Genomic DNA, 88412 nt, shown 5'->3' with positions numbered 1-88412 from the left:
TGAGCCAGGATCAAACTCTCCAAAGAATTTGATATAGCTCTTAAATTGACGAAGCTTGCGCTTCATTCAAAAATTGTAAAACTTATTTTTGCCTCATCGTTCAGTTTTCAAAGTTCGTCTGCCGCTCTTAGCGACTCATTTATAATAGCATCTGACTTTATATTCGTCAACTATAAAAATAAAGTTTTTTAAAAAAGAATAAATAAAGACGATTCCTATCATTTTTGATGAGAGGAATCGCCAGTCTCTTCTTATTGAAATGATACAATTTTCACTTCAGCCAAACGTGATAAATCATATTCAGTCTCATCCGTATCTTCTATAACAATAGGTCGCTCAATACGATTCGTATAGGCGTGAATCTTTCCCCGCACTCCGCTACTCAATAAAACGGTTCGACCGATTTCATAAAATCCGAGCAACGTAGCGAGAAGCGACAAGGCCTCCTCGTCATAGGCTTTATTCTGCCACATATAGAAGTATGCTTCTTCTGGCGAAAGTGGTTTTCGAAACGTTCGAGGTGCGGTTAACTGACAGAATCGATCAGCGACAATAAATAGAGGAGACGCGGGATTCAACTCCCGCTCGGTTAGACGTTTTGGAAAACCGGATCCATCTAGACGTTCGTGATGCTCTGTGATCAATTGATAGACACGCCCTCGTAGCGTTTGGGTACTTGGAAGCATCGCTGCCGAGACGAGTGGGTGTTGGTATAGTAGCTCCCGTTCCATTTTTGTGAAATAACGCATATGAGACCATTTTCGAATTTTAGCGTAACTTGCATCAGCGAAATAAGAAGCAATTCCGTAATCAAATTGAAGTTGGTGCTCATCCCCTCGATATTTCGATAAGGCGCGTGCGACGAGTGCTCGATAAATCGCATGGTAGATGACATGGTTTTTTCGCAAAGGTTGATGCGTAAAAAAATGAACGACTGCTGAAAGCGGGAGTTCCTGACGAAATAGTTGATGAATGAATTCTAAACCTTCGTAAGGATTCGGGGCGATTCGCTCTTCCCACTGATTATAATGTTTCTCATATTGTAGAACCTGTTCGCAAAGAAGCTTTTCTTCTATAGAAGTGAAGATGAATTGTTCAACAGGTGCAACATCAATTGCTTCAATCTTTAAGAAACGGAGCAAACGTAGATGTTCATTTGTTAAATGAATTCCTGCCTCTAAGGAAGAAACGGGTGACAATAACGTCATACCAACATGTACAGCGGATAAGTTCAAACGCACGCGAATCCCTCCTATATATGAAAAAGGTCGAACGGAAACACCGTTCGACCTCTCGTCTTACTCATTCACATCAGACGATTCGTCGGCTTCAGGTGCTTCTACCTCAAACCCATTCTCCAAATCGACTGCTGATTCCTCTTCTAACTCATCTTTTTTCAATTTTGCGATAGTCGCTAGACGATCGCCATCTTCAATGTTCATCACTTTCACACCACGTGTGCTTCGACCCATCTGAGAGATGGTTTGCGAATCGATTCGAATCGCAACGCCGTGCTCAGTCATCAACATGATGTCATCATCTTCATCAACGACACGCATACCCACGACTGTTCCACGATCTGTCTTAATTCCAATGATTCCGGAACCGCCACGACCTTGTGTACGGAACTGCTCCATAGCCGTACGTTTCCCGAATCCTTTTTCAGTGATAATCAAGACGTCTTGCGTTGTGCGAACGATTTCCATTGAGACGACTAAATCATCGTCTTTCTTCAAACGAATTGCACGAACACCACGTGCCGTACGTCCCATCGATCGAACTTCTCCTTCGAGAGGGAAACGAATCGACATTCCTTGGCGAGTGACAATCAACATTTCATCATCGCTCTTCGCAAGGCGGACGGTGACGAGCTCATCTGTTTCATTCAAGCTGATGGCCCGAAGACCGTTTTTGTTGATTCGAGCGTATGCCGAGAGTGGTGAACGCTTAATCAAACCTTCTTTTGTAATGAAGACAAGAGACAATTGCTCATCTGCCACTTCTTCTTCCGATTCATTCTGCGCATCTTCTGCCACCGTTTGGTTTGCCAGGTAACTGTTGAAATCGACAGGAATCATCGTTTCAACTTTTTCACCTTTATCAATTTGAAGCAAGTTAATGATCGGCATTCCTTTTGCGGTACGACTCATCTCAGGAATTTCATATCCTTTAAGACGGAAGACACGACCGAAGTTCGTAAAGAAGAGAATCGTATCGTGTGTCGATGCTGATAGCAAACGAAGTACGAAGTCTTCATCGTTCGTTCCCATACCTTGTTTCCCACGTCCACCCCGACGCTGTGCGCGGTATGAATCGGATGGGATTGACTTGATGTAACCTTCGCTCGTTAACGTGATCATCATGTCACGAACCGGGATTAAATCTTCGTCCTCAAGTTCAACGATGTCTGTACGAATCACCGTACGACGTGCATCACCATACCGCTCTTTGATTTCAAGCAACTCGTTACGAATGATGTCGAGAAGCAACTCCTCATCACCAAGAATCGCACGAAGTTCCTCGATCAACGCTTTCACTTCACGGTATTCGCCTTCGATTTTCTCGCGCTCCAAACCAGTCAATCGTTGGAGACGCATATCTAAAATCGCTTGCGTTTGCTCAGTAGAAAGTCCAAAGCGAGCAATCAACTTCTCACGCGCCTCGTCACCAGTACGTGTGCTACGAATGATGGCGATAACTTCATCCAAGTGATCAAGGGCAACACGAAGACCCTCTAAGATGTGGGCACGCGCTTCCGCTTTATCCAAATCGAATTGTGTACGACGACGTACGACTTCTTTTTGGTGTTCGATGTAGTAATAGATGGCTTGTTTGATGTTCAACGTTTTCGGGCGACCGCCTACGAGGGCAAGCATGTTCACTCCGAACGTCGTCTGCATCGGCGTTTGCTTATACAAGTTGTTCAAGATGACACTCGCATTCGCATCCCGACGAACTTCGATGACGACCCGCATCCCGTTACGGTCGGATTCATCACGCAAGTCTGTGATTCCTTCGATTTTTTTATCACGTACCAAATCGGCAATTTTCTCAACGAGACGTGCCTTGTTGACTTGATATGGGATTTCATGAACGAGGATCCGTTCACGACCGTTTTTCAACGTTTCGATTTCGGCTTTCGCACGCATCGTAATCGATCCACGTCCCGTTTCATAGGCACGACGAATCCCGCTGCGTCCCAAAATCTCTCCCGCTGTCGGGAAGTCAGGGCCTGGGATGTGTTGCATCAATTCAGCAATCGTGATGTCTGGGTTATGAGTAAGAGCCAACACCCCATCGATGACTTCATTCAAGTTATGCGGAGGAACGTTCGTTGCCATCCCGACCGCAATCCCGCTCGTTCCGTTGACAAGGAAGTTCGGGAAACGCGCCGGAAGAACGACCGGCTCTTTCTCTTCACCATCGAAGTTTGGTTGGTAATCGATTGTGTTTTTGCCAATGTCTCGTACGAGTTCCATCGCAATCTTAGACATACGTGCCTCGGTATAACGCATCGCAGCGGCCGAGTCGCCATCGACTGAACCGAAGTTCCCGTGACCGTCGACTAGTTCGTAACGATAACTGAAATCTTGAGCCATACGAACCATCGTTTCGTAGACGGCAGAGTCACCGTGTGGGTGATACTTACCGATCACGTCCCCGACGACACGCGCCGATTTCTTATGTGGCTTGTCCGCACGAATTCCGAGCTCGTTCATCGCATACAAAATACGACGGTGAACCGGCTTCAAACCATCTCGCACGTCCGGAAGGGCACGTGATACGATGACGCTCATCGCATAGTCCATGAACGACGTTCGCATCTCTTGGCTAATATTTATATCCTTGATATTTTCTTGTTCTGCCATTCGTTATTGCCTACCCTTCTTATTAAATATCGAGGTTCTTCACGTAATGGGCGTGAGATTGAATAAAGTCACGGCGTGGTTCGACGTTGTCACCCATGAGCGTTTCAAAAATCTCATCTGCTTCAATCGCATCTTGAAGATCGACGCGAAGCATCGAACGCGTTTCCGGGTTCATCGTCGTATTCCATAACTGTTCAGGATCCATCTCCCCAAGACCTTTGTAACGTTGAACGCTATAACGTGCATTTTCAGGAAGTTGTGCAAGTGTAGCTTGTAGCTCTCGCTCGTTTTGAACATAGATCGTTTCTTTACCGTGTTTCACACCATAGAGCGGTGGTTGCGCGATATAGACGTATCCACTTTCCACGAGTGGTCGCATGTAACGATAGAAGAACGTCAATAACAGCGTACGAATGTGCGCTCCATCGACATCGGCATCGGTCATGATGATCAGTTTATGGTAACGCGCTTTTGATAAATCAAACTCATCCGCAATTCCTGTTCCGAGAGCCGTGATAATGGTCCGGACTTCTTGGTTGGCTAAAATCTTATCAAGACGTGCTTTCTCGACGTTGATGATTTTCCCTCGAATCGGCAAGATTGCTTGGAAGTGACGGTCACGACCAGATTTCGCCGAACCACCCGCTGAGTCACCCTCAACGATGTATAGTTCAGATTTCGAAGCGTCTTTCGACGAACAGTCAGCCAATTTCCCTGGTAATGAACTGACTTCGAGAATACCTTTACGACGTGTCATCTCGCGTGCGCGTTTTGCAGCAAGACGTGCGCGTGCTGCCATCAATCCTTTGTCGACAATAAGACGACCGACTGATGGATTCTCGAGCAAGAATTGTTCGAACGTGTCACTGAATAACGTATCTGTCGCCGTACGAGCATCGGCATTTCCAAGTTTCGTCTTCGTCTGTCCTTCAAACTGAGGTGCCGGGTGTTTGACGGAAACGATCGCCGTCAATCCTTCACGGACATCATCCCCAGAAAGACTTCCGTCGGCCTCTTTCATCAATCCGAATCGCTTCGCATAATCATTGATTGAACGTGTGAGTGCTGTCTTAAATCCAGTCTCGTGCGTCCCACCTTCATGTGTCGGGATGTTGTTCGTGAATGAGTAGATATTACTTGCGAAACCTTCGTTGTACTGAAGGGCAATCTCTACCTCAATTCCATCTTTCGTTCCGTGCACATACACAGGCTCTTCATGAATCGATGCCTTCGAACGGTTCAAGTGCTCGACGTAAGACTTAATTCCGCCCTCGTAGTGATAATTACGTTCAATCGTCTCATCGCTACGATCATCTTTTGCGACAATCCGTAGCCCTTTGTTTAAGAAAGCGAGCTCGCGAAGACGTGTTGCTAGCAAATCAAAGTCATACTCGAGCGTTTCTTGGAAGATATCGCCGTCCGGGAAGAAGCGGACAGTCGTTCCTGTCGTATCTGTCGTTCCGACGATTTCAAGTTCGCCTTGTGGCACGCCACGTTTGAACGATTGATAATACACGTTGCCGTCGCGACGGACGAACACTTCAAGTTTTGTCGATAGTGCGTTGACAACCGACGCCCCTACACCGTGCAAACCACCTGAAACTTTGTATCCGCCACCGCCGAATTTACCGCCGGCGTGCAATACCGTGAAAATAACTTCAACGGCAGGTCGACCTGTTTTCTTTTGAACGTCTACTGGAATCCCACGTCCGTTATCTTCGACAACGATGGAGTTTCCTGGCTCAACCGTCACTGTGATCGTGTCACAATAACCTGCAAGCGCCTCATCGATTGAGTTATCGACAATCTCCCATACTAAGTGGTGGAGACCGCGAGAGCTTGTGGAACCGATATACATCCCTGGACGTTTACGTACAGCCTCTAAGCCTTCAAGAACTTGAATCTGATCGGCGCCATACGCTTGCAATTCTTTTTCGTTTTCATTACTCATCGGTTATTTTCACCTACTATACATGATTTGGTGTTCCTTCTTACCACGATTACACGGATTCTGTTTCGACTTCGCCTTGTTTCACGTGAAACACTTTGGCTTGTTGAATGGTTTCATGTGCGATTCCATCAATGTTTGTTGTCGTCAAAATCGTTTGTACTTTTCGTCCCATCGTATCGAGTAGATGGGTTTGGCGATGATCGTCAAGTTCAGATAACACATCGTCTAATAACAAAAGAGGATATTCGCCCACTTCTTCATGAATCAATTCAATTTCAGCTAGCTTCAATGACAAGGCCGCCGTTCGTTGCTGACCTTGTGAACCGAACGTTTGAACGTTTCGATCGTTTACGTACAATTCAAAATCGTCACGATGCGGACCAAATAAGGTCACACCTCTTCTTCGTTCGTTCTCTCTTATTTTATCAAACTTTTGACGATACGTTTCAAACATCTGTTCTTTTGAGAAACGTTCTTTTTGGAACGTGTCAGAAACGTATTGAATCGTCAGTGTCTCTAACTCACGTGTGATCCCAGAATGAATCGGATTGGCCCATTTTTCGAGTTGATCGATGAAATGATAGCGTCTCATCACAATCTTCACGGCGAGTTCAATCAATTGGTCCGTCAATACTTCGAGTAACGTCTCGTCCCCACCCTTTGTGGATAACTGCTTCAACAAGGCGTTTCGCTGTTTTAACGTCTTCAAATATTGATTGAGCTCATGTAAGTACACGGGACTGACCTGACCGATTTCCATATCTAAAAATCGCCGTCTCCCTTGTGGACTGCCTTTGACGATGGCTAAGTCTTCAGGGGCGAACAAGACGACGTTAAATGCGCCGACATAGTCACTGAGACGACGTTGTTCTAAATGATTGAGCTTTGCTTTTTTTCCTTTAGGAGAAAATGAGAGACTCTGCACCGATTCGCCGGTGCGTTTATGAATCCGTCCTTCGATACTTGCGGCATCAGCTTCCCAACCGATCAATTCTCGGTCTTGTGTCGTCCGATGCGATTTTGCGAGCGCAAGTACGTAAATCGATTCGAGAAGATTCGTTTTTCCTTGGGCATTCTCACCAATTAGAACATTCGTCTGTTCTGAGAAATCTAGCTCGAGGGTTTCGTAGTTGCGATAATTTTGCAATCGGATCGACTTTAAATGCACGTCAGTTTCCCTCGATTTGATATTCCCCGAAGCCTTCGACCTCGATTGTATCTCCATCTCTCAATTTACGACCACGGCGTTGGTCCTGCTCACCGTTCACTTTGATCATGACATCTTCTAAAAAGAACTTTGCTTGTCCCCCACTTGAGATGATGTCTGCTAATTTTAAAAATTGTCCGAGCGTTACATACTCGGTTGTAATCGACACTTTTTCCATGTCGTCACTTCCTTTCTCACATGCTGATCTGAAAAAATCGCCATACATATTAGTTTATCGAAAATCGTCGAATAAGGCAAAAAGAGGGATGACAAGGTCAGACACCTCATCATCCCTATCCGCTGCTTACGATGTGCGGACTGGTAAAATCAGTTGAAGAACGCTATCTTGCTCAACCGGTCGTAGAATGAACGGTCGCATCGAACCCGTGAACTGGATTTCGATTTCAGATGCATCGAGCGCACGAAGCGCATCCATTACAAACTTAGAGTTGAAGGAGATTTTCAATTCCTCCCCTTCAAGCGATAAGATGCTGACACGCTCAGACACTTTACCGACTTCAGGCGAATGTGAAGATACTTCGACTGCTGTCGTATCTTCCGCGACAAATTTAATGACGTTGTTCCGATCAGCACGTGCTAAGAGTGATGCACGATCAATGGCTTGTAAGAATTCTTTCGCATTCATGCGCACCGCTGTACGATATTCTTCCGGAATGAGGCGTGACGTGTCTGGGTACGCTCCGTCTAACAAACGAGAGAAGAATGAGATATTTTTCATACGGAACAAGATTTGCTGGTCTGTTAGCACGATTTCGATTGGTAACTCTTCACGATCGAGCAATTTAGCGAGTTCGTTGAGCGAACGACCAGGAACGACGACATTTTGGAACGTCAAGTCGTTGTCTGTCTCAAAACGAGCACGACGAAGCGCCAAGCGGTGGCTGTCCGTTGCTACACATGTGAGGAAACCTTTCTCAGCAGAGAAGTTGACTCCTGTTAAAACTGGGCGTGTCTCTTGTGAGGAAACTGCGAAACTCGTCTGACGGATGATGGTTTTTAAAAGATCCGCTGGTAGATAGAAACGACGGTCGCTCGCAAGTTCTGGGAGGCGAGGATATTCGTCCGGATCGAGACCGTTCAAATGGAATTCTGCCTGGCCAGACTCAATTCGTGTCATGAAGTTTGGTGACACTTCGAGTGTGACTTCGTTTGTCGGCAATTTCTTCACGATTTCTCCTAAAAAGCGCGCATTTAATACGACACTTCCGGCACGTTGAATTTGAATGAGTTCGATTCCACCTTCTTCGATTGGGATCAAACGTTCAATCGAAATTTCAGTGTCACTTCCTGTCAGTGTTAAACCGTCCGCATGAGCTTCAAGCTTTAAGCCTGTCAAAATTGGAATAGTCGTTCGTGAAGCCACAGCTTTTGATACATCTTGTACGGCTTGCATGAATACATCTCGTTGAATCGTTAAATGCATGTGGATAATTCCTCCTAAGGTGAAATGAGTCATTTACTAATGATAATAATAGTATTAATTAAGTCATAATAGTAATAAGGGCTGTGGATACTGGGGATAAGTCCCCTGAAGCATACGTATGAAGCCATTTCGCCTGTGAATAACTTGTGGATAACTAAGGTGGTTTATCCACAGGATATCCACAGAGAATCTGTCATCAGTTAGACAGTGCTTTTTTCAACGTTTGAATCGTCTCTTGCATTTCCACATCATTTTTCAGAAGCGTGCTAATTTTCTCATGTGCATGAATCACAGTCGTATGATCACGCCCTCCAAACTCTTCCCCGATTTTCGGTAATGAACTCTCCGTCATCTCACGAGATAGGTACATCGCGATTTGACGTGGGAATGCCAACGTTTTTGTGCGTTTTTTCGAGTTCAACTCTTCTACTTGAATGTTGAAGTGTTGACCGACGATTTCTTGAATGTCACGAATGACGATCTTCTTCGCTTCCTGAACCGGCATGATGTTATGAAGCGCTTCTGCTGCTACGTCTGGGTCAATCGGTCGCCCAACTAGTTTTGCGTAAGCGACAACGCGTGTCAACGCCCCTTCTAGCTCACGAATGTTCGTATCGATTTGATTCGCAATATAAAGCATGACCTCGTTTGAGATATCGAGACCTTCAGCAGTCGCCTTTTTACGGAGAATCGCAATTCGTGTCTCGAGGTCAGGTGGTGTGATATCCGTAATGAGTCCCCATTCGAAACGCGAACGTAGGCGATCTTCTAACGTCGGAATTTCTTTTGGTGGTCGGTCGCTTGAAATGACGATTTGTTTCTGATCATTGTGTAGCGCATTGAAAGTGTGGAAAAACTCTTCCTGCGTTTGTTCTTTTCCTGCTAAGAACTGAATATCATCAATCAGCAACACATCGATGTTCCGATAGCGATTACGGAACTCGCCTGTTTTATTGTCTCGAATGGAGTTGATGAATTCATTCGTAAACTTTTCAGAAGAGACATACGCAATCCGAGCTCCTGGTTTTTGTCCTTTTACGTAATGACCAATCGCATGCATCAAATGCGTTTTCCCGAGTCCGACTCCCCCGTAAATGAATAGCGGGTTATATGCACGGGCTGGCGCTTCAGCAACAGCGAGTGATGCGGCGTGGGCAAATCGGTTCCCCGATCCGATGACAAACGTCTCGAAGATATATTTGTCATTCAGCTGTCCGAGATCCCCTTCCTCTTTTGAAGGTAATGGTAAAGGCTGTTCCCTTGTTTCCGTCACGGCAATGGATTCTTGTGACGATCCATCCGCTGGAGCATACTTGTGTGCTTGAGATTCTTCAATAAAATGAATTTCGAGCTTATTGTTTGTGATTTCTTCGACCGTATCTTGTAAAAGTGACAAGTACTGTCGCTCTAACCACGTAACGATAAAACTGGCCGGCGCCGACACAACGAGTGTCGTTCCCATCAGTGATATCCCTTCGGTTGATTTCAACCACATGTCAAAACTAGCTTTTGGAGTTCGTTCCTCTTCTTCAATCACAGATAAAACGTTTCTCCAAATCTCGCGAGCATTCTTCAATGAAAGACCTCCTTTACTCACATGTTTGGTAAAACTTATTCACACGATATACACATACACTATTCTATAGTAGAAACTAGGGTTATCCCCAGAGAACAAAAACTGTGGATAAAGTTATCCACATGGTGTTCATTATGGGGATAACACTTATCCACAGCCTGTGTATATCTAGGAATCACGAATTGTTCATCCACAAGTTTGTGCACATTCAGTTTAGCAAAATAAAATAGACGTGGCAATGCTTTTCGGTATTTATCCACAGATAAAGAAAAGTATCCACACCCACTTATCCACATGCTGTGTGTTTTGTGGATAAACTGTGGATATGTTGTGGATAAAGGTGTTTGGATAGAAAGGCGATTGAAAAAGTTATGCACAAAAGAGGAGGAAGTGAATTGAGAGAAAGTTTTTGTAAAAGAAGAAAATGAAAAAATAAAGAATTTAGACATGAAAAAAGAAGAGTTATTCACATATAAATGTGGATAACTTCGTGAATATGTGGATAAAATGGCTCAACATCGCTATTTATAAAGACCGTTTAAGAAATACGTAAAGGTTTCGTATCAATCTGGTTCCATACAAGCCGTTCTAGACAAAGTTGAACGATCCCAAATGATGCCTCTCGATCACGTAATCGACCCGATTCGAAAACCGTTCGAAAATACATTGACAATTGTTGATTCGATTTATATAATCTTAAAGACTGCCTTAAATGAAAATATAACTTGCTAATAGAGCGTTAATCTTGAGGAGGTGCTGTAACCATGAAACCAACTTTCAACCCTAACAACCGTAAGCGTAAGAAAGTTCACGGATTCCGTGCACGCATGGCGACTAAAAACGGTCGCAACATTCTTGCTGCTCGTCGTCGTAAAGGCCGTAAAGCCTTGACTGTATAATTTCGAATGAAGATTGCCCGGGGATCCTTTCCTCGGGCAATTTTTTAGTTTGTCACAGAAACGTAGCATTTCATGGATTCTCCCTCGTTCAAATGATGCGGATATGATATGATGTTAGTTGACGATTTTTGAAGCGAAGGATGGAGTGAGAATTTTGAAAAAAGAATACCGCCTGCAAAAGAATGAAGAGTTCCAAGCGGTGTTTCGCGAAGGACGCTCCGTGGCCAATCGTCAGTTTGTCGTCTACACGCTCAAAGCGGATCAAACGCATTTCAGAGTGGGTCTTTCTGTCAGCAAAAAGCTTGGAAATGCTGTAGAACGAAACCGCATGAAACGATTGATGCGTGAGTCGCTTCGCTTGCTTGAACCGAACGTTGCACCGAATGATTATGTGATCATCGCCCGGAAGCCTGCGACCGCATTGACGCAGTCGGAAGTGACCGAGAGTTTGAAACACGTATTCAAACGAGCGAAGGTTTGGCAAAAACAAAGCCGGTGACCATGACAATCTGAATTTGTTCTCTCATATAATCAGAGTCTTATAAGATTGCCCGATCGACGTGTGCGTTAAAAAAGAATTGATAAAGAAAGCGTAGGAGGAACTATGAGCAAAAAGCTAAAATTAGGATTACTCGCTGCCATGACTGCGGTCATTATGCTGATGGCAGGCTGTGTGGATCCGTCTACCATCCAAGCCGAACCAATCACGGCTGACACAGAAGGTTTCTGGGCGAAGTACTTTGTATGGCCGCTCGCATGGCTCTTGAAGGAAGTTGCTTATTTAGTGGGTGGCCCATGGCAATATGGGATTTCAATCATCATCGCGACAATCATTGTTCGTTTGTTGATTCTCCCGCTCATGATCAAGCAGACGAAGAGTATGGGTGCGATGCAAGTCTTGCAACCGGAAATGTTGAAGCTTCGTGAGAAGTACAGCTCAAAAGACCAAGAAACACAACGTAAACTCCAAGAAGAGATGATGAAACTTTATCAAGAATACCAAATCAACCCGCTCGCAGGTTGTTTGCCAATCTTGATTCAAATGCCGATTCTCTTCGCGTTCTATGATGCGATTCGTCGTACTCCTGAGATTTTCGAAGCGGACTTCTTATGGTTCGACCTCGGTGCTCCGGACCCGACGTTCATCTTGCCGATTTTAGCGGCAATTTTGACGTTCGTTCAACAAAAAATCTCAATGGCGGGTCAAGAACAGAACCCACAATTGAAGATGATGCTTTACATCTTCCCGGTCATGATCTTCATCATGTCAATCAACCTTCCAGCCGCGCTCTCATTGTACTGGGTAGTCGGTTATATCATCTCAATCATCGTCACGATGGCAATCATGCTTCCGATGCGTGAGAAGATGAAGGTTGCAGCAGAAGCGAAAATCGCTGCGAAAGAAGCAGAGCGTGCAGCGCTTGCTGAAGAAGAGAAGAAAAACAAAAAGAAAAAACGTAAATAATCGTTAGGCTGGGTGTCTTCTGACACTCAGCTTTTTTTGTGGGATTGTATGTTGAGAAGACGGGAATAATGAAAGAAACGGGTAAATGGAGGTGTGGAAACATGGAGGCATTTATTCATCGTGTAGAACGTTCGACGTTATGGCAAGCCATCCTTTACTTTGTGCTCGGTGTTCTTATTCTACTGTACCCTCGATTTTTCTTTGATGTCATGGTGTACGTGATTGCCGGATACTTGGCGATCATGGGCATATGGATGATCTTTCAGGGAGTTCGCAGACGACAAGGCGGATTACCGCCGGCTTTCTTTATGGGTCTCATCTATTTGATTTTGGCAGCGGTCGTCTTTTTCTTCGCCGAGACGCTGGCTAGTCTACTCCCGATTTTAATCGGGGCGCTGTTTTTATTTGGAGGAATCATTCGCCTCATTCAGGCGCTCGGTTACCGTCAATCGATGGCAGGGCGATGGCTCTGGTTTTTGATTGGCAGTCTACTGTGGATTGGTGTCGGGATTCTCATGCTGACGAATCCGTTCAGTAGCCTACTTGTCCTATTCCAGCTTTTCGGTGGAATCCTCATCGCCATTGCAATTCTAGAATTGTTCCTCTATTTCACGATTCGTTCGACGAAACGACAAGCACGTTACTAAAAAACAAACCGTCCTCTTTCAAGGGCGGTTTGTTTCTCGTTGAAGCAACTGTTCCATAAACGATCCGAACACATTGTAGCCGGATAAGGATTGGAAGAAAGGGTGTTCTTCTTTAAGTCGCTCGATATAGAGTCGGGCGGCTTTTTCATGATTCGTTGGAGTCAATTGATTATAAATTGGATGTAGGTCGATTTCTTGTCGCTGCGTCATATCCTTTAAACCGAGGGAAGCCCGATCCGGTGTATGGTGAGCGGCTAACACATATGCAAAATGGACCATTCCTTGACGAAGCATTTCGGCTGCCCAAATGTCGTTACCGCGATTTCTTGATTTCGTATATTGGAAAAAGAACCAAACGGTGTCGAAGGCATGGTCACTTGTCGTCTTTTCCTCAATCTGTAACGAGCTTTCATGCGCTATCAGGAGATGATGCGGGTCGTAGAGAATCTGCATTGAGTCCTGATGGTTCAAGGTGTCTTTAGTGACGGTGAATAAGTCCATGTGAAGAAGATCGTCGAATACGACGATGAGTTGTGGGGCGACAATGAAGATGTCGTCTTTCAACAGAACAGGTCGATACGCACGAAGGTGATCGAGTCGTCTTGATAGAAACGATTCTTCTTGATCGGGGTGCACCATGACATAAAGATCGATATCTGAATGCTCATCGGCTTCTCCCCTGCCGAAAGAGCCTTTCAAAAAAATTGCTTGAACTGCCTCATCCTGTTTTAATCGTTCCGTAATGAGTTGAATCGCTTCCTGTTGCTTCATGTTCATCCCTCTCGTCTCTGTCAATATATTCCTTTATTGTACGAAAATAATGATAGGAACTGCAATGACTTCATCGGCGGGTGAACTCTTTCGTTCAAGTCGAATATCGTGTATAGTAGGTTCGTTATGCATATGATAGAAGAAGATGGTTTAGGTTTGGAGGGAGAAAGATGCTAGAGTTTGACACGATTACAGCGATTTCGACGCCGATGGGTGAAGGTGCCATTGGAATCGTCCGATTATCAGGCGATTTGGCGGTCGAAACGGTGAACAATGTGTTTTCTGGAAAAGACTTAACAACGGTCGATTCACATACCATTCATTATGGAACATTAAAACGTCCTGATACGGGCGAAGTCGTAGATGAAGTCATGGTCAGTGTCATGCGAGCACCAAAGACGTTTACACGAGAAGACGTCGTCGAAATCAATTGTCACGGAGGCGTCGTGGCGGTGAATCGTGTGCTAGAACTCATTCTCGACCAACCCGACATCCGCTTAGCAGAACCGGGCGAGTTCACGAAACGCGCCTTTTTAAATGGCCGCATCGATTTATCACAGGCCGAAGCGGTCATGGACTTGATTCGTGCGAAAACGGATCGGGCGATGAACGTGGCCATGTCTCAAATGGAAGGACGTTTGTCACGACTCGTTCGCGAATTGCGTCAACAACTGCTTGAGACGATTGCGGCAGTCGAGGTCAATATTGACTATCCGGAGTATGACGCCGAAGAGATGACACAAGCGATCGTCGAAGAGAAGGCGGGCGAAGTCAAACGAATCTTGGAGCAATTACTCGAGACGGCGCGACAAGGGAAAATCTTGCGCGAAGGTTTGGCGACGGCGATCATCGGGCGACCGAACGTCGGAAAATCCTCACTCATGAATACGCTCGTGCAGGAGACGAAAGCGATTGTCACTGAGATTGCGGGGACGACACGTGACACGATCGAGGAATATGTCAACGTGAAAGGTGTTCCGCTCAAGTTGGTGGACACCGCCGGTATTCGCGAGACAGAGGATATCGTTGAACGCATCGGCGTGGAAAAATCGAGGAAGGCGTTAGAAGCGGCGGACTTGGTCCTTCTCGTCTTAAACGGACATGAGGGGCTGACTGTCGAAGATGAGGCGTTGTTTGAGGCCGTCAAAGGGATGAATGCCATCATCATCATCAACAAGACAGACTTGCCACAAAACATGGATTCTTCTAAGCTAGAGAAACTAGCGGCAGGCCGTCCAATCGTGGCGACGTCGCTCTTACTAGATGAGGGGATCGATGCACTTGAAGCGGCGATTGCGAACCTCTTCTTTGCAAAAGGCGTCGAATCGCAAGATATGACATATATCTCAAACGCTCGACACATTCAGTTAATCAAACGAACGATTGGTCAAATTGATGAGGCGCTCGGTAGTGCTGTCATGAATATGCCAATCGATATGGTCCAAATCGATTTACGTCGGGCGTGGGATACGCTCGGTGAAATCAATGGAGATACCGTTCAAGAGAGCTTGATTGATCAGCTCTTTTCACAGTTTTGTCTTGGGAAATAATAAGGAGGAACAAATATGGCTTATACGGCAGGCGAATATGACGTAATCGTCATCGGGGCCGGACACGCAGGGATTGAAGCGGCACTCGCATCGGCTCGGATGGGTGCCAAAACAGCGATGCTGACGATGAACCCTGATATGGTCGGGTTCATGTATTGCAACCCGTCGATCGGCGGACCGGCGAAAGGGATCGTCGTACGTGAAATCGATGCACTCGGTGGAGAAATGGGTCGTGCGATTGATGCGACATACATCCAAATGAAGATGCTCAATACGTCGAAAGGTCCAGCGGTACGTGCGCTACGTGCACAGGCGGACAAATTCCAATATCAAAATCACATGAAGAAAGTGCTAGAAGACGAGCCGAATCTATTGCTTCGTCAGGCACTTGTTGAACGATTGCTCATCGAAGACGGAGAAGTGCGTGGGGTGGTAACGAACACGGGTTCAGAATATCGCGCGAAAGCAGTCATCGTAACGACGGGAACGTTCATGCGTGGTCAAATCATCATCGGTGAATTGGCATACGAAAGTGGTCCAAACAACCAAATGCCATCAGTCGAGCTTTCAAAACATTTAGAAGAACTCGGCCTCGATTTAGTTCGATTCAAAACAGGGACACCGCCACGAATCGATGGGAAAACGATCGATTACTCGAAGACTGAGATTCAGCCTGGAGACGAGAATCCATCATTCTTCTCGTACACGTCGACTGACTTGAATCCAATTGAACAAATCCCTTGCTGGCTCACGTATACGAGTGAACGTACGCATCAATTGATTGATGAGAACTTACACCGTTCACCAATGTATTCAGGTGCAATCAAAGGAACAGGACCACGTTACTGTCCATCGATTGAAGATAAAGTCGTCCGTTTCAATGACAAGCCGCGTCACCAGATCTTCTTAGAACCAGAAGGTCGCGACACGGAAGAAGTATACGTTCAAGGTTTCTCGACGAGTATGCCAGAAGACGTTCAACATCAGATGCTTCGGACGATTCCAGGTCTTGAAAAGTCAGAAATGATGCGTCCAGGTTATGCGATTGAGTACGATGCGGTCGTACCGACGCAACTTTGGCCGACGCTTGAAACAAAGGCAGTTCCAGGACTCTTTACAGCAGGGCAAATCAACGGGACGAGCGGCTACGAAGAAGCAGCCGGACAAGGAATCATGGCGGGAATCAACGCCGCATGCAAAGTGCTCGGTAAAGACCCTGTCATCCTTGATCGCTCTCAAGCATATATCGGTGTCTTAATCGATGACTTGGTGACGAAAGGAACGAACGAACCATATCGTCTCCTCACATCGCGTGCTGAGTATCGCCTCTTGTTGCGTCATGACAATGCAGATTTACGTCTCAGCGACATCGGGCATGAGATCGGCTTACTTTCAGAAGAACGCCATGCACATCTCAATGAGAAGCGTGAAGCGATTGAAAAAGAAGTGAAGCGACTCGCATCACTTGTCGTCAAACCGACGCCTGAAGTGAACGCGATGCTTGAATCGGTCGGTGCACAACCGCTGAAAGAAGCGACACATGCGAACATTTTGTTGAAGCGTCCAGAAGTGACGTATGAGGCGCTCATGACGGCCGTGCCATCTGCGGACGAGTTATCGTTCGAAGTGAAAGAACAAGTCGAGATTCAAGTGAAGTATGAAGGTTATATCTCAAAACAACTCGAACAAGTCGAGAAGATGCGTCGCATGGAAGCAAAACGAATCCCAGAAAACTTGGATTACGATGCAATCGGCGGTCTTGCGACAGAAGCGAAACAAAAATTAAAACAAGTTCGTCCACTTTCGATCGGACAAGCATCACGAATCTCAGGTGTAAACCCTGCAGACGTGTCAATCTTGCTCGTCTATATCGAACAAGGACAATATGCGACGGTGGAGTGAAACGATGAACGAATCTCAATTTATTGAAGCGTTACGGGCGAAAGGGTTTGAACTGAACGAGACACAACTCGCTCAGTTCAAGCGCTATTTCGAGATGCTCGTTGAATGGAACGAAAAAATGAACTTGACGGCCATCACGGACAAAGAGGAAGTGTATTTGAAGCACTTTTACGATTCGCTTAGCGCAGCGTTCCATTTCGATTTCACGAAAGTCGAAACGGTATGTGATGTCGGAGCGGGTGCCGGATTCCCGAGTCTCCCTCTCAAGATTTTATTCCCGCACTTACATGTCACGATCATCGATTCATTGAACAAACGCATCACGTTCTTGAATGAGTTGGCGCTCGCCCTTGGACTTGAAGGTGTCGCGTTCCATCATGGACGTGCCGAAGAGTTTGGGAAGAACAAAAAATTCCGCGAACAGTTTGATGTCGTCACAGCACGTGCGGTAGCCCGCATGACAGTGTTGGCTGAGTACTGCTTGCCACTCGCAAAAGTAGGCGGAAACTTTGTCGCGCTGAAAGCGGCGAAAGTATCTGATGAGATGAAAGACGCCCAAAATGCTTTGGCTGTCCTTGGCGGGAAAGAAAAAGCGACACACCAGTTCCTATTGCCAGGAGAGATGAGTGAGCGTAATATCGTAGTTGTAGATAAACTACGAAAAACGCCCGGGAAATATCCGCGTAAGGCGGGGACACCGGCGAAAGAGCCACTTATCTGATGATGTCGTTTCACGTGAAACAAAAGCAGATTCCAGTGGTGGAGTCTGCTTATTTTTTTACATAAAAGGGGTGCCCGACGTTGAAGAATAGATTTGCGAAATTGTTCGGTGTGAATCGAAAAGACGAAGTTGCCGTGACGCAGATTGCAGAAGTTCGAGCGGATGACACGGTACAGGAGCTCTCGTTGTCACGATTGCGTCCGAACCGATATCAACCGCGTAAAGTATTCGAACCGGCTAAAATTGAAGAGTTGGCAACGACGATTTCGGAACACGGACTGCTTCAACCGATCGTGGTTCGTAAGGCAGATGGGGACTGCTATGAAATCATCGCCGGAGAGCGTCGTTTCCGTGCCGTGAAATCGCTCGGCTGGTCAGCGATTCCAGCAATCGTTCGCGATATGGATGATGATACGACGGCTGCGCTCGCCTTGATTGAAAACTTGCAACGGGAACAGTTGAGTCCGATCGAAGAGGCGGAAGCATACGACCGTTTACTCGCCTTGAACGGCTTGACGCAGGATGCGTTAGCGAAGAGTTTAGGGAAGAGCCAGTCTACGATTGCGAATAAGTTACGACTGTTGAAGTTGCCTGAAGACGTGAAACAGTCACTTCGCGATCGTCGCATCAACGAACGACACGCACGTGCGCTGTTACCGTTAAAAGAAGAGGGATTACAGCTCCAAGTGCTCGTGGAAGTATTGGAACAGGATTACAATGTTAAAGAGACGGAAGAACGAGTCGCCTTTTTGACAACGCCGATTGAAGAAGAAAAGCGTAAACCGAAAAAACAACGTCGCCGGACGAAAAGTTTTGCGCGCGATACTCGAATCGCCATCAATACGATTCGTGACTCAATCGATTTGATTGGGAAAACAGGGATTGATGTCCAAACTGAAGAAGTAGACGAAGAGGAATTTGTTGAAATTCGAATTCGCATCCCGAAAGCGCGGCCTCAAAAATGAGTCCGTGCTTTTTCATACGATGAAGGAGGTTTGTAGATGGAACGATTAGCATTAAAATTCATTCGCCCAAACCCGAACCAACCCCGGAAACAATTTGAGGTGGAGAAACTAGAAGAGTTGCGCCAGTCGATTGAACGGTATGGCGTTCTGCAGCCGATTGTCGTACGAAAAGCGACCGGCTATTATGAAATCATCGCTGGGGAAAGACGATTCCAAGCGGCAAAACTTGCCGGGAAAGAAGACATTCCCGCTCTAGTCGTCACGGCAGACTCGGATCGCGTCATGGAGTTGGCCTTGATTGAAAACATTCAGCGTGCCGACTTGAACGCCATCGAAGAAGCCGTCGCCTATGAACAATTGATGCAGACACTCGACCTGACTCAACAACAATTGGCAGACCGGGTCGGGAAAAGCAGAAGTCATGTGACGAACAGTTTGCGTCTGCTTCGTCTACCGAGCGCGGTTCAGCACGCGGTCATGGTCGGCGATTTGACGATGGGTCATGCACGGGCGATTACAGGCATGAAATCAGAACAAGCGATGGAGCAAATCGCGAAGCGTGTGATTGCCGAGCATTGGACAGTTCGCAGACTTGAGCGTTACTTACAAAAAGAGCGCACAGCAAAAAAGACGCTGAAGCAATCGAACGCAGATATCGAAGCGGTCGAAGCAGTGCTTGCAGAGCGTCTTCAAATGGATGTGTCGATTCGTCCTCGTCGAAAGGGAGGAGTTTTAGAACTAAAATACTTCTCACAAGACGATTTAGAACAACTCCTTACATTGTTGTCGCCTCAAGACTTTGACTCGTCTCGTGACTGACGAAGTCTAGTGATCGCAGCCTCTTCGTGATGAAGGCGTCCGATGCGTGAATCGAAATCGACGAATCCTTCCGTGATGAAGCGTGCGAGTTCATAGACGAGATGGAGTCGTGTATTTTGAAGAATCATCATTTCCATAAAGCCACTGACGTTCACGACGGCTTTGATATTATAAGCACCGACGGCAGGGAGTTCTTTTTGGACGCCTGCACCCGGGGCGAGTGGTCCTTCTGAAAAGAAGACGTAGCCGACGCTCGACAAACGTCCGAGACAGGCATCGATGGCAATGATGAGCGGTTGATGGAAGCGGGTTTGAATCTCATGTAACGTCTCCACTAAATTGAGCGCGTGTACGGGTTTCGTTAACGTACCGTATACGTGTAGGTTGCGGATGCGACGTTCTTCTAAAAACGTTCCGACGAGGGGGCCGAGTGAATCACCGGTCGAACGATCTGAACCGATGCAAACAAGGACGATGGGGCGATGTGTTTCATTGACCAACTGTTCATGAAGCTGGTCCGCAAGTAATCTGGATCCACTCCGCTCAGTGTGTTCAATGAAGAAAGAGTATGGTTTATGAGGTTTTAAGCGAAACGGCATGAATCTCATCCTCTCTTCTGAGCTGCCTATTCCTAGTTGCAGTTAGGGGATTGATCTCGTATTAACCCATTCCCAAAAGTGGAAAACTTCTAAACTTCCGAATGCGGCGTTTGAGAAAAGTCGCGAAATATGTTTTGATGATTTAGAATCTACGACTTTTGAGGTGAAAAGATGGCTTCGCAAAATACAGAAAAAGATTTAAGCACGGTGGCAGACGAAACATTGGATAGCGTGAACCAATTCGTGGAGTACTTTAAAGATACAGACATGTGGATTGGTTTAGGAATCAAGCTCACTGGTGTGGCGCTCATCATCCTTGGTTTATATATCGCAACAAGAATTTTGACGACGATGGTGGAGCGCGTATTTACGATTCGAAAAATAAAAGAACACGATATTGTCGCTCAGCGTCAAAATGAGACACTTTTGAAACTCGCACAAAACACGATTCGTTATGTGATCGGGTTGATTATGGTCCTGACAGTGCTCGGACAATTCGGCGTCAATATCGCCGGTTTAATCGCATCAGCCGGGGTAGCAGGTCTTGCCATCTCGTTCGGTGCGCAAAGTTTAGTGAAGGACGTCATTACAGGCGCGTTCATCATCTTTGAAAACCAATATAAAAATGGGGATTATGTCAGTTTGAATCAACAGGTCGAAGGAGTCGTCATCGAGGTCGGCATTCGCACCACGAAACTAAAAGGATTGAACGGACAAGTTTCTATCATTCCGAACGGACAGATTATGCAAGTGACGAACTACTCACTAGAAAATAGTGTGGCGGTTGTCGATGTCGGTGTCGCCTACGAAGAGGACATGGAACATGTCGAGTCGGCGATTAAAGAGATTGCGAAAGAAGTCGAGGCGAAGTATCACGACCTCTTCATCGAACCAATCACACTCGCAGGAGTACAGTCACTCGGGGCTTCGGAAGTCGTCTATCGCTTGATGGCAGAAGTACCACCGACTCAACATTTCGCAGCTGGACGAATTTTGCATAAAGAATTGAAGGCAGGATTCGACCAACGTGGTATTGAAATTCCATACCCACGCACGGTCATGTTGCCACCGAACCCAACTCCTAAAGGAGGAGAAGCAGAAAATGCACAGTAAAACTTATGCGTTGAACGATGTTGTGGAAATGAAAAAACCACATGCCTGCAAAACGAACCGCTGGCAAATCACACGTGTAGGGATGGACATTCGCATCAAATGTCAAGGCTGCGGAGCAAGTGTACTCATGCAACGCCGTGACTTTGATAAGCGATTCAAGAAAGTGCTTGAGCAAGGGAACGCCGCAGAATAAGCGGCGTTTTTCTTTAGGTTATGAACGTGAGTTGCGGTTTAATCGTGGACTATCTATAATTGTGAAGGATGTGACGGTGTGGTGTACTGAAGGTACCCACTCCACAGACGGCTTAACATTTCCCGGGAAACACCGGATGAGGAGGAACTACTAGTGGGATTAACAGCAGGAATTGTCGGATTACCAAACGTCGGGAAATCGACTTTGTTTAATGCGATTACACAAGCAGGAGTCGAAGCGGCTAACTATCCGTTCGCGACAATCGACCCGAACGTCGGAGTCGTTGAAGTACCAGATGCACGTCTTGATCGATTGACGGAACTCGTCAAACCGAAAAAGACGGTGCCAACAGCGTTTGAATTTACAGATATCGCTGGAATCGTCAAAGGTGCATCAAAAGGTGAAGGACTCGGAAACAAGTTCTTGGCGAACATCCGCGAAGTCGATGCAATTTGCCAAGTCGTTCGTTGCTTTGAAGATGAGAACATCACGCACGTCGCGGGACGCGTCTCACCGATTGACGACATTACGACGATCAACCTTGAATTGATCTTAGCCGACCTTGAACAAGTCGATAAACGAATCGCTCGCGTTCAAAAAATGGTAAAAGCAAAAGATAAAGGAGCGGTACAAGAGCTTGAAGCACTTGAAATCGTACGTGACGTTCTTGAGTCGGAGCGCCCGGCACGTGTCGCTGAATTAACGGACGACCAACTCGCCATCGTGAAACACTTCCAATTGTTGACGATGAAGCCGATGCTTTATGTGGCGAACGTGAGTGAAGACGAAGTGGCGGACGCGGACTCAAACGAGTACGTACAAGCGGTCCGTGACCATGCGGCAACAGAAGGGGCAAAAGTCATCGTCATCTGTGCACGTATCGAAGAAGAAATTTCAGAGCTCGAACCGGAAGAGCGCCTCGAATTCTTGCAAGATCTCGGTATCGAAGAGTCAGGACTCGATCAATTGATTCGTGCTGCGTATTCGACACTTGGTCTTGCGACATACTTCACGGCAGGTGAAAAAGAAGTTCGCGCTTGGACGTTCAAACAAGGGATGAAAGCCCCACAATGTGCCGGTGTCATTCACTCTGATTTCGAACGTGGATTCATTCGTGCTGAAGTTGTCGCGTATGAAGATCTTTCGGCAGCTGGCAACATGACGACAGTGAAAGAACAAGGGAAACTTCGCTCGGAAGGTAAAGAATATGTCTTCCAAGACGGCGACGTTGTCACATTCCGCTTCAACGTATAAGTTGATTTGCTGAAACGTGTTGTAAAAGTCAAGGAAGTTTGATAGTATATTATGACGTGAGTAAAACAATTGTTTGCTCCTTGCTCCTACAAACCGGTAGGAGCCGTTAGTCCAAGAGGAGGTGAAAGATAATGCGTAAATACGAACTTCTTTACATTATCCGTCCATCAGTTGATGAGGAAGCGAAGAAAGCTTTGATCGAGCGCTTCAACAACGTCATCACTGAAAACGGTGGTACTGTTGAAAAAACAACAGACATGGGTAAACGTCGTTTCGCTTATGAAATCAACAAGATGCGCGAAGGACACTACGTTCTTCTTAACATCGTTGCTGAACCTAAAGCGATCCAAGAAACAGAGCGTCTCATGAAGATCTCTGACGACGTTGTCCGTCAAATGACAACAAAAGACGAGCGTTAATCCTTAACGCCTCGTATCGTGAAAGGGGAGCTTGGAGATGATTAACCGAGTTGTGTTAGTTGGTCGATTGACTCGCGATCCGGAAATGCGTTACACGCAGAGCGGAATCGCCGTAACACGCCTTACTCTCGCTTGCGATCGTCCATTCGCTGGACAAGATGGGAAGCGCGAGACGGACTTTATTGATTGTGTCGTTTGGCGCAAACAAGCAGAGAACGTAGCACAATACTTGAAAAAGGGCAGCATGGCCGGCGTTGACGGTCGCCTTCAAATCAGTAGTTACGAAGGACAAGATGGCCAACGTCGTTACCGGGCAGAAGTAGTCGCCGACAGCGTACGCTTCCTTGAACCACGCGGAGCCGCAGGGCAACGTGAGCAAGCACCATCTGGAGATGTCTTCGGTGGTGGTGAATCAAGTGGATCAGGATGGGGCGCAGGAGCTGCTTCGACTTCATCTCAGTCCTCGAATTCGAATAAAGGTTTTGACGCAGATCCGTTCTCGGGTGGCGGCAAAATCGACTTGTCAGATGATGATTTGCCATTCTAATCATTGTTGACAATAAAAACTAACTTATAAAGGAGGTCTTCACATGGCACGTCGTCCAGGAGGTCGTCGTCGTCGTAAAGTATGTTTCTTTACGTCGAACAACATCACTCATATCGATTATAAAGACGTAGAATTGCTCAAACGCTTCGTTTCGGAGCGTGGTAAAATTCTTCCACGTCGTGTGACTGGTACTTCAGCGAAATACCAACGTCCACTTACTGTCGCTATCAAGCGCTCACGTCAAATGGCTTTGCTTCCATACGTTGCAGAGTAATGTTTGACGAACGGCTTATCCTTTTGGATAAGTCGTTTTTTTGTATTTTACCTCGTTTGTAAGTGTGTAAGTGAAACCGACGAATATGGTATGATAGAGCAGAAACCTTTACGATTCCATGGGTGAACATTACTCATTTTAGGAGGCATACATGCACAGTGGTGAAGCAATAACATCCGTGAAGAACCAATACGCGCGGCACATGATTCCATATGTGGTTGGATTTCTTGTCTCGTTAGGATTGGCGTTCTACAGCATTGTGGCGGCAATCACCCTGTTTATGGGCACGCTGATCTTTTTCATCTATCAGCAAGTGACGATGCGACGGGAACGTAAAAATTGGGAACAGTATGTCCTTTCACTCTCTCATCAAATCGAAGAGGTCGGAAAAGAAGCGTTGACGACGATGCCGATTGGGATCTTAGTCTTCGATCAAGACCGACGAATCAGTTGGTATAACGAACAATCGCGATTGATCTTTGAACTTGATATGGCGATTGGTGTACCGCTTGATGCGCTCCATTCCGCATTCGATGAATTGATTGAAGAGGAAGAGGATGAAGCCACGATTGAAGTGGGTGACCGCGTCTACCGTGTCTATTACAACCAAATACATCAAACCCTTTATTTGTTCGATATGACCGAAGAAGCTGAGATTGAACAAAAGTACGCTCAAGCGCAGACGGTCATTGGTATTTTGTATCTAGATAACTATGATGAGATGTCGACCGCGGTGGATGAGCAAGTGCGAAGTGAAGTAAATCGTCGTGTGACGGTGCTTCTCAACCAATGGGCGCAGCGGCATCACATCTATATGCGCCGTACGGCAGCAGACCGCTTTTTCCTCGTGATGAATGAGCGGACGTTATCCGAACTTGAGAACAATCGCTTTTCCATTTTGGATGAAGTGCGTGATGCAACGAAGGAACAAAGGATTCCGTTGACGTTATCGATTGGGGTTGGATGTGGAGAAACGACATTGACGGAACTCGGTAACTTATCGCAGTCGAGTCTAGACCTTGGACTTGGTCGCGGTGGTGACCAGGCAGTCGTCAAACGTCATAACGGAAAAGTTCGTTTCTTTGGAGGGAAGACAAACCCGACGGAAAAACGGACGCGCGTCCGTGCACGTGTCATCTCGAACTCGATGCGTGATTTGATTCGCGAATCGAGCCGTGTCCTCGTCATGGGACATAAAAACCCAGATATGGACTCGCTCGGGGCTTCGATCGGGATTATGAAATTGGCTGAGTTTGTCGGACGTGAGGCGTACGTGGTTGTGCCGTCAGGTGAGACGAGCATCGGCATTCAACGTCTCGTTCAAGAGGTAGAAAACGATGACTCGTTATACAGCCAGTTCTTAACCGAATATGAAGCACAACCGCTCATCGATGAACAGACGCTTCTCGTCGTCGTCGACACGCATCGTCCTTCACTTGTCATTTCAAAAGACATCCTGTATCGAGCGGAGCGTGTTGTCGTGATTGACCATCACCGACGTGGTGAAGAATTTATCGAGGATCCGGTTCTTGTGTACATGGAACCTTATGCATCGTCGACGTGTGAGCTCGTCACGGAGTTGATTGAGTATCAGGCGGGAAGTCGCAAGCTCTCGATTTTAGAGGCGACGTCACTTCTTGCAGGAATCATGGTCGACACGAAAGGCTTTACGCTCCGTACAGGTTCACGTACGTTTGATGCGGCGTCCTACTTACGTATTCAAGGGGCTGACACGGTACTCGTGCAACACTTTATGCGTCAAGACCTTGATGCCTATATCGAACAGTCACAAATTTTGAAAAACACCGAGATTTACGCAGATGGCATGGCGATTGCGGTCGCTTCTGACGATGAGGCCCATCACCAGGTATTGATTGCTCAGTCTGCAGACCAGTTGCTGAACATGGAGGGCGTCAAAGCCTCGTTCGTCATCGCGATTTTACCGGATGGACGAACCGGGATCAGTGCGAGGTCACTCGGTGACGTCAACGTTCAAGTCATCATGGAAATGCTCGATGGCGGCGGACATTTGACGAATGCAGCGACACAACTCGAAATGAGTCGCGAACAAGCAAACGTCTTGTTAAAAGAAGCAATTGATCATTATATGACAGATGATACTGAAGGAGAGGAATTAGAATGAAAGTCATTTTGAAAGTAGATGTAAAAGGGCAAGGAAAAGCTGGAGAAGTGAAGAACGTGGCAGACGCTTACGCCAAAAACGTCTTGTTCAAGAAAAACTTGGCGGTTGAAGCGACACCTGGAAACCTAAAAGCGTTCGCGGCGAAAGAACGTCGTGCTGAAGAGGCTGCAGAAGAAGAGTTGAAAGAAGCGCAGCAACTTAAGGAAAAACTTGAAAAAGAGACGATTGCCGTCACGACAAAAGCCGGTGAAGGTGGTCGCGTGTTCGGATCGGTCACAAGCAAACAAATCGCGGATGCCCTCAAATCAATGGGCTACAAGATTGATAAGCGTAAAATTGAACTCGAGCACCCAATCAAGGCGCTCGGTTTCACGAAAGTGCCAGTGAAGTTGCATCATGACGTCGTTGCGACGTTGAACGTACATGTACAAGAAGCTTGAAGGTGAGGTAGAGACGGATGAGTGATGCGATTCAAGTCAATACACCACCACATAGCGTGGAAGCGGAGCAAGCCGTCTTAGGGGCGATCATCCTCGATTCGGACCGGTTGATCACGGCCTCAGAGCGGGTCGACCCGGACGACTTTTATCGCGTCAGCCACCAACGAATCTTTGAAGCGATGTTAAAAATCAATGACCGGGGCGAACTTGTCGACTTGGTCACGCTCAGTTCAGAGCTCCAGGCGCAAGGTATTTTAGACGAAATCGGCGGTCTCAACTATTTAGCGGAGGTCGCTGAATCCGTCCCGGCTATCGGGAACATCGGCTATTACTTGAATGTCGTCGATCAAAAAGCGGCACTTCGTCGTCTGATTCGAACGGCAACGAACATCGTTTCAGATGGTTATGAGCGTCAGGACGAGGTCGATTCTGTCCTCTCGGACGCGGAGCGGAACATTCTAAAAGTATCGCAACGGAAAGGGCAGTCCAGTTTCCACCCGATTGGTTCCGTTCTATCGGATGCCTATTCGACGATTGAAAAACTGCATCAGTCGAGCGGTGAGATTACCGGGATTGCCACAGGGTTCACGGATTTAGATAAGATGACGGCCGGTTTCCAACGAAACGATTTGATTATCGTGGCCGCTCGTCCATCTGTCGGGAAGACCGCGTTCGCCTTGAATATCTCGCAAAACGTTGCCGTCCGTACGGGCGAGAACGTCGCCATCTTCAGTTTAGAGATGGGGGCGGAACAGCTCGTCATGCGTATGTTGTGTGCGGAAGGAAATATCGATGCCCAGCGCCTCCGGACCGGACGCCTTGAAGCGGAAGATTGGGGTCGCTTATCACTTGCGATGTCTTCACTCTCACAAGCAGGCATCTACATCGACGATACGCCGGGTCTTCGTGTCAACGAGATTCGGGCGAAGTGTCGTCGCTTGAAGCAAGAGCACGGTCTTGGGATGATTATGATTGACTACTTGCAGCTCATCGTGGGGAACGGCAAACCGGGCGAGAACCGACAACAGGAAGTATCGGAAATTTCACGTACGCTCAAAGCGATTGCGCGTGAACTTCAAGTACCTGTTATCGCCTTGTCACAGCTCTCTCGTGGGGTAGAGAGTCGTCAAGACAAGCGACCGATGATGTCGGATATCCGTGAATCGGGAGCAATTGAGCAGGATGCCGATATTGTTGCCTTCCTCTATCGTGATGACTATTACGATAAAGAGAGTGAAGACGCCAATACGATTGAAATCATCATTGCGAAACAACGTAACGGTCCGACCGGTACGGTCAAGCTCTCCTTCCGGAAAGAGTACAACAAGTTCGTCAATATGGAGACACAAGCCTTCGCACCACCGATGTAACGTCGGTGGTGTCTTTTTTTATATAGGTGATTTGTAAAATAACGAACGAATAGTTACATGTTATATAAAACGTTCGGTATTGGATTGACTTTCTCGCTTTTCAAGTGTACACTTACGGATGGTTTGAACAGAACGTTGATCAATAAGGAGGATTCATTATGTCATCAGTAGTCGTAGTGGGAACGCAGTGGGGCGATGAAGGGAAAGGGAAAATCACCGATTTCTTATCGAAACAAGCCGAAGTCGTCGCGCGTTATCAAGGGGGAGACAACGCTGGTCATACGATCGTCTTCAATGATACGAAATATAAACTTCACCTCATTCCGTCGGGTATCTTCTATTCGGATAAGACGTGTGTCATCGGGAACGGAATGGTCGTCAACCCGAAATCACTCGTGACAGAACTCGCTTACTTACATGAGCGTGGTGTGAGCACGGATAACCTTCGTATCTCGAATCGGGCGCACATCATCTTACCGTATCACCAGCTTCAAGATCGTTTAGAAGAAGATGCGAAAGGTGATGCGAAAGTCGGGACAACACTTAAAGGGATTGGTCCAGCATACATGGACAAAGCGGCGCGTATCGGGATTCGTATCGCAGATCTTCTCGACAAAGAAGTGTTCGCAGAAAAATTAAAGACCGTTCTCGAGTTGAAAAACCGCATGTTCGTGAAAATGTACGAGGTCGATCCAGTTGAATTTGATGACATCTTCGAAGAGTACTACGCGTATGGCCAACAGTTTGCGAAATACGTGTGTGATACATCTGTCGTCTTGAACGATTCACTCGACGAAGAGAAGAAGGTTCTCTTTGAAGGAGCACAGGGTGTCCTGCTCGATATCGACCACGGAACGTACCCGTTCGTCACATCGTCGAACGCAGCATCAGGTGGCGTATCAAGTGGTGCCGGAATCGGTCCATCAAAAATCCATCACGTTGTCGGTGTTTGTAAAGCATATACGTCACGCGTCGGTGACGGTCCTTTCCCAACACAACTCGATGACGAGATCGGTCATACGATCCGTGAAGTCGGGAAAGAATACGGAACGACAACAGGTCGTCCACGTCGTGTCGGCTGGTTCGACTCGGTCGTCGTTCGTCACTCACGTCGTGTCAGCGGGATCACAGATCTTTGCCTCAACTCAATCGATGTATTGACAGGTCTTGAGACACTCAAGATTTGTACATCGTATGAGTACGAAGGAAAGCATCTTGATGAATATCCTCCGAACTTCCGCGTACTTGAGAAGTGTGTACCGGTATACGAAGAACTTCCTGGTTGGACTGAAGACATTACGGGCGTTCGTAACTTCGACGACCTTCCAGAAAACGCGAAACGTTACGTGCGTCGCATCGAAGAATTGACGGGTATTGAGTTATTGACCTTCTCGGTCGGACCGGCCCGTGAGCAGACGGTCATCTTGCGTGACATTTACGAAGCATAAGAAAGGAGAGCCATTGCGGCTCTCTTTTTCATTTCCACGGAAATGGACCACGCTTTCTAAGCTGTATAAAAAGAGTTACAATGTAGGCATGTACGTTTAATGATAAGAGGAGGACTCACTGAATGGATCGTACGATTTTAGTGGTAGATGACGAACAACCAATCGCAGATATATTGAAGTTTAAACTTGAAAAAGAAGGTTACCAGGTGCATGTCGCCTATGACGGCGAAGAAGCGCTCGTGAAAGTAGAAGAGATTCAACCGGATCTCATCTTACTCGACATCATGCTTCCACTCAAAGACGGCATGGAAGTATGCCGCGAGGTACGGAAGAAGTATGATATGCCGATTATCATGTTGACGGCAAAAGACTCAGAGATTGATAAAGTGCTCGGACTAGAGCTCGGTGCGGACGATTACGTCACGAAACCGTTTAGCTCACGTGAGTTGTTGGCTCGCGTCAAAGCGAACATGCGACGTCATGCGACGGCGCCTGCGCCTGAAGCAAAAGGGGCGAACGCAAACGATATCGTGATCGGCGACTTGACGATTCACCCGGATTCGTACATGGTGACGAAGCGGGAAGAGAAGATCGAGCTGACGCATCGCGAGTTCGAATTGATTCATTACCTCGCGCAAAACATCGGACAAGTGATGACGCGTGAGCATTTACTCCAAACGGTTTGGGGCTATGATTACTTCGGGGATGTTCGTACCGTGGATGTTACCGTACGTCGCCTTCGTGAAAAAGTAGAGGACAACCCATCGACACCGACGTATATCATTACGCGTCGCGGGGTCGGGTATTATTTGAAGGCAGGAGAAGAAGATTAAACGATGAAACGGACGAACTTCTTTAAATCAATCCAGTGGAAGCTCGTCGTCATCTATGCGCTGCTCATTCTCGTTGCGATGCAAGTCATCGGCGTGTACTTTGTGCGTTCTTTGGAACGGCAATACATCAACAACTTCTCGCAGTCACTCGTCGACCGGGCGAACCTACTGAGCTATAACGTCAGTGAGGGGATCGCCGCGAACGAGAGTGACTCGACCACGGACCAGCAGTTGAACCAGTTACTGGATCAGCTGCTGTCTGACTTTACCGAGAGCACGACGCTAGCTGACGACATTCGAGAAGTCCAAATCATTGATACGAACAGTGTCGTACGGGCGACCTCGAACCAGAACAATCAAAGTCTCGTCGGACAACGGACGGCAAGTACGTTTATCCAGAAGTCATTCGCGACAGGCGGCGCCCAAGAGACGCTCGTCTATGAAGATTCGAATGACCGGATGCGCGTCGTCGCCGTTCCCGTCAAGTCAGAAGTAGACGGGACCACAATCGGCATGATCTATATCGAGGCATCGATGCAGTCTATCTATAACCAGATGGAACAAGTCATCCGAATCCTTGCAACTGGGACGGTCATTGCCTTGATCATCACATCCTTCCTCGGTATCTTGTTATCTCGAACGATCACACGACCGATTGCCGATATGCGTCGGCAAGCCGTCGAGATGCGAAAAGGGAACTTCTCGCGAAAAGTTAAAGTGTATTCGGATGATGAGGTCGGTCAACTCGCCTACGCGTTTAACGAATTGACGGACGAGTTGATGGAAGCGAATGCGACGACAGAAGCAGAGCGCCGTCGATTGACGAGTGTCCTCGAGAACATGTCTGACGGTGTGGTTGCGACCGATCGTTCGTTACGGGTCATCTTAATGAACGACCAGGCACGTGACATGATCGGGGTCGATGAAGAAGAGGCGATGGGCATGAACTTGCAGAGTCTTCTCGCGTTCGAAGAGGAAATCGTCATCCCTGAGGATGGGACGATGCCGGCGAAACTGATTGACCTCAGTACGGATGAGGAACTGTTCCTCGTTCGAGCCTATTTCTCACCGATTCAAAAACATAGTGGACCAATCACAGGTCTTATCGTCGTCTTGCATGACGTCACCGAACAAGAGCAAGTTGAACAAGATCGCCGTGAATTCGTCGCAAACGTCAGTCACGAGTTGCGCACGCCGCTCACGACGATGCGTAGTTATTTGGAGGTCCTTGCGGAAGGGGCTTATCAGGATGATGAGTTGGCGCCGCGCTTCTTAGAGACGACGCAAAACGAGACAGAGCGAATGATTCGCCTCGTCAATGACTTGTTGCAACTCTCGAAGATGGACAGTAAAGAATATAAGATGCAGAAAGTGAAGTTTGACTTTGTGCAGTTCTTTAACGACATCATCGATCGTCATGAGATGACGAAAGGGGACGCGATTCAATTCCGTCGGAAGCTGATGAAACGTCGCGTGTACGTGCATGCCGACCAGGATAAGATGACCCAAGTGATCGATAACATCATTACGAACGCCATCAAGTTCTCACCGGAAGGCGGTACGATCACGTTCCGGACGATGCTTCGGGCGAAACGCCTCGTCATCGGCATCAAGGATGAAGGGGTCGGGATTCCGAAGTCGAACTTGAAGAAAATTTTCGAACGCTTCTATCGTGTCGATAAGGCGCGGGCGCGTAATATCGGTGGTACCGGACTCGGACTATCGATTGCCAAAGAAGTCGTATCCGCTCACGGTGGAGACATCTGGGCAGAGAGTGAATTTGGCCGCGGCACGACGATTTACTTCACGATTCCGTTCGATACGATTGTGGAGGTGAATGATTGATGAAACGGTTTACGATTGCAAAGCCAGAACTGTGGAAGTCGTTCCTTTTGCTCACGTTAATCGTCACGTCGATTGTTCAAACCATCATTTTGTGGGATTATCATCCCACCTATCAGGCAGTCCAATCGGAGACGCAATTGACGACGGTGGACGAGTCACTCCAACGCCGGGCGAATCAAGTCGTCATCCCGGTTCAAGCGGTCGTTCATGACAACAACGCCGTCTTCGCTTCGAAGAACACCCCAAAGCAGTTGATGCGGGTCATTCGGGATACGTTTGAAGCGAGTGAATTCAAACCACTCGCCGCAAAAAATATCCCGAGCTTTTACACGGATATCAACGAAGGACTCGAATTGATTTTACCGGAAGCCTATTATGCGGATACGCTCAGCTATATGCTGCCGGGCACGTACAGTCTGTCTGGAAAGATTCCGCAACGTGTGCTCATCTACATGGAAGACAATGCGTTTACCATCCGAACGATCATGAGTGACCAATCGATTTGGGAAGGGAAGTTGACGAAGGTCGGAAACGGCGACGTGAACAGTCTATTCCTAAAAAACTCGAGTCGGACGATGAAGCGAGTGACGTATACGGATGAACGCGTGAACTATATCCCGATCGTCGGACCGGAGATGAATGAGTTGTTCGCATATGACGTATCGTCGATTCAAATCGATGCGCGCCTCGACTGGATGCGGGACACGTTCTTCCCAGGCGACCCGAACGTCCAGGAAGTCGACCCGGCGAGTTCGGTCGGTGCATTGACGAACGGTGTCAGTGTGGCGGAATATGACGCGAAGCTGAACGCGAGTCGCTATCGGAACTTGTCTCGAAACAGCACTGAGCGGGAAACGGCACTCGGATTGGATTCGATTGTCGAATTCGTGAATTTCCATGGTGGATGGGTCGACGAGTCTTCGGAGAATCAAGGACTCTCGCTTCGTTTCGATGCCATTACACCGGCGAACAAAGGCTTTGAAACGACCGTATTCCGTTTTCATGTGAAAGGATTCCCGGTCTTTAGCCAACGTGAGGCGTTTATCAACAATGACGCCATCGACTTATCCACATTGCGTGTGGAAAACGACGGGGCGCAAGTCCGGTCCATCACACGACATCACTTAGAGATTGACCGCTTGATCACAGTCGGCACGACGCAGCTGGCTGACGCAGAAGAAGTACTCGGGACACTCATCAACTCTGGACGGTTTGAGAACGTGACTGAGATTCGAATCGGTTATGAAATTGAGTATAACGAGGATACGAGCCGATATGTGACGTTCTCACCGAATTGGTTCGTACGTGAAGCGGGACGTTGGGTCCCATATAATCAGTCAGAAGATTGGACAGAAAGGATGATGTATCGTGGATTGGAGTAAAGCGAAAACCATTTTAATCTTCGCCTTCCTCGCCTTGAACATCTATCTGTTGTTCCAATTGGTGACTGAGACATGGGCGACCGAAGTCGTGACGAACGACAACACGTCGATTGCACAAATTTTAGACCAACGAAACGTCGACCCGGCCAAACTGCCACGAATGGGTCGGGATATCGGTTATTTGACAGGGTCGTCTGAAGAGATGTCGGCCGCGATGATCACGAAAAATCGGGAGGCGCAACTGGCGACGACGCTCGACAATATGCAACTCGAAGTCGAGCTGAAACAGCCGGTACCGCTCGATGCAAAAGAATTGAGAACAACGGCTTCAACGTTTGTTGCGGAGTATGTCCCGTTCGGAGAAGAATATGCCTACTGGCGATATGATGAAAAGACGAGACAAATCGCTTTCGTCCAAACGTTTGAAGATAATAAGATTTTCTCGGCACCTGAAGTTGAGGGAGATTCGGAGATGTATATCGGACCGTCCCTCATCTTGATTCAATTGAATGAGGCGTTTGAAGTGACGGATTATAAGCAACGTCACTTGAAAGACATCTCATCGAAACCACAAGACGATCTCGTGTTAACGGCCAGCGAAGCCATCTCTCAACTTGCGTCACGGAAGTATTTCCAACCGAACCAGGAGATGCGGGCCATCAACACCGGTTTTTATAGCTTACCCCTCGACAGCTCTGGCGGTTTGATTATCATGCCACCGCTCTGGTCGGTCGCGATTGACGATCATGTGTATTTCGTCAATGCCATCGACGGAACGGTAGAGCGCGTCGAGTTTGAAACGAAAGAATGAAAGGAGTGATGGTGTGAGTTTACAGTATAGTGTGTTAGCGAGCGGGTCGACCGGGAACGCCCTCTATATCGAGACGGGACGGACAAAGCTGCTCGTCGATGCCGGATTGACCGGGAAAGCGATGCAACAACGCATCGAAGCGATCGGTCGGTCGTTTGATGGGATCGATGCACTGCTCGTCACCCATGAGCACTCCGACCATATTAAAGGAGTAGGGATATTAGCGCGAAAGTATAACTTACCGATTTATGCGAATGCGAAGACGTGGGCGGCGATGGAATCACTCATCGGAAAGATTGACCCAGCGTTGAAGTTTCACATCGAGGTCGGGGACATCAAGCAGTTCGGTGATATCGAGATTGAAACGTTCAACGTCAGTCACGATGCGGCGGACCCGATGTTTTATCAGTTTGCCCACGACGGGAAACGCTTGGCCCATATCACGGATACCGGCTACGTCTCAGACCGGATGAAAGGGATTATCCGCGGAGCTGACGACTTTATCTTTGAGTCAAACCATGACGTCTCGATGCTGCAGATGGGACGTTACCCATGGAGCGTCAAACGACGCATCCTTGGGGACTACGGACACGTCTCGAATGAGGATGCGGCGATTGCGATGAGCGAGGTCATCGGTGACCGGACGAAACGGATCTACTTGGCGCACTTAAGCAAGGACAACAACATGAAAGAGCTCGCGCAAATGAGCGTCTCGCAAACACTCGGCATGCGGGACGTCGACTTAGGTCGGATCAAATTGTGCGATACGGACCCGACAATCCCCACTTCGCTCGTTTCTTTATAAGGAAACTTGGGAAAAGACAGTTATCATATTGTCTTGAAGGGGGGACGCGTCGTGAACGAAGAGAGACACCATGAGTATGAACCTCAAGACGTCGAACCTGAAGTACACGAAGCAACAGAAGAGAAATCGACGTATCCGTCTCGGAGCGAATGGCGTCCGAAGCAAGAGGAGCACGTACGCCACAAGCCGAGACCGAATATAAAACCGTTGTTACTCGGAGGGGTTGGCGGATTCTTAGGAGCGGCTTTGTTTTTTGTCACAGTGATGCTCTGGGATTCGCCGACCTCTCGTTTTGTGACGAATGAACTGACGCGGACCGAGCAAGCCGTGACCGTCACCGAATCCGACGTCACGACCGCTGTACTTGGAGCGAAGACGTCCGTTGTCAGTATTACGAACATTCAGCGGGCCTTCACCTCAGACTCGCAGTGGGAGGCGGGCGCTGGTTCTGGTGTCATTTATAAAGTGGAAGGGAACACGGCATATATCGTCACGAACTTCCACGTCATCGAAGAGGCAGACGAAATCAATATCGCCTTTTCCGACGGTCAGATCGCGTCGGCAACGATTCTCGGTGAAGACCCGCTCAATGATTTGGCGGTCGCAGAAGTTGAGCTGCCAGATAACATCGATGCGAAACCGATCGTGCTTGGTGATTCGACCGTGCTACAAGCCGGTGAGACTGTCATGGCCATCGGAAATCCGCTCGGTGTCTTCTCAAACTCGGTCACCCGTGGTATCGTCAGTGGTGTCGAGCGGACGGTGCCGGTCGATACGAATAGCGACGGCTTGATGGATTACAACGCAGAAGTCATCCAGACCGATGCGGCCATCAACCCAGGGAACTCGGGCGGTGCCCTCATCAATATTCGTGGGGAGCTCGTCGGGATCAATTCGATGAAAATCGCCGAAGCGAGCGTAGAAGGGGTCGGCTTCTCGATTCCGGTGAACGTGGCGCTGCCGGTCATTGACATGTTAGAACGCGATGGGAAAGTGACACGGGCACAGCTCGGGGTCACGATTCAAGAAGTCATTGCGGTACCTGGTAACGTTCGGGAAGAGTATGGCATCTCATTCGACCAAGAAGACGGTGTCTTCGTCGAAGAAGTGACACCAGGTAGTCCGGCTGAAGAAGCGGGACTTCGCGTCGGCGATATCATCACGCAAATCGGAGATCGCGAGATTAAACGATACGTTGATTTACGCGATGCACTCTATCGAGATGCAACGGTCGGTGATACGATTACGATTGAGTATTTACGTCGCGGTGAAGCAAGTGAAACCGAGGCGACGTTAACTGAAGCAACATAAAGAAGCGGCGACGCTTCTTTTTTAAGGAGGAAAAACTGTGGAAAAAAAAGTATGCAAGGAACATGTTGAAATCGCTTTAGACATCATTGTGGATGAAACAGGGGAGTACCCGTTGTTAGAGGAATTATCCACAAGTGAACAAGTGACATGTGAGTTCTGTGAAGCCGACGCAACATATGTTGTGTCAAGCAAAAACTAATTATCAACATGTGGATTTGTGGATAACTCTGTGGATAACCCTATGGATAACTCCAAAAAAACTGTGGAAAAAGGAAGAATTGGATGAATATTTCAATTATCACGGTAGGCAAACTAAAAGAAAAATATTTAAAACAAGGAATTGCCGAGTATACAAAGCGGCTCTCTGCCTACGCAAAAGTGCAGGAAATCGAGGTCTCAGACGAAAAAGCACCCGAGCATTTAAGTGAGGCAGATATGTTATTAGTAAAACAAAAAGAAGGCGAGCGGATTTTAGCGAAGATATCCCCAGACACGCACGTCATCGCTTTGGCGATTCAAGGGAAGCAGCGGACGAGTGAAGCGTTCGCTCGTGAACTCGATCAACTCGCAACGTATGGCAAGAGTAAAATCGCCTTCGTCATCGGAGGATCGCTCGGTCTGTCGGACGATGTGATGAAACGAGCGGACGATACGATCTCGTTCTCGAAGATGACATTCCCGCATCAACTCATGAAGCTCGTATTGTGTGAACAGATTTATCGGGCGTATCGGATCAATCGGAATGAGCCGTATCATAAATAAATATTTTCAAAGAGTCATCTAGAACATTGTTTTATACTTGTTCTAGATGACTTTTTTTAGGAGTTGAATCATATGGGTGTTTGGGGAGTAGCAATTTTATCGAATGATCTTGCCGAAGATATTCGGTTTATATACAAAGATTTACTAGGGGACGGCTATTCGAATGAACAAGCGAGTGAAAAGGTCATTCAAGAGTACGTAGATGAATTAGATACTGAAGAAATGACACTTTTTTGGCTTTCCTTTGCACTTATTCAATGGAAGCTAGGACGATTACAAGGTCATGTAAAACAAAATGCTGTAGAGATTATTGACAGTGGAATCGAGCTAGAAAATTGGAACGATGATTTAAAGTTAAGGAAGAAAAGAGAGGCCGTTCTTCTTAAATTAAAACATCAATTGAATCAGCCTCAGCCCCTGGCTAAAAAGATTCCTAAGCGCTTTGTAGCGGATACGACGTTTAAATCAGGAGACATTGTCAGTTTCCAAATGGACTCTTCCGAATATATCCTGTTAAAAGTGATTGATATTATTGAGCAGTGGACACGTGATCGGTACCCACTTTTTGAGATATACGATTGGCAGGGAAAAGAGATTCCTTCATTAGAGGAAATCAGTACATTGAGATTAAAGACCGGATATTATGATGACGATGAGGACATGCCTCGAAAAATTGCCGTGTATCAGTCTGGTAAAAGGGATCCATTCATCAAGCGGGCTAGTCTCATTGCTGAAGGTTTTCCTGTAACGAGTGATACGGAACCACCTTACACCTTGTTATCTTGGAAGAGCCTCAACGCACTTATAGATGAGATGAATCTAAATAAAAACTAGATTGGACGATAGGATTCATCAAAACGATTGATTTTGCATCGGACTGTAATATTCTCAATCAAGGAAATGGAGCTGCAGCCAAATATGAACCACACCATCAATCTTCTAACAAATCAAATTGCTCTCGACTTTTTAACAACCTTCGAACGTTTTCAGGAAACGCATCGCATTTATGCCGTGGATTCGAGCGGTCAACTTTATCAAAAAGACGAGCATTACATCGATGAATGGGATGATGCGAAAAAACAACAGGTCATTGAGATTCTTAACTTCTACATCGACCGTGGCGGCGTTGTTATGGCAATCCAAAAAAGTGAAACGTTACTTGGCTTTGCCGGACTGGATGGACACCCGCTCGGAACGGAAGGACAGTATTTGAATCTGGGCTTCATTCATGTGAGTCGTCCTAATCGTGGACAGGGGATTGGTAAAGTGTTATTTGAACAGGTCTGTCAGGCAGCGGTCGATCGAGGTGCAAAGAAACTCTACATCGGGGCGAACCCGGCCGTCGATACGTATCATTTCTATGAAGCGATGGGATGCATACTAGCCGAAGAAATCGTGCCAGAAATCTATAAAGAAGAACCACTCGATTTACAACTCGAATATGTTTTATCGTTTCCTGAGACCGCATCGTAACGATGTGGTCTTTTTCATGTACAAAATCGCTCAACTCCAAGCTTTTTCTCCTGTGAAGAATTGACCGATTTGAAAAAATTGTGATAGAATCACAAGGCAAATGATTATCATTATCAGTCAATAAGAATAGATGAAATCGAACCGTTGGAGTGAACGTGAAAGGATGAATACAATGAGCACGCTTGAAGCATATAACATGGCATTTAAAAACGGATTGGAATTAGAGGACGATGTGGTTCTTGAAGAGATGAAGCTTGGAGAATCGACGGAATGGGATTCGATTGGACACATGACCCTCATCGCAGAAATCGAGGATGCGTTTGACGTCTATATCGACTCGGATGAAATGACGGAATTCCATTCGTATCAGTCTGGCATCGCGTTGCTGCAGCGCCTCGGTGTGGACATCCGGTCATGACGCTTTTTCAAACACTCGAGCAATACACGGATCGTGAGGCGGTCTATGCGGACCGTTCTTACACATACGGCGAGATGTTGGAGGTTGGCGACTCGATTTGTCAGGAAGTCGGCGAACGAGCACTCGTCTTCTGTCTATGTGCCAACCGGGTCGAGTCGCTCTTCGGCTATGTCGGTTTTATTCGGGGACGCGTCGTACCCGTCTTGTTAGACGCGGATATCCCAGCCGAGCAATTACAGAAGTTGATGGAACGGTATGAACCGACGCACGTATGGGCACCGGAATCAAGAGACGATTTGGCGAACGCGTTGGATGCTTACTATGGTTACGGTGGTTACGCCTTGTTTGAAACAGGAGCAACAGTTCACCATGAACTTCATGAAGAGTTGGCCCTTCTGTTGACGACTTCAGGGAGTACCGGAAGTCCGAAATTGGTCCGTCTCACGTATAACAACCTATCAGCGAACGCCACGTCAATCATCAATTATCTCGACATCGATCAAACGGATAAACCGATCACGACCCTTCCGATGAACTATTCGTATGGGCTCTCGATTATCAACAGTCATCTGTTGAAAGGGGCAACGATTATCCTGACAGACCGCTCGATCGTTCAAAAAGAGTTTTGGGAGTTGTGTCGTGCTGAGCAGGCGACGACGTTTGGTGGTGTACCATTTCATTACGAGATGTTAAAACGTTTGAAATTTGAGGCGTATGATTTGCCAAGTTTGAAGAAGTTGACGCAAGCGGGTGGAAAGTTGGACCCAACGCTCGCCAATCACTTTGCAACGATATGTGAGAAAAAAGGGATACAGTTTTTCATCATGTACGGCCAAACGGAGGCGACGGCCCGGATGTCGTATTTACCCGATCGGATGCATGCGGAAAAAGCAGGGAGTATCGGTATCGCCATCCCAGGTGGAACACTCTCACTACGAGACGAAGCCGGAAACGACATCAAAGATGCGAACGTGACGGGCGAACTAGTGTATCAAGGTGACAACGTGTCGTTCGGGTATGCGACTTCATTAGCTGACCTTGCGAAGAGTGACGACAATCACGGTGTCTTACGTACAGGTGACATGGCGTATCGTGACGAGGATGGGTATTTCTTCATCGTCGGCCGCATGAAGCGCATGATTAAACTATATGGAAGTCGGATCAGCTTAGACGAAGTCGAGGCCCTCCTTCGAGAGCACGGACATGACTGTGTCTGTGCCGGGGAAGACGACCAACTATATGTGTATACGTTGCAAGATGACGTCGCACGCATTCAAAAAATCATCAAAGAACAAATCAAGGTGAAAGGTGTTCGGGTGATGCAGATTGACGAGATTCCACGTAATTCGTTCGGAAAGATTCGTTATGCCGCATTGCCGAAGCGAGAACTTGTGACCACCTGATTGTCAGGAATCGGTACATCGTCAAGTTTCATAACATCAGGTGGTAAATATGACTTTTATTTCGATTGAATTTCTCTTATTTTTAACAATCATCGTTGGAACCTATTACGTGGTCCCGCATCGATTTCGATGGGTGCTCCTCCTCTTAGCGAGCTATGTCTTTTACGCTACGTTGAGCATTCAATTCATCCCGCTCCTGTTGATCAGTACCGCCTTCACCCATGTGATTGGGATTCTGATTGAGAAGCAGGAAAAGAAAGAACAGAAGAAACGGCTCATGTGGGTCGGTGTCTCCGTTCTCGTCTTCTTCCTCGGATGGTTCAAATATTTTAATTTCGTCAATGATTCGCTCCGTTCGTTCGCCGCATGGAGCGGATTTGATTATGACGTCCCGTATAAAGAAATCGTGTTGCCGTTGGCCATCTCGTTTTATACGTTCCAAGCCATCAGTTATGTCGTGGACGTCTCGCGAGGGAAGCAAAAAGCAGAGCGACATTACGGCTATTTCTCGGTCTATTTCGCCTTCTTCCCGCAACTCGTGGCGGGACCGATTGAGCGAGCGAAAAAGTTGCTTCCCCAGCTGAAGACGGAGCAGCATCTCGACTACGACAATATCAGTTATGGGATACAGCGCATCATTTGGGGATTCTTCAAGAAGACGTTGATCGCTGACCGATTGGCTCCGATTGTCGCAAGTGTATTCAACAGTCCAGATCCGACTGGTTCAGAGATTGTGCTCGCGACGATGTTGTTCTCGATTCAACTGTTCGCCGATTTCTCGGCGTGTAGTGATATCGCCATCGGTTGTGCACGATTGCTCGGAATTCGATTATCGGAGAACTTCAAACAGCCACACTTTGCCGTATCGATTGCCGACTTCTGGAACCGCTGGCACATCACACTTTCGATGTGGTTGCGAGATTATATCTTCATGCCGCTCGCCAAAGGGAAGAAGAAGCGCGAACAGATTTATGGTGCCATCCTTGCGACATTCTTAGTAAGTGGAATCTGGCACGGTGCCGCGTGGAATTTCGTCTTATGGGGACTCATTCATGGAATCTATCGTGTGTTCGGAGACCATACGAAACAGCAACGCGAAAAAATGGCGTCATGGGTTGGGTTTGACCGCGTGCCGACACTGCATCGGTGGTGGAAAATCGCCATCACGTTCCAGCTCGTCTGTTTCTCGCGCGTCTTCTTTCAATCGCATTCGATGGCAGAGGCGTTCTCGCATGCCAAACTGTACGTGACACCCTCTTCATGGGCACCGTCAGGCATGATACAGGCAATTCAAATGTTCTCGTTGCTCGATTTAATCATCTTCCTCGTCGTCTTTGTCGTGGTTCACCTGTTCCAACATATTGAACGGACGAAAGGTTCGGCTTGGGACTGGATGGCACGTCAGTCTGCCGTGACGAGTGTGGCGATCAACTTGTTCTTGATTGTCTCGGCCTTCTTGTTTGGCGTGTCGGGCCAAGGATTTGTGTACGGTGGGTTTTAAGATGCAAGGAAAGGAATTAGCATGAAGCGTTTAGGAATTAAAATCGTCGTTGTGTTACTCGTCATGATCGCCATCTTTATTCCCGTCAACGAGTTCGTGAAAGACTCGTGGGAGTACAATAACAACCGGGCCGTCCTAGCGTTTAAAGAAGATCCTCATCCTGTCGATATCATCAATTTGGGCACGTCTCATGCGATGTATGGGTATTATTTTAAACCGACCGGATTGTCGCATCTCGACTTGGCGTTACCAAGTCAACCGATTGAATATGACTTGAAGATGCTAAAAGAATACGATGAGCATTTGAAGCCAGGCGGGGTCGTGATCGTGTCCTTATCTCAAATCACATTCAGCAACTCGGACGTCGGTCGGAAGGCGAATTACTATCGCGTCTTGGACCGTAAAGACATCGAGCCGGTCAGCCTGTTTCAATATTATACGCATGAACAGTTCCCAGCATTGAACAGCGGAAGTGCCTATGCCGCCATTTCCCGGGAAATCCGAGATTTTCGCTTTGATGCGCATAAGCCATGGGAGAATGGTGGGCTGAACTACTCAGAGCGTAAGTATGAGGAAGTGGCGGCTCAATATGAGAACGCTGTGAACAATCATGAGATTGAAAAAAACATGGCGCATTTACAAGACATTATCGACTACTGTAAACAACAAGGGTATCGTGTCGTCTTAGCGATGGAGCCGGTCCACGCGTCATACCATACGTATTTTGATGAAGACGTCATGGAACGCCTCGTGTTTCAGCATTTAGAGAACTTGGATTTAGATGTCCCGTTCCTCAATTATATGGGGGATGAACGATTCATTCATGAGCAGTCATTCTTCCATAACCCGGACCATTTGAACGGTGATGGGCGAACGCTGTTGTCTTCACTCGTTTATGAAGATTTGAAGCGGTTGGGATATTTATAAATTGATGGGCGGCTGTCCATCAATTTTTTTATGCTTTATGATAGCGAAAGGGACGAAGTGAAGGGGGAAACCATGAACAATCAGCAAATGGTAAAAATCCATGACTGTGAGTTATATGTTGAGTATATTCAACAACATTCAAAGTCAGTGACAATTATCATGGATGCAGGATATGGCGATGATTCTACGACTTGGAGACAGGTGGCGGATGAAGTGTCGAAATATGCCAATGTCCTTCTTTATGATCGGGCGGGTCTAGGCAAAAGCGGGACCAGTACGAATCGAAGAACAAGTAAGGAGATGGTTCGAGAATTGCACCAACTGATCAAACAGTTGGATATAGCATCTCCGTTCATTTTGGTCGGTCATTCGTTTGGAGGCGTCAATATGCAATTGTTCGCGTCTGAATATCGAGATGAGGTAATGGGTCTCGTATTAGTAGACACGACACCGAGTGACTATCGAGAACGATTTCTTCCGACCATGTCACGAGAGTTTCAAAACGCATACTCCAAGCAATTTGTGCGGGAAGGGAACTATGATGAATTTATGGAAAGTTTGCACCAAGTGAAACAAGCAAATCTTGATCTTTCAATCCCAACAACAATCATATCAGCAGGAAAGAAAGACTTTTATTCCGCAGAAAATCAGAGGCTGTGGAATGTCTTACAAAAAGAAATGACGGGAATATCTTCAAATGCCACGTTTGTAATTGCAGAGCAGAGCGCACATTATATCCAAAGAGATGAGCCACACTTGATTGTAGAAGCAATTCGAAAGTTAATTTAAACACTTTTAAGTCACGCATAAACGATGGGGATTTATCGCGAGACGAAGCTATATATTCAATCAAAAAGAATGCCTGCGAATGTCCATAATATCACCAGCATCGACAGGAACGAGACGAATACTGTCTGACTCGATACCCGTTGCTCCGCAAAGCGTCGAAATAGTCGCTCGAGGATTGTTTGGCCGATGACGACCGCTAGAAAGATGATTGCCATTTCAGCGAATAGAGAAAAGTCGTTACGAAAAATAAAAGTCATGGCAACAAAGAGGATGATGGAACTGGTCAATGTGGTGAGAAAACGTTGTTTATTCAATCAAATCTCTCCCTTCTCTTATCATTACGTGTATGCTTTAGAAAAGATTCAAATAGACGGGGAGTGATTCACATCGAAACAATCTATTTAGCGGGCGGATGCCTATGGGGCGTTCAAGAATTTGTGAGGACATTACCTGGCGTCCTTTCAACTGAAGCAGGACGCGCGAACGGGACGACCGATACGTTAGACGGAGAGTATGACGGTTACGCGGAGTGTGTCAAAACAACGTTCAATCCGGACGTAGTGATGGTCGAGGATTTGATGCATTACTTGTTCGAAATCATTGATCCATACAGTGTCAACCAACAAGGGATCGATGTCGGGGAGAAGTATCGAACGGGCGTATACAGTGAAGAATCACGACATTTGATGGAGGCACAAGAATTCATTGAGCGACGCCCTGATGCAGAACGAATCGCTGTTGAAGTCAAACCGCTCACGAACTATGTGCGAAGTGCGGACGAACACCAGGATCGCCTGACGCGTTGCCCGGACGATTATTGTCATATACCGAAAGACTTGTTAACGAAATATCGGAAAGACGAAACATCGCCAACCCCTTAATTCGGAGTTGGCGATGTTTTTACGTCCGCTCGAGAATATTCACGAGCATCTGATGGATGACGTCATGGTCGTTCGGGTCATGCAGCTGATATGGACTCCCGGGGAGCGTGTACACATCTTTCGCTCCGACGTACGTGATGTGGAGTGTCAAGGAACCATCTTCCTGACACGCCGTCGTCAATTCCAAGTCACCACTGATGACACCGACTTCTTCCGTCATGACACCGTGGGTTGCCTTGAATGTAGAAGTAAGTTTGTTCATGAATGACTCCTTCTCTGTCTTAATAAATACAAGCGTTGATGGCTGTCGTGAGTGCTGACTTCTCTGACGATTGAAGGCTCAAGCCCCAACGGCTTTTCGTCTCGACCCACATCTTCGCATATGCACAACGCGCGCCGGTGCGAGGGGGTTGCCATGTCGATGGATCTTGGTCTCCTTTTGAGCGGTTCGATGAAGCGGACACCGCGATCAACTGAGGACCGTTCAAGTCGTTCGCAAAGCTCTGACGTTTGGTTGTCGTCCAGCTGCTTGCGCCAGAGCGCCATGCTTCAGCGAGCGGAACGACGTGGTCGATATCGATGTCAGATGCTGATGTGAACGTCAAACCGTCATAGTAACTGTACCATGAGCCCGTCGTTACCGGACATTGGTCGACGACCGAGTCAGCGTCCCGTTTCAAGACGATATGACGCGTGTTACAACCACTTCCTTGACTCGACCAGTGCGGGAAGAGGTCCCGACTGTACCCCGTCATCGACCCTTCATTTTTGACCGTGAGCGCATTCAGTTTTGTGAGCGCATCCGCTTTCGAAGGAATATTCGGTGGGAATGCAGAGACCGGTGTCGCGTCAAATGACGCGGCCACCCAAACAAGCAATGTGACGAGTGCGACAGACATGAGTTTCTTCAACATAATAAGCCTCCTACTATGTATTTGGAATGAACACTTGTCGAAGCAAGTGGGCAACCTTTCATCAACCAAAAAGTGAGACAAACATCACGCAATAAATTCAACTTGATCATACACAGGACGATTTTGAAAAAGTGTGAAAATCTGCAAAATGATTAGAAAGACTATCGCAAATCCTTCTCTAGCATTAGCGAGCGATCTCGTGTTATTTCTTTGGAACTAGTGAGCGATCAGGACTGGTATAATGAATGACATGGATTGAGAGAAAAGAAGAGGTGGATGGAATGAACAAGAAAGAGATTGCGGCGATTCGCCGACAGTTTAAAGTGAATGCGACGAAGCTGAAGATTGCTGACTTATATACGATTTACATCCGGCAGGAAACGAATGAGATTTACTACGAAGAGTTGCGCCCGTTCCCGTTCCTTGAAGAAGAACAGCAGGAACTGTTTTTGACAAACTTCAAAAAAGTGCTCGGTGGGAAACTTGATGAAAAGTTATTCGAAGTGAAGTTCCAATATCCTGAAGAAGGTCAAGTCGACCATACGCAAGGATTGCTGTATGAAGGACTTCGTACGGAAGAGACAGACGTATGGACGGACTATATGCAACGCATCGCCTTGAAGATGGTGAAAGACACGCCGTTTGAAAAAGACATGGTCGTGACGTTCATCCGGGGTAATTATAATAAACCGACGAACCGATACTCGGAAGAGTCTGAGATTCACGCGAACGATGAAGTGTATACGACGAAGTTCATCCTCGGCAGTATCAGCCCGACAGAACTTCCGAAAAAGTCACTCGTCTTTGACTTCGTCGAGCGTGAATTCAAAGCCAGCTTGATTGTAAATCCAATCATCAAACTCGAGGCGCCAATTGGTGGATTTTTATTCCCGTGTTTCACGGATAATGCGGCCGATGTGAACCATGTCCTCTATTCGGCACATAAAGCGCACCAACCGGATATGACGTTCATTGAGAACGTGCTGAACGGTTCGGAAATCGTTACAGCAGTGGAAGAGAAGGCGGTCTTCGAAGAAGTGGTCAAAGCTGTCATCGGGGAAGAAGTCAATTCACGGACGCTCGCGACCGTTTACGATGAGATCAATCAAATCATTGTCGCCGAAGAAGAGAACGAACAGGAAGAAGAGCGGGTAGCGATGCTCGACTCTCGTGCGGTCGAGGTCGTCCTTCGGGCGAGCGGTGTGGAAGATGTGACGACAGAAAAAGTCGAGCAGGCGTTCAAACAAGTCGTGGATGACACGAAATATGAGATGAAAGCGACGAGTGTCGTTCCGAAATATACGTCGAAATCGATTAAAATCAATACAAAAGTCGCCAATATTTCTGTCAGTCCACAAGATTTGAAATACGTGAAGCAAGTGAACTATAAAGGAAAACTATGTCTGTTGATTGAAGTGGAAGAAGAGACGGAGATTGAAGGCTTCAAACTCATCTCTGAAGAGTCGCTAGACTGACTGGAGGAAAATTGATGCATCCGCTTGAGTTGATTGATCTGTTGATTGTGTTCGCCATCGTGGTTGTATTGGTTTTGCTGTCGTTTCAATTTCATGGGAAATGGCGCAGGCGTATACGGGTCGCGACGGTGTGTTGTATATTAGCGTACGGAATATTCTATGCAGTTCGTCCCTATTGGGTGAATCAACAGGTGCAGGAAGAAAAAATAGTGCTCGAAGCGTATCTCAAGGACCGATATCCGACTGAAATCATCACCGTCCGCTCTATTCCTTATGGGGAGAACGGATTTGAGAGTATGAATCCTCATACATTGTTCGTGAAATTTTCGACAGAACCGGATGCTGAGTACACATATCTCGTGAGTCGTGACGAATCGATTCATCAAACGAGCCACAGTTCAACCATCGACTCAAAATTTGATTTTCTTCACTTGGAAGACTGAGCCCAAACGACAGATTGGGCTCTTTTTTGACAATCGAGTGAGGAAGGTTGAATTTGAGATTTGATACAGGTATGATGCAGGTGAAAACGTTTTCCGAAATCCATATTTTTTTAATGTTTTTCGAAAGCGCTTTCGATTGTTGTGAGGTAATAAAAAACCTCAAAGACGAATATCATCTTTGAGGCTGAATCTGCATTATTTACGTGCTTTGCTCACTTTAAGTTTCTTCCCTTTGACAGGAGTCGTTTCCATCGCTTGAAGGACAATCGAGCCTTTTCCGTTAAGGATATCGACGTATGTCATTTGGTCATTGATTGTGATGATGCCGATGTCGTCAGCGGATACGCCAGGAATTTTGGCAATTGTTCCAACGAAGTCGACAGCACGAAGTTTTTTCTTCTTCCCGCCACTGAAGTGGAGCTTCATGATGTCCTGGTTAATGCGAGCTGTCTTGTTGTTTCGAACGACGCGTCGTCCGCTCAACTTTTGCTCAAAGGCATCTTGGTTAGCCGCTACTTCCGCTTCTGTCGGAGCATCGATCATCGGAATTTCGAATTGAACGTATGATTCGATAGCTCCGATGAGACGTTCTTCCTGACGGGTCATGAGCGTGATAGCTATTCCTTGTTTGCCGGCACGTCCGGTACGACCCGTCCGGTGCACGTAACTTTCTTTTTCGACAGGAACGTCATAGTTGATGACGAGTTCGACGTTGTCGACATCGATTCCACGTGCTGCGACGTCTGTCGCCACGAGGTAGCGGAAGTTACCCATCTTGAAGCCGTTCATGACGGCGAAACGGTCCTCTTGCTCAAGTCCGCCGTGAAGACGTTCAGCCGAGTAACCGGCTTTGTCGAGCTCAGCGTACACCGTATCGACGTTCTCTTTCGTACGGCAGAAAATCATACAGCTATCCGGGTTTTCGACGACCGTGATGTCTTGAAGGACAGCAAGTTTCTCGTTCCGATGAACGGGAAGTAAACGGTGTTCGATTGTCGAAGCCGTCATACCTGTCGATTCGATGGCGACACGTGCCGGAGCATTCATATGCTTCTGACAGAGACGTTCGATATCTTGTGGGAATGTTGCTGAGAAGACCATTGTGACGCGATTTTTCGGCAACTGTTGAAGGATTTTCTCTACGTCGGCGAGGAAGCCGCGGTTGAGCATCTCGTCCGCTTCATCGATGATCAAGTATTCGATGCGGTCGAGTGAGAGCGTCTCGCGCTCGATGTGGTCCATGACGCGTCCAGGTGTACCGACGACGATATGCGTCTTTTGTTTCAATTCTTCACGCTGTTTCGAGAACGGTTCTTTCCCGTAGACGGCAGTCGCTTTGATTCGTTTGAAACGTCCGATGTTCGTCATGTCTTCCCGTACTTGAACGGCGAGTTCGCGTGTCGGTGTCAAGACGAGGACTTGGGGTTTGTTTTCGGCCCAATCGATGAGCTCGATGACCGGAATCCCGAAAGCAGCTGTCTTTCCGCTTCCCGTCTGTGCTTTGACGATCAAGTCTTCGCGCTCGAGCGCACGGGGGATGACCTGTTGTTGTACTTCGGTCGGTGATTCGTATTTCATAATGCCTAACGCACGAGTAATCTCGTCGCTCAGGCGATAATCCGTAAATTGCTGTTTGTTCATGGGTAACCTCATTCTTTCGTGAAAACTTCTGCTTCAGAAAATTTCAATGTCTATTTGCAATACAGTCCATTATAGACCGAAAGACGGTAGGAAAGCGAATGAGAATCCATTATCCGAAGTCAGGCAACGTCGGGTCGGGTTGAATCACATAAAAAATAAACTGGTCATGAACATCTTCTAACTGTTCGATCAGCTCTTCATTTTGTTGTTGATATGCTTCTAGCATTTGAGGGCATATGTAATGAACTGTTCCATCTTCACGAGCCAGGCTAGCGGTTTCTTCCTGATCAAATTGTAAAACTAACGGTTGTTGGCATGCTGTGCAGCAACCAATCTCCATCTTGTGAAAACCGATTTTTGCTCCCTCAATGAAGCAAGCATCGCAATAATGCTTGATTGGATCACCGAAATGACCGAGTTCATCTGTATGGATGACTTCATGTTCGTTCAATGATTTATTGCAGCTGACGCAGTTATACATCAATAACACTCCTTTAGTAATCTGTTCCAACAACGTATCATGCGATGAGCCGATGTACAACTTTATCCAATAACAATATTTTATCAGGTTCAGAAATGTTGAAAGAAAGGGGCTTACATAATGGAATCCGATTATAAATATCTCGTCCAACACCTTCAACAAAGCCAATATCGAACGCACGCGAACCATCTCGAAACTATCATCAAACCAATTCCAGATTTAGATCGTACCGGTGACCTCGATCCACGCGTCTTTGCGACGCTGCCTTCGAATCATCCTTCAGATGATGAACCGGATGGCGAATTCAATCTCGAAGCGGCACGTGCCGGCATGGGGTGGCCGAATCAGGATCAGACGACAATCGACATCAAAACCGAATATGTAAAGATTCCAAGTGAGGACGGTGACATTCCGGTTCGCCTGTATCGTCCGCATCACACTGAAGCCATCCCAGCGATTCTCTTTTTCCACGGGGGCGGCTTCTTCGGAGGGACGCTCGAGACGGTCGAGAATCCATGTAAGTTTCTGGCGGAACGGGCGAACGCAGTCGTCATCTCCGTCGATTATCGTCTCGCCCCGGAGCATCCGTTCCCGGCCGGATTGAACGATTGTTACCGAGCCTTTGAATGGGTGTATGACCATGCGAGTGAGTTGAACATTCTCCAAGACCGAATCGCGGTCGCCGGTGACAGTGCCGGAGGGAATTTGGCGACCGCTTGTTGTCTGATGGAGAAAGAACGAGGGGAGGGGCGCATTTGTTATCAAGCACTCGTCTATCCCGTCGTCAATCTGGGATCGATTCCGACAGATGATTTTGAATGGACACTCGATGCGTACGATATCTCACACCATCACGACCTGATTCGAGGTGTCGTACTCGCTCTTGCAGATCCAGATTCGCTACTAAATGACCTCTACCTTCAAGGGAAGACGGATGTCACGCATCCACTCGTCTCACCACTTTTGGCAGAGGACGTCACGACTTTACCGCCAGCCTTGATTGTGACAGCCGAGTACGATTACTTACGACTTGAAGGGGAGGCATATGCCCGAAAACTTTCAGAAGCTGGTATTCCGACTCGACTGATTCAATATCGGGGTATGGATCATGCCTTTATGGACAAATTAGGAGACTACCCACAGGCAGAAGATTGTATGAATGAAATCGCAAAAGGACTTAAGGAGCTGACGAAATGAAACAGTATACATTGGATTGGAAACGTTATGAAGAATTGGCACGTCAAGCGGTCGCGGAAGGGGTCGTGTTAGTCAAAAACGAACAGAAAACCCTCCCGTTGCAGTCTGAAACGAAGCTTGCCGTATTTGGGCGTAGTCAATTCCATTACTATAAGAGCGGTACCGGTTCAGGTGGGATGGTGAACGTCGGACATGTCACGACACCGCTCGAGGCACTACGTGAACGTACAGACATTCACATCAATGAATCGCTTTATGCGACGTATGAGGAGTGGGTGAAAGAGAACCCGTTCGACCAAGGTGTCGGCTGGGCCGGAGAACCGTGGTCACAACAGGAGATGGACGTATCGGATGAACTCGTCGATCAAGCCGCGCAGGAGTCGGATGTCGCGCTCATCATGATCGGACGTACGGCTGGGGAAGACCGTGACAACACGGCCGACCCGGGCAGTTACTTATTGACGGATATCGAACACGCGATGATCGAGCGCGTGACGAAGCGCTTCAACAAGACGGTCGTCGTGTTGAACGTCGGAAACATCATCGACATGAAGTGGGCGAATGAGCCGAGTGCAATCCTCTATGCATGGCAAGGTGGGATGGAAGGCGGAAAAGGACTCGTCGACGTGCTTGTCGGAGACGTAAGTCCTTCCGGGAAACTGACAGATACGATTGCCCGATCCATCGAGGATTATCCGTCGACAAAGAACTTTGGTCATGCGGATAAAGGGATTTATCAGGAAGACATCTATGTCGGTTACCGCTACTTTGAAACGTTCGCGAAAGACGACGTCTTGTACCCGTTCGGATTCGGACTGTCTTATACGACATTCCATACTGAAGTGAAGCGTACGACAGAAGTCGATGGCGTTTTAACGGTTGAGGTGGAAGTGACGAACACGGGTGAGTGTGACGGGAAAGAAGTCGTCCAACTCTACGTCGAGAAACCGCAAGGAAAACTCGGAAATCCGCTCCGGTCTTTAGTAGCGTTTGAGAAAACATTGCTTCTTGAACCGGGTGAGCGACAAACCCTTTCGTTTAACGTCCGCATGACTGATTTTGCGAGCTACGACGACTCTGGCGTGACGGGTCATGAATCGAGCTTCGTTCTCGAATCAGGAACATATCGCTTATATGTTGGAACGGATGTGCGTTCGGCTTCACTTGCTTTCGAAGTCGAGCAACAGGAGCAACGCGTCCTCGAGACGTTAAGTGAAAACATGGCGCCTGTCCTCCCGTTCGAGCGGATGAAACCGATTCAAGGCGAACGAGGATTGGAAGTGGGTTACGAGTCGACACCGCTTCGCGCTGTTGACGTCGAGACACGTTATTTAGAAGAACGTCCGGAGACGAGAGTGTTCACGGGTGACCAAGGTATCAAATTGAGCGATGTATATCACGAGAAGGCGTCACTCGACACATTCTTAGATCAATTGACGGATGAGGATTTGGCGACAATCGTTCGCGGACAAGGGATGAACTCGCCGCGTGTCACGCCGGGGACGGCAGCGGCGTTCGGTGGTGTGTCCGATCGATTGAACGAGCTTGAGATTCCAGCGGCGTGTTGTGCCGATGGTCCATCAGGCATTCGTATGGATATCGGGACGAAGGCGTTCGCGCTTCCGAACGGGACACTCTTGGCTTCTACGTTCAACGTCGACCTCGTCGAAGACTTGTTTGAGATGACAGGGCTCGAGATGCGGAAAAACCGCGTCGACACGTTGCTCGGACCAGGGATGAACATTCATCGCAACCCGTTGAACGGTCGGAACTTTGAGTACTTCTCGGAAGACCCGCATTTGACAGGGAGGATGGCAGTTGCTCAATTAAATGGGATGCATCGTGTCGGTGTGACAGGAACGCTCAAGCACTTCAGCGCCAACAACCAGGAGGCGCATCGTCACGATATCGATTCGGTCGTCTCGGAGCGGGCGTTACGCGAGATTTATTTGAAAGGGTTCGAGATGGCCGTGAAAGAAGGTCGGGCTTCATCCATTATGACAACATATGGTGCGGTCAACGGGATTTGGACGGCCGGATTATACGATCAAAACACGCGCATCTTACGTGACGAGTGGGGTTTTGAAGGGATTGTCATGACGGACTGGTGGGCAAAAGTGAACTTCCGTGAGGATGAGTCGGCCAACCGTCAAAATACGGCAGCGATGGTCCGCTCGCAAAACGATTTGTATATGGTCGTCGACCGTCCGGACCTCAACTCATTCGAGGATAATACGATGGCATCGCTCGAAGAAGGGGTGGTCACACGGGGTGAGTTGTTGCGGAGCGCGCGCAACATTTGTTCATTTATCTTGAAATCACCGGCGATGGAGCGTCTTCTCGGAATTCATGATGGTTCGGTCGAGGTGCTCGGCTTTGAAGATGAGACGAATCAACAGGACGCATTCGAGTTGGACTATCAACATCTCGAAAACGGGGAGCATGTCGATTTGTCAGGAATCGACACCTCGACAGGGAACACGCACGTCTTCGCCATCTCGGTCGACCAGACCGGGACGTATGACATCACGTTGACGGCCCGTTCGAACGCTGGGGAGTTGGCGCAGATGCCGGTGACGTTGTTTGCAAACAATATCCCGGGTGCGACGTTCACGTTTAACGGGACGGACGGGGAATGGGTGACACAGACGAAGCAGGTCTTCTTCCTGAACCAGCATAACTATCTCCAACTCTATTTCGCATTGAGCGGTCTAGAAGTGAAGGACGTGTCTTTCACACTTGCGGATGAATTCAGTATGAAGAACGGATAATGGATGCAAGGACGTCTCAATGAGGCGTCCTTTTTCTATTTACAAAAAGCATACACATCTGTATTCATTCTGAAAATGTATCTTTACAAAAGTCCGTTAGGCTACAGAAGTAGCAAACATTCGGGAGGGTTTACAGATGAAAAAGACAATGAAAAAGTTCGTTCCACTCGCAGTCGTTTCGACGCTTGCACTCGGGGGCATCGTTGGCGTTCAGCAACAAAACGAAGCAGAAGCAGCAAAGGATTCAAAGAATCATAAAGCGAAAAACGTCATCTTTATGATCGGGGACGGGATGGGCGTGCCTTATACGACAGCACTTCGTTACATGAACGATAATGAAGAGACGGTAGAAATGGAACCGACTGCGTTCGATTCACATTTGGTGGGCATGCAATCGACATACCCTGAGGACGAAGAAGAAAACGTAACAGACTCGGCCGCAGCGGCGACAGCGATGAGTTCTGGCGTAAAGACATACAACAATGCGATCGCTGTGGATAACGACAAAACAGACGTGAAAACGGTACTTGAACAAGCAAAAGAGAACGGCATGTCGACAGGACTTGTCGCGACGTCAGAGATCACGCATGCGACACCGGCTTCTTACGGCGCGCACGAGGAGCAACGTAAGAGTGAGAATGCCATCGCCAACGATTACTACGATGATTTGATTAATGGTGAACATAAAGTCGACGTCATGCTCGGGGGCGGAACGAAATTCTTCGAACGCTCGGATCGAAATATTGCGAAGCAGTTCCAAGAAGACGGCTACAGCTATGTCACGTCTGCTGAGGAAATGAAGCAAGACAACAACGAGCAAGTGCTTGGTCTCTTCGCGGAAGTGGGCATGGATAAGATGATTGACCGTGACGAGGAGCAACCGAGTCTTGCGGACATGACGACCTCGGCGCTTGATCGCCTAAAAGGGAACGATGATGGATTCTTCCTCATGGTAGAAGGAAGTCAAATCGACTGGGCCGGACATGATAATGATGTCGTCGGTGCGATGAGTGAGATGAAAGACTTTGAGCAAGCGTTCGAGGTCGTTCGTGATTTCGCCAAAGAGAATGGGGAGACGTTGGTCGTCGTGACAGCGGATCACTCGACAGGCGGTATTTCAATCGGAGCGGACGGAAATTACAACTGGGATCCGACACCGATTCAAGCAGCGAAACGCACACCGGACTTCATGGCGAAAGAAATCGAAGGTGGAGCGGACGTGGAAGCCGTCTTACGTGAGAACATCGATTTGGAATTGACGTCTGAAGAGATTGCTTCTGTGAAGAAAGCGGCTGAAACGAATGACGTGACAGAAATCGATAACGCCATCGAAAAAATCTTTGATCAACGTTCGGGAACAGGCTGGACGACGGACGGTCACACAGGTGACGACGTACCAGTATATGCGTTCGGACCACAACAAGAGAAATTCGTTGGCATGAGCGACAACACGGATCAGGCGAAACGGATCTTCAACTTGTTGAAGAATAAAGGGAAAATCAAATAAGTAAGGATATACCTTAAGACTACGTGGGAATTCCCGCGTAGTTTTTTTTGAAGGTATCATCTTTCATATACTTCTAGTGATTTGATTGCATGTCGCAATACATCGACCTCTTCGTTTTCCCACCCTAATCGGTCTACTGCATTGATGAACTGTCGTGTTGCTTTAATAAGAGCAACTTTCAATTCTTCAATTGAAACGATACCGATTTCTGTATCCATTTGACCATCTTTCATAAATGATAATTCGAGTTCAGACAAAGATATTTTTTTGGCTGATATCGAAAGGGGACCATCCATAAATGGAAACGTATGAACAGATTTAAGTGGAGCGTGTAAAATTGCGCGACAGCTATCAATCCACCATTTTAATAGGACAGCAACGAAATCAGACCAACCGACTCCCGGGAAATAATCATATGTATCAATGACAAAGTTGATTTCACCAATAATTTGATTAGAGTATGTTAATGAATCAAAATCAATCTCAATGTAAATTTGATGACACATCATTGCTCACCTCATCAATTTTGAAAGATTACTACTAAGAACATCTTACTCGAGCGATAAGAAGTATGAAAGAATGAGCTGAGCTTACAGAAAGAATCGTATGATAGACAGACAAGTAATGATTCAACCAACGAGGGGGAAACGAATGAAACACGCAGTCATTTTTGATATGGACGGAACATTATTTCGAACAGATTTGATTTTAGAGTTGGCACTCAATGAAACGTTTGATTACTTACGACAAAATGGAGAATGGACAGGATCGACACCGATTGACGAATACCGGAACATCATGGGAGTACCATTACCTGTCGTATGGGAGACGTTGCTGTCGAAACAAACGGTAGAGATTCGGGAAGCGGCAGATGCCTATTTCTTAAGACGACTCATCAAAAACATTCAAAACGGGAATGGTGCATTATATACCGGGGTACTCGAGTTGTTTGAACAATTGAATCATAGGGGTTATCCAGTCTTCATTGCGAGCAATGGCTTGGTTGCCTATTTACAAGCGATTGTAACGCACTATGAATTGGACCATTGGATTACCGAAACATACAGTATTCAGCAAATCGATACGTTGGATAAAGGGGATTTAGTGGCTGAAATCGTGAATAAGTATGAACTACAGGATGGCTTCGTAGTCGGAGACAGATTATCGGATATCATGGCTGCACGAGCGAACGGACTTACTTCAATCGGCTGTCGTTTTGACTTTGCGCAAGAAGCAGAATTGAAAGAAGCGGATTACGTCGTGAATCACTTGTCGGAAGTGCTAGACATCGTTCTACAGGAGACGGTTTCGCTATAAGTGAATCGATTTCGAGTTTGGGTTCGTACGTAAAGTACTACAACAAATCGGAGGGATCATTATGCACACGCTCTACATGAAACAAAAAGTGTTCAGTCTACGCGGCCGCTTCACCATTAAAGATGCGGGCGGACATGATCAATATTTCATCGAAGGTAGCTTTATGAAGTTTCCGAAGTCGTTTGAAATTAAAGACGTGAATGGTCAAACGGTCACAACCATAACGAAAAAGACATTCAGTTTTTTACCGAAGTTTTGTGTAGAAGTGGATGGTACGGATATGATGACCATTTCAAAAGAGTTTTCATTCTTTAAACCGAAGTATTCGATCGATGCGGCCGGAATCGATGTCCAAGGGGACTGGTGGGACATGGATTTTGACGTGACGAAAAATGGACAATCGATTGGAAGTGTTCAAAAGAAGTGGTTCTCATGGGGCGACAGTTATGAGATTCGTGTCGAAGAACCAGAGATGGAGCACCTTCTCATCTCAATCGTCGTAGCCATCGATTGTGCGAAAGCAGATCAAGCAGCGGCATCAAGTGCAGCAACATAAAGGGGAGTATCTAATGGAATTTTGGGACGTCTATAACGTGGACCGAGAAAAGACCGGTCGCACGTGGCAACGGGGAAGTCGATTGCCAGAAGGGGGATATCATCTCGTCATCCACGTATGTATCTTTAACGAGAAGGGTGAGATGTTGATTCAACAGCGCCAACCGTTCAAGGATGGATGGGCCAATATGTGGGATATCACAGTCGGTGGAAGTGCCACGGTAGGAGATACGAGCCAACAAGCCGCGATGCGGGAGCTCGAAGAAGAGATTGGGCTCAAGCTTGATCTATCTCAGACACGACCGCATCTGACAGTCAATTTTGACGAAGGATTTGACGATATCTATTTGGTCGAAATGGAAGTGGATTTGAATGAGCTGACGCTTCAAGAATCTGAAGTGCAAGCCGTGAAGTGGGCGGATGAGGCGACGATTCTTCAAATGATTCGACAGCACGAGTTCATTCCATACCATGAACCGATGATTCCGCTGCTGTTTGCGATGCGAGGACAATGGGGAGGAATCAATCACAAGGCCGCAGTGAAAGTGGATTCTTAAATGTGGGAAGCATCGACATGAGTCGGTGCTTTTTTATGTCATTTTGATTTCACTTCCGAAAAGTGGTTGAAGTTGGGATGGATAAAATTTTATAATAGCATTAACGAAAGCGCTTTCGGAAATCGCTTTCAAAAGAACGGACTGATATATTGCCATCACTTATCCTGAAGGAGGACACATGATGAAGAAATGGGTTGCACTCGCACTTGGAACAGGTCTCGTCTTGTCATTGCCACAAGAAGTACCTGCTGAAAAGAGCTCAAAAGCAGACGACGCCAAGTGGAAACTTGTCTGGTCAGATGAGTTTAGTAAGGCGGAAATCGATCATTCGAAATGGAACTTTGAAACGGGGAACTGGATTGTCGACAAAGACGGAAATCCGGTCGCTGCCGGTTGGGGGAACAACGAGAAGCAATTTTATACGGACAAAAACGAAAACGCTTTCGTAAAAGATGGGAAGCTCGTCATCCGTGCAAAAAAAGAGCAAGCATCCGATCAATTCGGCACATATGATTACACGTCGGCGAAGTTGACGACGAAGGGCACGTTCAGTAAGACATACGGTCGTTACGAGATGCGAGCGAAACTTCCGACAGGAAAAGGGCTCTGGCCAGCATTTTGGATGCTACCGGAAGAGGACCGTTACGGTGGTTGGGCCGCATCTGGTGAGATCGACATCATGGAGTCATGGGGCAGTCAGCCGGACAAAGTCGCTGGCACGATTCACTACGGGGAAACATGGCCGAACAACAAGTACACGGGGAAAGACTATCACTTCGCAGAAGGTGACGGCATCGACAAATGGCATACATATGCGGTCGAGTGGGAGCCGGGTGAGATTCGTTGGTATGTAGATGGTCAACTCTACCAGACTCAAAATGACTGGTATGCGAAAGAAGCGAACAAAGCATCGAAATATAGCTATCCTGCGCCATTCGACCAAGATTTCTATTTGATCATGAACTTGGCGGTCGGTGGATGGTTTGATGGGGACGTCGATGAGACGACACCATTCCCGGCAGAGATGGAAGTCGATTACGTCCGCGTCTTTGACTTGAAGAATGGGAAGTATCGCGATGCTGTCGAGCCGACATACTCGGATGAAGAAGTCGTATTGCCAGAAGGAGCGAAGCAACCTTTAGAAGACGGGAACCTCGTCTATGATGAAGACTATGTAGAACCAATCACAACGGTGACGAACGGTGCACAGGCGCTCAACCCGACGTATTGGAACTATGTGGCGCTTCCTGACTTTGGTGGTGTCGGTTCAGTCGATGTAATCGATTTGGCAGGATCACGTTTTGCCGACATTTCGATTGATCAGGCAGGAAGTCAGCCGTACTCGCATCAATTGATTCAAAACGTATCGCTCGGACAAGGCGGACATTATAAAGTGACGTTTGACGCCAAAGCGGACGCGGCGCGTTCGATCGCCGTTAAAGTCGGTGGTGGTCCAGACCGAGGCTATGCGAAATATTCAGATGAAGGGTCATTTGATTTGACGACAGACGTCCAAACGTACTCGATGACATTCGATATGACAGAAGAGACTGACCTTGCGGCACGTCTTGAGTTCAACGTTGGACTCAGTACGTCTGGTGTCCAAGTCGGGAACGTCCGTGTCGAGCAGACACCTCGTGAGGCGTTCGATCCGAATGCGACAAAACCGAAGCTTGGAGACGGGAACCATGTGTATAACGGGACGTTCGACCAAGGTGCGATGGATCGCATGACGTATTGGACGTTCGACCCAGGCATCACGAAAGGGACAGGAACGGTCGATCCGGTAGAGCGTCTCTTCCGTTTTGAAACGAACAAGAAAAAAGGAGCACCGGCTACATTGGTGCAGCAAGGCATTCAATTGCAAGAAGGACATGAATACGTTCTCCGCTTCAAAGCACGGGCAGAACGTGTAGATAGTCTTCAAGTAGGATTGAACGGAGCGAATGGTGACGCCTATCTCCCGCTCCAGCGTGTCGCTCTATCTGAAGCATTCGATACGTATGAAATTCCGTTCACCATGGAAGCCGGAACGGACCTCATGAGTCAGCTTCAGTTCAATCTCGGTTCTGAAAAAGGTGTGATTGAAATCGATGACGTTGAATTGCGCGATGTCACACCGGTTTATATCGATCCGTCTCCACTTAAAAACGGAGCATTCACAGAAGGTCTCACACACTGGGGCTCTTATGTACACTTTGACGCACAGGCTGCTGTCGAAGCGGTGAATGAGGCAGCTCGTATCTCCATTACGCAAGAAGGGAACGAAGCGTGGAGTGTCCTCATGGAACAAGGCGGTCTTGAGTTACAGCAAGACCAAACGTACGTCGTTCAATTCGATGCATCTTCTACAGTCGCTCGTTCATTCGAAGTGACGTTAGAGAATGCCGGGTACTATCGCTATTTGAGCGAAGTCGTTTCAGTCACACCGGAAACGAACACGTACACGTTTGAAGTGACGATGCCAGTAACGGATATGACAGGATTGAAGTTCTTGATGGGACGCACAGAAGAATCACCACTCGGTGCCCATGACATCACGATTGATAACGTAAGTGTGACGTTGAAATAAGATTATACGTAAAACAGGAATTTCTCCTCGTGAGAAATTCCTGTTTTTTAACGTTTTCGACTAATCAACCGTGCCGTCCGTAAGATTGACGGCAAGAGTTTCCGACGTTGACGGAACGCAAGATAACGCCCTTCCCACGACGGTTTGAACTTTTGCTTAAACTGTCGTAATCCGCTGAACGGATAGATGTAGCTGATGTTTTCAAAAATATCGGCGGCAACGCGCTCTGGCCAATGGGAGAACGTCTGCTCACCAACGGCGGCAAGTGGTGCCACGCCGAGTCCGACATGTTCATAACCTTGCGCACGCGCCCATTCGATGATGTGAAGAATCAACACCTCGATTGCTCCAGATGGTGCTTCATTTTTCGAACGCATCAAATCGATTGAAAGGATCCCATTCCCTCGGAGTAACGAAATGAAGGCGACGACGACACCGTCCGCGTCCCGTAACAGAGCAATCGGATAACGTCTTAATGTTTCGTAGTCAAAGAAACCGAGAGAGAATCCTTTCTCATTTCGATTTCCAATCCATTCATCTGAGATATCTTTTAACTCCTCTAATAACAGGAGGCTCGGTTCACAGACGATCTCGAATGTGATTCCTTTCTTCTCAAATTGATTGTAGAGGGAGCGCATATTTGCACGCTTCTTGCCGGACAATGAGAAGGTCGAAACGTCAATCGTCGCCTCTTCCCCAAGTTTGAAGAACGTGAAGCCGGCATCATGAAGGCGCGGCATCCAATTCGGTGTGATTTGATAAAATAAAGGAATATACCCAATCCGGTCCGCATCTTCAATGAAACGCGTTAACAGTTCAGTTGCGGCCTGTCGTTCACCTTGGATGTCTCCAAGAACAATCGCATGGTTCCGCGCTGTCGCAAATAAGAGACACGCGTTTCCAGTCTCGTTCATATAGAAACGCTTATCTGCCATATGGGCCAAGTCAAAGCTACTCGATGTGTGCTGTGTTGATTGAAACTGTCTGATTCGATCTTCATCGTATGCTTCGCCAAGCGCCGGACGCTTCCAGCGGTCGAACAAGAGCAGGAGTGCACTTGCCACGAGCGACGTGAAGAGGAGAAGGAACACCGTCAACCAACCGGCCTGATGTGATGTGAAGAACAAGTCGTCGGTACGTGCGAACGACTGCAGCAAGAGGGCGTGAGAACCCACATACAGCAAAACGTAGAACAGGTTTCGAATGAGACGACCGGTCGTTAAAATCGAGCGGTATCGGACGTGGCGTTTTCGTGTCAACCAGACGAAAGCAGCGAAACCGATGACGACGAATGTCTCAAATAAGTTCAAGCCTCGAGCGATGACCCCGATGGTCGCCCAGATGAACGCCGTATTGAGCAACCAGAGCGTTCGCTTTGTCCGCACATACATGCCATATACGGACAGGAACATGAGAAGTCCGGCACTCAATAAGAAGAGCGTTCCAATCCACTCGAACCAGCGATTCACTTCATAGAGTGGTGTCACACTCGGGAGAAGTGTCTGGAACCAAATCAATAGACTGCTCATCAAGGCGATAAGACTCCCGGTCAAGCGCCCAATCTTCGCGAGTGTCCGGGAAACGATGCGCCATACGACGGTCCCGATCTCATAAGAAGATCCGATGATTGGTCGATATTCGATTTGTTTGACGACCTGGTCCCCGAACGCGATGGCCGCGAGAAAGAGTCCAATCAAAAAAGGAACGACGAAATAGACGAATCGGTAGATGATCAAAGAGGAGAGGACAATGTCTTGATGAATCCCCAATTGTGTCATTCCGACAAGATATAGTAAATCGAACGTTCCGGCACCCCCTGGAACGAGGGAGACGACACCGACGACCGTCGCGACGACGAATACACCAAAGAGTTGCACGAACGAGGTCGACCCGTCGAGTAACGATAACGCGTAGATGGCGACAAGTCCTGCGGTGACCCATTCCGCAAGTGAAGTCAGCGTGTATCCGATCAACGTGGACCAACCGACGTTTGAGCGGCGTGAGGTGACGAACAAGTAAAACGGGAGCATTGCACTCACCGCAAGCAACACCGGCCAAATCCAAGGTTTCGTCCCGACGAGTGCACCTGCTGGAAAAATCCCGAGAAGCACACCGATGGAGAGGATCGAAAGACCGCTGATGAGTGTCGGTGTCATCCAGCCGATTGCACGGAGCAAACGTTTTGTGTCTGTATAAGGACGGTACAGGGAAGTACGAAGGGCGATCCCGATCACCCCACCGAATCCGAGCATCCCGTTCATCGAGTTCGTGATCCATGCCGTTTGCACGACTTTTCGCTTCGGTAATTGAATGTGTAACGAGCGTAGTAAAAAGTAATCGTAGCCGGTCATCGTCAAGACGGCGAATCCACCGAGTAGAATAAGTGTGAACTGTTCCCACCCGGTCAGTTGTTTCAATGTCGTGAAGGCGGTCGCAAGCGAGAGATCTTTCAACTCTTGTCCGCTCTGGATTAAAATCAATCCGATTAACGCTATAGGGATGAGCCATTTTAATTGTTTCCATGAAAACCGAGTGCGCATGAGATTTTCTCCTTATCTGTCATATGGCTGACAGTGTCTTCTGACTAAATCGTACTATAGGATACGACTGAAATCTGTAAAACGTTTCAAAAGAGGGGATTGTAAGCGCAAGAAAGAGGACGAAAAGTTGATTTTATATTTGCTACAGTGAGAGTAAGAGAGGGGTGTGGACATGCTGACATTTGAAGAAAAGTGGGCGAAAGTGCTCGCTTGTGACGCGACGTATGATGGGTTATTTTATACGGCCGTGAAGACGACGGGAATCTATTGCCGACCATCGTGCCGTTCCCGCAAACCAAAAAAAGAGAATGTTGATTTTTACATCACAAAACAAGAGGCAGAAGCGAAAGGATTCCGACCGTGCAAGCGATGCCAGCCGGAAGTCGAGCATGCCCCACACCGAGCACTCGTACAACAAGTGACCGTGTATCTGATGGAACATTATAAACAGCCGATTCGCCTCGAACAGATTGCCGAACATGTCCAACTGAGCCCGTTCCATTTGGAGCGGACATTTACCCAAGCGACAGGAGCGACGCCAAGGCAGCTATTGGAACGACTTCGCATCGACAAGGCAGCTTATTTATTACGAACGACCACGATGAGCAATCTGACAGTCTGCTATGAGGTCGGGTTTCAAACGCCATCGAATTTTTACCGTGTCTTCCGTCAAGTGAAAGGGTGCACACCGAATATGTATCGAAAAGGAGGGGACATATGAACGATTTGCTACTAGACGTTCCACAACCGTTTGATTTTCATGAGTGTCTCGTCTTTTTAAGTCGGTCCGAACAAGAGGTACTCCATGTCACGACGGACAAAGTAGTTCAAAAGCTGATGCGAATCGGGGAACGCCTGATCCTCGTCGAACTTCAAGGAGAGCAAGACCACATTCGTATCCTGTTCCCGGTCGATGACGTCTCGGATACGGAAACAGAAAGCATTGAACGTGAGGTTCGTGACTGGCTAGACCTTGATCGTGACCTCACACCGTTTGAGGCGATGGGGGCAGAGGATGAATTGCTGGCTCCTTTGGTTGAAGCACATCGTGGGTTACGAATTATTGGTTTCCCAAATTTGTTCGAGGCGCTTACATGGGCCATCATCGGGCAACAAATCACGCTCTCCTTCGCCTATACAATCAAGCGGCGGTTCGTGGAACGATATGGCGAACAGCGAGTCATCGAGGGAAGAACGTACTGGACGTTCCCACGTGCGGAACGAGTCGCCCTGCTTGAGCCGGAAGCGTTACGAGAGCTTCAGTTTAGTCGAAGGAAAGCGGAGTATGTTATTGATATTGCACGGGAAATAACAGGTGGGACATTATCAAAATCGGCGCTACAGTCGCAATCTTCATCTGATATTCGTCAACGCTTGCTTTCCATACGAGGTGTCGGGGCTTGGACGGCGGACTATGTGTTGATGAAGTGTTTTCAAGACGCATCAGCCTTTCCGGTCGCGGATGTCGGATTGCATCAAGCGATTCAGCATCAATTAGGTACGCCTGAAAAGCCGACGATTGAAGAAGTGAAACGATACGGGGAGCGCTGGCAAGGTTGGGAAGCATACGCGACATTCTATCTATGGAGGTCATTATATGGAGACGTATAAATTAGACATGGAGACACCGGTTGGCGTGATTGAAATCGTTGGGACCGAGAAAATCATCCAGTCGATCTTATTCGTTGAACGCGAAGTGGCGCAATTACCTGAACCGAATGTACCTGATGTGTTGCGACAGTGTAAGGAGGAGCTCGATGCATATTTTCGAGGGGATAGGATGACGTTCACCTTTCCCATTGAACAAGTAGGCACGCCGTTCCAGCGGGATGTGTGGAGTACGTTACAAACAATTCCTTTTGCGGAGACGACATCATATCGTGAACTCGCCCGTCGTGTGAAGCGACCTACGGCTGTTCGGGCAGTCGGGGCGACGAATGGACGCAACAAACTGAGTATCGTCGTGCCTTGTCATCGTGTCATCGGATCGAACGGGAAATTGACAGGGTATGCCGGTGGATTATGGCGAAAAGAATGGCTCTTACACCACGAGAAACAAGTCGCACATCAAACCCAGTAAAAAAACATTTCCCCCTCCAAATCTGCTACACTAAAGGAGGTCCTATCGTGACGTCTGAATCGACGAAGTTGTAGGATGATTCCCGTCACTTATGGAGAAGGTTTTTGGAGGAATGTATGATTAAATTACTAGCAGATTCAACGTGTGACTTATCAGATGCAGTGCTTGAACAGTACAACATCGGGGTCGCGCCGTTGATCATTACGATGAACAATATGTCTTACCAGGACCGGGTGGATATCCAGCCGGATGATTTTTACGGAATGTTGGAAGCGCTCCCGGAATTCCCGACCACGGCGATGCCGAGTCCGGCGACATTTTTAAAGTTGATGGAAGATGCGGTCGCGGCCGGGCATGAAGAGATTCTATGTATCTGCATGTCGAGTGGCACGAGCGGCTCGTATCAGTCAGCGGTCATCGGGAAAGAGTACTTCGAAGAGGCGCATCCCGAATCAACAGTGAAAATCCATGTCGTCGATTCCCGATCGATGAGTCACGGCAGCGGCTGGTTGTTGTTAAAGAGCGCGCAAATGCGTGAAACCGGTGCGACGTTCGAAGAGCTCGTTGATTTTAACGAGACGTATAAGACGAACGTGAAGCATTTCTTGTCCGTTGATGACTTGGACCATTTGATCAAGAGTGGGCGCATCTCGAACGCGAGTGCCATCATCGGAAAACTACTCATGGTGAAACCGATTATGAGCATGAAGAACGGGAAAGGTGCCATTGTTGCCAAAGAGCGAGGCACACGTAGAGTGTTGAAGCATTATACGGACGAGTTCGTGAAGCGCGTGAATCCGGACATCACGAATTTCGTAATCATCGGGTACACATCCGATCAGCGGATTGCCGAGAACTTAAAAGCGAAGCTTGAAACCGAAACAGATTTCACAGGTGAGATTTACCTCATGCAGATGGGGGTCTCGGTCGGGACACACGTTGGTCTCGGAGCCATTTCGATGTTCTTCGTGGAGAAATAATAAAAGCCGTCTCATGTCGAGGCGGCTTATTTATGTGGCCATATGCATTTGATGACGGGCTCTTCGTTACTTAAATCGAGACGATAGACGTCTGGATTACGCATCGTACGCCATGTTTCAAAGTCATATTTAGGATCAAGCCGTTGTAAGAGGAGCGCAAGCAGATTACCGTGAGTCACGAGTAGTATCGAGCCATGTTGAGACTGGACACGCTCGATCACTTGCATGATTCGCTGAGTCGCTTCCTCACCAGATTCAGCACCAGGCAACTTGAACGTCGGGTCGATGAACGACTGACGTAGCGGTGTCAGCCAGTCTTCGAGCGGTCCATCAGACAGAATACGCTCTCGTAACAACGGTTCACGTTCGATTGGAAGTTGGTGGGCTTCGGCAAGAGGTGTGACCGAAGCGACCGCTCGGGTGTAGTCGCTTGAGAGTATCCGGTCAATCGGGATTTCACGAAAGAAATCAAGGAGCAGGTGTGCTTGTTCGTGACCCGCTTCCGTGAGTGGTGCGTCAGGTTCTTGACCGGAGGCCGAGCAGTGACGAATCAGATAGAGTGTGGACATGTGGATTCTCCTTTTTGAAATGCTCAATTACCAGCAAGATAAGCGTGTCATCGAGTCATTATGACTTGTGATGTATGCAATCTCTTCGAATTCATGCAAAAAAGCATTTTCGTAGAGGGAGTTGAGCATCTCTTGGTCTTTACAGTATATCGTCACGTACTGACTGTCCGTTACAAGTAGCACAAACTCGCACGTGCTATGTAGAAAATCTTCATACGTTACGATTTCCGAGGACATATTAGAGTGGAACGCTTTTATATCAACAAAAATCAAATAGTGTTGTTGAGTGATCCGTTCATTGAGTTGTCGACCATTGATAATGGTCGACTTCGGAAACAACAAACAGTCAAGTTGTTCATCTTTCACAACATAGGATTCCTCATCAATTACCTTCCATTGATATTGGTCGAGAGGGATAGGAGTCAAAATATCTTGTAAAAAATGACGGTATTGATTAGGGATTGTAAAACTTAGACCGCGTCTCACAAGAACACCTCCTTCGTTTCAAGGAATCATGACAATTTCATAAAAAGTTTCAGCACAAAAAATCATACATAACCCTTATCATTCATCACAAAAGAGTTATAATCGGTATAACGATTATAAAATATATGATTGAGGAATGGGGATTCTTCGGTTGTATGACAAAAAATTCAGGGGATAAGGATGGGGTTTTCATGAGCAGTACGCAAACGAGAACAGACGTCATTTTAATTGGGGCAGGCATTATGAGCGCAACGCTCGGTTCACTCTTTAAAGAGCTCGTACCGGAGTGGAACATCAAAGTGTTCGAAAAGCTCGATGCAGCAGGGGAAGAAAGTTCAAACGAATGGAATAACGCAGGTACGGGACATGCCGCACTTTGCGAATTAAACTATACAACGGAGAACGCGGATGGGACGATTGATATTTCCAAAGCGGTCAACGTCAACGAGCAATTCCAAATCTCACGCCAGTTTTGGGCACATCTCGTCAAGCAAGGATTGATTGAAAATCCGGGTGCCTTCATTCGTTCGATTCCACATATGAGCATGGTCCAAGGGGAAAAGAATGTCGATTTCTTGAAACGCCGTTTGGAAGCGCTCACAACGAATCCGTTATTTGAAGGCATGGTCTTATCGGACGATCCGAATCAGCTACGGGAATGGTTCCCGCTCATCATGGACGGACGGACATCGGACGAACCGATTGCCGCGACGAAAATCGATTCAGGGACGGACGTGAACTTCGGCGCGTTGACACGGATGTTGTTTGACCATCTCACATCAAACGGAGTCGAGGTCAACTACGGCCATAGCGTCGAGGACGTGAAGCGTCTCGATAACGGTCTTTGGGAAGTGAAAGTGAAAGACTTGTCTGCGAACAAGATTGAGACGCATACGGCACCGTTTCTCTTCATCGGAGGCGGTGGCGGAAGTTTACCACTCTTACAAAAGACAGGGATTCCGGAGTCGAAACAAATCGGCGGGTTCCCAGTCAGTGGACTCTTCCTCGTCTGTAAAAATCGTGAGGTCATCGAGCAACATCACGCGAAGGTCTACGGAAAGGCGAAAGTCGGGGCACCACCAATGTCGGTACCGCACCTCGACACACGCTTTATCGATGGACGAAAAGAGTTGTTATTCGGACCGTTCGCCGGCTTCACGCCGAAGTTCTTGAAAACAGGATCGAACTTGGATTTGATTCGTTCGGTCAAACCAAACAACCTCATCACGATGCTTGCGGCAGGGGCAAAAGAGATGCCGCTCACGAAATACTTGATCGAACAGGTGCTCTTGTCACACGACAAGCGCATGGATGAACTTCGTGAATTCATCCCGAACGCCAAGAACGAAGATTGGGAAATCGTTGTGGCCGGGCAACGGGTTCAGGTCATAAAAGATACACCGCAAGGAAAAGGGACACTTCAGTTCGGAACAGAAGTCGTCAGCGCGGAAGATGGTTCCGTTGCGGCACTTCTTGGTGCTTCTCCAGGCGCATCGACAGCTGTTCATGTCATGTTGAAAGTGCTCGAGCAGTGCTTCCCGCAACAGTTACCGGAGTGGGAAGAGAAAATCAAAGAGATGGTTCCGTCATATGGCTTGAAACTTTCGGAACATCCGGACCTGTTCAAGACGATTCACGAATCGACAGCGGTCACGCTCGGTTTGGAAGAAAAGGACATGGTCCACAACTGAAGAGAATGAGGCGAGTATACAATCGTATGCTCGCTTTTTCTTTTGGGACTGTAAAAGGAGAATAAAAAAATGGGTATTTACAAAAATAGGAATATGAAAAGGAGGGATACGTCATCGATCCGATTAAACTGAGTAAGTGGGAGCAGAAAAAATATGCACGTTATCTAAAACATCTGCGAACATACGATGAATACTTCGAGTATTGTGTCATTCCGAATTATGAGGAGTATGCAACGGAACTGAAGACAGAGTCGATTCAACTCGCTGATTGTTTTGCTGTGCTGATGCGTCAGAACGGTCACTATGTGCTCGTCTCCATAGCGTTAGATGGAGCATGGGAATTCAAACGTGTGTTGCAATGGCTTGATCTCCACGAAGTGAGATTATTCCATCCTACACAAGATACATTGATTCTATCGAACGTACAGGATGTGATTGATGCAGTCACATTTCAAGGGTATCCTCTCATATTGGTCGAGAAGGGGACGAACGTGCTATTCGTCGGTCCTGAATATCTAGAAGAAGTCACAGATGAATTCGAGCAGTACCATAAAATCACGAATACGGCGTCGGCAGAATCGCTACAGATTGAAGATGAATAAGGAGCGGTGTCTCATGAATCAAGACGGGTTGACAGAGTTTGTTGAGAGCATCACTACGAAAGAATATTTGCGACCGTTTGTCAGCAAGTACAAATTGTCGAAACCGAATGTCTTTGTAGTTGGAATCAATCCAGCATCTTCGATTTTGAAAATAGATGTAAATTATGATGTCAAACGATACATTGATTTAATCACGGACAGAGAATCGTTTTTAACGTTCATTCAGCAGAAAAACGTACAAAAAGGAAAGAAACCTTTTTCAAAAACGAGAATTGGACTGAATCATCTGGTAGAACATTTAGAAACGAAGTCGAATGGGAAAATCGAAGTATTGGAGACGAATATCAATGCATATCCGACGAAAAATGCGAAACAATTAAAGGCGATGTCGCCTCGAATTCAAAAAGTTGGTCAGGAATGGTTTCGTAAATTGATGCTTGAGCATGCCCCGCCTGTCGTCATCGTGCATAGTCTGGATGCGACACGTGATTTGATGAAATGGTTAAAGTCTGAAAAGATAATTTCACCATTGGTTTACAATCGGTCTTATCGGCTCAAAGACTGGATTGACCTTGGTCCCATTCCAATCAACTATCCTTGTGGTGCGAGAGGCGTCGTCTTTTGTACGAAGCACTTGAAATACTATGGACGGAAGGGCAATGCGTTTCAACAGTTAAGAGATGATGTATTGAACCAGTTTAAAGAACACTGACAAAAACCGTTCAATCGAAGCAGGACGCGTTGTCGCAGCTTCATTTGAACGGTTTTAGCGTCATACCATTTTAAGAAACGTCTTCGCCTGTTGTTCGAGTGTAGCTGCTGAATCCGCTAATTTCTCGAACTCTCGGACCGTCTGTTCGAGTTGTCCGGAGCTATCTTTCACTTTGTGAGAGATGCGTCCGATGCTCGTGGACACGTCATCGATCCGTTTGACGATTCCTTCGATATTGTGATTCACTTCTGTGATCGAGAGGGACACTTTATTCGACAGATTACGCACTTCCGTGGCGACGACATTGAACCCGCGCCCATGCTCACCTGCTCGTGCCGCCTCGATGGCCGCATTGAGTGCGAGCAAATTCGTTTGGGCAGCGATTTCGCGAATCGTTTGGACGATGTCCGTGATCATCTTTGCCTCTTGTTGGAGTGCAAGAAGGTGTTCCCTGTTTTGAATCGATTCTGCTTCAATTTGTTTCACATTTTCTAGCACATGTTCTCCGTCCTGCTTACCAACCTTAGACTGTGCGGATAAGTACTCTGATGTTTCTTGAAGGTTGTTTGCTAGATGGAGAACATCCTGTTGACGTGATGTGATATCAGCTGCAATCTTAGAGACACCAATGACACGTCTGTTCGTATCATCAAAAATAGGCATATAGGTGGCTTCTAACCAAACCGTTCGACCATCTGCAGCAAGACGTTCGATTTTGTCATGATAACTGACTCCTTGCATCAGTTTCCGCCAAAACAAGTCATACTGGGGACTGTTTGCAAACTCCGGCAAGCAAAGGTCACGATGGTGTCGTCCCATCAATTGAGTGACTTCATAGCCCATCGTTCTGGCGAAAATCTCGTTGACGTAGGCGACGCGTCTGTCTTCATTGAATCGGATGATGGCCAAATTATTTTCGATGGCTCGAATCACATGCGTGTCGGTGACATGGGTCGTACTAGAGTGCAGTTGCATCCTAACATCCTCCCTATATCGTGTGAGTTATTTGTATTAGGATACCCCATAATTGTAAAAATAAGTATATTATTGTGACAGAACAAAAAAAGACCTCTTCCACGTGGAAGGGTCAAGGTGTGAGTGTCGCCATGCTTTCATGTAAGTATTCACCGATTTGACGTTCGATGTCGCTCTCTGAACGTTCAAGAGCGAGCGAGAGTTCTTTCACCAAAATGGTTTTGGCGTTCTCTAAAATTTTACGATCTTGTTCGTACAGCTTTTTGTTTGCCTGTAGCGATTCGATTTGACGACGGCTCAACGTATTCACGACTTGAGCGATCTCGTGACGGTTTCCTGAATGGACAACATTTAAAAATTCACGATTGCGATTGTTCGAATGCGGATTCCATTCAACGCCAGGCGAGCGGAACGACTCTAAAATCTCTGATGCTTCGTCTGCTTCGAGCAACGTCAACATCATCACATTGTCATTATCGATCGGGATGCTAATCTGCAACTTCTGTGAGTTGTTGATGGGGTGAAGCGTATAGTACGATTTCGTTTCTCCTGCGACCGTTTTGTCCGAAATGTCGTCGATGCGACATACGCCATGGGTCGAGTAGATGATTAAGTCTCCAGCTTTAAACAAGTCGATCACCTCTTCCTTATCTATAAGCATAGTCATTCAGAAGGTGAAATGTCAACTCGGTTGACGTTTGGTGCAAGGTGTGCATATAAAAATCGTGACGAGTGAACCCGACACGATTACAGTTTCCAGTCTATCCGTAGAATGGTTTTCAGTTGATTGAACGCCTCTTGTCCGATGCTTTCTTGGATCCGTTGCTCGAGTTGCGCTTTGAGCGCCTCATTCTGTTCATAACAAGTGTGACCGAGAGAGGTCAGCTCGATGCATTTGTCCTTTCGATTTTGCGGATGGTCCGTCACGAGGACGAGCGCCTTACCTTCTAGATTCTTAATCAGTTTATGAATCGCTTGCCGCGAGATATGGACGTCTCGTGTGACCTCGGCAATGGTCGTCTTGGCTTGATAAAGTGTAGCAAGAATATACCATTCAGAGTTTGAGATGTGGATGTCACTCTGCTCATTCCAGGATTGTTCACTTATGCGTCGAACTTGATCGTTTCGTTCTGTCAGTAAATCAAGTAGACGTGTTGACGTTGATGGAGTCAAATCAAGTCACTCCTCTTTCGTTTCCAGGTTTTAAGACGTTCCTAACTATACAAAAGCAACTATACCCCGTCAACGTCAATCTAGAACAAAACGAGGCACAAGGCCTCGTTTTTTACTGGCAGTCTTTATTTTTGAAATCGATGACCATCCGTCCCTGAATTTTCCCTTGTTCCATCTCTTCGAACACGTCTTGCACTTCGTGAAGGCAACGCTTGTGAACGACCGGGACGACGAGTCCTTCGGCTCCGAACTGGAAAGCCTCTTCTAGGTCTTTACGTGTCCCGACGAGAGACCCGACAACTTCAATCCCATCGAGAACGAGACGGGGGATGTTCAAATCCATCGTTTCAGAAGGAAGCCCGACGGCTACGACTTTCCCGCAGGCTCGAACGGCGTTGACCGCTGAATTGAAGGCAACTTTTGAGACGGCCGTGACGACTGCGGCGTGTGCTCCGCCGAACTTCTCTTGAACGATGTCCGCCGCATCTCCCTCGTTCGAAGGGTTGATCGTCAAATCGGCGCCGCTCTCTTTAGCGAGTTCTAGCTTGTCGTCGTTCAAATCGACAGCGATGACGTGCGCGTTGAAAACATGTTTTGCATATTGGATGGCTAGGTTGCCGAGTCCACCACAACCGTAGATGACGACCGTCTCCCCAGGCTTCACGTCCGCGACTTTGATGGCCTTATACGTCGTGACGCCCGCACATGTGATACTTGAGGCTTGTGCAGGATCCAAGCCTTCTGGCACTTTGACGGCATAATCTGCCACGACGATACTTTGCTCAGCCATGCCACCGTCAACGCTATAGCCGGCATTTTGAACGTTTCGGCAGAACGTCTCGCGTCCCGTCGTACAATATTCGCAGCGACCACACGCATGGTACATCCAGGCGATGCTGACACGGTCGCCAACTTTTAGACTTTTGACATCGTCCGCGATTTTTGACACGATCCCAATCCCTTCATGACCGAGCACACGTCCTTGGACATCCCCGAAGTCACCGGCCGCGACGTGAAGGTCCGTATGACAAACGCCACAGTACTCGACATCGACGAGCGCTTCCCCAGATTGTAATGGACGAATTTCCTTTTCCACGACTTCAACGTTGGCTTTGCTTGCTGAATTGACAACGACTGCTTTCATGTTTGAACACACTCCTTGTGAGAAATTAGCGAATCTGCCTAAAAACACTCTGAATCACACCGTCAGAATATCACAAAAAATGGAATGAAAGCGCTTTATTTTTGGATAGCATTTGTCTGAAACATGAACTTTTGTCACATGAAGATTTAGGGAAATAGAGATGAAGGAAGCAAACGAAAGGAGTGTCAGTTACATGACACGGACAGAGTTATTTCACACGTACAAATCGAAAATTTTGCAGTTATCAAATTTAGAAGAAGAGACGTTAAAAAGTGAAGACTTTTTGTTAGACCGTGATGAAAAGAAACAACTCGACATCTATTACGCACCGTTTGAATACTTCAATCCAAAGGCGAAAGTCGTCATCGCGGGAATCACGCCAGGCTTGTATCAAATGCGTCAGTCGTTCGAAGCAATCCGTGACTTAGAAGATGCCACGGACGAAGAGGCGCTTCGAGCCGTCAAACAACGTGGCAGTTTTTCCGGTCCGATTCGAAAGAACTTGGTGACGATGCTAGACGATTTGGAGTTACATCATCATCTTGGAATCGAATCTTCCCTCGATTTGTTTGGATCAGCGAACCATCTCGTTCAAAACACGGCGGTCCTCCCTTATCCAGTCTTTTATAAGGGCAAGAACTATAACGGATCGAGCCCGGATATGATTCGAACAAAGCTGTTTCGACCATACGTAGAAGGAATCTTCGCAGAAGAGATGGCCCATCTTCAAGATGCACTCATCCTACCGATGGGCGTGAACGTGAGGCGAGCTATGGAATTATTGGTTGAGCGAGGGCTCTTGGATCAGGAACGTGTGGTGAGTGGGTTTCCACATCCGTCTGGTGGGAACGGTCATCGCCATCGCATCTTCGCCGAAAATCGAGACGCCATGAAGCGACACATCGCCGAACATTTTAAACGACATCCACTCTGAACCGCAGTGCGGTTCTTTTCATGTGAGCACATGAACTGACATCAACTCTTTACTTCGCTAAAATGATAAACGGTTGACTCACTCACGAGATGTAGAAAGGATGTCTGCCATGATCACATTGTCGTCCGTCCATAAGCGTTATGGACAAGAGATGGCCGTTCGCGATGTATCGCTTCATATTCGAAAAGGTGAGATTTACGGCATTATCGGCGCAAGCGGTGCCGGGAAGTCGACGCTTCTTCGATTGATGAATTTGTTGGAGAAACCGGATACCGGGAACGTCACGGTCGATGGCGACCAGTTGACCGAACTCTCTAATCGGGAACTACGCAAGAAGCGACATCGGATTGGAATGATTTTTCAACAATTTAATCTTGTTGCGAATAAAACCGTCTTTGATAACGTCCTCGATTCACTGAAGCTTGCCAAGCGGCCGAAATCCTCATGGGAGACGCGCGTGATGGAATGTCTCCGGTTCGTTGGACTCGAAGCGTACCGCGATAAATATCCTTCCCAGTTGAGTGGGGGACAGAAGCAACGGGTCGCCATCGCTCGGGCACTCGCAAGCGAACCGAGCGTGCTCCTGTGCGATGAACCGACCTCTTCCCTCGACCCGAACACGACGGCGGAAGTACTGCGTGTCCTTCAGTCAGTCAATGAAAAACTCGGCGTCACCGTCGTCCTCGTCACACATGAGATGGATGTCATTCGTCAAATCTGTCATCGTGTCACCGTCATGGCAGACGGTACCGTTCATGAGACGATTGAACGGGAGCCGACAGGGGTGGTCGCCATCGATCAGAACCCAAGTTGGTTCGTCGAACAGTTACGGAAGGAGGGTGAACCGAATGCCTGACATCTTGTTGCGCTATCAATCGGAGATTTGGCAGTCCATCGCCGAGACGTTCATCATGGTCGGGGTATCGATTCTCGCTGCAATCCTAGTTGGACTTCCATTAGGTACGTGGCTTTATCTTTCGCGTAAAGGACAATTGTTAGAGAATCAAATCGTCTTCTCCGTCCTTAACTTAGTCGTGAACATTGTCCGGTCTTTCCCGTTCTTGTTACTCGTCGTGTTTTTGATTCCATTTACACGGCTTATCATCGGAACGGCCATCGGAACAGCGGCAGCGACGGTGCCACTTTCCATCATCGCCATCGCGCATTATGCGCGCCTCGTCGAACAGTCGTTGATTGATGTTCCGCGGGGAGTCGTTGAAGCGGCGCTTTCGATGGGGGCGTCGGTGAAAGATATCATCTTCAAGTTTCTTTATGTCGAAGCCAGATCCGGTCTCGTGCTCGGATTGACGACATCCATCATCAGCTTTATCTCGTACTCGACGATCATGGGGGTCGTCGGGGGCGGTGGCATCGGTGACTTTGCCATCCGTTACGGGTATCAACAGTTCCAGACAGAACTCATGCTCTATATGATTCTCATCATGCTCGTCTTCGTGCAATTGATCCAGTTCACGGGCACGACCGTGGCACGAATCATCGACAAACGCTAAACAGAAAGTAGGAAATGAATATGAAAAAATTGATGGCACTTCTTGCCTCGCTCACACTCGTCCTCGCCGCATGCGGGAACGACACAGAAACACAAACAGAACAATCGAACGAACCACAGACGTTGAAAGTCGCGTCACTCATCCCACCGATGACAGATATGCTTGAAATCGCGAAAGAACAGCTCGCAGAAGAGAATATCGAACTCGAAATCGTCGTCCTCGGAGACAACGTCCAACCGAACTCGGCACTTGCGGCGAAAGAAGTCGATGCGAACTTCTTCCAACACGTCCCGTACATGGAAGAGTTCAACCGCAGCAATGATGCGAATCTCGTTCCAATCGAACCAATCTATTTCGCAAACTACGGCGTATACGCGAAAAACTATGACAACATGGAAGACATTCCGGAAGGCGCGACCATCGCCATCGCCAACGACGTATCGAACATCGACCGTTCACTCTCCCTTCTCGCACAACATGATGTAATTGAACTCGGAGAGAAAGAAGGCACGTACTATACACAAGCTGATATCACATCGAATCCGAAAAACTTCAATTTTGAAGAAGTCGACTTGTTGATGCTCGCTCGTGCATACGATGATGTCGATGCGGTCTTGATGACACCGGCTTACGCAGCACCGCTCGGTTTGACACCGAAGAGTGACGCACTCCTCACAGAAGGTGTCGAGAACGACTTCGCAATCACGCTTGTCGCACGTGAAGACAACCAGGACGACGAAACAATCCAAAAACTCGGTGAGGCCCTCACGAGCGATGAAGTCCGTGCGTTCTTAGAAGAAAATTATGAAGAAACAGCCATTCCGGCGTTTTAACTAAAAAAGATTGAGCCTTTGTCGGCTCAATCTTTTTTTAGTACTCTTCGTATTCTCTTGGATCTTGGTCATCGATGCGACCATCCGGCTTCGTCAACGCATTGAGCGTCTCCATCTCTTCGTCGGTCAATTCAAAGTTGAAGACATCGAGGTTCTCTTTTTGGTGTAACTCGCTAGATGAACGGGCGAGCGGAATCACACCGAGCTGGATATGCCAGCGCAAGATAACTTGAGAGACACTCTTGCCTTTTTGTTTGGCAAGTTCGGTGATCTTCTCGTCATGGATGACCGTACGGGCGCGACTGAGCGGGCTCCATGCCTCTGTGATGATGCCGCGTTCTTTATCGGCTTGACGCTGCTCGACTTGCGAGAAGTACGGGTGTAACTCGATTTGGTTGATGACCGGTGTTTCTCCCGTTTCTTCAATCAAACGGTCAAGATGTTCCGGCATGAAGTTCGATACCCCGATGGAGCGGATCCATCCGTTTTTCTTCGCCTGAATCAATGCACGCCACGCCTCGACGTAATTGTCTTGTTTCGGGTTTGGCCAATGCAAGAGGAACAAATCCCAATAGTCGAGGTTCGCCCGATATAGGGACTCCCGAATCATCTCGAGTGCCTGGTCGTAGTCATAATATTGCGCGCGCAATTTTGATGTTAAGAAAAGTTGTTCGCGCGGGATGCCAGATTGGCGAACCGCCTCACCGACCGCACCTTCATTATCATAACGAATCGCCGAATCGATCAGTCGATATCCGTTTCGGATGGCGCACGTAATGGCGTCGACCCCTGCTTCACCTTTTAAATAAACCGTTCCGAGTCCAATGGCCGGAATCTCATAACCATCATGTAACTTCATTGTTGGAATACCCATCAAATGCCTCCCCATTCAAAATCCGTTCTCTTCTCCGCTATTCCACTTTCCTCGGAAATGAAACGTTCGAATGTGAGGTCAACGACGAAAGGCTTTGATCAACCCTTCGGCCAGATCGAGGATACACACGACAATGATCGTGAACAAAATACTCCATACACCCCAGCGACTGATCGTTTCGATGTCGATATTCGTTTGTTCAGCAATCAAAGAGAGCGCTTCGGTCGAAATTAGATCAGGTTGCAGTAAAATGAGTGCCGTGACGGCAATCCATACCACATTGAAGAGGGCGTTCCACAAGGCGAGCGGCTTCGTCCAGTGTCGAACGATCCATTTGTAAATGGCAATCGCGATACCGAAAACGGCCAAAGCAATGACAAATGGGAAGAATTGATTCAAGACAGACGAATTGAGTAGTGGATAGGATTCGCCATCCGTGACGACGCGAATTAACTGTTCGGCGTTGACGTACAATACGACCATCAAAACGGTGACGACAACATCAAACAAGATTGAACCAAGAGAGATTGAGGTCGAACGAGGTTTTACTTTCTTGAGTTGTTCAGGTTTCCAACTCGAGAAGGGGACTTCGCCCTCAGGTACAGCCCGTTCGATGATGAAGAACGTGAGGGTAATCCAGAATAGCGTTTGAACGACAACATTGAAGATGGCAGCCCCGGTTTGAAGGAATGCTTGAATCAAGAATTGACTCCAAGACGTGTCGTCGATGGGATTGGTCAAATAACCGATGATGGAGAGAATGGTGACAACCGTGACGGCAATCGGTAAGACAATCTTGATGATGTTCACGTACTGTGTGAAGAAAGCTGGTCCGATGAGATGGAGGAGACGATTCGCATAACGAGCAGCGAGAACATGAGGGTCGCCGAGTTCGCGCAACGCTTCAAATAAGGCAGTTTCAGACGGGTCATTTCCAGTCATGTCATCGATGGTCGATTCCAATTCAAGGGCGACATCTTGCCGCATCGATTCAGGGATTCGAGAAGTGACTTCATCGATATACACATCACGAAGATTCATGATCATTTCCTCCTTCAATGAGACGGGTCAACGTTTTCGACATCTTCATCCATTCTTCGTACAATTCATTCAAAATAGCCATTCCATCGGGGCTGAGCACATAGTACTTTCGAGGTCGACTCTCCGTCGTATCCCAGGAACTCGTGACGAGCCCTTGTTTTTCAAGTCGACGCAAGAGCGGGTAGAGCGTGCTTTGATCAATGTTGATTTCGGCATCAAGTAATGCCTGGACGAGCGAGTAACCATACTGTGGTGTCTTCAACTGACTGAGCACCGCAATCGTCAACGTACCACGACGCAACTCTGTCACCAACGAGGCTTTGACATCGGACATTTTTTCGCCTCCTTCATTCGTTCATCTTTATACTGTATATCATACACTATAAGTCATCATACATCAATGTAGTCAATAATCTAAAAAAGAAATTGAGTCTTTTCCTGATTTTGGGATAATGAAGGGGAGGTGATGTTCATGAAGTGGTGGTGGATAGTTGGCGGTATCGTAATTGTCATGTTGATGGAAGTGAACGTTCGGATATATGGTGGAGCCGCAACGTTCGGTGTGCCGATTGGGTGGATGATCACGCTATTGGTCATGACCCAGTTTCGAAAGCCGACATCAACTCGATGGGTTGTGGCGTTTGGGGTGATTAGCGTCAGTATCGGAATCGTGTTATCTGTACCGACTTATTCGGTAGCGGAAGCGGAAGAGGCGTTGGACAAAACGTACAGTGATGTGACGTATATGGAAAGCGTACCGACAACTGGGGGAGAATGGAATCCATTTACTCCTCGAAGGGGCTACCGATTTGAGACGGGGAGTGGAGACTCAGTCTTGTTCATCCCGGACTCCGGGAAAACGTTTGAACTGTAAAAAAGACTCGCTCTCATGATAGAGGGCGAGTCTTTGTATTAGTTGCGAATCATGTAGTCGAAGGCGCCGAGTGCGGCTGTCGCACCAGAACCCATCGAGATGATGATTTGTTTGTAGGCGCTGTTCGTGCAATCTCCTGCCGCGAACACACCTGGGACGTTCGTCGCGCCATGACGGTCGACAACGATTTCCCCAAAGTTGTTGCGTTCGACCGAGTCGAGCCAGTCCGTGTTTGGGACGAGGCCGATTTGGACGAAGACGCCTTCAAGTTCGACATGGTGTGACTCGTTCGTCTCACGAGACACATACGAGATGCCGTTCACTTTGTCCGTACCCGTGATTTCTGTCGTCTGAGCGTTCGTGATGACAGTCACGTTCGGGAGGCTGTGGAGACGGTCTTGAAGCACTTGGTCGGCCTTGAGTTCAGGAGCGAACTCGAGAACCGTTACATGCTTGACGATACCTGCGAGGTCGATGGCCGCTTCGATCCCAGAGTTACCGCCACCGATGACCGCGACACGTTTCCCTTCGAAGAGAGGGCCGTCACAGTGCGGGCAGTAAGCGACCCCTTTGTTTTTGAACTCCGCCTCACCTGGGACATTGACGTTACGCCAGCGTGCACCGGTTGAGAGGATGACGCTCTTACTCTTCAAGACTGCGCCGTTCTCGAGTTCGATTTCGACGAGGTCATTTTTCTCAAGACGCTTCGCGCGTTGGAGGTTCATGACGTCAATCCCGTACTCTTTGACGTGCTCTTCTAGACTTGCGACAAGCTTTGGACCTTCTGTATAAGCGGTACCGATGAAGTTCTCGATGCCCATCGTGTCCATCACTTGGCCGCCGAAGCGCTCTGCGATGATTCCGGTACGGATTCCTTTACGAGCCGCGTATACGGCTGCGCTCGCACCCGCTGGACCGCCACCTACGACGAGGACGTCATACGGGTCTTTGTCCGAAAACGCAGAAGCGTCAGGACCTGTACCGAGTTTCGCTAAGATCTCTTCGAGTGACATCCGACCGTTACCGAACGATTCTCCGTTCAAGAAGACCGTCGGGACAGCCATGATCTCTTTCGCTTCCACTTCATCCTTGAACGCGGCTCCGTCGATCATCGTGTGCGTGATGTTCGGGTTGAGGACGCTCATGACGTTTAGCGCTTGCACGACGTCAGGACAGTTGTGGCAGCTGAGGCTGATGTATGACTCGAAGTGATACGTGCCTTCGATATTTTGGATCTGTTTGATCGTGTCCGCATCAACTTTCGGTGCACGCCCACTCACTTGGAGGAGGGCGAGGACGAGTGATGTGAACTCATGTCCGAGTGGAATCCCCGCGAAGACGATTCCTGTTTCTTCAGACGGACGATTCACGCTGAAGCTCGGTGTACGCTCGAGTGTCGCGCGTTCGACCGAGATGCGTGATGACATGCTGGCGAGTTCTCTGACGAGCTCGAGCATCTCGTTTGAGACTTTGTCTTCCCCAGCACTCACACGGAGGACGACATCGCCCTCCATGAGCTGGAGATATTGGTCGAGCTGTTGTTTAATCGCTGCTTCTAACATGCAATCGCTCCTTACAATTTACCGACGAGGTCAAGGCTTGGGCGGAGTGTTTCAGAACCCTCTTCCCATTTCGCTGGGCAGACTTCGCCTGGGTTGTTGCGTACGTATTGTGCTGCTTTGACTTTGTTGACGAGCGTGCTCGCGTCACGGCCGATGCCGCCAGCGTTGATCTCGACAGTTTGGATGACGCCGTCTGGGTCGATGATGAACGTACCACGGTCTGCGAGGCCGTCTTCTTCGTTCAAGACGTCGAAGTTGCGTGAGATGACGTGTGATGGGTCACCGATCATGATGTACTCGATTTTTCCGATTTTCTCAGATGTTTCGTGCCAAGCTTTATGTGTGAAGTGTGTGTCTGTTGAGACAGAGTAAACTTCTACACCGAGGTTTTTAAGTGTAGCGTACTCGTTTTGAAGGTCTTCGAGTTCAGTTGGGCAGACGAATGTGAAGTCAGCTGGGTAGAAGCAGACAACGCTCCATTTACCTTTGAGGTCGTTCTCTGTAACTTCGAGGAATTCACCTGTTTGGAATGCTTGTGCTTTGAATGGTAGTACTTCTTTGCCGATTAATGACATGGGTTATGTCCTCCTTGTTTTTTACTCTAGCGTTTCTATCTCGACTAGAATAATTATAATGTAATACTAAATTCATATAACGAGCTGGAATTGTCAAGGCGTTTGCATGCTTTGAAATGTGTTGAAATAATTAGAAGTATTGATAAATATCTATGTATCAATGATGGTAACGCTTTCAATTGATTTTGTTTTTCTTTGATAACATTTATATGATTTTTTCAATCTTATTATAGAACAGTTATTTTTAATACTGAAAAAGCTGTGGAATTCTCGTACGTGGGCGATATATTATCAATTAAGATGAAGTGTCGTAAGGGGTTTTTAAAATATTTGGGGAGCGTTATGCAATGGGAATATCATTAAATCAAAATGCGTTAGAGTTTATACAAGAATTTGAAAAAGTGGCTTGTAAAAGTACATGGACAAAACGCGAATTAGTAATAAAGTTTATCGATTCAGAATTCTATGATGTGAATTTTGAAACTTACCATTCGTCAGCATTAGAAAAATCAATATGGTGGGCTGTCAAGAGAAGTGGAAATTGGGTGATGAATCGCTCCTTTTATAAAATAAAGTCAAAGGAGGGTAAGTCAATGACTCATTTAAATAGAGCGGAACATAACTTTGGAATAGCAGTTGTGGAGAAACAAAAAGAAGATAAGAAAGAGGAAATTGATTTTGCGACGAATTCTAATGAGGATATTGTAGACACCGTGGATATTTCTGAGAACGCGATGCATGCAGCTATTTTGGCGATTTCGTATGACCGAGATGCGTTGATCCGACATCTTAGCGAGCATTTATACGAGGTCACAATGCTGTCGTTATCTATTCGAGACGAAGGACTACGCCATTATCAATTAAAAAAAGGCATGGGTGAGAACTTATATTTTTTAACGGAAAGTTTCTTTCGTGGACTTGGGTTGGCGAAAACAAAATATCGGATGGGGGATTTCATTACAGAAGGAGCAAAAGAGCGCTTAATAAATCGAATACCGTCTGGACTAGTATATGAACATATGGTCCCGAAAAACATTTACTTAAATGAGTTCAGAGAATTAGCACTTAAGAATGAACTAACAAGAGAAAGAATCCATCAACTTTTAGACAAATATCACTTCATTTGTATCATTACAAAAGAAGAGGACAGATTACTGTCCTCGACAAAAATGCCAGATGATTGGGAAGGCAATAACCCGTTTTATCGTTATGAAAAAGCAGGAATCGATTTTGAGCCTGTTCAATATTAGACTTCTATTCTTACAAATTTGAAAGAGAGCGTTGGCGTTCTACATAATGAGAGATTACATAAATCACATGATCAAAATCTTCTTTGATCTCATGTTCCCAAAAACGAAGAATCGTCCATCCTTCCTCTACATAATGGCGTGTAACTTCTGCATCCCTTTCAATATTCCGTCTGATTTTTTGGTCCCAAAACTCACTATTGATCTTGGGAAGCTTAAAATGAACAGGACAACCATGCCAAAAACATGAATCTAAAAAGACAACGAGTTTGTATTTTTTTATTGAAATATCGGGCGACCCATACAAAGTACGATCATTTTTACGGAATCGGTATCCTTTTTGCCATAAAGCTCGTCGTACCTTGATCTCCATTTTCGTATCTTTACCTCTTATTGCACGCATATTATTTGATCTATTTGACTGTGTCTTTTTCATTGAGTTTGCTCCTAAATTCTATTAAGAACCGATTTAATCGACACTTAGGTAACTTTACCCATTTCTATTAAGATGCAATGCTAGTGTATATATTGAGTATATGAAGGATTTACGGAATAATAATTGATAAAACAAATTGTTAAATCAAAATCCATATGCTATTGTTTTCTTACAAAGTTATAATGGCGAACGGAGGTTCTTATAATTGCGTGGGGGAAGTCGCTCTGGAGCAGGAAGAAAGGTTCTACCTCATAATGATAAAAGAAAAAGTAGAAGTGTTTACATTGATGACCAATTATACGAAGAAATAATGAATCTAGATGTTGATGAAAAGCTTAGCTTTTCAATGAGATGTAATTTACTTTTACAACAAGGATTGACTATATACGAAAAAAATGAGGAGGATCGTCTGATGGATGGAAAATTACGATTTATTGATTTGTTTGCTGGGATAGGTGGCATTAGAAAAGGCTTCGAGGATGAAAATACGACGGGGGTGTTTAGTGCAGAATGGGATCCACACGCAGCTAAGACATATGAAGCAAACTATGGAGAAGTACCTTTCGGTGATATAACAAAAATTCATGAGAAAGATATTCCGGAACATGATGTGCTGTTGGCGGGATTTCCGTGTCAGCCATTTTCAAATATAGGAAAACGACAAGGTTTTGCTCACGAAACTCAAGGAACATTATTTTTTGATGTTTTAAGAATTTTAAAATGGCATATGCCAAAAATGTTTTTATTAGAAAATGTACCGGGCATTTTAACTATTCAAAATGGAGAAACATTTAAAATAATCGTTAGTGCCTTAGAGGAATTAGGATATAGTGTGTTTCATGACGTATTGGATGCTCAAAATTTTGGGTTACCCCACGTTAGGAAGCGGGTTTTAATTATTGGGTTTCATCCTAATATGAATATTTCTGAGTTTGAGTTTCCTAAGGGTGACCCTGATAATAAAGTTCCTATCAAAACCATTCTAGAGAAGAATGTTGAAGGATATACAGTTTCTGAGCATCTGCAGAATAGTTATCTATTTAAGAAAGATGACGGGAAGCCTCAATTGGTGGATCATGATTCAGATGTTCAAGCTAAAACATTAGTTGCAAGTTATCATAAAATTCAACGATTGACAGGCACTTTTGTTAAAGATGGCCCAACAGGTGTAAGACTCTTTTCCGAACTTGAATGCAAGCGACTCATGGGCTTTCCTGAATCATTTGTTGTTCCGGTTTCAAGGACACAAATGTATAGACAATTTGGAAATTCTGTAGCGGTCCCGGTTATTAAAGCAGTGGCAGATAAAATGAAGTTAGTCTTGCAAGAAGCAGAAATGAAAGATGAACAAATGACATTAAAGATTTAAAAACACAACTTAGGAGAAGCTCATGTCCAAATATAACAAAGGTGAGTGGTCAGAGTTTTACGCATTTTTAAATACTATGTGTTCTGGGAAACTCGACATAGTAGATGACCATTTAAATTTAATACCTGATGCAGGTTACGAAGTAATTAAGCTCTATAAAGCTGATACTGAAAATCCACACATTGATATTGAGTATGATATTTCGAATATTGATCAGGGGTATGTCATTGTTAAAGATTCTATTGGGGAGTATCGCGTTAGCAAAGAAGATGTTGCGAATGGAAGAACAAAATTGCTAAACGCTATACAAAATGGAAGTGGTACGTTCAGTGTTCCTGAATTAGATGAGCTTATTCATGATCTGAAGCTTAAAAGTATAAAAAGTCCATCATCTAGTAAGAGTGATTTAAAAATCCAGATATATGATCAACGTACAGGTCTTTCACCACAGCTTGAATTCAGTATTAAATCTTTAATGGGGAGTCAACCCACGTTATTAAACGCTTCTGAACCTACATCGGTATACTATAGTCCTTCAAAACCAGTCACGACTGAAATTATCGAGGAAATTCAAAATTTGAATAGTCGAAATAAACTTATGGAACGTGCTGCTTATTTAGAAAGTAAAGATATTCAGTTGCAGTTTAAATACATGAATAATACTTTCTCACGTAATCTACAAATGACTGATTTCCTAATGCCAAAAATTTTGAGTGATTTGTATTACTGCTCATTGTTCGTAAGAGGAAAAAAAATCAAAGATGTTGTTGAGTCATATGTTCACAAAACTGGCGAAGATATTGAGTTAATTGAACATAAAGTAAAAGAGATGTTAGTTTCAATTGCATTAGGTATGGTGCCCAATAAAAAGTGGTCTGGGCTTGATTCCGCCACAGGAGGATACATTATCGTAAAAGAAAATGGGACTATTATTTGCTACCATATTTACGATCGTAATCGTCTCAAAGACTATCTTTATTCACATACTGCATTTGACACACCTTCCACATCACGCTACGAAGCTGGTGTTTTTCATGACGTCAATGGTGAAAAGCTGTTCAAATTAACTATGCAAATACGATTTTGTTGAAGCCATCAAATATAAAAGACAGGTTCGAAACCTTGACTAAAAAGTTTGTCATAAAAATCAAACTCTTAGTTCAGTTTCTAGCCTGTCTTTTTCGATTAAAATTACTCCGCCATCAACGCACACACCGCATTCGAATATGCTACCGGATCTTCAATCGGTAACCCTTCAATGAGAAGGGCTTGTTGATATAAGAGGTCTGTATATTGTTTCGCTTTTGCTTCATCTTCCTTATAAACACGTTGGAGCGTCTGGAAGATGGCATGCTCAGCATTCACTTCGAGCACTTTCTCCGCTTTCATGCCGCCGCCATTTGGCATCGCGTTCAAAATCTTCTCCATCTCAATCGAGACGTCACCCGCGACCGTCAGACAGACTGGATGTGACTTAAGGCGTGTCGAGGCACGAACTTCTTTGACGCGGTCCCCGAGTTCTTCTTTCATGAAAACAAACAAGTCTTGGTTGTCTTCGTTGAGCGACTTCGCTTCCGCGTCATCGAGACCGAGGTCGCCGCTCGCAATCGACTTGAACTCTTTGTCGTCATACGACTGAAGCATCTTGATTGCGAACTCGTCGATTTCTTCTGTGAAGTAGAGGATTTCATATCCTTCCTCTTTCAAGCGCTCTGCTTGTGGCAAGAGGTCGATGCGATGAATCGATTCGCCTGTCGCATAGTAGATATACTTCTGATCTTCTTTCATCCGCTCGACGTACTCTTTGAGCGAGACGAGTTTCTTCTCATGAGAAGAATGGAAGAGAATCAAGTCTTTCAATTCGTCTTTGGCTGCGCCGAATTGGTCGTACACGCCGAACTTCAATTGACGACCGAACGACTCATAGAACTTCTCGTAGTCCTCACGCTCGTTTTGGAGCATCTTCTCGAGCATCCCTTTGATTTTTGACTTCAAGTTCTTCGCAATCACGCGAAGCTGGCGGTCTTGCTGCAACATTTCACGGGAAATGTTGAGTGAGAGGTCTTCAGAGTCGACCATCCCTTTGACGAAACCGAAATAGTCCGGCAAGAGGTCTGGTGACTTCTCCATGATCAACACGCCGTTCGAGTAGAGCTCGAGCCCTTTCTCAAATTCTTTCGTGTAATAGTCGAACGGAACCGTTGACGGGATGTAGAGGATCGATTGATAACGAATCGTCCCGTCGACGTTCAAGTGAAGGTGCTTGAGCGGCTCATCAAAGCCATAGCGCTTCTCGTGATAGAACGCCTTATAATCCTCGTCTTTGAGTTCGCTCTTACGCTTCCGCCAAATCGGCACCATGCTGTTGACGGTCTCTTCTTCCTTGTAGTCCTCATACTCTTCTGAGTCCTCTTTTTGACGATGTTTCGTCACATCAAGTTTGATTGGGTAACGGATGAAGTCCGAATGTTTCTTGATGAGCGAGCGGATCTCGTATTCTTCAAGGAATGAAGAATACGCGTCATCTTCTGTGTCTGCTTTCAAGTGGAGCGTGATTTCTGTACCGATGTCCGCCTTGTCTGTCGGTTCGATTGAATAGCCGTCTGTGCCTTCTGACTCCCATACGTATCCTTGATCACTGTCAATCGAGCGAGTCCGTACCGTCACACGGTCAGCGACCATGAACGCGGAATAGAATCCGACCCCGAATTGACCAATGAGGCTATGGTCTTCTTCCATCTTCGTCGCCTGTTTCATGGCGAGTGAACCACTCTTTGCAATAATTCCGAGATTCGTTTCAAGTTCTTCTTCTGTCATCCCGATGCCCGTGTCGCGAATCGTAATCGTCCGTGCCTCTTTATCGAGTTCGATTTTGACGAAGTAATCGTCTTTGTTGAACTCGATGCTCTCGTCGGAGAGGGCGCGATAATACATCTTATCGATCGCGTCACTTGCGTTCGAGATGAGCTCGCGCAAGAAGATGTCCTTATGTGTATAAATTGAGTGGACCATCAACTCTAAAATTCGTTTCGATTCCGTTTGAAACTGTTTCTTTGTCATGATCGTTCTCCCTTGTTTGTCTGTATTTTGGCACTCTTGTATAAAGAGTGCTAACACTATTGATTATCCTAAAAATTAGGAAGATGTCAACTGGATTTGAAGAAAAGATTGACGAGGACGTAGGTTTCGCATATAGTTGAGTACATGCGATGAGCTGGTCTATGTAAGACGGCGGACATTCCCTTGAGGAGCACGTTGTGGAGCGTAGTCCGTCGCGGTAGACTTTCGAGAGCACCTCTAGTGAGAGGTGCTCATTTTTTGTATACGGGGGTAGAATGATGAACTTACATACGATTCACCACGTCGCAATCATTGCGTCGGATTACGATAAAGCCAAGCATTTTTATGTCGAGGCACTCGGATTCGAAGTGATTCGAGAACACCACCGCCCGGAGAAACAGGATCACAAAATCGACTTACGTCTTGGTACATATGAGCTCGAGCTGTTCATCAAACCGAATAGTCCCGAGCGTCCAAATTTCCCAGAGGCGCGCGGTCTTCGACACTTGGCGTTTAAAGTCCACGACATCGAGTCCGTCATTGCCGAATTAAACGAACGTGGGATTGCGACAGAACCGATTCGTCGTGATGATTTTACAGGAGAGAAGATGACTTTCTTCTTCGACCCGGATGGACTACCGTTAGAACTGCACGAATAAACCCCTTCACGAGGAAGGGGTTTTCTTATGCCCGAATGGAGGCGAGCAACATCTCTTTTAATGCGTTGATTTGCACAGCCGGTTCGATATCGTCCTCTAAATAACTGATGTGCGACTTCAACATGATATTGTTGCCGAACGTCCCGAATGCATTGATGATCGTAACAATTGTCACTTTCACATCGATATCTGGTCTGAACGAGCCATCACGCTTTCCGTCTTCGATCAACGGTTCAAGCGTCTGCATGATTCGTCGTTGTACGTCAATGTATGTCTCGATGCCAGGAAGGGGTGTGGCGACGAACGATGCATAGCTCTCGAACGCCTC

General features: G+C 47.0%; 90 protein-coding genes (1 of these 90 running past the window's edge). 60 read left to right on the top strand and 30 right to left on the bottom strand.

Annotated elements, in window-relative coordinates:
• Positions 1–251 precede the first annotated feature (251 nt).
• The 7 genes from LCM29_RS12570 to dnaA form a co-directional block, all read right to left on the bottom strand.
• A complete protein-coding gene (locus tag LCM29_RS12570) occupies positions 252–1241 on the bottom strand; it encodes an HD-GYP domain-containing protein (protein ID WP_224863192.1) in 990 nt (329 codons plus the stop codon).
• A gap of 57 nt (positions 1242–1298) precedes the next feature.
• Entirely contained in the window at positions 1299–3869 is a 2571-nt protein-coding gene (gene gyrA / locus LCM29_RS12565; protein WP_214696483.1) for a DNA gyrase subunit A, read from the bottom strand.
• A gap of 22 nt (positions 3870–3891) precedes the next feature.
• Positions 3892–5820 (bottom strand): DNA topoisomerase (ATP-hydrolyzing) subunit B, encoded by a 1929-nt coding sequence (gyrB, locus tag LCM29_RS12560; protein WP_214696486.1) that lies wholly within the window; start codon positions 5818–5820, stop codon positions 3892–3894.
• A 49-nt stretch (positions 5821–5869) separates the two neighbouring features.
• A complete protein-coding gene (gene recF, locus LCM29_RS12555; RefSeq protein ID WP_074034078.1) occupies positions 5870–6988 on the bottom strand; it encodes a DNA replication/repair protein RecF in 1119 nt (372 codons plus the stop codon).
• 1 nt (position 6989) lies between these two features.
• Complete coding sequence (gene yaaA / locus LCM29_RS12550) at positions 6990–7205, bottom strand: S4 domain-containing protein YaaA (RefSeq protein WP_015880213.1); 216 nt, start codon at positions 7203–7205, stop codon at positions 6990–6992.
• Between the two features lie 126 nt (positions 7206–7331).
• Positions 7332–8471: a DNA polymerase III subunit beta gene (dnaN, locus tag LCM29_RS12545; RefSeq protein ID WP_026824743.1), complete on the bottom strand. Its 1140-nt coding sequence runs from the start codon at positions 8469–8471 to the stop codon at positions 7332–7334.
• A 196-nt stretch (positions 8472–8667) separates the two neighbouring features.
• The gene (gene dnaA / locus LCM29_RS12540) at positions 8668–10047 is read right to left on the bottom strand and encodes a chromosomal replication initiator protein DnaA (protein WP_214749500.1); all 1380 of its coding nucleotides are present in this window, start codon (positions 10045–10047) and stop codon (positions 8668–8670) included.
• 764 nt (positions 10048–10811) lie between these two features.
• On the opposite strand from dnaA, the gene rpmH reads away from it, so the two are divergent.
• The 4 genes from rpmH to LCM29_RS12520 all read left to right on the top strand — a co-directional run bounded on the left by rpmH (position 10812) and on the right by LCM29_RS12520 (position 13058).
• A complete protein-coding gene (rpmH, locus tag LCM29_RS12535) occupies positions 10812–10946 on the top strand; it encodes a 50S ribosomal protein L34 (protein WP_015880216.1) in 135 nt (44 codons plus the stop codon).
• A 154-nt stretch (positions 10947–11100) separates the two neighbouring features.
• Positions 11101–11445: a ribonuclease P protein component gene (gene rnpA / locus LCM29_RS12530; protein WP_147537828.1), complete on the top strand. Its 345-nt coding sequence runs from the start codon at positions 11101–11103 to the stop codon at positions 11443–11445.
• A 105-nt stretch (positions 11446–11550) separates the two neighbouring features.
• A complete protein-coding gene (gene yidC, locus LCM29_RS12525) occupies positions 11551–12411 on the top strand; it encodes a membrane protein insertase YidC (protein WP_214696490.1) in 861 nt (286 codons plus the stop codon).
• 101 nt (positions 12412–12512) lie between these two features.
• Positions 12513–13058, top strand: coding sequence for an HdeD family acid-resistance protein (locus LCM29_RS12520; RefSeq protein ID WP_214761215.1), 546 nt, complete (start codon positions 12513–12515; stop codon positions 13056–13058).
• Between the two features lie 18 nt (positions 13059–13076).
• Here the strand turns inward: LCM29_RS12520 and LCM29_RS12515 are convergent, their stop codons facing one another.
• On the bottom strand, positions 13077–13829 hold the full coding sequence (locus LCM29_RS12515; protein WP_224863190.1) for a nucleotidyltransferase domain-containing protein: 753 nt from the start codon (positions 13827–13829) through the stop codon (positions 13077–13079).
• A gap of 170 nt (positions 13830–13999) precedes the next feature.
• Here LCM29_RS12515 and mnmE point away from each other — a divergent pair, with 170 nt between their 5' ends.
• From mnmE to LCM29_RS12490, 5 genes are all read left to right on the top strand, one after another.
• On the top strand, positions 14000–15379 hold the full coding sequence (gene mnmE, locus LCM29_RS12510) for a tRNA uridine-5-carboxymethylaminomethyl(34) synthesis GTPase MnmE (protein WP_224863188.1): 1380 nt from the start codon (positions 14000–14002) through the stop codon (positions 15377–15379).
• 15 nt (positions 15380–15394) lie between these two features.
• A complete protein-coding gene (mnmG, locus tag LCM29_RS12505; protein ID WP_214785436.1) occupies positions 15395–17281 on the top strand; it encodes a tRNA uridine-5-carboxymethylaminomethyl(34) synthesis enzyme MnmG in 1887 nt (628 codons plus the stop codon).
• Positions 17282–17285: 4 nt separating this feature from the next.
• Positions 17286–18002 carry a 16S rRNA (guanine(527)-N(7))-methyltransferase RsmG gene (gene rsmG / locus LCM29_RS12500; RefSeq protein WP_214696505.1) on the top strand — a complete coding sequence of 239 codons (717 nt, stop codon included), beginning with the start codon at positions 17286–17288 and terminating at the stop codon, positions 18000–18002.
• An 80-nt stretch (positions 18003–18082) separates the two neighbouring features.
• Positions 18083–18967 carry a nucleoid occlusion protein gene (gene noc / locus LCM29_RS12495; protein ID WP_074034050.1) on the top strand — a complete coding sequence of 295 codons (885 nt, stop codon included), beginning with the start codon at positions 18083–18085 and terminating at the stop codon, positions 18965–18967.
• 36 nt (positions 18968–19003) lie between these two features.
• Positions 19004–19786, top strand: a complete 783-nt coding sequence (locus LCM29_RS12490) for a ParB/RepB/Spo0J family partition protein (protein ID WP_224863186.1) — start codon at positions 19004–19006, stop codon at positions 19784–19786.
• On the opposite strand, the gene yyaC is transcribed toward LCM29_RS12490, so the two are convergent.
• Positions 19759–20385: a spore protease YyaC gene (gene yyaC / locus LCM29_RS12485; RefSeq protein WP_214696519.1), complete on the bottom strand. Its 627-nt coding sequence runs from the start codon at positions 20383–20385 to the stop codon at positions 19759–19761. The genes LCM29_RS12490 and yyaC overlap by 28 nt on opposite strands.
• A gap of 171 nt (positions 20386–20556) precedes the next feature.
• Here yyaC and LCM29_RS12480 point away from each other — a divergent pair, with 171 nt between their 5' ends.
• The 25 genes from LCM29_RS12480 to LCM29_RS12360 all read left to right on the top strand — a co-directional run bounded on the left by LCM29_RS12480 (position 20557) and on the right by LCM29_RS12360 (position 43846).
• Positions 20557–21498 carry a mechanosensitive ion channel family protein gene (locus LCM29_RS12480; RefSeq protein ID WP_214875852.1) on the top strand — a complete coding sequence of 314 codons (942 nt, stop codon included), beginning with the start codon at positions 20557–20559 and terminating at the stop codon, positions 21496–21498.
• Positions 21488–21691, top strand: coding sequence for a DUF951 domain-containing protein (locus tag LCM29_RS12475; protein ID WP_214696523.1), 204 nt, complete (start codon positions 21488–21490; stop codon positions 21689–21691). The genes LCM29_RS12480 and LCM29_RS12475 overlap by 11 nt, the downstream gene beginning before the upstream one ends.
• Positions 21692–21844: 153 nt before the next feature.
• Positions 21845–22945 carry a redox-regulated ATPase YchF gene (gene ychF / locus LCM29_RS12470; protein ID WP_214696529.1) on the top strand — a complete coding sequence of 367 codons (1101 nt, stop codon included), beginning with the start codon at positions 21845–21847 and terminating at the stop codon, positions 22943–22945.
• Between the two features lie 131 nt (positions 22946–23076).
• On the top strand, positions 23077–23364 hold the full coding sequence (rpsF, locus tag LCM29_RS12465) for a 30S ribosomal protein S6 (RefSeq protein WP_074034039.1): 288 nt from the start codon (positions 23077–23079) through the stop codon (positions 23362–23364).
• Positions 23365–23401: 37 nt separating this feature from the next.
• Positions 23402–23911 (top strand): single-stranded DNA-binding protein, encoded by a 510-nt coding sequence (ssb, locus tag LCM29_RS12460; protein ID WP_074034037.1) that lies wholly within the window; start codon positions 23402–23404, stop codon positions 23909–23911.
• A gap of 43 nt (positions 23912–23954) precedes the next feature.
• On the top strand, positions 23955–24185 hold the full coding sequence (gene rpsR, locus LCM29_RS12455) for a 30S ribosomal protein S18 (RefSeq protein ID WP_015880232.1): 231 nt from the start codon (positions 23955–23957) through the stop codon (positions 24183–24185).
• 151 nt (positions 24186–24336) lie between these two features.
• Positions 24337–26328 (top strand): DHH family phosphoesterase, encoded by a 1992-nt coding sequence (locus tag LCM29_RS12450; protein ID WP_224863184.1) that lies wholly within the window; start codon positions 24337–24339, stop codon positions 26326–26328.
• Positions 26325–26768: a 50S ribosomal protein L9 gene (gene rplI, locus LCM29_RS12445; protein ID WP_224863182.1), complete on the top strand. Its 444-nt coding sequence runs from the start codon at positions 26325–26327 to the stop codon at positions 26766–26768. The genes LCM29_RS12450 and rplI overlap by 4 nt, the downstream gene beginning before the upstream one ends.
• A gap of 17 nt (positions 26769–26785) precedes the next feature.
• Positions 26786–28138, top strand: a complete 1353-nt coding sequence (gene dnaB, locus LCM29_RS12440) for a replicative DNA helicase (protein WP_015880235.1) — start codon at positions 26786–26788, stop codon at positions 28136–28138.
• Positions 28139–28296: 158 nt separating this feature from the next.
• Complete coding sequence (locus LCM29_RS12435; protein WP_074034026.1) at positions 28297–29586, top strand: adenylosuccinate synthase; 1290 nt, start codon at positions 28297–28299, stop codon at positions 29584–29586.
• Positions 29587–29708: 122 nt separating this feature from the next.
• Positions 29709–30419, top strand: coding sequence for a response regulator YycF (yycF, locus tag LCM29_RS12430; protein WP_214696534.1), 711 nt, complete (start codon positions 29709–29711; stop codon positions 30417–30419).
• Between the two features lie 3 nt (positions 30420–30422).
• Positions 30423–32264: a cell wall metabolism sensor histidine kinase WalK gene (gene walK / locus LCM29_RS12425; RefSeq protein WP_074034022.1), complete on the top strand. Its 1842-nt coding sequence runs from the start codon at positions 30423–30425 to the stop codon at positions 32262–32264.
• Positions 32264–33646 (top strand): two-component system activity regulator YycH, encoded by a 1383-nt coding sequence (gene yycH / locus LCM29_RS12420; protein WP_224863179.1) that lies wholly within the window; start codon positions 32264–32266, stop codon positions 33644–33646. Before walK ends, yycH begins: the two co-directional genes overlap by 1 nt.
• Positions 33633–34457: a two-component system regulatory protein YycI gene (locus LCM29_RS12415; protein WP_214785439.1), complete on the top strand. Its 825-nt coding sequence runs from the start codon at positions 33633–33635 to the stop codon at positions 34455–34457. Before yycH ends, LCM29_RS12415 begins: the two co-directional genes overlap by 14 nt.
• Before the next feature lie 13 nt (positions 34458–34470).
• Positions 34471–35262 (top strand): MBL fold metallo-hydrolase, encoded by a 792-nt coding sequence (locus LCM29_RS12410; protein ID WP_224863177.1) that lies wholly within the window; start codon positions 34471–34473, stop codon positions 35260–35262.
• 51 nt (positions 35263–35313) lie between these two features.
• Positions 35314–36573: a S1C family serine protease gene (locus LCM29_RS12405; RefSeq protein WP_224863175.1), complete on the top strand. Its 1260-nt coding sequence runs from the start codon at positions 35314–35316 to the stop codon at positions 36571–36573.
• A gap of 37 nt (positions 36574–36610) precedes the next feature.
• The gene (locus LCM29_RS12400) at positions 36611–36772 is read left to right on the top strand and encodes a CxxH/CxxC protein (protein WP_214696548.1); all 162 of its coding nucleotides are present in this window, start codon (positions 36611–36613) and stop codon (positions 36770–36772) included.
• An 83-nt stretch (positions 36773–36855) separates the two neighbouring features.
• Positions 36856–37335 (top strand): 23S rRNA (pseudouridine(1915)-N(3))-methyltransferase RlmH, encoded by a 480-nt coding sequence (gene rlmH, locus LCM29_RS12395; RefSeq protein WP_214749538.1) that lies wholly within the window; start codon positions 36856–36858, stop codon positions 37333–37335.
• A 72-nt stretch (positions 37336–37407) separates the two neighbouring features.
• A complete protein-coding gene (locus LCM29_RS12390; RefSeq protein ID WP_224863173.1) occupies positions 37408–38169 on the top strand; it encodes a hypothetical protein in 762 nt (253 codons plus the stop codon).
• 84 nt (positions 38170–38253) lie between these two features.
• Positions 38254–38808, top strand: a complete 555-nt coding sequence (locus LCM29_RS12385; RefSeq protein ID WP_224863171.1) for a GNAT family N-acetyltransferase — start codon at positions 38254–38256, stop codon at positions 38806–38808.
• A 172-nt stretch (positions 38809–38980) separates the two neighbouring features.
• Complete coding sequence (locus LCM29_RS12380) at positions 38981–39226, top strand: acyl carrier protein (RefSeq protein ID WP_224863169.1); 246 nt, start codon at positions 38981–38983, stop codon at positions 39224–39226.
• Complete coding sequence (locus tag LCM29_RS12375; RefSeq protein ID WP_224863167.1) at positions 39223–40629, top strand: AMP-binding protein; 1407 nt, start codon at positions 39223–39225, stop codon at positions 40627–40629. The genes LCM29_RS12380 and LCM29_RS12375 overlap by 4 nt, the downstream gene beginning before the upstream one ends.
• A 49-nt stretch (positions 40630–40678) precedes the next feature.
• The gene (locus LCM29_RS12370) at positions 40679–42130 is read left to right on the top strand and encodes an MBOAT family O-acyltransferase (RefSeq protein ID WP_224863165.1); all 1452 of its coding nucleotides are present in this window, start codon (positions 40679–40681) and stop codon (positions 42128–42130) included.
• Positions 42131–42151: 21 nt separating this feature from the next.
• Positions 42152–43057: a hypothetical protein gene (locus LCM29_RS12365; protein WP_224863164.1), complete on the top strand. Its 906-nt coding sequence runs from the start codon at positions 42152–42154 to the stop codon at positions 43055–43057.
• A 72-nt stretch (positions 43058–43129) separates the two neighbouring features.
• Positions 43130–43846, top strand: a complete 717-nt coding sequence (locus tag LCM29_RS12360) for an alpha/beta fold hydrolase (RefSeq protein WP_224863162.1) — start codon at positions 43130–43132, stop codon at positions 43844–43846.
• Between the two features lie 56 nt (positions 43847–43902).
• On the opposite strand, the gene LCM29_RS12355 is transcribed toward LCM29_RS12360, so the two are convergent.
• Entirely contained in the window at positions 43903–44160 is a 258-nt protein-coding gene (locus tag LCM29_RS12355; RefSeq protein WP_224863160.1) for a hypothetical protein, read from the bottom strand.
• Between the two features lie 72 nt (positions 44161–44232).
• Here LCM29_RS12355 and LCM29_RS12350 point away from each other — a divergent pair, with 72 nt between their 5' ends.
• A complete protein-coding gene (locus LCM29_RS12350; RefSeq protein ID WP_224863204.1) occupies positions 44233–44727 on the top strand; it encodes a peptide-methionine (S)-S-oxide reductase in 495 nt (164 codons plus the stop codon).
• 19 nt (positions 44728–44746) lie between these two features.
• Here LCM29_RS12350 and LCM29_RS12345 read toward each other — a convergent pair whose 3' ends face one another.
• Positions 44747–44989 carry a hypothetical protein gene (locus LCM29_RS12345; protein ID WP_224863158.1) on the bottom strand — a complete coding sequence of 81 codons (243 nt, stop codon included), beginning with the start codon at positions 44987–44989 and terminating at the stop codon, positions 44747–44749.
• Positions 44990–45008: 19 nt separating this feature from the next.
• A complete protein-coding gene (locus LCM29_RS12340) occupies positions 45009–45641 on the bottom strand; it encodes an HNH endonuclease family protein (protein ID WP_224863156.1) in 633 nt (210 codons plus the stop codon).
• A 281-nt stretch (positions 45642–45922) separates the two neighbouring features.
• On the opposite strand from LCM29_RS12340, the gene LCM29_RS12335 reads away from it, so the two are divergent.
• A complete protein-coding gene (locus LCM29_RS12335) occupies positions 45923–47116 on the top strand; it encodes a DUF4317 domain-containing protein (RefSeq protein WP_224863153.1) in 1194 nt (397 codons plus the stop codon).
• Between the two features lie 14 nt (positions 47117–47130).
• Positions 47131–47559 carry a hypothetical protein gene (locus LCM29_RS12330; protein ID WP_224863151.1) on the top strand — a complete coding sequence of 143 codons (429 nt, stop codon included), beginning with the start codon at positions 47131–47133 and terminating at the stop codon, positions 47557–47559.
• A gap of 195 nt (positions 47560–47754) precedes the next feature.
• Here LCM29_RS12330 and LCM29_RS12325 read toward each other — a convergent pair whose 3' ends face one another.
• Both LCM29_RS12325 and LCM29_RS12320 read right to left on the bottom strand, forming a co-directional pair.
• Positions 47755–49200: a DEAD/DEAH box helicase gene (locus LCM29_RS12325; RefSeq protein ID WP_224863149.1), complete on the bottom strand. Its 1446-nt coding sequence runs from the start codon at positions 49198–49200 to the stop codon at positions 47755–47757.
• A 109-nt stretch (positions 49201–49309) separates the two neighbouring features.
• On the bottom strand, positions 49310–49681 hold the full coding sequence (locus tag LCM29_RS12320) for a hypothetical protein (protein WP_214696593.1): 372 nt from the start codon (positions 49679–49681) through the stop codon (positions 49310–49312).
• A gap of 120 nt (positions 49682–49801) precedes the next feature.
• Between LCM29_RS12320 and LCM29_RS12315 the strand changes: the two genes are divergently transcribed.
• The 3 genes from LCM29_RS12315 to LCM29_RS12305 all read left to right on the top strand — a co-directional run bounded on the left by LCM29_RS12315 (position 49802) and on the right by LCM29_RS12305 (position 55156).
• Complete coding sequence (locus LCM29_RS12315) at positions 49802–50878, top strand: alpha/beta hydrolase (protein WP_224863147.1); 1077 nt, start codon at positions 49802–49804, stop codon at positions 50876–50878.
• Positions 50875–53649: a glycoside hydrolase family 3 protein gene (locus tag LCM29_RS12310; RefSeq protein WP_224863145.1), complete on the top strand. Its 2775-nt coding sequence runs from the start codon at positions 50875–50877 to the stop codon at positions 53647–53649. Before LCM29_RS12315 ends, LCM29_RS12310 begins: the two co-directional genes overlap by 4 nt.
• 136 nt (positions 53650–53785) lie before the next feature.
• Positions 53786–55156 carry an alkaline phosphatase gene (locus LCM29_RS12305; RefSeq protein WP_214875924.1) on the top strand — a complete coding sequence of 457 codons (1371 nt, stop codon included), beginning with the start codon at positions 53786–53788 and terminating at the stop codon, positions 55154–55156.
• Between the two features lie 56 nt (positions 55157–55212).
• Here LCM29_RS12305 and LCM29_RS12300 read toward each other — a convergent pair whose 3' ends face one another.
• A complete protein-coding gene (locus LCM29_RS12300; protein WP_214875927.1) occupies positions 55213–55665 on the bottom strand; it encodes a hypothetical protein in 453 nt (150 codons plus the stop codon).
• A 142-nt stretch (positions 55666–55807) separates the two neighbouring features.
• Here LCM29_RS12300 and LCM29_RS12295 point away from each other — a divergent pair, with 142 nt between their 5' ends.
• The 4 genes from LCM29_RS12295 (at position 55808) to LCM29_RS12280 (ending at position 60157) form a co-directional block, all read left to right on the top strand.
• The gene (locus LCM29_RS12295; RefSeq protein WP_214875931.1) at positions 55808–56473 is read left to right on the top strand and encodes an HAD hydrolase-like protein; all 666 of its coding nucleotides are present in this window, start codon (positions 55808–55810) and stop codon (positions 56471–56473) included.
• Positions 56474–56534: 61 nt separating this feature from the next.
• The gene (locus LCM29_RS12290; RefSeq protein ID WP_214875934.1) at positions 56535–57029 is read left to right on the top strand and encodes an LURP-one-related/scramblase family protein; all 495 of its coding nucleotides are present in this window, start codon (positions 56535–56537) and stop codon (positions 57027–57029) included.
• A 13-nt stretch (positions 57030–57042) separates the two neighbouring features.
• The gene (locus tag LCM29_RS12285) at positions 57043–57585 is read left to right on the top strand and encodes an NUDIX hydrolase (RefSeq protein ID WP_224863144.1); all 543 of its coding nucleotides are present in this window, start codon (positions 57043–57045) and stop codon (positions 57583–57585) included.
• A gap of 181 nt (positions 57586–57766) precedes the next feature.
• Positions 57767–60157, top strand: coding sequence for a carbohydrate binding domain-containing protein (locus LCM29_RS12280; protein ID WP_224863143.1), 2391 nt, complete (start codon positions 57767–57769; stop codon positions 60155–60157).
• Between the two features lie 47 nt (positions 60158–60204).
• On the opposite strand, the gene mprF is transcribed toward LCM29_RS12280, so the two are convergent.
• A complete protein-coding gene (mprF, locus tag LCM29_RS12275; protein ID WP_224863142.1) occupies positions 60205–62697 on the bottom strand; it encodes a bifunctional lysylphosphatidylglycerol flippase/synthetase MprF in 2493 nt (830 codons plus the stop codon).
• 172 nt (positions 62698–62869) lie between these two features.
• Between mprF and LCM29_RS12270 the strand changes: the two genes are divergently transcribed.
• The 4 genes from LCM29_RS12270 to LCM29_RS12255 all read left to right on the top strand — a co-directional run bounded on the left by LCM29_RS12270 (position 62870) and on the right by LCM29_RS12255 (position 65757).
• The gene (locus LCM29_RS12270; RefSeq protein ID WP_224863141.1) at positions 62870–63418 is read left to right on the top strand and encodes a bifunctional transcriptional activator/DNA repair enzyme AdaA; all 549 of its coding nucleotides are present in this window, start codon (positions 62870–62872) and stop codon (positions 63416–63418) included.
• Entirely contained in the window at positions 63415–64308 is an 894-nt protein-coding gene (locus tag LCM29_RS12265) for a DNA-3-methyladenine glycosylase family protein (RefSeq protein WP_224863140.1), read from the top strand. The genes LCM29_RS12270 and LCM29_RS12265 overlap by 4 nt, the downstream gene beginning before the upstream one ends.
• Positions 64295–64777, top strand: coding sequence for a methylated-DNA--[protein]-cysteine S-methyltransferase (locus LCM29_RS12260; RefSeq protein WP_224863139.1), 483 nt, complete (start codon positions 64295–64297; stop codon positions 64775–64777). The genes LCM29_RS12265 and LCM29_RS12260 overlap by 14 nt, the downstream gene beginning before the upstream one ends.
• A gap of 116 nt (positions 64778–64893) precedes the next feature.
• Positions 64894–65757 (top strand): DegV family protein, encoded by an 864-nt coding sequence (locus LCM29_RS12255; protein ID WP_224863138.1) that lies wholly within the window; start codon positions 64894–64896, stop codon positions 65755–65757.
• 26 nt (positions 65758–65783) lie between these two features.
• Here the strand turns inward: LCM29_RS12255 and LCM29_RS12250 are convergent, their stop codons facing one another.
• Positions 65784–66326 carry a histidine phosphatase family protein gene (locus LCM29_RS12250; protein ID WP_224863136.1) on the bottom strand — a complete coding sequence of 181 codons (543 nt, stop codon included), beginning with the start codon at positions 66324–66326 and terminating at the stop codon, positions 65784–65786.
• A gap of 27 nt (positions 66327–66353) precedes the next feature.
• Positions 66354–66812: a DUF2691 family protein gene (locus tag LCM29_RS15325; RefSeq protein WP_214875962.1), complete on the bottom strand. Its 459-nt coding sequence runs from the start codon at positions 66810–66812 to the stop codon at positions 66354–66356.
• Between the two features lie 191 nt (positions 66813–67003).
• Here LCM29_RS15325 and LCM29_RS12240 point away from each other — a divergent pair, with 191 nt between their 5' ends.
• The 3 genes from LCM29_RS12240 to LCM29_RS12230 all read left to right on the top strand — a co-directional run bounded on the left by LCM29_RS12240 (position 67004) and on the right by LCM29_RS12230 (position 69817).
• Positions 67004–68503, top strand: a complete 1500-nt coding sequence (locus LCM29_RS12240) for a malate:quinone oxidoreductase (RefSeq protein WP_224863133.1) — start codon at positions 67004–67006, stop codon at positions 68501–68503.
• Between the two features lie 278 nt (positions 68504–68781).
• The gene (locus LCM29_RS12235; RefSeq protein WP_224863131.1) at positions 68782–69105 is read left to right on the top strand and encodes a hypothetical protein; all 324 of its coding nucleotides are present in this window, start codon (positions 68782–68784) and stop codon (positions 69103–69105) included.
• 13 nt (positions 69106–69118) lie between these two features.
• Positions 69119–69817, top strand: coding sequence for a hypothetical protein (locus LCM29_RS12230; protein WP_224863129.1), 699 nt, complete (start codon positions 69119–69121; stop codon positions 69815–69817).
• A 60-nt stretch (positions 69818–69877) separates the two neighbouring features.
• Here LCM29_RS12230 and LCM29_RS12225 read toward each other — a convergent pair whose 3' ends face one another.
• From LCM29_RS12225 to adhP, 4 genes are all read right to left on the bottom strand, one after another.
• The gene (locus tag LCM29_RS12225; protein ID WP_224863127.1) at positions 69878–70792 is read right to left on the bottom strand and encodes a methyl-accepting chemotaxis protein; all 915 of its coding nucleotides are present in this window, start codon (positions 70790–70792) and stop codon (positions 69878–69880) included.
• Between the two features lie 112 nt (positions 70793–70904).
• Positions 70905–71432: a CarD family transcriptional regulator gene (locus LCM29_RS12220; protein ID WP_224863125.1), complete on the bottom strand. Its 528-nt coding sequence runs from the start codon at positions 71430–71432 to the stop codon at positions 70905–70907.
• A gap of 107 nt (positions 71433–71539) precedes the next feature.
• A complete protein-coding gene (locus LCM29_RS12215) occupies positions 71540–71965 on the bottom strand; it encodes a MarR family winged helix-turn-helix transcriptional regulator (protein ID WP_224863123.1) in 426 nt (141 codons plus the stop codon).
• Positions 71966–72077: 112 nt separating this feature from the next.
• Positions 72078–73109, bottom strand: a complete 1032-nt coding sequence (gene adhP, locus LCM29_RS12210) for an alcohol dehydrogenase AdhP (protein WP_224863121.1) — start codon at positions 73107–73109, stop codon at positions 72078–72080.
• Positions 73110–73302: 193 nt separating this feature from the next.
• Here adhP and LCM29_RS12205 point away from each other — a divergent pair, with 193 nt between their 5' ends.
• The 4 genes from LCM29_RS12205 (at position 73303) to LCM29_RS12190 (ending at position 76387) form a co-directional block, all read left to right on the top strand.
• Positions 73303–74043, top strand: a complete 741-nt coding sequence (locus tag LCM29_RS12205) for a hypothetical protein (protein WP_224863119.1) — start codon at positions 73303–73305, stop codon at positions 74041–74043.
• 109 nt (positions 74044–74152) lie between these two features.
• On the top strand, positions 74153–74899 hold the full coding sequence (locus LCM29_RS12200) for a methionine ABC transporter ATP-binding protein (protein WP_224863117.1): 747 nt from the start codon (positions 74153–74155) through the stop codon (positions 74897–74899).
• On the top strand, positions 74892–75554 hold the full coding sequence (locus LCM29_RS12195) for a methionine ABC transporter permease (RefSeq protein WP_224863115.1): 663 nt from the start codon (positions 74892–74894) through the stop codon (positions 75552–75554). The genes LCM29_RS12200 and LCM29_RS12195 overlap by 8 nt, the downstream gene beginning before the upstream one ends.
• Positions 75555–75574: 20 nt before the next feature.
• On the top strand, positions 75575–76387 hold the full coding sequence (locus tag LCM29_RS12190) for a MetQ/NlpA family ABC transporter substrate-binding protein (protein ID WP_224863113.1): 813 nt from the start codon (positions 75575–75577) through the stop codon (positions 76385–76387).
• A 37-nt stretch (positions 76388–76424) separates the two neighbouring features.
• Here LCM29_RS12190 and LCM29_RS12185 read toward each other — a convergent pair whose 3' ends face one another.
• The 3 genes from LCM29_RS12185 to LCM29_RS12175 all read right to left on the bottom strand — a co-directional run bounded on the left by LCM29_RS12185 (position 76425) and on the right by LCM29_RS12175 (position 78636).
• Positions 76425–77261: an aldo/keto reductase gene (locus LCM29_RS12185; RefSeq protein WP_224863111.1), complete on the bottom strand. Its 837-nt coding sequence runs from the start codon at positions 77259–77261 to the stop codon at positions 76425–76427.
• Positions 77262–77339: 78 nt separating this feature from the next.
• Positions 77340–78302 (bottom strand): HAAS signaling domain-containing protein, encoded by a 963-nt coding sequence (locus LCM29_RS12180; protein ID WP_224863109.1) that lies wholly within the window; start codon positions 78300–78302, stop codon positions 77340–77342.
• A complete protein-coding gene (locus tag LCM29_RS12175) occupies positions 78289–78636 on the bottom strand; it encodes a PadR family transcriptional regulator (RefSeq protein WP_214696655.1) in 348 nt (115 codons plus the stop codon). Before LCM29_RS12175 ends, LCM29_RS12180 begins: the two co-directional genes overlap by 14 nt.
• A gap of 138 nt (positions 78637–78774) precedes the next feature.
• On the opposite strand from LCM29_RS12175, the gene LCM29_RS12170 reads away from it, so the two are divergent.
• Positions 78775–79176, top strand: a complete 402-nt coding sequence (locus LCM29_RS12170) for a hypothetical protein (RefSeq protein WP_224863107.1) — start codon at positions 78775–78777, stop codon at positions 79174–79176.
• Between the two features lie 38 nt (positions 79177–79214).
• Here LCM29_RS12170 and ahpF read toward each other — a convergent pair whose 3' ends face one another.
• Both ahpF and ahpC read right to left on the bottom strand, forming a co-directional pair.
• Positions 79215–80738 carry an alkyl hydroperoxide reductase subunit F gene (gene ahpF, locus LCM29_RS12165; RefSeq protein WP_224863105.1) on the bottom strand — a complete coding sequence of 508 codons (1524 nt, stop codon included), beginning with the start codon at positions 80736–80738 and terminating at the stop codon, positions 79215–79217.
• Between the two features lie 11 nt (positions 80739–80749).
• Positions 80750–81313 (bottom strand): alkyl hydroperoxide reductase subunit C, encoded by a 564-nt coding sequence (gene ahpC, locus LCM29_RS12160; protein ID WP_015880295.1) that lies wholly within the window; start codon positions 81311–81313, stop codon positions 80750–80752.
• Positions 81314–81660: 347 nt separating this feature from the next.
• Here ahpC and LCM29_RS12155 point away from each other — a divergent pair, with 347 nt between their 5' ends.
• Positions 81661–82563 carry a hypothetical protein gene (locus tag LCM29_RS12155; RefSeq protein WP_224863104.1) on the top strand — a complete coding sequence of 301 codons (903 nt, stop codon included), beginning with the start codon at positions 81661–81663 and terminating at the stop codon, positions 82561–82563.
• A gap of 10 nt (positions 82564–82573) precedes the next feature.
• Here the strand turns inward: LCM29_RS12155 and LCM29_RS12150 are convergent, their stop codons facing one another.
• Positions 82574–82996: a very short patch repair endonuclease gene (locus tag LCM29_RS12150; RefSeq protein WP_224863103.1), complete on the bottom strand. Its 423-nt coding sequence runs from the start codon at positions 82994–82996 to the stop codon at positions 82574–82576.
• A 205-nt stretch (positions 82997–83201) separates the two neighbouring features.
• On the opposite strand from LCM29_RS12150, the gene LCM29_RS12145 reads away from it, so the two are divergent.
• Both LCM29_RS12145 and LCM29_RS12140 read left to right on the top strand, forming a co-directional pair.
• Positions 83202–84365, top strand: a complete 1164-nt coding sequence (locus LCM29_RS12145; protein WP_224863102.1) for a DNA cytosine methyltransferase — start codon at positions 83202–83204, stop codon at positions 84363–84365.
• 22 nt (positions 84366–84387) lie between these two features.
• Positions 84388–85455: an HpaII family restriction endonuclease gene (locus LCM29_RS12140; protein WP_224863101.1), complete on the top strand. Its 1068-nt coding sequence runs from the start codon at positions 84388–84390 to the stop codon at positions 85453–85455.
• A 101-nt stretch (positions 85456–85556) separates the two neighbouring features.
• On the opposite strand, the gene htpG is transcribed toward LCM29_RS12140, so the two are convergent.
• On the bottom strand, positions 85557–87425 hold the full coding sequence (gene htpG, locus LCM29_RS12135; RefSeq protein WP_224863100.1) for a molecular chaperone HtpG: 1869 nt from the start codon (positions 87423–87425) through the stop codon (positions 85557–85559).
• Positions 87426–87703: 278 nt separating this feature from the next.
• Between htpG and LCM29_RS12130 the strand changes: the two genes are divergently transcribed.
• The gene (locus LCM29_RS12130; RefSeq protein WP_224863099.1) at positions 87704–88084 is read left to right on the top strand and encodes a VOC family protein; all 381 of its coding nucleotides are present in this window, start codon (positions 87704–87706) and stop codon (positions 88082–88084) included.
• A gap of 25 nt (positions 88085–88109) precedes the next feature.
• On the opposite strand, the gene LCM29_RS12125 is transcribed toward LCM29_RS12130, so the two are convergent.
• A protein-coding gene (locus LCM29_RS12125) for a TetR/AcrR family transcriptional regulator (RefSeq protein WP_224863098.1) crosses the window boundary here: on the bottom strand, positions 88110–88412 show its end. 330 nt of this gene lie beyond the right edge of the window; only the last 303 of its 633 coding nucleotides appear in the window; its start codon lies beyond the right edge, outside the window; its stop codon occupies positions 88110–88112.

The organism is Exiguobacterium aestuarii (assembly GCF_020171655.1).
Classification (GTDB): domain Bacteria; phylum Bacillota; class Bacilli; order Exiguobacteriales; family Exiguobacteriaceae; genus Exiguobacterium; species Exiguobacterium aestuarii_A.
Note: the sequence above shows the minus strand (reverse complement) of the source record. Positions and strands in the feature narration are given on the sequence as shown.

Bases quoted from the DNA above. Each gene is read 5' to 3' on its own strand.
- gyrA (WP_214696483.1), bottom strand. From the start codon at position 3,869: ATGGCAGAACAAGAAAATATCAAGGATATAAATATTAGCCAAGAGATG.
- gyrB (WP_214696486.1), bottom strand. From the start codon at position 5,820: ATGAGTAATGAAAACGAAAAAGAATTGCAAGCGTATGGCGCCGATCAG.
- yaaA (WP_015880213.1), bottom strand. From the start codon at position 7,205: ATGGAAAAAGTGTCGATTACAACCGAGTATGTAACGCTCGGACAATTT.
- dnaN (WP_026824743.1), bottom strand. From the start codon at position 8,471: ATGCATTTAACGATTCAACGAGATGTATTCATGCAAGCCGTACAAGAT.
- rpmH (WP_015880216.1), top strand. From the start codon at position 10,812: ATGAAACCAACTTTCAACCCTAACAACCGTAAGCGTAAGAAAGTTCAC.
- yidC (WP_214696490.1), top strand. From the start codon at position 11,551: ATGAGCAAAAAGCTAAAATTAGGATTACTCGCTGCCATGACTGCGGTC.
- LCM29_RS12520 (WP_214761215.1), top strand. From the start codon at position 12,513: ATGGAGGCATTTATTCATCGTGTAGAACGTTCGACGTTATGGCAAGCC.
- LCM29_RS12515 (WP_224863190.1), bottom strand. From the start codon at position 13,829: ATGAAGCAACAGGAAGCGATTCAACTCATTACGGAACGATTAAAACAG.
- mnmE (WP_224863188.1), top strand. From the start codon at position 14,000: ATGCTAGAGTTTGACACGATTACAGCGATTTCGACGCCGATGGGTGAA.
- mnmG (WP_214785436.1), top strand. From the start codon at position 15,395: ATGGCTTATACGGCAGGCGAATATGACGTAATCGTCATCGGGGCCGGA.
- rsmG (WP_214696505.1), top strand. From the start codon at position 17,286: ATGAACGAATCTCAATTTATTGAAGCGTTACGGGCGAAAGGGTTTGAA.
- LCM29_RS12490 (WP_224863186.1), top strand. From the start codon at position 19,004: ATGGAACGATTAGCATTAAAATTCATTCGCCCAAACCCGAACCAACCC.
- yyaC (WP_214696519.1), bottom strand. From the start codon at position 20,385: ATGCCGTTTCGCTTAAAACCTCATAAACCATACTCTTTCTTCATTGAA.
- LCM29_RS12480 (WP_214875852.1), top strand. From the start codon at position 20,557: ATGGCTTCGCAAAATACAGAAAAAGATTTAAGCACGGTGGCAGACGAA.
- LCM29_RS12475 (WP_214696523.1), top strand. From the start codon at position 21,488: ATGCACAGTAAAACTTATGCGTTGAACGATGTTGTGGAAATGAAAAAA.
- rpsF (WP_074034039.1), top strand. From the start codon at position 23,077: ATGCGTAAATACGAACTTCTTTACATTATCCGTCCATCAGTTGATGAG.
- ssb (WP_074034037.1), top strand. From the start codon at position 23,402: ATGATTAACCGAGTTGTGTTAGTTGGTCGATTGACTCGCGATCCGGAA.
- rpsR (WP_015880232.1), top strand. From the start codon at position 23,955: ATGGCACGTCGTCCAGGAGGTCGTCGTCGTCGTAAAGTATGTTTCTTT.
- LCM29_RS12450 (WP_224863184.1), top strand. From the start codon at position 24,337: ATGCACAGTGGTGAAGCAATAACATCCGTGAAGAACCAATACGCGCGG.
- rplI (WP_224863182.1), top strand. From the start codon at position 26,325: ATGAAAGTCATTTTGAAAGTAGATGTAAAAGGGCAAGGAAAAGCTGGA.
- dnaB (WP_015880235.1), top strand. From the start codon at position 26,786: ATGAGTGATGCGATTCAAGTCAATACACCACCACATAGCGTGGAAGCG.
- LCM29_RS12435 (WP_074034026.1), top strand. From the start codon at position 28,297: ATGTCATCAGTAGTCGTAGTGGGAACGCAGTGGGGCGATGAAGGGAAA.
- yycF (WP_214696534.1), top strand. From the start codon at position 29,709: ATGGATCGTACGATTTTAGTGGTAGATGACGAACAACCAATCGCAGAT.
- walK (WP_074034022.1), top strand. From the start codon at position 30,423: ATGAAACGGACGAACTTCTTTAAATCAATCCAGTGGAAGCTCGTCGTC.
- yycH (WP_224863179.1), top strand. From the start codon at position 32,264: ATGAAACGGTTTACGATTGCAAAGCCAGAACTGTGGAAGTCGTTCCTT.
- rlmH (WP_214749538.1), top strand. From the start codon at position 36,856: ATGAATATTTCAATTATCACGGTAGGCAAACTAAAAGAAAAATATTTA.
- LCM29_RS12390 (WP_224863173.1), top strand. From the start codon at position 37,408: ATGGGTGTTTGGGGAGTAGCAATTTTATCGAATGATCTTGCCGAAGAT.
- LCM29_RS12385 (WP_224863171.1), top strand. From the start codon at position 38,254: ATGAACCACACCATCAATCTTCTAACAAATCAAATTGCTCTCGACTTT.
- LCM29_RS12380 (WP_224863169.1), top strand. From the start codon at position 38,981: ATGAGCACGCTTGAAGCATATAACATGGCATTTAAAAACGGATTGGAA.
- LCM29_RS12375 (WP_224863167.1), top strand. From the start codon at position 39,223: ATGACGCTTTTTCAAACACTCGAGCAATACACGGATCGTGAGGCGGTC.
- LCM29_RS12370 (WP_224863165.1), top strand. From the start codon at position 40,679: ATGACTTTTATTTCGATTGAATTTCTCTTATTTTTAACAATCATCGTT.
- LCM29_RS12365 (WP_224863164.1), top strand. From the start codon at position 42,152: ATGAAGCGTTTAGGAATTAAAATCGTCGTTGTGTTACTCGTCATGATC.
- LCM29_RS12360 (WP_224863162.1), top strand. From the start codon at position 43,130: ATGAACAATCAGCAAATGGTAAAAATCCATGACTGTGAGTTATATGTT.
- LCM29_RS12345 (WP_224863158.1), bottom strand. From the start codon at position 44,989: ATGAACAAACTTACTTCTACATTCAAGGCAACCCACGGTGTCATGACG.
- LCM29_RS12340 (WP_224863156.1), bottom strand. From the start codon at position 45,641: ATGTTGAAGAAACTCATGTCTGTCGCACTCGTCACATTGCTTGTTTGG.
- LCM29_RS12335 (WP_224863153.1), top strand. From the start codon at position 45,923: ATGAACAAGAAAGAGATTGCGGCGATTCGCCGACAGTTTAAAGTGAAT.
- LCM29_RS12330 (WP_224863151.1), top strand. From the start codon at position 47,131: ATGCATCCGCTTGAGTTGATTGATCTGTTGATTGTGTTCGCCATCGTG.
- LCM29_RS12325 (WP_224863149.1), bottom strand. From the start codon at position 49,200: ATGAACAAACAGCAATTTACGGATTATCGCCTGAGCGACGAGATTACT.
- LCM29_RS12320 (WP_214696593.1), bottom strand. From the start codon at position 49,681: ATGTATAACTGCGTCAGCTGCAATAAATCATTGAACGAACATGAAGTC.
- LCM29_RS12315 (WP_224863147.1), top strand. From the start codon at position 49,802: ATGGAATCCGATTATAAATATCTCGTCCAACACCTTCAACAAAGCCAA.
- LCM29_RS12310 (WP_224863145.1), top strand. From the start codon at position 50,875: ATGAAACAGTATACATTGGATTGGAAACGTTATGAAGAATTGGCACGT.
- LCM29_RS12305 (WP_214875924.1), top strand. From the start codon at position 53,786: ATGAAAAAGACAATGAAAAAGTTCGTTCCACTCGCAGTCGTTTCGACG.
- LCM29_RS12300 (WP_214875927.1), bottom strand. From the start codon at position 55,665: ATGATGTGTCATCAAATTTACATTGAGATTGATTTTGATTCATTAACA.
- LCM29_RS12295 (WP_214875931.1), top strand. From the start codon at position 55,808: ATGAAACACGCAGTCATTTTTGATATGGACGGAACATTATTTCGAACA.
- LCM29_RS12290 (WP_214875934.1), top strand. From the start codon at position 56,535: ATGCACACGCTCTACATGAAACAAAAAGTGTTCAGTCTACGCGGCCGC.
- LCM29_RS12285 (WP_224863144.1), top strand. From the start codon at position 57,043: ATGGAATTTTGGGACGTCTATAACGTGGACCGAGAAAAGACCGGTCGC.
- LCM29_RS12280 (WP_224863143.1), top strand. From the start codon at position 57,767: ATGAAGAAATGGGTTGCACTCGCACTTGGAACAGGTCTCGTCTTGTCA.
- mprF (WP_224863142.1), bottom strand. From the start codon at position 62,697: ATGCGCACTCGGTTTTCATGGAAACAATTAAAATGGCTCATCCCTATA.
- LCM29_RS12270 (WP_224863141.1), top strand. From the start codon at position 62,870: ATGCTGACATTTGAAGAAAAGTGGGCGAAAGTGCTCGCTTGTGACGCG.
- LCM29_RS12265 (WP_224863140.1), top strand. From the start codon at position 63,415: ATGAACGATTTGCTACTAGACGTTCCACAACCGTTTGATTTTCATGAG.
- LCM29_RS12260 (WP_224863139.1), top strand. From the start codon at position 64,295: ATGGAGACGTATAAATTAGACATGGAGACACCGGTTGGCGTGATTGAA.
- LCM29_RS12255 (WP_224863138.1), top strand. From the start codon at position 64,894: ATGATTAAATTACTAGCAGATTCAACGTGTGACTTATCAGATGCAGTG.
- LCM29_RS12250 (WP_224863136.1), bottom strand. From the start codon at position 66,326: ATGTCCACACTCTATCTGATTCGTCACTGCTCGGCCTCCGGTCAAGAA.
- LCM29_RS12240 (WP_224863133.1), top strand. From the start codon at position 67,004: ATGAGCAGTACGCAAACGAGAACAGACGTCATTTTAATTGGGGCAGGC.
- LCM29_RS12230 (WP_224863129.1), top strand. From the start codon at position 69,119: ATGAATCAAGACGGGTTGACAGAGTTTGTTGAGAGCATCACTACGAAA.
- LCM29_RS12225 (WP_224863127.1), bottom strand. From the start codon at position 70,792: ATGCAACTGCACTCTAGTACGACCCATGTCACCGACACGCATGTGATT.
- adhP (WP_224863121.1), bottom strand. From the start codon at position 73,109: ATGAAAGCAGTCGTTGTCAATTCAGCAAGCAAAGCCAACGTTGAAGTC.
- LCM29_RS12205 (WP_224863119.1), top strand. From the start codon at position 73,303: ATGACACGGACAGAGTTATTTCACACGTACAAATCGAAAATTTTGCAG.
- LCM29_RS12200 (WP_224863117.1), top strand. From the start codon at position 74,153: ATGATCACATTGTCGTCCGTCCATAAGCGTTATGGACAAGAGATGGCC.
- LCM29_RS12195 (WP_224863115.1), top strand. From the start codon at position 74,892: ATGCCTGACATCTTGTTGCGCTATCAATCGGAGATTTGGCAGTCCATC.
- LCM29_RS12190 (WP_224863113.1), top strand. From the start codon at position 75,575: ATGAAAAAATTGATGGCACTTCTTGCCTCGCTCACACTCGTCCTCGCC.
- LCM29_RS12185 (WP_224863111.1), bottom strand. From the start codon at position 77,261: ATGGGTATTCCAACAATGAAGTTACATGATGGTTATGAGATTCCGGCC.
- LCM29_RS12180 (WP_224863109.1), bottom strand. From the start codon at position 78,302: ATGAATCTTCGTGATGTGTATATCGATGAAGTCACTTCTCGAATCCCT.
- LCM29_RS12175 (WP_214696655.1), bottom strand. From the start codon at position 78,636: ATGTCCGATGTCAAAGCCTCGTTGGTGACAGAGTTGCGTCGTGGTACG.
- LCM29_RS12170 (WP_224863107.1), top strand. From the start codon at position 78,775: ATGAAGTGGTGGTGGATAGTTGGCGGTATCGTAATTGTCATGTTGATG.
- ahpF (WP_224863105.1), bottom strand. From the start codon at position 80,738: ATGTTAGAAGCAGCGATTAAACAACAGCTCGACCAATATCTCCAGCTC.
- ahpC (WP_015880295.1), bottom strand. From the start codon at position 81,313: ATGTCATTAATCGGCAAAGAAGTACTACCATTCAAAGCACAAGCATTC.
- LCM29_RS12155 (WP_224863104.1), top strand. From the start codon at position 81,661: ATGGGAATATCATTAAATCAAAATGCGTTAGAGTTTATACAAGAATTT.
- LCM29_RS12150 (WP_224863103.1), bottom strand. From the start codon at position 82,996: ATGAAAAAGACACAGTCAAATAGATCAAATAATATGCGTGCAATAAGA.
- LCM29_RS12140 (WP_224863101.1), top strand. From the start codon at position 84,388: ATGTCCAAATATAACAAAGGTGAGTGGTCAGAGTTTTACGCATTTTTA.
- htpG (WP_224863100.1), bottom strand. From the start codon at position 87,425: ATGACAAAGAAACAGTTTCAAACGGAATCGAAACGAATTTTAGAGTTG.
- LCM29_RS12130 (WP_224863099.1), top strand. From the start codon at position 87,704: ATGAACTTACATACGATTCACCACGTCGCAATCATTGCGTCGGATTAC.